A 115343-nucleotide genomic window follows, 5' to 3' on the forward strand; every position below is an offset into this window, starting at 1 on the left:
CAACCTGTATAAAATTTTCAATGTTCTTCAATTTAGCCTTGACTTTTTATTTGCAGGCTCTTTTTTTATTCTGTCCTAAGCGCTGTCACCGGATCGCTCTTTGCTGCTTTCCTTGACGGAATGATTCCACCGAGCAGGGTAAGCCCGATACTCAAAAGAATCAGCACAATTGCCGGAAGCACTGGTAAAAATGCATTGATTTTGTTATTATCTGCCACCGCATGGATGATCATATTTCCAGGGATCAGAAGCAGCAGTGACAGTCCGATTCCGATCAGTCCGGCACACAGACCAATGATAACGGTTTCTGCATTAAATACCTGCGATACATTTCTCTTAGATGCCCCGATCGCGCGCAGGATTCCAATCTCCTTCTTCCGTTCAAGTACACTGATGTAGGTGATAACCCCGATCATAATTGAAGATACTACAAGGGAAATCGCCACAAACGCAATCAGCACATAGCTGATGATATCCACGATATTTGTCACGGAAGACATCAGTGTTCCGACTATATCGGTATAAGTGATGATCTGTTCCTCTTTTCCTTCTTTTTCCATCCGGCTGTTATAAGAATCCAGGATTTTCACCACTTTTTCTTTACTCTCAAAATCCGTCGGATATATGGAAATCTGACTCGGGTTCGCAAAATCCACGTATCCAAGCTTCTGCAGATTATTGTCATAGGAAGCAGTCGCGCTCATTGTCATGGATGTCATCAGCTCTTTCAGATCATCTTCTGTCATATTCATCTGAAATGCCTTTGCAAATGCATCGGTATCAATCTTCATCGAACTTCCAAGCATGTTCTGCAGCTGGGTTCCCACATTTCCCATGGCAGCCTGCATGGCGTTCCCGATTTTTTCTGTGATCTGAGTGACGATCTGATTCATTGCCGAAGTGATCTGTGTCTCAAGCACATCCGAAATTGCTCGGGTATAAGTTCCCATTGCCTTTGCCATGTAACTTCCCATTGTCGCACTTAACTGGCTCTCCAGCTGATCCATATCGATCACCTCGGAAAGCCCGTTCATCAGACGCTGTTTTCCATCTGCTGTGGCAAGGTAGTTCAGAAAATAATCTCCCATTTTGGTCGGATCTGCTTTTCCATTCGCCGCAGCATATGCCGGATAACTACTCGCCAGTTCTTTTGTCAGTTTTTTCAGCTGGTCAGAAGTAATATTTATCACCGTATCTCCAAAAACCTCCTGCTGCCAGGCATTCATAATCTCTTTTGCTTCCTCGGTCTGTAAATACTCCGCCAGGTATTCTCCAAATTTATCCGGATCTGTATATCCTTTTTCCGCAGCATACTTTTGATATCCTTCCATCACACGCTGTACAAGCTCCTGCATCTGATCAATTGTAATCTTAAACCCACCGGTGCTCTCAATGATCTCCTGCAGATTATCTTTCAGGATCTTCTGCGCTTCATCCGTCATCAGGTAATCCATAAAATCTCTCGCCAGATTTGAATAATCTGCTTCCGGATGGAATTTCACATACTCCTGATAACCTTCCATAACACTCTCAGACAACTTCTGCATTCCACCCGGTTTTACGGTAAGATTCAGGCTTCCGATCATATCGCCAAGATTCATCTGTGGCATACCGGACACGTCAAGACTGATCTGATCCAGATTTATCATCCCGGACAGATCCAGAGAATCCCCACCCATCCGGAATGCATTTTCCAGATTCAGGGAATCTGCCGACAACAGATCACCGGAAAATCCACTGTCGTCTAAAACAAATGCTTTCTGAAATGCATCCTCATCTACCGTAAACAGACTGTTCGCATCCAGTCCGTTCTTCTCTTCTGTGGTTCCGAACTGTTCTCCGGTAAATACATTCTTGGATGGATTCTCCAGCTGATCTTTTACAATCTCACTTTTTGCAGCCTCTTTTGCGACATGCTCAGTAAGTCTCTGCGGATAGCCAATCCCCGGTGTCAGAGCGGAAGCATTTGCATCTTCCGATGCCTGTACGATTCCGACGATTTTAAGTTCTTCGCCCTGATCCACGAGTTTCTTCATATATTCCTTATTATCGGATTTATCCTTCCAGATCTCGTACTGGCTGTCATATTCGTAGCAGTCAGACACATTAACCAGTTTAAAAGTTTTTCCAATAATATCCTCATAGGTATATGTTCCGATATTTGCCGGAGTGTTCACATCTTCTTCATTGATAAATTCCTGGATCATTTCGTCCAGTTCCATCTGATCCCGCAGTCCCAAAGTATAAAGGAGAAAATCACTCATGCCTCCGTCCGAAGTCAGCACCAGTACACATTCATTATAATTCTGCGGCCAGCGTCCCGCCTTCACGTCATACTGGTTCTCATAAAGCCCCTCCGTCTTAGGCATTTCATAAAAAACATTCGTACTCATCATCGATGACATCAGACTGTTGGTACTTGCGCCAGAGCTGATTCCAAGCGACTCAAAGGATTTGTCCGGATTCACCTGGCGAATGGAACCATCCTTGTTCTGCCGATAGATTCTTGGTGAAATATTATAAGAATATTCAACGGCACTGGTATAGTCCTCAATTCCACTTTTTCCTCCATCCAGATATTCTTTTAAAGACTTCAGATCGTTGGAGTCCATCGTGGAAAACAGATTGGTCATCATCTGCATAACCTTGACTTCCCCGTCTTTTTTTGTCTCCTTCTTATCCGAACTTCCCGAACCACTGTCCATATTGCCTACCATCATCGATGTCATATCAAATCCGGTACTCTGGATCTGAAGCGGATACTCGGAAAGAGTCTCTTCTTCAATTGACTTGATGTAGGCATTGACTCCGTTGGAAAGTGCCAGTATCAGTGCAATCCCGATAATTCCAATAGAACCGGCAAAAGATGTCAGAAGAGTCCTTGCTTTCTTCGTCTTTAAGTTATTAAAACTCAGGGAAAGAGCCGTCAGAAATGACATGGAAGATTTCCCCATATTCTTATGCTCCGGCTCCTCCATGACCGCTTCATTGACATAAAATTTGTCCGTATCCGAACGGATCTTTCCGTCCTTGAGCGTTACGATACGGGTTGCATATTCTTCAGCAAGCTCTGGGTTATGCGTAACCATTACAACAAGCCTGTCATTTGCCACTTCTTTTAAAAGTTCCATAACCTGCACGCTGGTCGCCGTATCCAGCGCTCCGGTCGGCTCATCAGCAAGCAGGATATCCGGATCGTTGACCAGCGCACGGGCGATTGCCACCCTCTGCATCTGTCCGCCTGACATCTGGCTCGGTCTTTTATGCAACTGCCCTCCAAGACCAACTTTTTTCAGAGCCTCGATCGCTCTCTTTTTCCGTTCTTCCTTCCCAATCCCGGAAATGGTCAGTGCCAGCTCCACATTGGCAAGTACCGTCTGATGTGGAATCAGATTATAACTCTGAAATACAAAACCAATGGTATGATTCCGATAGGAATCCCAATCTCTGTCTTTATATTTTTTTGTAGAAATCCCGTTGATGATCAGATCACCACTATCGTACCGATCCAGTCCACCGATGATATTAAGAAGTGTCGTCTTTCCCGAACCACTCGGTCCCAGGATCGCAACAAATTCATTGTCCCTGAGACTCAGGCTTACATCATCCAATGCCTTCTGTACCAGCGTACCTGTACGGTATTCTTTGCAGATATGTTGAATTTGAAGCATAAAAATTCTCCTTTTAAGTTGTAACTCATGAAACACGTATGTTTTATTGTACACCCTTAAAAGGAGAAAATCATGTCTTTTAGAAAAATTTAATTCTTTTTAGTCTCTATTTTCTGAGAAGTTCTTTTCCCGAAATACCTGGCTCTGTCATATTGACCGGATCCAGAACGGTTTCCATCTCTTTTTCACTTAAAAGCCCTTCTCTGAGGATCAGATTACGGATGGATTCTCCGGTCTTCATTGCTTTTTTCGCAATCTCCGCTGCTTTCTCATAGCCTACATGTGGACAGATTGCAGTAATTACACCGATGCTGTTCTCTACCAGCTGACGGCATCTCTCTTCATTGGCTGTGATTCCTGTCACACAGTTGTCAATAAAAGTCTGCACTGCATATGCAAGTGTATCGATCGACTGGAACAGACAGTAGAATACGATCGGTTCAAACGCATTCAGTTCCAGCTGTCCACCCTCTGCTGCCATCGTGATCGTCACATCATTTCCAATGATGTTAAATGCGACCTGGTTCACTACTTCCGGGATGACCGGATTCACTTTCCCCGGCATGATCGAAGAACCATTCTGCTTTGCCGGAAGGTTGATCTCACCAAATCCGGCTCTTGGTCCGGATGACATCAGACGCAGGTCATTGGCAATCTTGGAAAGTGTGACTGCACACGCTTTCACTGCACCGGATACTGCCACAAACGGATCCAGGTTCTGGGTTGCATCGATCAGATCAAAAGCCTGGACAAACTGAATATCAGATATTTTTGAAAGATTCGGAACAATACGGCTTACATAGGCTTCATCTGCATTGATTCCGGTTCCGACTGCCGTTCCACCCATGTTGACGGTACGCATCTCGTCCATCGCATTATCCATACGGTGGATATCACGCATGATGGCATCGGAATATGCCTGAAATTCCTGACCCAGACGGATCGGAACTGCATCCTGCATTTGGGTGCGTCCCATCTTGATCACATGGTCAAATTCCTCTGCCTTTTTGCAGAGCGCTCCATGAAGTCTGAGCAGTTCTTTTTTCAGATTCTGAAGAAGTCTGAGTGAAGTCATCTTGCCGGCTGTCGGAATAACATCATTTGTGGACTGTCCGCAGTTTACATCATCATTCGGATTTACTGCTGAATAATCTCCCTTTTTCCCGCCAAGAATCTCAATCGCACGGTTGGCAATGACTTCGTTTGCATTCATGTTCAGAGAAGTTCCCGCACCTCCCTGGATCGGATCTACGATAAAGTACTCATGCAACTTTCCTGCAAGGATCTCATCACATGCCTGTACGATTGCTTTTGCCTTTTTCTTTTCCAGAATCCCACTCTCGCAGTTGGTGATCGCAGATGCTTTCTTTATGTACGCAAGACTGTTGATGATCTCCGGATGCATATTCAGCCCGGTAATGCGGAAATTCTCCGCAGCACGCAGTGACTGTACCCCGTAATATACATCTCCCGGAATATCCTTTGCCCCTATTGAATCCTGTTCTACACGATAACCTGTTTTGTTTTCTTTTCCATTTTCCATCTCAAAAACCCTCAATTTTCCATTTTTCTTTGGCGTATTGCCTTTGTTGTTTTCATTATAGTTCTGTGTTACAATATAATCTAATACATATATTTTTATAGTAACTATAATTTTAAAACTATGTCAAAGGAGAATACCTATGTTTCAGGGAATGGAATATGTTTATGAAGTTTATCTGGAAAAAAGCTTTTCCAAGGCGGCTGAGAAGTTATTTATCTCACAGCCTTCACTCAGTGCCAACGTAAAGCGTGTCGAGCACCACATCGGATATCCGATCTTTGACCGGAGTACCAAACCACTGTCCCTTACCGAATGTGGGGTACAGTATATCAAAGCAGTAGAAAAAATAAAAAGTATCCAGAATGAATTTGAAGGATTTGTAAACGACTGGGGCGATCTGAAAAAAGGAGCACTCACCCTCGGAGGAAGCAACCTGTTTTCCTCCTGGATCCTGCCTCCGCTGATCGCGGATTTTGCCCGCAGATATCCTCTGATCCAGATCAGCCTGGTTGAAGAAACCACTGCCAATCTTGCCCGTATGCTGCGACACGGGCAGCTGGATCTGATGCTGGACAGCAGTGTTCTGGATGCCGCCATCTACGGCTGCCGTAAATTTCAGGAAGAGCACCTGATCCTTGCTGTTCCTGGAGCATTCCCGATCAATAATAGGCTGCGCTCCTATCAGCTTCCTGTAGAAGATATCCTGAGCAAAAGATTTCTGAAAGAATCCTGCCCTCCCGTTCCTCTGACACGCTTTAAAAGTGAACCATTTATTATGCTGAAACCGGAAAACGACACAGGGAAGCGTGCCCGTATGATCTGCCAGAACAATCTCTTTGAACCAAATATCATCCTGGAAATGGATCAGCAGATGACTTCTTACAACATCACCTGCTCCGGCATGGGGATCTCTTTTATCGGAGATATCATGCTCTCAAAAGTACCTCTTACCTCTGATGTGGTGTACTATAAGCTTCCTGCAGGCGAAAGCAGCCGTGACATCCGGTTCTACTGGAAAAATGGTCGCTACCAGACAAGGGCAATGGAAGAATTTTTAAAAATGGCGTGCCAGTAAGGCACGCCACTTTCCTGTAGAACAGATACTATCTATTTATCTGCAATCTTGGATCCGACAAATATTTCTTCTCTACATGAACCTACTCACTTCTGAGTGCATCGATCGGATTCATGTTCGCCGCCTTCACCGACGGAAGGAGTCCGAAAATAATTCCGATCAGTGTGGAAAATACTACTCCGACCAGAATAGACACTCCGCTGATTGCCACCGGAACTGCCGAGACTGCGGAAATAATATAGGCAAGCGCAATTCCTCCTGCCACACCGATCAGACCTCCGAGAAGGGTAAGCACTGCCGCTTCCGTCAGAAACTGCGTCAGGATCCTTCTTTTTCTTGCCCCCAGCGCTTTTTTCAGACCGATTTCTCTCGTTCTTTCTGTCACAGACACCAGCATGATATTCATAACACCGATCCCGCCAACCAGAAGTGAAATGCTTGCAATCCAGAGCAGCTGCTGGTTCGTCGAGCTACTGATCTCCTGGATCTGGTTCGCCTGTTCCAGAAGATCTTCCCCTTTATACTTTATCGTCTCATCAGACACAGTCAGATAACTGTTCAGGATATCTGCCGCCTTTTCTCCTGCCACGGTCATCTCATCTGTGCTTGTCGCGCGGACAACCAGATTCTGCGGTTCATCGTACTGATAAATAATCGACCACAGTGTATCCGGAATACAGATCGTTCCGCTTCCATCTGTGGATACATAACGGTAATAGTCTTCCATCGAATTGATCACCGGCTGCGAATTTTCTTTTCTCGCCATCATACCGATCACGGTAAATGGCTCCCCTTTAACCTCAATAATCTTTCCGATCACATCTCCATCCGGGAATAGAGCTGTGGCTGTCGTTTTATCAAGCAGCACAACTTTCCGGTTTGCAGTAAAATCTTTTTCGGAAAAGCCACGCCCTTTTGTGATCTGAAATCCATAGGCATCCAGATAATTGGAATCTATCCCAAGAATATTACAGCTTGCCAGCTTCTGACTGCCTGCATATACAGCATCATATTCATTCCGTCTGTGATAAAGGGATGCACTTTCCACCTCATCCAGTGCCTGAATCTCACCAAGTGCCTGATCTGAAATCTCCGGTATTCCATCCGGAACCTCCTGATAAGACAGATCCAGTGTCCAGTCTCCCTGATAAAGCTGGATATTGACCGCATTATTTCCCGCGCCAACCAGATTTTTCTTGATCTGCTCATTGGTTCCTTTGATCGTTGAAACAATTGCAATGATCGATCCGATTCCGATAATAATACCAAGCATCGTCAGCGCAGACCGCAGCTTATGACTCCAGATTCCCTGAAATGCCAGCCTGATATCTTCAAGCATCTCCTCACCCCCTCATTAATTATAATCATACAATGACTCCACTGTCTTTGTCTTCGCACCCTCTTTTACATTTCTTCCATACGGAAATGCAATCTCATCCTCCATGGTAAGTCCGGAAACGATTTCCATGGAACCGTACATATTTTTTCCAACCTCTACATACTGCTTCTCCAGCCTTCCATGTTTTCCTTTCTTGTATACATAGGAGCGGTTTCCGTCTTCTCTTATGAACATCTGTTCCAGGTAAATCGAATTCCCATTGTCACCCGAAAGTCCGTCTACGGAAATACTGACACCATCGCCAGATGAAAGATCTGCATCTTTCTCAACCACTGCAGTAAACGGATAGTAGGACATATTAGGATTCTCGCTGCTCTTCATACTTTCAACCGGTGAATTACCGATACTGGTGATCGTTGCCTCATAAGAGTTCCCCGTATTCCAGGAAGTCACCATCACAGTCATACCCTCTTTTAATTTATCATAGCTGCTTTCGGCAATCCCTCCGATTACATAGCAACCATTTTTTCCGGTCACAGATATAACCGGTTTATTCTCCAGCTTTGCCTCTTCTTCGTCAAGTACAGATTTTACCGTTCCCTCTACTGTACTTTTTACAACACCATTATTTACTTTTTTATCCAGCTTTTTCAATTCCAGTTGCGCTGTTCGCTTTTCCAGATCCAGGTCCTTGATCTTCTGTTCTTTTTCCTGGATCTGCTTTGCCTGCTCTTCCCTGGTCATTCCATCTGCGTCTCCTGGATCCGGTTCTTCATATCCACCAGGGTTATCCGGTTCGTCCGGAATTATCGGCTCTTCCGGTGTCCCCGGCTGCTCCGGATTTTCGGGCTTTATCACCTGTCCGGTCTTTCCGTCCAGCGTCCAGGAGTATAAAAGAAGCGTCGGTTCCTTCTCCTGATCCACTACATCAAAGATACAGACCGCCCTCTCTTCCAGCATTTTCAGCATGAACTCCGCATTTACCGTTGCTCCCGGCGCACAAAGATAGCGATACGGCTTTTCTTTTGTTCCATCTCCATCTTCATTATAAGGAGCAGCGTCCTTTGTAATCTCTTTATAAATGATCTTATCCTTCAGTTCTTCCGGAAACGGCTTCCCGATTGATGGTTTTTCCGGTCCTTCCGGATTTTCTGGTGTCTCCGGCTGCTCAGGATTTTCGGAAGTATCCGGATTTTCCCCTTCATTTTTCTTTGTATCCGCAGTCCGTATTATTCCAGGTCTGGTTCCTTTTGCAGTCATTTTTCGTAGTTCATCCTGGCTTCTTTCAACAGATGCAACAATCTTTGCATTTTTCAACTGTTCTAATTCTGCCTTTTGATTCTGAATATTCAGTTCAATCCCCTGAATCTCCATCTGCTTCATCTCCTGCTCAAGTCCTGCAAGCGTAGTATCATAGGCAACCAGACGATCGCCGATCTTCACCGTATCCCCTGATTTGACATAAATCTCCTTGATCGTAAGGGTATCATCATGGTAAATGTCCTGGCTCGCACCTGCCTGCACCTTCGCATAATCATAAATATCCGATTCTGAATACCATCCACCATTACTCATACTTGCTACCGGTGCTACCTTGACCGCTTTTTCACTTTTTTTCATTGCAAATAAAGTGCCGCCTCCAATGAAACATACACAGACAACCAAAGCAATCCCGATCTGAAGAATTTTTTTCTTATTTCTTTTTTGAAAAGTCATCCTTTATTCCCCCTCTTCCATGCCTCCTGCCTGTACATTTTCGTTCTTCTGAACGGCTGCTCCTTCTTTACATTCTCCATCCGGCCAGACAATGTAATCCGTCTCTTTCAGTCCTTCTGTGATTTCCCATGTATCCTGCTCCTCATCATAAGCACCAAGCTTTACATTTCTCTTTTCCAGTCTGTCCTTTTTATTTGCTACCCAAACGTAAGGCTCTTTCCCGTCTGCATCTACAATATAAGCAGTCATCAGATGTAATCCCTCTGTATTTACTCCGGTTCCAGGCTCGATATATACATGCTGTCCCAGCATCAGACCATCACTGGTTTCAAGCGTTACATAAAATGGATACTTAGTTGCCCGGGCAGAAGAATCCGAGCCGGAATACATCTCGCTTTGTGAACTGCTCTCCGGTTTTTCTGTGTCGATCACATCCACAGATCCCTTCCAGATCTCCTCCTGGTTATTCCTTGCCCGCACTGTCACAGCCATTCCCGGCTGAAGCTCACCGATATTCTGTTCACTGATCTTTCCCTTAATTCGGTATTTTCCAGTAGAAAGAATGCTCATAAATGCCTGCTTTTCTCCACTGTAATTATCATAGCTAGGATCCGGATTGATCTCCTGGATGATTCCTGCAATCGTGGATGTCACCGTGGATGATTCCAGACTCTTCTTCGTCCGGTTCACTTCCAGTTCTTTTACTTTATAATTATATTCTTCCTGTTTTACATTCGTCTGCAGCTCCTGGATCTGCGTTGTATAAGAAAGCTGCTCACCTGCCGGTGCATTCTTTTTCTCTGTCGTTAAGGCCGCAATCTGTGAATTCAGATTGGAAATACTGTTCCCTATCTTCTCCAGCTCCAGATTCCCCTGCTCCAGTGTCATCGCAAGCTCCTCTGTATCATATTCAAAGAGTTTCGTCCCAGGCTCCACTTCCTGCCCTTTTTCTACGAAAATCTCTTTCACTTTCTGTCCTTCTGAAAGTGAGATTTTCAAAGTATCCTGCGCCTCCACAACGCCTGCAAATCGGTTCACGGTTCCGCTTCCGTTTCCGGTGATCACGCTGACCTTGTCTGCATAGAGGGTGTTTTTCGCGGAATCCTTTCCCACTCCCGAAACCATGTGCAGGATTGCGGCAATCAGAGCAACTGCAAAAATAAAGCATATAATAAAAATCACCTTTTTCTTCCCCATCAGATTTTCTTTGAAATTCCCCTTTACATTCATTTTCATTCCCTCCTCATCATTCTACTTTTAAGGTGTAAAAGTTTGTTGAAGTTAGTCCGACAAAGTGTATATAGAAAGTGCTGCGGCTTCCCTTCGGCAAACTATTCCGAGGAACCTCTGAAAGCGGGAATCGTGTTCAGCAAAGGCTTCCACGATTCCTGAGTTTCCTCTCCATTGCCTCAATAAGGAAGCCGCAGCACTTTCCAGATCCAATTTGTCCCTCTAAGTTATCGCACAATACCATCGCCCCATAACTTAAATTCCGATGTCCAATCATAGCTTCAGTATACTGGAAAACAGTGGAGAATACTATTTATATTTTCTTAATTTTCATTTATTTTTATATCGCTTGATTTTTTGACTGAATTTTCATTCTTTTTAAATATACATGTAATGCCCAATAACAGCAGTCCCACTACTTTTTTGAACATTGAACACCCAGAAGGGCAAAGCCAGCAAAGTAGAATGGGTGCGACATAGAAAAGTAATCCCGTAGATTCACTTTTTGCGCAATGGAGAGGAAACCCAGGAATCGTGGAAGCCTCTGCTGAACACGATTCCCGCCCCAAGTGGTTCCTTGGAATGATTTGCGCAATGGAATCTACGGGATTACCTTTCTATGTCGCACCCTCACAACCTCCCCTCCATGCCCTTCGTCCCCCCTTCTACATCCACAAAAAATACACCGCAGGATTCCCCCATTTCCTGCGGTGTTTTCTTACATACTCTATTCTTCTACCATATGACAAGCTACTTTATGCCCCGCCTTCACTTCTCTGAAAACCGGTGCTTCCTGTCTGCATTTTTCTGTCGCATTCGGACAGCGTGTGGAGAACGCACAACCCTTAAAATCTTCGGTTCTGACCGGCTGTTCTCCGGAAAGCTCTGAAAATCCGTCCCGCTCAATATACGGATCCGGCACAGAAGCAAAAAGTCCTTTCGTGTACGGATGGAGTGGATTTGCAAACAATTCTTCGGTATCGGTTTCTTCTACCAGTGTTCCCAGATACATAACCCCAATACGATCTGAGATAAAACGGATAACACCGATATCGTGTGAAATAAATAAAAGGCTGAGTCCCAGTTCCTTCTGAAGTTGCATCAGCATATTCAGGATCTGTGCCTGAATCGATACGTCAAGCGCAGATACCGGTTCATCACAGACGATCAGCTTTGGTCCGATAACAAGGGCACTTGCAATACCAAGACGCTGTACCTGCCCACCGGAAAGCTCGTGCGGAAAACGGAAATAATGGTCTTCGGAAAGCCCTACCTTCTTCAGAACCTCTACTACCTTTTCTCTTCTTTCTGCTGCATCCAGATTGCTGTGGATCTTCAGGATATCCTCCAGGATATTTCCGATTCTCTGACGCGGATTCAGTGCAGAAAGGGTATTCTGGAATACCATCTGCAATTCTTTTCTAAGTGGTCTGAACTCTTTGTCACGTAATTTACAAAGATCCTTTCCATCGTAAAGAATGGAGCCACTGTCTGGTTTTGTCAGCCCTACAATTGCACGTCCTGTGGTAGATTTTCCACATCCGGACTCCCCAACCAGTCCGTATGTCTCACCTTTTTTGATGGAAAGGGACATATTATCTACCGCACACATCCGGGATGTTTTCCCAAAAAGGCTGCTCTTTCCGGTTTTCAGAGGGAAGGACTTTTTTAAGTTTTTAATTTCCAGTAAATATTCGCTCATCTGTCTATACCTCCTCTTTCACTGCCTGATCTGCATATTTCCAACATTTTACCAGATGCCCTTTTCTTGCTTCCACAAGCGGCGGCTGTGTATTCTTGCAGCGGTCATCCGCGTATTTACATCTGGTACAGAAATGACATCCGACTGGGATCTTGGTCAGCGGTGGTACGGTTCCCGGAATAGTTGGAAGTTCTTTACCTCTCTCCACTCCAAGATGCGGGATACAGGCAAGAAGCCCTTCCGTATACGGATGCAGTGGATTGGCAAAAAGTTCTTCTGTCGTAGTATCTTCTACTACCTGTCCCAGATACATAACCTTCACACTATGACAGAGCTGCGCAACCGCCCCCATGTCATGCGTGATAAAGAGCACGGACATACCAAGCTTTTCATTCAGCTCTTTGATTAGATGCAGGATCTGTTCCTGGATTGTTACATCCAGGGCAGTCGTCGGCTCATCTGCGATCAGAAGCTTCGGCTCGCAGGCAAGTGCCATTGCGATCATCACTCGCTGCTGCATACCACCGGATAATTCAAACGGGTACTTTTTCATGCAGTCTTCCGGATTCGGAATCCCGGTCAGCTTCAGCATCTCGATTGAACGTGCCTTTGCCTCTGCCTTTGTTACGTTTTTATGAAGAAGCACGATTTCGCTGAGCTGCTTTTCAACGGTATGTACCGGGCTTAAAGAGTTCAGCGGATCCTGGAAAATAACAGAAATATCATTTCCACGGATCTCTCTCATCTTGGAAAGCGGTCGCTTTAACAGGTCTTCATTTTCAAACAGGATCTCTCCCTCGTACTGCACTGCGGTGTCGTGATCACGAAGACGGAGAATGGACTGTGACATGACACTTTTTCCGGATCCGGACTCTCCTACAACTCCGATGATCTCACCCGGCTGGATGCAGAGATTTACTCCGTCTACTGCAGGAAGCCATTTCTTATGAACGGAGAATTTTACCCGCAGATCTTTGACTTCCAGAATTGGGTTTTTACATTCATTACACTGCTTTTCCATTATTTCTTCGCTCCTCCTTTTACTCTCGGATCAAGGAAATCCCGGAGACCGTCGCCCAGAAGATTCAGACTGAGTACACAGACTACTACTGCAATACCAGGGCAGATCATGGTCCACGGTGCCTTTGAAAATACCAGCTTACTGTCCTGCAGCATATTTCCCCAGCTTGCTGCCGGAGCCGGAATACCAGCACCTAAGAAGCTTAAGGATGCTTCGGAAATGATTGCCTGTGCAAAAATGAAAGAGGCCTGCACGGTAAGCGGTGAAATAACGCCCGGAAGGATCAGCTTCCAGAGGATTTTAAAGTTACTGAACCCCTGCACCTTTGCAGCCTCCACATACGGCTGCTCTTTGATGACCATCGCACTTGCACGGACAGTACGCGCCACACTCGGTGTATAAACGATCGTCAGGGCAAGCACCACATTCCAGCTGGAAGTACCAAGTGCTGCGATCAGGGCAATTGCAAGAAGGATTCCCGGAATGGCGATCAGACCATCACAGATTCTCATCAGGATCTGGTCAAGAATTTTGAAATAACTTGCATACACACCGATGATCGTGCCAAGGATGCAGGAAAATGCAGCAACACATCCGCCTACCCATAGGGATACTCTGGCTCCATACATCAGACGGATGAATATATCACGGCCATATTCATCTGTTCCAAAAATATATTTTGCACACGGCGCTTTAAAACGTTCTGTGACCGTCATGGCATTTGGATCAACCTTACTAAGAAGCGGAACCAGGACAGCTACAATAAGAATTACGACAAATCCGACTGCACCGATGATCAGTGCCGGATTTGCAAGAAGTTTTTCTTTCCGAAGCTGTCTCTGTTCTTTAAAAATCGCTTCACTGGCTTCAGACATACTTTTTCTTGTAAAATACATCTTTTTTTCCTCCTATTTGCGTCCTGGTTGGAGTCTTGGATCTACGAAACCGTAAAGAACATCCACCACCAGATTGACAAGTACATACAACATGGTTACAAATAGTACAACTCCCTGAATCACAAAGACATCTCTTCTGTTGATGGAAGTCATGGTCAGCATACCAAGCCCCGGTATGTTAAACAACGTTTCTGTGACAATAGTACCTGTGATCAGACTTCCGAATGACTGTCCCACCGCTGTTAAAATAATCGGCGCTGCATTTTTAAGTCCATAGACCAGAACCACTTTCATCTCTTTCAGTCCCTTTGCCCGGGCTGTATGGATGAAGTTTTTATAAAGCACATCCAGAAGGGAAGATCTTGTCATTCTGGTAAGATATGCTGCCTGTACGATTCCAAGTGACAGAGCCGGAACAAACAGATATTTCAGATGTTCGCCAAATCCTGCAGAAAGTGTGGCATAGCCTGCAACCGGGAACCAATGATTATACACACTGAAAGCAAGCATCAGAAACATACTGAGCAAAAATCCCGGAAGTGCAGAACCGAGAAGTGAAATTGAAACGGCTGTTACGTCAATGGCTGTTCCTCTTTTGTAAGCCGCAAGGATTCCAAGCGGTACGGAAAGGATCAGTGCAAAAATCTGTGCAAGAATTGCCAGACTTAAGGTTGGTCCAAAATACTCTCCGATTGCCGAAAGAACAGATGTCTGAAGAAAATAAGAATTTCCCCAGTTCCCGTGTAACACATTTCCAAACCAATCAAGATACTGTACCAGAAATGGTCTGTCAAAACCAAGCTGTGCATTGAGTGCACTGATCTGATCCGGAGTTGCTTCCATACCAAGAATTGCCGTTGCAGGTCCCCCGGGGATCATGTAAACTACCAGGAAAGCAACAACTGATACGACAAACATAACCGGGATCAGTGATAAAAGTCTTTTTCCGATATAAGATAACATACTGTACTCCTTCTTTAAAAAACGGCGAGCCGCATCTGCTGCTCGCCGTTACCATCTCCGGATTATTTTGAAACTGTTGCGTTCCATAAAATCGGGAATCTTAAGTAATCATAACCTTCTACTTTTGTGCTAAGAGCATTTACGCCTGTGTAATGCCCGATAACAGATGCTGCACCATATTCATAAAGAAATTCCTGTAGATCTGCCCATGCAGCAGAAGCATCTTCTGTAGATGCAGCAGAACGGATCGCTGTAATTCCATCTGTAACTTCCGGTGTATCAAGTCCTGCCCATCCTTTATCAAGCACGGATAACTGAATCGGAATTACGTTGTAGCTGTTACTTGTCACATACATGCTGAACTGTTTCGGATCTGCACGATGTTCCATGAAAGTACTGAAATCATAGCTTTCAACTTCAGCATTGATTCCAACTTTCTTTAACTGTTCCTGAACAACCAGTGTTGCACTGTACATTTCCGGATAATCCGGTGTTGTTACAAGTACAAGTTTTTCGTTATTATATCCTGCTTTCTTAAGAAGCTCTTTTGCTTTATCCGCATCCTTCTGGTTGTAATATTCTTTTCCTGCATCTGTTCCCCACTGTGTATCTGACGGGTTGAACCATCCCGGATTTTCTTCGTAGAGGTCTTCGTTACCGTAACATGCAAGAAGAATATCGTCACAGTTAAGTGCAGCAAGCACGGCCTGTCTCATATCCTGGTTAGCCATGATTCCTTCTGTTGTATTAAGGAAAAGGTTAAGTGTACCACCCTTTGTAATGCTAAGTGTTACGTTAGAAGCATTTGCCAGATCATCATAGTTATCCAACGGAATTTCTTCAACAACATCATACTGTCCGTTCTGTGCACCTGCGAGTCGTGTAGATGCATCTGTAACGAAATCAAATACCAATGTCTTTGTTGCAGCGGTTTTTTCGCTTGCAAGACCAGATGTTGCATTTTCATTTCCCTGGTAATCATCATTCTTCTCTAACTTGATGTACTGATCCTGTTTCCACTCAGCAAGTTTATACGGACCTGTACCGATGAATTCGCTGATTCCTTCATCTGTAGCAGCTTCAACAATCTCTGCCGGATAAATAGCTGCGAACATGATCGGGTTAGCAAGAACGGTAATAATATCAGAAGAAGCCTGGTTAGCTGTCATCTTCACTGTATAATCATCCACTTTTTCAAATGTAGATCCACCGATCAATGTATTTGCCTTTGGTGATTTTTCTATCCAACGGTTCATAGATGCAACAACGTCATCTGCAGTCATCTCGTTGCCGTTATGAAATTTCACACCTTCACGAAGTTTAATGGTATATTCAAGACCATCTTCGCTTACTTCGTAAGATTCTGCAAGAACCGGCTGCGGCTCATAGTTTTCATCCATTGCAAACAGTGGCTCAAAAATATGATACGCAATCTGTCCTACAATGTTGGAGTTGCTGATCTGTGTGTCAAGTGTTGGCGGGTTTGCTGATACTGCAATGTGCATTTCATCTTTTGCCGCTGCTGCTTCTGTCTGCTTTGCATCTGTGCTGCCATCTTTCTTGTCTGATCCCCCGCAACCTGTTGTTGCAAGAAGAGCTGCACATAAAGAGAAAGCAAGAACACGTGAAAGTGTTTTCTTTTTCATTAATTCTTTCCTCCTAAAATTGTCATATAATTAACACCTTTTGTAGTATACATCAATTATATTTATAAGTCTAATTGTTTTTTCCTATAAGTATTGTTAATATTTTATTCTTCTATAACTATTCTTTAACTACCGCGATTACATGCTTTCTGTTCAGTCCATCTAATGTTTTTATTATATTCTTCTTACACGTTTTCGGCAATCAGCAATTTTTCCGTATAACACTTTACGGAAAGCTGAGAAGTCTCACGCTATGATACATCAAAAGTTGAGGAAATATTGGGGAGTTACACTACTCCCCAACAAAATAAAACAGGCAATCTCCGCCTACTTATTTCAGAAGAATGAGGCGAAGTTTCATACGCCAGTTGGGGAATTAAAATTCCCCAGCTCACTCCCCAACTTTTACCCAATTCCATGCATAAATAGCGATAATTTACGATAAGTCGAAATTTATTCCCCAATACGCAAAAAAACCTTGAATTCAAGGTTTTTCGTTGATTTACATAACAAAAAGGACATTCGCAATCCGCTTTGCTACTTGCTCATAACAAAAATGAGATTGCAAAGCAATCCCATTTTCGTTAAATTCTTTTGTGAACTGTTCGATTATGCGTTCATCTGAGCTGCAACTTCAGCTGCGAAATCTTCATTTTTCTTTTCAAGACCTTCACCTGTCTCGAAACGAACGAATTTCTTCAGAGTGATAGTTGTTCCGTTAGCTTTTCCAACTTCATCAAGGTATTTAGCTACAGACTGTTTTCCGTCTTCAGCTTTTACATATACCTGATCTAACAGACAGATTTCCTTCATCTCTTTGTTGATACGTCCGGAAATCATTCCCTGGATAACCTTTTCCGGTTTCTGAGATTCTTTCGGGTCGTTCATAATCTGAGCAAGAAGAATTTCTTTCTCATGTGCGATGTAATCAGCATCTACATCTGCCTGGCTTACATACTTAGCATTTAAAGCTGCTACCTGCATAGCTACGTTTTTCAGAGCTTCTTTAACAGCATCGTTAACAACTGCTGTATCAGCTTCTACAAGAACACCGATACGTCCGCCACCGTGGATGTAAGATACTACACAGCCATCTGTAACGATCTTTTCGAATCTTCTGATGCTGAGCTTTTCTCCGATTACAGAAATCTTTTCTGTAAGTGCATCGTTAACTGTCTTAGAAGCATCTTCGTTCCAAGCTTCAGCCATGAATCCTTCCATATCTGTAGCTTTTGTAGTAAGTGCCTGATTAACAACTGCTTTTACGAATGCCTGGAAATCAGCGTTCTTAGCAACGAAGTCTGTCTCAGAGTTAACTTCTACGATAGCTGCTGTCTTATCTTCTTTAACGTCTGCCATAACAATACCTTCAGCTGCGATACGTCCGGCTTTCTTAACAGCCTTAGCTTCGCCATTCTTTCTGAGGTATTCGATTGCTGCATCCATATCTCCGTTAGATTCGTTCAGAGCTTTTTTGCAGTCCATCATACCAGCGCCTGTCATTTCTCTTAATTCTTTTACCATGCTTGCTGTGATTGCCATGATTTTTTCCTCCATCTTTCAATATGATCTTTTGGATTGTTCGAATTATTCTTCTGTTGTTTCTTCAGCTGTTTCTACGTCTTCGCCTTCGTAAACTTCTTCTGCTTCGCCCTGGTTTGCTTCGATTACAGCATCAGCCATCTTGGATACGATAAGTTTTACAGCTCTGATAGCATCATCATTTCCTGGAATTACATAATCAAGTTCTTCCGGATCACAGTTTGTATCAGCAATACCGATCAGCGGGATTCCAAGTGTGTGAGCTTCCTGAACACAGATTCTTTCTTTCTTAGGATCTACTACAAAGATAGCATCCGGGATTCTCTTCATTTCTTTGATTCCGCCAAGGTTCTTTTCAAGCTTTTCCCATTCTTTCTTGATTTCGATAACTTCTTTCTTCGGCAGTACATCGAATGTTCCGTCTTCTGACATAGCTTCGATTTCTTTCAGACGAGTGATTCTGCTCTGGATTGTCTTGAAGTTTGTAAGCATTCCTCCAAGCCATCTTTCGTTAACATAGTACATTCCGCAACGTTCTGCTTCTGTCTTGATAGCATCCTGAGCCTGTTTCTTTGTTCCTACGAAAAGGATCTTTCCACCTTCTGCTGCGATGTCAGATACTGCCTGGTAAGCTTCATCTACTTTACCTACAGATTTCTGAAGGTCGATAATGTAGATACCATTTCTCTCTGTGTAGATGTACTCTGCCATCTTAGGGTTCCATCTTCTTGTCTGATGTCCGAAATGAACACCTGCTTCTAAAAGTTGTTTCATTGAAATAACGCTCATGTTTCTTTCCTCCATTGGTTTTTTACTTCCGTGTGCTTATGTCCGCGAACCATGCTTGTCAGCTTTGGCACCACCGGGATAAACCACACACGTGTTTTTTTGCAACGTTAGCATTGTATCACAAAAGCCCTGCATACGCAAGGCTTTTTTCAGGGTTTCCCCTGCAGGTTCTCATATTTTTTCAAAATCAGCAGCAAAAAAGCTGATATCCGACAAGGAGGCACAGCAGAACGATCAGGATTCCGATAAATATGCTCGGAATAAACATCATGATCACCATACCCAGTGCCACAAAAAACAGTGCAAAACCAAATACCCGTTTCATCTTCGTTCCTGCTTTTTCCTCTTTTACAATAAATATATGCCAGAAACCTACGTCTATTCCTGATTTTCCGGAGAATCTGCTTCATTTAACAGATCTGCCACATCCTCCTCCGTCATCTTATCCTCAGAAGGGGATTTAAAACGGTCGATCACATCCGGGACCATATCCAGGATCTTGGTCATGGTATCCTGATTTTTGATGTTGACCAGTCTGGTTGTTCCGTTCTGGATCACAAGCACCGCACTCGGGATCATCTTTCCGCCGAGTCCGCCGGCTCCTCTGTCCTTTTTGTCCGCATGAAATGCCCCTGCTCCGATTGCAAAAGATACATCAACAAGCGGAAGAATGATCGTATCTCCGATGTGGATTGCATCTCCTACAACGGTTTTGGATGATACCACGCCGTTCATCCCTTTAAACAATGCATCTACTGTCTCTTTAAACTGATTATCTACTGCCATTTTTTCGATTCCTCCTGTTATTTTCTATCGAAAGCTTTACCATTTAAACTCCCTGATATCATAGTAAGTGCTGCGGATATTCTTATCCAGCAGCATCTTTGCTGCAAATACTGCCATATGAACTGTTCTTAGTCTTCCTTTTACATAAACGGAACCTTCCAGTACCCGCTTTTCAAAATCCGGTTCCAGATCCATATTTTCTCCGATAAATGCATAAAACATTCCACAAAGTGCCAGTACCTGTCCGGTATGGTAAGGATCTTCAAAACCGAAATGCAGTTTTACGCGAAGCTTTTTCGGCTTCAGAAAACGCTTCACCCAGACCAGTTCCTTTTTGCCACGTGCAAAAGCTGCTTTATGATTTTCCTGTTCCAGAAATTCCAGAATTTTATCTTTTTTCTCTGCGATATTCTTTATTTTATCACATAAATTCTTCCATGTACATTTGATCTTTTCCAGGATCTCACGAAGCTTCTGACTGAGCTTCCGGATCAGTTTTCCAAATGCTTTGACTGGTTTCTTCCGCTTTCGTGGAGTTTTGTGAGCCTTTCCGAATCCTCTCTCGCCATGAACATCCTTTTTTTCTCTGGATTCACTTTCCTTTTCCGGTGTAGCATTCTCTTCTTTTTTTTCTGAAAATGTTTTCACCTTCGTGTCAGGACTTCCCTGTGTTTCTGTTTTGGACTTCTCATCTTTCACATCCGTATGCTCTGGCTTTGCATACGTTCCGCTTTCGGCTCTCTTTTCCGGCAGCGTCTGCGGCTTCTTTACATCTGCCGCATCATTTCTTTCTGCCGTTCTCTCACTGACCTTCTCCGCACCGGCTTTTTTTCCGCCATCCGGCTTTTTCTCCTTCTTTCTCGCCGGTTTATCTTCCGCTTCCAGAACATCTCCCAACTTCTTCCAGGCAATCCGCCCCTGCCATTTCACATCACCGTTCCGATACTCCACTCTTCCTGCAATCAGATGAAGCAGCCATGAAATCTTAAGATTCCCCTCTGCATCTTCCAGCTTTCCCGGAAACTCGGCACGCAGTTCATACCTCAGCGGTACAAAGAGAAGGACACCGATCACAAGTAGCAGGATTCCAAGAATCACCAGAAGAAGAATCCCGATAATCTTCAAAATCAATCCAATGATATGTAGAATCATGCTTCTTCCCTCTCCTGCTTTCTGATGTAGGACCGGATATCCAGATCCCCTGTTTTTTCATAAACTTCCTTTGCGATCTCTTCTACCAGATACAGCGCATCATCATATCCGCTTGCAAGACCAACTGCGAAAATATCATCATCGATCACACTTCCCTGGCGGAACATCAACGTCGAATAAAATTCCAGCTGATTTTCCCCTTCTTCGATCAGTGCGATCACATAAGTTTTCAACGGATATTTTTTTTTATTCAGTTTTGCAATCACTTTTTCTTTCTTTTTTGCCATGCTCTCACTGACATAAAGATTTTTGTAAAACCTCATGTGCGCTGTCTCCCCGACCTTTAATTATTATAGTAAGAATCAAACACCTGCTTTGCGACACTGACACCAGTAATGGTCGCTGTATCTGCATCCTCGACACAAACGCTGATCGCCAGCTCCGGATTATCCACATTGGAAAATCCGACAAACCAGGAATGTACTGTATTTCCATCTTCACTGACCTCGGCAGTTCCGGTTTTCCCTGCCACTGTATAAGACGCACCTGAAAGCGCAGCTCCGGTACCATAATCCACAACCGCCTTCATGTATTCCGTAAGCTGTGCAGCTTCAGATGATGTCATAAGCTCTTTGTAGCTTTCCGGCATATATTTCTTCACCGTTGTGCCTGCATAATTTGTAATCTTGTCCACCAGATACGGCTTCATCAGCTTTCCACCATTTGCGATCGCCGAAACGATCATCGCCATATGGTACGGACTGACCTGTGTCTCTCCCTGACCAATTGCAGTCATCATCGTATCTGCATCTCCTGCACCTGTTTTCAGGCGGAAACTGCTTTCATTATATTTCACATCACCCGGAAGCTTGCTGTTAAACAGCATCTGTTTGGCAGTCTTTCTCCATTCTGCCTTATCCAGCTGCAGCCCGATATTTGAAAACGAAGAATTGCAGGAATTTGCAACCGAATCCGTCAGATTCTCTTCCCCATGGGCAGTGCTGTTATAACAGTGGATCGTCGCCCCATTCTGTGAAAATTCTCCATTACATTCAAACGAATAATTATTATAATCTGGATTCTGCCGCATAAAAGCAAGTGTTGTCACCAGCTTGAATGTCGACCCCGGTGTATACTGTCCAAGTGTAGCCCTGTTAAGAAGCGAACTGTTCTCGTCATTGTTCAGTGCATCCCAGTTTTCCGAAACATTATTCGGATCAAAAGACGGCTTCGATACCATTGCCAGAATCTTCCCTGTACTTGGCTCCATCACGACAACTGCACCTTTGTTATCTCCCAGTGCATTATATGCTGCATTCTGCAGGTTCGCATCCAAGGTTGTGACCACCGTATCTCCCGTATTCTTCTGGTCTTTAAATTCATTCGCCAGCTTTTCCAGGAAAAAGGCATTTGAAGTCAGAAGATTGAAATTCTGTGAGGATTCCAGTCCGGATTTTCCTTTTGCGGCATATCCGACAACATGTGAAAACACTTCTCCCTCCGGATATTCCCGTGTTTCCGATCCATCGTCATTTGTCACAGTCTGTGCAAGCACTTCTCCATTTTTATCTGTAATACTGCCACGCAGCACACGGTCCGCAAGAAGATCCTGACGGATATTGTACGTGCTGTTGACAACCTCTTTACTTTTTACCACATTAAAATAAACCAGATATCCCATCAGTACCAAAAACAGTGTTACAAAAATATAAGTAACTCTCGTCAGTTCTTTATTGGTCATCTGCTTCTCTTTTTTCTTACTGGCTCCGCTTCTTTCTGCCTGTGCTTCTTTCGGACGCCGCTGTCCGTTTTTTAGGCTGCTGCGTTCGGCCTTTTTCTTCGGTTCGCCATCCGTTCGTCTGCTGCGGCTTTTTCCTTCTGCCTTCTTCTTTTGGTCGTGATACCCGCTCTCGTCTGGCAGGCTCTCCAGCTGCTGATCCAGATCTGGAAGTTCGTCTTCTCTGTAATTTTTTTCTTTCAATGTCTTCTTCCTCGTCTTCTCTTAATACATACAGTCCCTGAATGATCGCAAACATAATGATCGTACTGAGAACGGAGGTTCCACCGTAGCTTACCAGCGGAAGTGTCACTCCGGTAGACGGAATGAACTTTGTCACACCTCCGATCGTCAGAAATGTCTGAAAAATATAACAGGTTCCAAGTCCCAGTGCCACCAGTTTATAAAAGCTGTCCCGAAGCTGCATCGCAATATTCAGAAACATCATATAAACACTGACACATACCAGGATCAGACAAAGTGCAAAAATCAGTCCCATTTCCTCCGCAATTGCTGAAAAAATGAAATCTGACTCTGCAACAGGTATCTGATCTGCCGCCCCTTGAAAAAGTCCCATTCCAAACCAGCTTCCTGTACCGATCGCCATCAAGGATTGTGCCACCTGATAACCACCTTCATTGTAAACGGCAAATGGATTCTTCCATACCAGTACACGCACACGGACGTGGTTAAATAACTTATATGCCACAACTGATGCCCCACTTCCTGCAATCAGTCCGGCAAGTACATAAAGTGGTTGTCTGCTTGCCACATAAAGCATCACCAGATATACAGCAAAGATGATCAGCGCCGCACCAAGGTCTTTTGACACAACCAGGATCAGTACATGCATTGCTGCCACTGCCGTTGTGATCACAATATTCTTAAATGAAGTGTCATTCTTCAGACTCGCCGCAACGAAAAATACAAAAATGATTTTCACAAGCTCAGATGGCTGAAGGGTAAAACCTCCGATTGCAACATTCAGCATCGCTCCTCCAGTCACACGTCCTACAATGATAACGACCCCAAGCATTACAACACCTGCAATTGCATAGAATATTTTCCATTCTGACAGAGCTTTTACCTTCCGGATGATGACCGGGATCACAAGACTTATCGCTACGGATGCACTGACAATGATAAACTGCTTTACCGCAAGCGAATACGAAAGTCTGGTGATCATAATAAAACCGATTGCCATCAGCATACACATATTGTTTACAACCAGCCGCGACACCCGCGGGTAAATTTTTGTATACAGCAAAATAACTGCCAGAAACAGTACCACCTGCATCCCGTAAAATCCGATCATTTTTGTTTCATTTTTCTGCAGATACATCACCAGAAATGCAATCATATGAAGCAGAAACATCAGCACATTCTGCTTTCTGAAAATACTTCTCTGTGTATACTCATCTGCGTAATTAAATACTGCAAAACATTCAAATGTATAGACCAGCATCAGGGCTATCATCAGATATTTTGACAGCTCTACAATTATATTGACCAAAATTCCACCTACTTTATTCCTCTTTTCCAGTGTCCCCTGGTGTACGTTCCCTCCGGAAGTTCTTTTCCTTCAAAATACGCACTTAAAATCTGCCTTACCTCCTGCTGCCTTTCAGTAGTAAACATCAGTCGGATCCGCCCAGGACCGATCTGATATACCTCTTCCATCCGGTCTCCCAGATATAATGGTACATAATTGTAAAGGATATTATAACAGTAATCACATTCATTTTTTACCACAAATGAATTACGATATCTGTCAGTTATTGTCATCTGTCCGGATTTTTTCTGACATCCTCTGGTCGTTTTCTGAATACATCCTGCAGATACCATCATCGGAAGATAACCATATACGATCACTTCTCCATCCTTTACCCGGAGATCCTGGAGTTCTCTTTCTGTCAGTTCCACGGGCGCTGTAAATTCAAAAACTCCCTTTTCCTTCCAGAATTTCCTGCTTTCCTGATTAAATTCATACAGATTGTAATCGGCCATAATCCTTCCGGTATAACCATGCTCTTTCAGAAACGCAAAACTTTCATAATTTGCGATCAGAATGCCGTCCCATCCGGCTCCGAATATCCGGTTATATGCAGCTTCATACTGTTTTCGGGTTCTTTCCCGGAAAATATAAGGCATGACCAGATAAATTTCTTTCCCTGCTGCATGTACTTTTGTAATCCACTCCACATAGCTGTCCTTCTCCCAGATGCGAGGGAACATGGTACAATCCACATAGATTCTTCCGATTGCTTCTTCTTCCAAGATCACTTCCAGCTGTTCTGCGGTTCTTACCGATGCCGTCCATCCGGAAATTACCTCTTCCTCCATTGAAAGCTCTGTCGTATCTTCTTCCGGATCTTTCACTTCACCACTTCTTCTGTATTTCTCACAGATCACTTTTTCCAGTGTCTCCAGTGCTTCCCTTCGAAGTTCGTTCAGGCTCTGCATCGGAAGAAATACTTTTTCTCCGATCTCGACCTTTAAAAAGGAAAATTCAAATTCCGTATTTCCCGTCTTGCGCAGCTGCTTTTCAATCCGCTCTCTGCTCATCGGCTGGCTCAGTGCTTCCTGTGCTTTTTCACCGGCAACCGTAATCTCGGCATCCCGGCACTTCACCGTAAGCGTTGCCGTTTCCTGCGGATACAGCTGGAAAGTTCCGCAGATCCGTTCTTTTATTTTTCCATTTACAAATTCTTCACGCAGCGTGTCAATCAATGTGCTGTTTCTTGTACGCATCCAGATTTCATCCCTCTTGAACGGGGTATCTGCAAATACCGGGATCTGCACATTCATTCCTTTTCTGACTGCATCCTTACAGGTATAATTATCTGCTTTTTCCCTGCCTTTGCGCATCGGGAGTTCAATAATATCCTGCGGATACAGGTCTGTCAGTGCTTTTGCAGTCACATTTCTGCCTTTTTTAGCAAGTACCTTTACTGCCGGCACTCCTGCATGGTTCGGACGGTTTAAGGAAATCATCTCCCGTCCATTCTGTGTATGATAATAACCCGTATGGAAACCGCCACGGTTATAGAGATCCAGCAGCATCTGCCGATCCTCCTCGCGGACACGGTATTTCTTCATCGCATACGCTGCCGGATCCTCTTCTGCCGGACATTCTTCGTAATATTTCAGATAAAGATCGGCATATTTCCGGTACTGAAAAGCGACTGCTGCCGCATACTCCGGCTTCTTCATCCGGCCTTCAATCTTGAAAGAATAAATCCCGCTCTCGATCATCTCCGGGATCAGTTCCAATGTACAGATATCCTTAAGACTCAGCAGATACTGTGGTCTCTTTGCTTCCGGTGTCCGGTAAAGCAGTCTGCACGGCTGTGCGCACTGTCCACGGTTGCCACTTCTGCCGCCGATAAAACTGCTGAACAGGCACTGACCGGAATAGCAATAGCAGAGTGCACCATGTACAAAGCTTTCAATCTCGAGCTCTGTCTCATCGGCAATCTTCTTCACCTCTGCCATACTCAGTTCTCTGGATGTAACAATCCGCTGTGCACCTTCCTTTTCCAGAAACTTCGCCCCATCCACTCCCGTAAGCGTCATCTGGGTACTTGCGTGGATCGGAAGATCTGGAAAATGCTTCCGGATAAAACGGAACAGTCCAATATCCTGCACGATCACCGCATCCAGCCCCTGCCGGTAATAAGGGAGCAGATAATCATACATCTGTTTTTCCATCTCACGGTCTTTGATCAGTGTATTCACGGTCAGATACAGTCTTCTTCCATGCAAATGCACATAATCAATTGCCTCTAAAAGTTCTTCCTCCGTCAGGTTATGTGCATAAGCACGTGCCCCGAAAAGGGCTCCCCCTGTATATACCGCATCAGCTCCTGCTGCAATTGCCGCTTTCAGGCACTCCATACTCCCTGCCGGTGCAAGGATTTCAACTCTGTCTTTCATATAACTCCTCTATCTTTAAATAACCTGTATACAAAGCCCCTGTGTTGCAGACATTTCTCTTTGTATACCGGAGTATCAAAAATAGACTGCCTCAGGACAGTCTATTTTGTACGGTGATTTTTCATTTCTGTTTCAAGCTGTACGATCTTCATCTGAAGCTCCTGATTCTCTGCCTTGAGTTTATCCAGTGCTTTTTCAGCATTCTCATACTTGATCTGTACTGAGATCAGTTCATGCTTTAAATCGTACATCTCCTTGTCTTTTGCCTCGATGTCGCTTTCTAATGCGCCGCCCTGTTTCTTGGCTTTAAAATAATCATCTGCTATATTTAAAGCAAGAAGCACACTTCTGGCTTCCGCACTCTGCTTGCGATATCCATCGCTGCTTGTACATTCCTCGATTTTATGGTTCAGATAAGTGGATACCTTCTGCAGATAATCTTCGCTTTCAAATCCGCTCAGGGTGAATACTTTGCCGCCTATCAAAACTTCTGTATAATTTTTTGACGATGCCATAAAGAACCTCCTTGCCGCCTAATCCTTTTTTCATTATAAACTATATTCTGATAAAAACCAACCACTTTTCGATATTTTCAGCAGAAATTCTGTTTTATTCTTTATCAGCCAGCTCAAAATGATTCTTTCTGACCTTCAAAATCCCCTCTTTTTCCATTTTTTTCAACTCATGTGACAGCACACTCCGGTTGATTCCCAGATAATTCGCCATCTGTTCTCTGTTAAATTCAATATCAAAGGCACTGCTTTTGTGTCGGCTTTGCTGAACTCTCAGATACCGCTCGATTCTTTCCCGGATTCCTCTGATTGACAGCAGTTCGATTTTCCTGCACTTGCGGATATCTTCATTTGCAAGGAAATGAACCGTCTTCTTGTAAAACTCAATCCTCTCACGTAGATCCAGAACACCCTCTTCTTCCATCGCCCGTACAGGGAACCAGAAAATATGCGCCTGTTCCGATGCATAAATATCATAAGGACTCGTCTTTTTTTCACTGACCGCAATCTCCACTCCCACAACAAACGAGCTGACCAGCTTCTGGACCAGCTGTTCGGTTCCATCCCGGTAATACTGCACTTTACAGAGCCCCCCGTCAAGCAGGATTCCGATATTGTTCAGTTTTTCTCTTTCTCTTATGATGATTTCGCCCTTGTCATAGGTTACGGTTCTGCCGCCTAACCGGTCAATGATCTCATCCGCCTTCTTCCGATCCATATCACAGAAGAAAATGCTCCGGTAAATCGCTTCCCTGTCTTGTTCTTTCTGCATTTATGCTGCCACCTTCTGCCCGTTTTCTTATTTGTCCATTATAGCATCTGTCACGCTATCCTTCAAGGAACAGCACTTTTTCTTCCGGAAATGCGAGTGCATCCGGCATTCCTTTTTCTTCCAGAGTGGCAGAAATCTCTCTTTGGACAAACCAGCAGAAATCCTCACATCCCGACTCGCATCGGATAAAATATTTTCGTTCAAATGGATAATCCACACTTTTCCATTCTTTAACTTTCAGCATAGCCCCGGATATCGTTCCATACACCGGAATCAGATCATGAGCTCGGATCCCGATTGCCTTCACATTCTCCGGCACACTACGTCCTTTAAAAATCAGCTGCACATCCCAGTCTTTCACATACACCGTCTGCGCATCCATCCGGTAAACATCTGCAATATTTTTACATCCGGTGAGTCTTGCCGCTGTTTTATAGCGCGGTGCATTAAATACTTCTTTTACCGGACCCAGGCGTATTCCATGTCCATCTTCAATTACCAGAACCTCTTCACTGAAGCTGTAGATTTCATCCCTGCTGTGGGACACCATGATCACCGTACCTTCATAATCACTCAGCATTTCCATCAGCTCGGTCAGCATCCGCTCCCGAAGATACGCATCCAGTGCCGAAAATGGTTCATCCAGAAGGATCACATCCGGTTCATATGCCATAATCCGTGCCAGTGCCGTTCTCTGCTGCTGTCCGCCGGAAAGCTTTGACGGATAAAGCTTTTCCAGTCCGTTCAGCTGGAAATGATGGATCAACTGTTCTACCATTTTCTGCTTATCTTCTTTGTTTCCGGTAAATCCAATCCCGATATTCTGCTCCACGGTCATGTTCGGAAACAGCGCATAGTTCTGAAAAAGATAACCAACTTTCCTTTTTTGTGGCTTCAAAAAAATATTTTTTCCGGCATCAAAAAGGGTAACTCCGTCGATCACGATTCGCCCTTTTTCCGGTCTTTCAATCCCGGCAATACTTTTCAAGGTCAGGCTTTTCCCACATCCGGAAGCGCCCAGGATGCCGATCCGCTTTTTTTCACTTTTAAAGCCAACATCCAGCCTGAATTTTCCATACTGTTTTTTTATCTCAAGATCTACCATTGCTTTGTATGTTTCATTCCCTTTCCAAATGCCAGATTCATAAGTACTACTATTCCAAATGCGATCAGGATTACAATTCCGACCCACACGCCTGCCGTCTGATAATCTCCGTCCTGTATGACCATTGCAATCCTCTGGGAAATGGTTGCCGTCTTTCCGGGAATATTGCCCGCAAGCATGGAGGTCGCACCGTATTCTCCAAGTGCTCTTGCAAATGCAAGAATTGTACCGGATGCAACTCCAGGGCCTGCCGCCGGCATGATCACCCTCCAGAAAATCTTCCACTCCGGCATACCGAGCGTCTGCGCCGCATAGATCAGGTTCACATCCACCTGTTCAAATGCTGCTCTTGCATTTCGGTACATCAGCGGAAATGCAATCACAGTTGCCGCGATCACGCATCCTGCCCAAGACTGTACGATCTTGATATCAAATGTCGTATAAAGATACGATCCAACGGTTCTTCTCGTACTGAAAATGAGTAGCAGGAAAAATCCTGCAACCGTCGGCGGAAGCACCAGCGGCAGTGTCAGAACTCCATCCAGCACAGCCCTGAGACCCGTCTTCGCTTTCAGCACCTTTCTTGCTGCCCATATTCCCAGGAAGAATGACACGATCGTTGCTGCGATTCCTGTTTTGATTGAAATGAAAAGCGGACTCCAGTCAAGTCCTGCAAGGATCTGTCTTATTTCTTCCATATCGTTCCTCTTTTACTCTACGTTTGTATCGAAATAGTAGCTGTCAAAGATCTTCTTTGCGTCATCGGATGTTACATATGCAAGGAAATCATCGGCTACTTTTTTCTTTGCAGCATCTGCCTCTTTATTTTCCACACGGCAGATCGGATAAATCACGTTACCTGTCAGATCATAGCTTACTGTCTGAAGGATCTTGATCTGATCCTCATATCCGTATGTATCAGAATAATAAGTTGTTCCAACTTCGCATGCACCCTCTGTAACGGCGATCAGCACCTTGCTTACATTTGCCTGCTCACTGATTTCTGCTCCACCAAGAGCTTCAGAAACCTGTTCTGTTGTGATGGTAGACGCATCGTCTACTTTGTCCAGAATTCCGAGATTCATCAACGCCTGACGGGTGTATTTTCCAACTGGTACGCTTCCGCCTGCAAGTGCAATGCTCTTTGCCTCATTTAAGTTTTCAAGCCCGGTTACTGCTGTATCACTGTCCTTTAATGTGATAACAACTACCTGGTTGTTCACTACATTATGGCGAGTTCCTTCTACTACCAGTCCGTCAGCCTCAAGCTGATCCATCTGTTTCTGTGCTGCGGAGAAGAACAGGTCACACTCATATCCTTCTTCGATCTGTGTCAGCAGAGTTCCTGAGCTGTCTGCATTGTAGACGATCTTCACATTCGGATGCTCTTTTTCATAACGCTCCGCAATATCTGTCATTGCCGTATTCAAGCTGGCTGCGATAAATACCTGAAGCTCTACATCATCTTCTTTGTCAGCCTTTGTTTCTGTCTTTTTGCCTTCTGTTTTTGTGTCGGTCTTTTTACCGCCACATGCAGCAAGTGATGCTGTCATCAGCAGAACCAGACCTGCTGCCACTGTTTTCTTAAATGAGTTATTCTTTCTCATAATTTTAATATATTCCTTTTCCAAATCCACAGTTTGGGAACGTACACACCGGACAGGACAGACAAAGTCCTCCCTGTCCAAGAAGCTGGAAATCTTTTTCATGCAGCTTTTCATCACACATAATCCTCGGAAGAACCAGATCAAAAATCGTCCGTTTTGCATACATCACGCATCCCGGAAGACCCATGACCGGAATCTGTCTGCCTTCTTTTTCACAATAAGCAAGCATAAACATGGCTCCCGGAAGAACCGGTGCCCCATAAGTCACCACTTCCGTACAGGCATTTTTGATCGCAAGTGGAGTCCTGTCATCCGGATCCACACTCATTCCACCGGTACAGACGATCAGGTCAGAACCATCCTCGATCAGAGTCTGGATTGCTTCTGTGATCATCTCATGATCATCGTTGCACTGGATCTGCTTCACCTCTGTAACGCCACATTCTTTCAGTTTTTCGATCACAACCGGAGTAAATTTATCCTCGATCCGGTGATAATACACTTCGCTTCCCGTCGTTACGATTCCCGCTTTTTTCTCCTGGTACGGAAGAATCCGGAAAATCGGTTCTTTTCCTGCCACTTCACAGGCCTTCTGCATCTTTTCTTCTTCGATCACAAGCGGAATGATCCTTGTTCCTGCAATCTTATCTCCGGTTTTCACCGGAAAATTTCCATGTCTGGATGCGATCATCATCTCACCAAGACTGTTCACCGCATTCAGCTTTTCGGTATTGATCTTCAATATCCCTTCACAGTCGGCGATCAGTTCGATTTTTCCTTCCTTCACTCCGGAAGGATGCATATGCTCACCCTGACAGATCTGACGCAAGATCTCAGCCGCCTCATTTTCATGAAGCATACCTTCCTGTTTTTCCCAGATATAAAGATTCTCTTTTCCCACAGATAAAAGTACCGGAATGTCTTCTTCGGTAACAATATGTCCCTTCCGGAAAACAGCATCCTTTACAACTCCCGGAATGATCTGTGTAATGTCATGGCACAGCACCTGCCCCACTGCATCTTCTGTTCTTACCAGTTTCATTTTTTGTTCCTCACTTTATATGGATTATGGCATAAAAAATACCTGCCGTCACTGCGGCAGGTATTCTGCCCAAACCTTTTTATATTTTACCATAAAAAGGATGGATAAATAAGTTGTCCAGACAACTTTTTATTTTGTTTTATAGACAAAATCGATTGCTTCCGCAACTCCGTTTCCGATCTTTCGTGCTTTATCCGAAATCGTATAACAAAGTTTTTCCTCTATCCTTGCATCCACATCTCCGATCTTCAATCCTTTTTTGACCGGTACACCTTCCTGGAGCATCCCACGGACAATCCCGTGGAGCCTCGCATAGATAGGTTCATCTCCGCACCTTGCAACAATCTGCCCTTTTTTCACCACATCACCAATTCTCGCGACCGGATGCATGATTCCGTCTGCGGATGCCTTTAAAAGGCGTTCCACCGTATAGCCGCCAATATTTCCCGGAATTCCGGTGTTGGGGATTGCACTTCCCTCGCGGATCACCTCGCCCAGATGCTCACCTCTTTGCGTTTCAATCACAAAATGGCAGTCTCCGGCTGCCGTAAAGCCCGGTCCGATACCGATAACAAGAGGAGCGTCACTGATCCGGGTCCCAAGATTCTTTTTTGCCATGATCCCGTCAACCAGTACATCCGGCAGATATTCTTTCCGCACTTCTGCTTTTTCATCCACCATGACAGCAATTTTCCGCGTTGCCATAATTGCTTCTGCTTCTTCAAAACTTTCGGCAAGAACTGCTTCCATTCCTTCTACCACTGCATGTTCTTCGTATACCGCTCTTGAAAATGCCACCTCGCGTCTTACGGCGAGTGGGATGGCAACATCCGTCATCAGGATCTGATGTCCTCTTTCCCACAGCTCTGCCGCAATTCCCGTGGCAAGATCCCCGGCTCCTCTTATCAGGATCTTCATTTACTCTTCTTTCTCCTTTGGTAAAACCAGATTCAGGAACACTGCAACCAGAGTAGACAGTGCAACCGGTGATTTACCGAAAATGGTTGTTACCCATGCAGGAAGCTGTGCAAGTGCTGCATTTGCCTGTGTCACACCCATTCCGAGTGCGATGGCAAGTCCTACGATGGATGTATTTCTATAATTCATCTTTGAATTATTGATCAGTTTGATACCCGTCATGGAAATCATTGCAAATACAGAGATTGTTGCGCCTCCAAGCACACATGACGGAATAGTCAGAAGAATGTATGCGATCTTTGGCATGATTCCTGCAACCAGCATGATCATCGCTGCAATTCCAAACACTCTCTTTGCCACTACTTTCGTAGAACTTACGATTCCGACATTCTGACTGTAGGTCGCTGTCGGGAGTCCACTAAAAAATGCGCAGACAATATTGCTGACTCCATAACCAATGATACCACCGCTTAATTCCTCATCCGTCGGCATACGGTCCATTCCTCCGGTCGTCGTTGCTGAAAAGTCTCCGATTGCCTGAATAGAGCTGATTGCGAACAATACCGCAATCGCAACACATGAGGATGGCTCGAATTTAATTCCGAAATGCATCGGCTGTGGGAACTGTACCCATTTTGCCGTTAATACGGAAGAAAAATCCACCATTCCAAAGCCAAGCGCAACTACATATCCAACTATGATTCCGATCAGAACGGAAGAAAGCTTTAAAAAGCCCTTTCCAAAATGATTTAGTCCTGTTACGACTACCAGTGTGATGATCGCAACAAGCCAGTTCTGCCATGAACCATAATCCGCACTTCCTGCTCCACCTGCCATATAATTGACTGCGGTCGGATACAGCGAAAGTCCGATCGCAAATACAACCGTTCCCGTAACCAGCGGCGGGAAAAGATGACGGATCTGTTTGATAAATATTCCTACAATAATCGCAACAATACCGCCCACGATCTGTGCACCAAGTATTGTTCCAACATCTGCATCCTGTGCAATTGACTGCATGATCGGCACATACGCAAAGCTGATTCCCATAATAACCGGAAGCCCGGCTCCTATCTGATAAGACTTAAATTTGATAAACGGAAAAAGCTGGATGAATGTCGAAATCGCTGACATTGCAAGAGATGCCTGAATCAGGACAACCGTGTCTGATTCTGAAAGTCCGGACACACCGGCAAGAATGATCGCCGGTGCAACACAGCCAATGATCATCGCCACTACATGCTGGAATGCCAGCGGAAGTGCCTGACCAAAGGATGGTTTTCCGTTAAGGTTAAATAGTTCCTGTGAAGTATTACTATCCTTCGTACTCACTTTTTTGCCTCCTTCTCTACCCACTTACAACTTTCGTTGTCAAAGCTATCGTATCTATGATAGCACGAATGGTTTCCAATGACAATTCGGCAATGTTCCATTTTTCAACACACAATTGCTTTATTTTTCCAAAATATTAACGAAACGATGTAATCCGTACTTTTTCACCAGAATCCCGTTCTACTCTTAAGGCGATTCTCTCTGCCATTTTCAGACGTTTTTCGTCATCTGCTTTGTTTAGCACAATATAGAAATCCTTTTCCGGCAGGACATTCTTTTTCCCGCCTTTTGCCGAAACAGCCAGCCCTGCCAGATCCTCCTCCGTCAGAACCTCTTCCACTGCTTTTCCAAGTACCTGTGCCACAAGCTCAGGTCGGAAACAGCAGTCTTTTATCCTTTGTCCGATGGCATCGAGTCCATATACAGAAAGGACTATCTGGATCTGCTTTGGAATAACCGGTTCTTTCTCCCCCGGCACTTTCGCCGGAAACATCCGTGCACCATCCGCTTCTACAAGAACCGGCGCAGGAAGCTCCCAGATCTTTTCCATTACCGGTACAGAAAGGCTTTTGATCCTGCCTCTTCCTGCATCCAGACCGGCGATCACCATGCCTTCTCTTTTATGCACTTCCAGAATTTTTTCGATAGAATCCTCCATTACAAAATAAGGGGCAGTCTCTTTTTTCATATGGGTTGTGGTCACCAGAACCGGGAGGGCACCCTTCTCTTGGTATTCAGCAAGCAGCTGTTTCAAAAGAGAAGTCTTACCTCCCGCACCCACGGCAGCAATTCTCGGTACCATCTGCTCCGTAAGTCCAAGTGCCATAAGCAGAGACTCTTTCCTTTGAAGCTTTCCATTTTCGATGACATATACATGGAAAGTTTTCTCTGTGCCTCCTTCTGTTATCCACATTTTTTCTATTTCCGGCATATAATCAATATCTTCCAACTCTTTTTCCAGGCTCACCTCGTAAAATACTGCTTTTTCCCGGTATCTGCGGAACACCTTTCTTCCTCCGGCATCTCCTTCCAGTTCCAGAAGTTCTTTCCCGTACTTTGCCGGAAACCAGACCGGATTGCCTTCCTGTCCATTCCAGGTCACACATCCCGGTACAACTTTTGCCTCCCGCTCCATCTTTTCCAGGAATCCTTCCACGCTTTCTTCTGTAAAATAAGGCTGATCCGCCACAAAAAATGCATAGGCATCAGCATCTCCTGCCGCACGGATCCCTGCTTTTACCGAATAGGCTGCTCCTTTATAGCTGTCTTTTGAAATCACTGTTTTTACCGGGAAACGTTCACCTTGTTGCTCGTTTTCCTGAAGTGCTTTTACCTGATGCTCAATCTCCGGATACTGTGTTACCACAATCATTTCCCATTCCGGATGCCTTTGACAGACTTTTACCAGACGGTCGAATAAATAGCGGAACATCGGCTTTTCATCCAACAGATAAAGCAGTTTGTTCTCTGCTTCTGATTGTGGCGGTTCTGTATTTTGCATCCTTTGACTGTTAAAACGGCGGCTGTTTCCAGCCGCCAGATAAATCAGTTTAATTTTCATTTTCCATAATTCCCATTGCTATCTGTTCACTTGTAATCGGAAGTTCACGGAACCACAGACCTGTTGCATTTGCGATTGCATGCGTCAATGCCGGAGCCGGTGTATTGATGACGATTTCGCCAATCGATTTTGCACCAAACGGTCCGGTCGGCTCATAGCTGCTCTCAAATTCCACATGCAGATTTCCCATATCCATTCGGGTCGGAATCTTGTACTGCATAAATGAATTGTTCAGAAGCTGTCCTTTTTCCGTGTACTGAATATTCTCATAAAGAGTCATGCCGATTCCTTGCACGATTCCGCCTTCCGCCTGCACCCTCGCAAGATTCGGGTTAATAACAGTTCCGCAGTCAACCACTGCATAGTAATCCAGAATCTCGACATGTCCTGTCTCCGGATCCAATTCGATTTCAACAGCGCCTGCCATATAAGGCGGCGGAGATACCGGCGAACTGTGGCTTTCTGTTACCTGAAGCGCAATATCACTTCCGCACATTGCCCCTGCTCCGATTGCCGCAAGTGTCACCTCTTCTCCGGTCTTATCGCTTCTTGCAATGTGTCCATCGAAATCAACCTCATCCACTTCACATTTCAGCATCTTCGCTGCCTGTCTGACGATCCGCTTTTTCAGTTCCTCACCGGCTCTTGTCACCGCCATACCGGTCACATAAGTCGTACTTGATGCATAAGAGCCTGAATCATACGGCGAAGTATCGGTATCTGCTCCGGATACTGCAATATCATCCAGATCACAGTCCAGACATTCTGCTGCCATCTGTGCAAGAATCGTATCACACCCGGTTCCCATGTCCGCTGCCGCGATTGACATATTGTAGACACCATCCTCGCCCAGTTTGATCGTTGCAGATCCGACATCTACATTGGAAATGCAGGATCCCTGCATGGCAAGTGCTACTCCGACGCTGCGGATTTTGCCATCCGGCATAACTTTTCTTGGATACTTTTCATCCCATCCGGACATTTCTTTTACTCTTGCAAGGCATTTGTCAAGTGCACAGCTATTCGCTGTCTCCCCATAATATGCCGGCATGAACTGTCCTTCTTTGACCATATTCTTCATACGGATCTCCATCGGATCCATGCCAAGTTTTTCTGCCAGTTCGTTAACAGATGTCTCAACCGCAAAGATTCCCTGCGTCGCTCCATATCCACGATAAGCTCCTGCTGCCATCCGGTTGGTATAGACCACATCGTAACGGAACCGGTATGCATCTAATGAACCATAAAGCGGAATCGCCTTATGTCCGGAAAGTCCGACCGTTGTCGGTCCATGTTCCCCGTATGCTCCTGTGTTAGAAAGTGTATACAGATCAATTGCCCGGATATTTCCCTCTTTATCTGCTCCCATGCGAACCGTCACCGCCATATCATGACGCGGTGAGGATGCAATCTGGGATTCCTCTCTTGTAAATACAATTTTCGATGGCTTTCCGGTTTTCCAGGTTACAAACGCCGGATAAACCTCACTTACCGCCGTCTGTTTTGCCCCAAATCCACCACCGATCCTCGGTTTAAACGCACGGATCTTGGATTTTGGTATGCCAAGTGCATTGGAAACAATACGGCGCACATGGTAAACGATCTGCGTAGAACTCATCACATTCAGTCTTCCATACATATCCATAAAGCAGACCGTCTGAAATGGTTCCATCATTGCCTGCTGTGCCGCTTTGACATGATATGTATGTTCTACAACAACATCGCATTCTGCAAGAACTTTCTCTACATCCCCATGTCCATCTTCTGCCTGTGCACAAAGATTCCGCTTGTTATCTGCTCCTACCGGGCACAATGCCTTCCAGCTGTCCTCCGGATGCACCAGAATTGGACCATCCAGCGCTTCCTCAGGATCTAATACTGCCGGAAGAACCTCGTATTTGACCTTGATCATCTTCATTGCACGTTCTACGCAGGCTTCATTTTCTCCGGCAATGATCGCTACCGGATCTCCTACAAAGCGAACATGCTGGTCCAGGATCAACCGGTCATACGGACTAGGCTCCGGCCAGGTCTGTCCTGCAATTGTAAAACGCTGCTGCGGTACATCCTTCCAGGTATAGATTGCTTCAATTCCCGGCACACGCATTGCCACATCTGTCTTGATCTCCTGGATCATCGCATTGGCATGCGGACTTCTTAGAAGCTTAACGATCAGACAATCCTTTGGTGCCAGATCATTTGTATATACCGGCTTTCCAGTCACCAGTGCTTTCGCATCTTTTTTTACAAATGGTACTCCTACTGCTTTCATCTGGCTCCTCCTTTTCTTTTGTAGTCCAGAAAATCATGGATTCCTCTGAGCTGTCCCTCGTAGCCTGAACAGCGGCAGAGATTCCCCGCAAGGTATTCCCGGATCTCGTCATCACTTGGATCCGGATTCTCGCGGAAAAGTGCGATTGCATTCATGATCATACCCGGATTACAGAATCCGCACTGCTCCGCCCCCTGTCCTGCGATAAAAGAGCCAAATTCTTCTGCTTCCTCCTGCAGTCCTTCCAGCGTATCTACCTTGTGCCCGTCTGCTCTTGTAGCAAGCACGGAACAGGAAAGTACCGGCTTCTCATCTAAAAATACGGTACAAAGTCCACAGTTGGAAGTCTCACAACCGCGCTTTACGCTGTAACATCCATGATTTCTCACGAAATCGATCAGAAGCAGATCAGCTGCGATCTCTTCTGTAATCTTTTTTCCATTCAGTGTCAGACTAATCTGCATTCTTTTCACCTCCGTTTGTAATTCTCTCTAATGCTCTGCGGATCAGAACCTCTGCAAGATGGGTACGATACGCTGCACTTCCACGCATATTGCTTCCCATCGGCACCTGGGCTGCAAGCTCTTTTGCAAATTTTTTCAGATCTGTGCACGCATCCATCTGTTCTGCCGGAACGTGAATACAGACTGCTTTCATCGGTCTTGCCCCAACTGCCACCTTCAGTTCATCTCCATAACGGTCAGCAGCAACCGCCAGTACCGGAAAATCCGTCTTGGTATTACGGTGTGACTGATAGCTTCCCTTTCCTGGTGTTTTCTTTACGATCACACGGACAAGGATATCATTATCTCTCTCCATCTTTGCAAACTCTTCCAGAGAAATGATCCCACCTTTATAAAGTTCTACTTCTGTATCCAGTGCAAGGAAACAGGTCAGTACATCCGAAAATCCAAACCGTCCGAAAATACTTCCGCCGATCGTCGCAAGATTCCGGAACTGTACACCGACAATACTTCTCACACTTTCTCTGATCATGTTGCAGCTCAATTCATTTAATCCTTCGTGTAACTCCAGATCACGAAGGGATACCATACATCCAATCTTCCATGCATCCTCCGTCTCTTCAATCTGATCCAGTCCGAGTCCGGACAGATCGATTGCAGTCTGGATCTGCGCAGTACTCATTTTCAGCCAAAGCATTCCACCGACGATCCGGTTCGTCTTTTTCTGGTTCAGTTCATACGCCTGCTCCAGACTCTCTGCTTTCACATATTGTTTTATCTTCAGCATCGTCTCTTTCCTTTCTATTCTTCGTTCTTGTCAAATCCAAGATGGGTATACGCAAGATCTGTGACCACCCTTCCTCTTGGTGTTCTCTGTAAAAAGCCATTCTTCAGAAGATATGGCTCATAGACATCTTCTACGGTTCCGGCATCTTCCCCGATCGCTGCCGCAAGGGTATCCAGTCCTACCGGACCTCCCTGAAATTTTTCAATCATGGTCGTCAAAAGATTACGGTCTACATGATCAAGTCCAAGCCGGTCCACATCCAGAAGATCCAGTGCCTGCCTTGCCACCTCTTCGGTGATCACCCCCTCGTATTTGACCTGGGCAAAATCCCGGACTCTTTTCAAAAGCCGGTTGGCAAGCCTTGGCGTTCCTCTGGAACGTCTTGCCATCTCAAGGGCTCCCTTTTCATCGATCTCCACATCCAGCACGCCTGCTGAACGGATGATGATGGTCTGCAGTTCTTTTTCCGTATAAAATTCCAGACGGTTCACAACTCCGAAACGATCCCGGAGCGGAGCTGTCAGCATTCCGGCACGGGTGGTTGCCCCTACCAGTGTAAAATGCGGCAGATCAAGACGGATCGACCTTGCCGAAGCCCCTTTTCCGATCATAATATCGATTGCAAAATCTTCCATCGCCGGATAAAGTACTTCCTCCACCTGCCGGTTCAGTCGGTGGATCTCATCTACAAATAGCACATCTCCTTCCTGGAGATTATTAAGGATTGCCGCCATTTCCCCAGGTTTCTCGATCGCAGGGCCTGACGTGATCTTGATATTTACGCCCATTTCATTCGCAATGATCCCGGCGAGGGTTGTCTTTCCAAGTCCCGGCGGACCGTAAAACAGCACATGATCCAGCGCCTCTCCCCTGCTTTTTGCCGCTTCTATATAAATCTTAAGAGTCTCTTTTGCCTTCGCCTGTCCAATATAATCTTCCAGAAGCTGAGGTCTTAAATGGCTCTCAATTTTTACATCCTCTTCCAGATTCTCTGTGGTAATAATTCTTCTTCCCATCCTAATCCTCTTATATCAAATATTTGAGTGCACCCTTCAGCAGATCTTCCACCGTCGTGCTCTCATCCATTTCCACTTTTCGTACTGCCTGCAGTGCCTCAGTACTTCCATAGCCAAGCGCCGTAAGTGCCTGTACCGCATCTGCCTGAAGTCCTTGTGCATTTACCGTATCTTCAGCGGCTCCATTTGCCGCTTCCACCTGGTGATCCAGTACGTCCTCAATCTTCAGCTTATCCTTCAGTTCCACGATCAGCTTCTCCGCCGTCTTCTTGCCAATTCCCGGTGCTGCTGAAATTGCCTTGATGTCCTTCGACATCACGGCAAATCGAAGTTCGTCTGGTGTAAGCTGTGCCAGAATCCCAAGACCTCCTTTCGGTCCGATCCCACTGACACCGATCAGAAGCTTGAACACAGAAAGCGCATCACGGTTTAAAAATCCATACAGCTGTATAGCATCTTCTTTGACATTCAGATAGGTGTGGATCTTCACTTTACTCCCAACCGGCGGAAGCTGTCCCATCGCCTGTCCGGACATAAAAATCCCGTAGCCCACGCCGCCTACATCTACAATCGCTTTATCTTCTTCGAGAGCTACAAGCTCCCCTCTTATATATGAAATCATCTCTTCCTCCCACGCTATGACAATACGATGCTGCCAAGTCTTTTGAGCATTTCATTTGCCACAACTCCGATAATAAATCCGGTGATCACTCCTGCGATCAGAAGCACCGGCACATAATAGGCGACGCTGAATGTCTCCACGACCAGCATCGCTACGATCAGCTGACCGACATTATGAAAGACACCACCTGCCATGCTGACTCCAAAAACACTGAATGATCCCCGCTTTTTCAAAATCACCATCACTGCAAGGCTTAAAAGTCCGCCTGCCAGACTGTATAAAATACTAAACAGACTGGCAAAAATAAATCCGGACAGCACGATACGCGTCACCGAAAGCAACAGGGCATCCTTTCCACCCATCTTGTACAGTGCCACCACAACGATCAGATTCGCCAGTCCAAGCTTAACCCCCGGAATCCCGATCTGAAACGGGATCAGAGTCTCTACATAACTAAATATCAGCGCAAGGGCAGTAAATACACCAAACCACGCTATTCTGACTGTATTTTTCTTCATATCTTAATTCGTCACCGCATCCAGTTCGGCTTCTTCTCCATCGACAATTTTCAGAACAATCTTATTCGGAAGGCAGATAATACTCTCTCCGTTCCTTGAAATTGCTTTCTGGTGTACACAGATCTGATCCGGACAGTTGGCCGCTGCCATTTTCACTTTTCCGTTCTCGATCTGCACGGTGTTCGTTCCTCCGTTGATCTTAAATGCACGCTCTTTCTGCAGATCCAGTGTCTCTACCACTTTCCCGTCAATCTGTATTTCTACAACGCCTGCGCTTTTCTGGCTCGTGAATAGATGTCCTGCAAAAAAAATGCTTGCCGCAGCAAATACAAGGAGGACAAGAATCAGATCATTCTTTTTGAAACCGGATGCTTTCTCCTCATGGCTCTTATTTTCTTTATGGCTCATAGGGTTCTCCTTTTTCTTTGTTTATTCTAACACATCATTTTATCTAATGCAATCAAGTGTTCGATTGATTTTTTTCATGGGGGAACGTATAATGGGGTAATTGGCGAAATGGACGGTCTGTGGGAAAAATGGAATAGAGACGCCGAGGGAGGAAATGGAAGTGTGCAGCTCTCAAGTTGTGCATACCATTCCGATGAACCTCTTAGGGCGAAAATCGTGTTCAGCAATGGCTTCCACGATTTTTGAGTTTCATCTCCATTGCACAAAATAGAGAGCTGCACACTTCCATTTCCTCCCTCGGCTGGTTATTGACTTTTTGCACAGACCTGGGATTCGTAAATTTTCATTATGTTGTTTGTTGAAGGTTTATGAAAAAAATAATGCTGTGGATTATGTTTTGATAAATTTTACTGTATTGGGAAAATTTTATGTAATTAGTGTTTTAATGGTAGGAGGTTCTGCGATGAAAATAAGGAATTGGGGAATTGGTATTTGTTTGAGTTTGTTTGGGACTTTTTGTCTGGGGGGATGTTCTGGGAGTTCGCCGCAGCCGGTGTCGCGGACGGTTACCGTGTTTGATACGGTGGTGACGATTACGGTTTATGATAAGGATTCAGAGGATGTTCTGGATGCTTGTGTGGCGAAATGCGAGGATTATAATGCGCGGTTTAGCCGAACTTCGGAAGGAAGCGAGATTTATGAGCTGAACCATGCAAACGGGGAGCCTGTGACACTTTCGGGTGATACGGTGGATTTGATTCAGAAAGGCGTGGAATACAGCCGTCTGGCAGATGGAAAGTTTGATATTACGATCGCTCCACTTAGTGACTTGTGGGATTTTAAGAATAATACGGGGACCGTTCCGGATGATGCGGCGATTCAGGAAGCGAAAAGTCATATCGGATATGAGAATGTGAGGGTTGATGGAAATACGGTTCAGCTTCTGGATCCGAAGGCGGCTATTGATCTTGGCGGAATTGCAAAGGGATATATTGCGGATCAGCTGAAAGCATATCTGAAAGAGCAGAATGTATCCCATGCGCTGATCAATCTTGGCGGAAATGTGCTGGCTCTTGACGGCAAACCGGATGGCTCGGATTATAATATCGGGATCCAGAAGCCGTTTGCACAGAATGGAGAAGCGATCACCAGTGTAAAAATCAAGGATCAATCTGTGGTTTCTTCCGGGATTTATGAGCGGTATTTTAAGGTGGGCGACAAGATTTATCACCATATCTTAGATCCGAAAACCGGGTATCCTTATAAAAATAATCTGCTTGGGGTGAGTATTGTCTGTGACTCTTCTACGGAAGCGGACGCACTTAGTACAACCTGCTTTGCGATGGGGTTAGATGATGGATTGAAATATATCGAAGGAATCAAGGGGGCAGAGGCACTCTTTATCACGGATGATTATGAGATTCATTACTCCAGCGGATTTCCAAAGTAAAAAAGTTGAATGATGTAGGTTGTGAGACAAATCAGAAAAATAAATGGTACCAGATTCAGTTGTAAAAAAAATTGAATCCGGTACCATTTATTTTTCTTATGCTTCCTGCTTCACTGTCTCTTCTCCTGGCAAAGCCCAGCGGATTTCGGCTTTGAAGAGGTCTGCTTCGGTTTCGATATGGAAGCTTCCACCCTGGAGACCTACAAAGCTTTTTACGATTGCAAGGCCAAGACCGGAGCCTTCGGTATTGCGGGACTCATCTCCGCGGACGAAGCGTTCTGTAATTTCTTCCGGATTGAAGGTGAGCTCGGTTGCGGAAATATTTTTCAGGCGGATAAATACATCTTTCTCCGTCTTTTCGATTTCCACATAAACTCTTGTTCCCGGAAGTGCATATTTTACAATGTTATTCAGAAGATTCTCAAAGATCCGGTAGGTCTTCTGACTGTCCAGACAAAGAATCACTTTTTCTTCCGGGAAAGTGGTCCTGAACTCCAGACCTTTTTCTTCGAACTTATCTTCCAGCTCAAATTTTACCTGTTTAAACAGATTGACGATATCCACGTTCATCAAATTCAGCTTTACATTCTGGCTGCTTGCTTTGCTGATCTCAAAGAGGTCTTCGATCAGGACTTTCAGACGCATAGATTTGCGTTCCAGAATATCAATATAATCCTTTCGCTTTTCCTCATCTTTCTCGTCTTTCAACAGATTCACATAGGTTATGATCGCAGTCAGCGGTGTTTTCAGATCATGTGATACGTTTGTGATCAGTTCTGTTTTCATACGCTGGCTTTTTACTTCTTCCTTTACCGCTTTCTTAAATCCGGTCTGGATCTTCTGGATTTCATTACGGAACGGACTGAACACACCAAGATCACCTTCAATCTCTACATCCAGATTTCCGTCTGCAATTTTATTGGTTGCCTCCAAAAGCAATGCATATTTTTTCCGGAGATCATTAAAATATTTTTGCAGGATCAGGAACAGGATTACAGAATATACGATCAGTCCTGCAATTCCGTAATACCAGAATGAACAGATCACCAGCAGTATTGCGAAATTGAACAGCACGATTTTCAAAATAATCTTATTGTTCTTTTCCTTGAAATTGAACTGATCCAGAGAATGATAAAATGCTTCGATCTTATCCTTGCACCAGTGGATACCGCCTCGGATTCCGTTTCCGAATCTTCTCCAGATCCAGATCAGCAGAACTCTTTTTTTCACATATTCCTTTACTCCAAGAAGCCGGATCTGGCGTACACAGCCGGATACCCAGTACATGACTGCAAAGAAAACAAACCAGACCAGAAAATCGATTGGCCACACATTTCCTTTCGCGTGCGTAATCAGTTCTCCAAGATAGCTGAAAATCAGGCTAATTCCAGTAATACCAGTTGCTATCGCAATTTCAAATGGTACATGGAAAATTTTTTCATCTCCTGTATGCAGATCTTTCTTCATCGGAATCAGCCATGCCAGAAGTGCGACCAACAATATAAGGGTCAAGATTGTATAAACCGCCGCGTTTCCCACCATTGAAGTAATCGGATATACCCGCATAACATAAGCATTCAGCTTTGCTTCCGTCATCATGAAATAATAGGTCCTGTCTTTTGGTGAAATATTTTCAATCTCACTTTCATCTTCATATTCAAATATTTTTTCCGGCAAATTTGAGGTCAGAATCTTCAGAACAGCTTCCTGCTTGGTTACTTCCGTTCCCATCACCTGATCAATCTTGATTTCACCGTTTTTGTCAAACGAGATCTTAATCCCAAGAGCATAATCTGCAAGCTCGGTATCTTTCACTTTTTCCCAGGAATCTCTATTCGATCGGTATCCATCGATTACCTCTCCGTTTGCATCCTGCACCTGGTAATTCATATATGCAATCTGCCGGTTAAATTTCTCATCAAATTCCGGATAATAATCATCCAGAAACTTTACGTTATATTCGTTTCCGGATTCTTTGGAATACAATACATAGCAGTCCCGGATAAATGTCTTCATAAAGGACTCACTCGTCCGGTAGTTCTGTGTCAGACTGTCCTGCTCCTTTTTTGCATTCTTATAAAAAGTATTATAGTTTCCTAACACGATCACCGTCGCAAGTAAGATTACGCCTAAAATCAGGACAATCCCAAATTTATGCCTGTTTTTCGATTTTGTATCCAACGCCCCACACCACCTTTAAATATTTTGGTTCTTTCGGGCAGCTCTCAATTTTTTCACGGATATTCCGGATATGGACCATGATCGTATCGGTATTGATCGCTTTTTCATTCCATACACGCTCGTAAATTTCCTCTGCCGAAAAAACTCTTCCAGGACTCTTCATAAGGAGAAGCAGGATTTTGTACTCAATCGGTGTCAGGCGCACCGGCTCTCCGTCAACCGATACCTCCACCGTTTCTTCATTCAGCTCCAGACCGCCTATCACATGGATATTCTGATTTTCTTCACGGTCTCTTAGCTTCTCTGCAAACATCCGGTATCTTCTGAGCTGTGAATTCACCCTCGCAAGAAGCTCCATCGGTGTAAATGGCTTCGTCACATAATCATCTGCCCCGATATTCAGTCCCATGATCTTATCCACTTCCTCTGATTTTGCTGACAGCATGATCACCGGAAAATCATATTTTTCCCGAAGCTTCATCGTCATACGGATTCCATCCATACGCGGCATCATAATATCCACGATTGCAAGATGGATTTCTTCTTTCTCGATCACTTCCAGACCTTCAATTCCATCTGCCGCCTGAAATACTTCGTATCCCTGACTTTTCAGGTAAATTTCCACACCTTCTCTGATTTCCTTGTCGTCTTCAACGACCAGTACATGATTCATTTCCATAACTGCTTTTCTCCTCTTTTTCTCATCCTTGACTATAGTCTATCTCTTAAAGCTAAAGAGAACCGGAATAGATTTCTAAAGAATTTCTAAAAAAACGAAAAAGCTTTTCAGCAAAGCACTGCTGCCTTGCCAAAAAGCCCATCACCATCAGATACTTATTTAATAACCATAATAGCTGATACCACCACCAACTACTACAATCAAAATAAAGAAGGCCACAAGTACATACGAAATAACCTGAAGAATCAGGGATGCTCTGCAGTAGTTACGTCGGTTCAGATTGCCACTATTACCAAACGCCCAGATAATATACAGGATCAGTCCCGCACATGGAATAATTCCGACAATCAGCGTTAAAAGCCATTCTCCGGTAGAAAGTGGAGATAGATCCATCTGCTTTGGCGGCATCTGATAATTGTTCTGGCTATTGTAATTGTTATTGTAGCCGCTCGCGTTAAATCCGGTATTATAACCGCTATTCTGATACTGGTTGTCAGAGTACCCATTGGTATAAGCTCCGCTCTGATTGGTTCCGTTATAATACGAATTTCCGTTGTAAGTATTATTTTCATAAGTTCCATCCGAAGTTCCGGAATGGCAAGCGCTTTCGCCCGATGCTGACTGTCCGTAGCCGCTTCCGTTTTCTGACTTTGGCATTTCACCGTAAGTATATGCCGGATGACTTTTTTCTTCCTGCTTTAAATTATCGTCCGCTGCCTCTTTTGGCACGCTATTGTCATTCTTTGCCTGCGGCTCTGCTTCTGTATATCCTGCATTGGGATCGGTGTAAGAAGATGGACTCTTTTCCTCCCCTTCACTATTCTCAGTTATCTGGTTATTTAAGTTATTATCCATATCCCAAAACCTCCTGTGTATTCATTTTTTTCATCATAGCACACCAAAAAGCTGAAAACAATAGCTCTTTTTGCCAAATTGCCGAATTCAAAGACCAGATTCTGAATATCAAATCTATTAGCCGGTTATTTGATCCGCAGCCTCTGACCGACATAAATCAGATTCGGATTTTGTAGTTTGTTCAACCTTGCGATTTCCTGATAAGATGTTCCGTATATCGCTGCAATTTTCGAAAGCGTATCCCCGGATTTGACGATATGATACTTGTTTTCTTCGGCATTGACTCTGCTTTGTACTTCTTCATACCGTTTCCCCAGAACCGTTTTCCGCACTTCCCCGTTGCCATATTTCCCGGCACGCACTTCCTTTGCCAGTGTCTCTGTACTGGCACCGGAAATATAGTCGATCATCCCCTGCACTTCTCCATATCTGGTTCCAAGCCGGCTTTTCCGTTCTTCCCCATTTCCAAATTCTCCACGCATCGTCCAAAAAACCAGATCCAGCGTAGTTCCTTCCTGGTTTTCTTCCTCTTCAGAAGGTTTCTCTGGAGTTGTCTGGTTTCCTTTTCCAGCATACCGGCTCCACGCCTGCCGGTCTCCGTAGAATTTATTCAAATCCAGATTGCCATTCCATCCGCTTAATCTTCCCGAAGAACTGTACTGCCGCATCACACAGGCATATGCGCCCTCATTCCATGGATTTTCCTGGTACCCGATTGGCTCCATACTCGCGTACTGCGCTACCCACAGTCCATAGTTTCCGATATTCTGCAACCGGCTCATCATACTTTGCTGCACATAAACCACAGGATTGACGCTGGTCTTTGTTGAAATATAATTACACCAGGCTTTCACCCATTCCCGGTCATTCACACCAAATGCCGGATTGGACCGCCCTTCCCAGTCCAGCACAAGCATTGCCTCCCCCACACGGCTCCCTGCATTCTTCAGAAAATATTCTGCCTCCGCCTGTATATTTCCACCAGACGCATAGTGATAAATGCCCAGGCATTTCCCTGCTGTTTTCGCCTGACGGTAGGCTCTTTCGTAATCCGGATTTACATAACCGGTTCCTTCTGTCGCCTTAATTACCACAAAATCACACGGGACAACCGCAAGATTGATCCCACTTTGCCAGTTGCTGATGTCAATTCCATTTAATGCCATACCACTTCTACTCCTACTCTTCTTTTCCTGCCTGCTTGATGATCTGATGGATGTAGGTACTCAGTCCTGCAACAACAATACCCTGCGTTACGGATGCGAAAACTGCGGTCAACACATCCTGTGCTCCTGCGAAATGTGCGGTAGATGTCACCCAGATCCCGCAGATGATAATGCCTGTCGCCCCAAGCGTGATCGGAATATATTTATCTTTGATAAATTCTGCTTGTTTAAGTGCAATTCCGAAAAAGTATAGAACTGCGGTCACAATAAGCAGTTCCGGTTTTACATAATCCATAAGTTGCTCCATTATCTGGATAGCCTGCCTTTCTTTTTTAGAACTTTAAGGAAGATTTTATATATAAACGATTCAATCAGATGTGATATTAGTATATGTGAGAAATAGGATTTGGTGTCAAAAGAAAGATTTGATATAAAATAATCGGACCGGCAGGTTCTTCTTTGATTTGTATATGCAAAGGGAGAGGCGCTACGCCTCTCCCTGTAAATAAATTTCTTAGAATTTACCAGCTTTGTGAGCTTCCTCGATACTTACAGCAACAGCGACTGTCATTCCGACCATCGGGTTGTTACCTGCACCGATAAGACCCATCATTTCTACGTGAGCCGGTACAGATGAAGATCCTGCGAACTGTGCATCAGAGTGCATACGTCCGAGTGTATCTGTCATACCGTAAGAAGCCGGTCCTGCTGCCATGTTGTCCGGGTGAAGTGTACGTCCTGTACCACCACCTGAAGCAACTGAGAAGTATTTCTTTCCTGCTTCTACGCATTCTTTCTTGTATGTACCTGCAACCGGATGCTGGAAACGTGTCGGGTTTGTAGAGTTACCTGTGATAGAAACGTCAACGCCTTCTTTCCACATGATAGCCACACCTTCACGTACATCATTTGCACCATAGCAGTTTACTTTAGAACGGAGTCCGTCAGAGTAAGCGATTCTCTGAACTTCTTTCAGTTCTCCTGTATAATAGTCATAGTCTGTCTGAACATATGTGAATCCGTTAATTCTTGAAATGATCTTTGCAGCATCTTTTCCAAGACCGTTCAGGATAACACGAAGAGGTTTCTGACGAACTTTGTTTGCTTTTTCAGCGATACCGATTGCACCTTCAGCAGCTGCGAATGATTCATGTCCTGCAAGGAAGCAGAAGCAGTCTGTTGTTTCTTCAAGAAGCATCTTTCCAAGGTTACCATGTCCCAGACCTACTTTTCTCTGATCTGCTACAGATCCCGGAATACAGAAAGCCTGAAGTCCTTCTCCGATTGCTGCTGCAGCGTCTGCTGCTCTTGTACATCCTTTTTTGATTGCGATTGCTGCACCTGTGATGTAAGCCCAGCATGCGTTTTCAAAACAGATTGGCTGAATACCTTTGATCTGGTTGTATACATCCAGTCCGGCATCCTTTGTGATCTTTTCAGCTTCTTCGAGTGAAGCAATGCCATAGCTGTTTAAAACTTCATTGATTTTATCAATTCTTCTCTCATATGATTCAAATAAAGCCATTTAATTGTCCTCCTGAAAATATTGTTGCCTATATAACCCGTTAATTACTTATGTATGTAATTAGTTTTTACGCGGATCAATGATCTTAACGGCATCAGCTACACGTCCGTACTGTCCTTTAGCTTTTTCCCAAGCTTCGTTCGGAGTATCGCCTGCTTTGACAAAGTCTGTGAATTTTCCAAGACTTACGAACTGGTATCCGATGATTTCATCATGGTCATCAAGAGCGATTCCTGTTACATAACCTTCTGCCATTTCCAGGTAACGTGGTCCTTTTGCGAGAGTTCCGTACATTGTACCAACCTGTGAACGAAGTCCTTTACCAAGGTCTTCAAGTCCTGCACCGATCGGAAGTCCTTCTTCTGAGAATGCACTCTGAGTTCTTCCGTATACGATCTGTAAGAAAAGTTCTCTCATTGCTGTATTAATTGCATCACAGACAAGGTCTGTGTTAAGTGCTTCCAAAATAGTCTTTCCTGGAAGAATTTCTGAAGCCATAGCTGCGGAATGAGTCATTCCTGAACATCCGATAGTCTCCACAAGTGCTTCCTGAATAATACCATCTTTAACATTCAAAGTGAGCTTACATGCACCCTGCTGTGGAGCACACCAGCCGACACCATGTGTAAGACCGGAAATATCTTTGATTTCTTTAGCCTTTACCCATTTTGCTTCTTCCGGAATTGGAGCTGGTCCGTGGTTTGCACCCTGAGCTACCGGACACATCATTTCTACTTCATGTGAATAAATCATGTTAAAACTCCTTTCAAATACATCTGTTTTTCTTTTATAAGGCGTTTGTGATTGTTTTAACACCATATGTATTTATTTTCGCACAATTTTCGACATTCGTCAATTGTTACTTTGTACAAGATTCCAGAACTCACTGTCTGTTTTATATTCAATTATTTCTTTCATAGTAAACGGCGCTGTGATCCATCCACTCTCCGCAGAAGATTTTTTTCCATCTCCCGGGTAATGGTAAGTAATTCCGATCTCAATTCCATCCTTATCTACAAAGAATGCATCAAAGTACCGGTTCTCCAGGATTTCCCCATTTAAAATCTGTCGGAAATCATTTAATTTCACACTGCTTAACACCTCTGCCGATGGTGCTTCACCCTTCATCTTTTTCATCCAATCGTGCATAAATGCATCGCTTAGATCCACAATATCTGCCACTTCAAACTGCTTTGCGTCAGAAATACGGATGTTGCGGGTACGGAGGTCACAATACTGCGCAGAAGTATTTCCTGCATAATAAATATCATTGAATGCTACGCTGATAAAATCTTCTCCTGCATAAGAAACCTTGTACGTTACAAGACTTCCTAAAAACGGGTTCGATTCCTCCAACATTTTCTCTTTCATAGAATCACTCGGAGCCAGATATAAGGTATTGACCGTACTCATCGCACAGTCCTTCAGCATTTCATTGATCTTGTCAATATTTTCACCTTCCACCCCTGTGATCTGCGGATATTTGACATCAAACTGCATCGGATATTCGCCTTTATTTCCATTGGAAAAATAAGTGTAATTTTCCTCCGTGATCGTATACGGCAGATTTTCTGCCTCGTAGCCTTCAATTGCCTCGATTCCCTGTGCTTCTTCAGAACTGCTGTCCTTATTATCCTCTTCATTTCCATTACTGCCAAAGATATCGTCAATTTCTCCGTCCTCATCCGGGTTATATTCAAAAATCTGTGACGAATCCTCCTGTTTTCCTTCACCACTCGCAAAATTGCTGATGATTTTTCCGAAAAGCAGTCCCAGGAATATCAGAAAAATAAGTACGGTAACTGCGATCCCGATAAAAAGTCCCGTATGTTTCTTTCCATTATAGGAAGATCTTACATTTGCCGGTGATATCATCAAATCCATCGGAACAAAACGGATCCCGTTCTTTTCCTGAACCGGTGCCAGATCCCGGAATCCCATATGGTGATAAGCTTCCGTACTCACAACCGATGCATTGACCGTCATACGCATCAGAGCAAACTGCATCGTACAGTATCTGCACATTTCACCAACAAGAGCCTTCGCAATCCCTTTTCTCCGCAAATCCGGGTGGACAAACAGAAGGGAAATATGTCCATCCCTCCGCACGGCTCCGACACCGCCAAGATCCTGTCCTTCTACCGCGCCAAAGACGATCATCTCTCCGCTTTCGACAAGAGGCATAAAATTCTCCATCTTGATAAAACGGGCAAATTCCTCGATTCCCTGCTGTGTACAGGAATTGGCGTTTTCTCTGATAAATACATCCCATACCAGATGCAGACCTTCCACAACCTCCTGACTGCTATATAGTCTTTTTATGATCATTTTTCTGTACCTCATCTTTTCCAGAATGAACTGGTTTTCTCTCTTACGCCCTCTTTAAAAGTTCTTCCCGCAAGAGCGTGATCGCACGTGCAACCGCATAGTCCCGGTTCTTCTCACGATTGCCGGTAAAACGGTACTCTCTTACCGTTACCTCTCCATTTACCGCACATCCGATATACACAAGTCCGACCGGTTTTTCCGCTGTGCCGCCGCCAGGTCCTGCGATTCCGGTTACACTAAGTGCCGCATCCGCACCTGCCGCCTTTGCTGCGCCAAGTGCCATCTCCGCTGCTGTCTGTTCACTGACTGCCCCGTAGGTTTCCAGTGTCTCATGCTTCACACCAAGAATCTTTTCCTTCGATGCATTCGCATAAGTAATATATCCTTCATTGTACACACCGGAAGCTCCCGACACATTCAGAAGTCTGCCGGAAAGCTTTCCTCCTGTACAGGATTCTGCCGTTGTCACAGTCATCTTCTTCTCTTCCAGAAGACGGATCACCGACTCTTCCAGTGTCACATTCTCTTCGGTCGTATAAACAGCATCACCAAAACGCTTCTTCATCTCTTCGATCATCGGCTCCATCAGTTTTTCTGCCGCTTCTTCAGAGCATGCTCTTGCAATCACACGAAAATGTACCTCTCCTGTCTTTGCATAAGGCGCAAGCGTCGGATTGGTCTGTGCATCCATCAGATCCGCAACCATGGTCTCTGCCCTGCTTTCCCCGATCCCGCACACTTTTACCATATGGGAATAGATTCCCTCCGGCTGCTTTTTATTGAGGTACGGTGCAATGTCGTGTTCAAACATCGGCTTCATCTCATTCGGAGGCCCAGGGATCAGGATCGCTGCTTTGCCGCGCTCTTTATCCTCCAGGATCAGTCCAGGTGCCGTTCCGTTCAGATTGTCGATCACGATCGCGCCTTCCGGAACCAATGCCTGCTTCCAGTTATTCTCTGTTACCTTTTTACTCTTAATCTTCTCAAAATAGTCCCCGATTCGTGCCCTGGAATGTTCATCCATATAAAGTTTTCTGCCAAATACCTTTGCAGTTACTTCTTTTGTCAGATCATCCTTGGTAGGGCCAAGTCCCCCTGTCAGAATTACGATATCAGCGCGCTCAATTGCCTGGCGGATTGCTTCTTCCATACGCTCTTCATTGTCACCGACAACAGTCTGGTGATATAAAGAACAACCTAGCAGAGCACATTTCTCTGCTAGGTATGCTGCGTTTGTATTCACAATGTTGCCAAGTAAAATTTCAGTGCCGACAGAAATCAGCTCTACAACCATTTTACATGCCTCCCTGTGTTAATACCTGTTTGTTCTTTGCAATATAATCGATCAGTGAAACGACGGTCAGGAGCAGTGCTACCCATGTAAGGACTGTTCCTACAACATTCCACACACCGCCCAGATCCATGATCAGCACAATGATCAGTGCCATCTGTGATACGGTTTTGAATTTGCCCCAGTAGCTTGCCGCAATGACGATTCCATTGTCAGAAGCAACCAGACGGAATCCGCTGATGATAAATTCTCTGGCAATGATCACCAGAACAACAATGACATTCAGTCGGTTCATAGATGTCAGACAGATCAGCGCGGTACATACCAGCAGCTTGTCTGCAAGCGGATCCATAAATTTACCGAAGTTCGTTACCAGGTTGTACTTTCTGGCGATTTTCCCATCCAGCATATCCGTCAGGCTGGCAACACAGAAGATCACAAGTGCGATCCACTTATCTGCTGCTCCGGTAATATCAAATAACATAAACACTACAAAAAACGGAATTAAAATCACTCGTAAAATCGTTAACTTATTTGGTAAATTCATAATAACTCTCCTATCAAATCATAATCTGCTGATCCGGTCACTTTTACCTTTGCAAAATCTCCCGACATCAGTTCTTCCGATGTGTTCACAAAAATAAGTCCGTCTACATTCGGCGCATCCCGGTAGGTTCTTCCCACATAGGCATTCTCATCTGCTACCTTGCCTTCGATCATCACAAGCAGCTCTTCCCCAATCCGGTCTTCTGCCTGGTCAAATACGATATCCTGTTGAAGTTCCATGAGCTCTGCCTGACGTTCCTCTTTGACTTCTTCCGGGATCTGATCCGGCATAGATGCTGCAGGAGTATCCTCTTCCGGTGAGTAGGTAAATACGCCAAGTCTGTCGAATTCCATCTGATCCACAAAATCCATCAGCTCTTCATGCTGTTCCTGTGTCTCTCCAGGGAATCCAGTGATCAAAGTTGTGCGAAGTGCGATATCCGGAATCTCACGTCGAAGCTTCTCAATGGTCTCGATGAGCTGCGCTCTGGAAGTCCGTCTTCCCATTCTCTTCAGGATACCATCGCTTGCATGCTGGATCGGGAGATCCAGATAATGGCAGATCTTTGGTTCCTCCTTGATCACCTGAATCAGCTCATCCGTGATTTCCTCCGGATAGCAGTATAAAATACGGATCCAGCGAAGTCCGCTGATCTTGCAAAGCGCTCTCAAAAGCTGTGGAAGCCGCTTCTCCCCGTACAGATCGGTTCCGTACATGGTGGTCTCCTGTGCTACCAGGATCAGCTCCTTCACCCCTCCGTCTGCCAGATTCTGCGCTTCCTCCAGCAGATGCTCCATCGGCACACTCCGGAAATCTCCTCGTACCTTCGGGATAATACAGTAAGTACAGTGCTTGTCACAGCCTTCTGCAATCTTCAGATAAGCGAAATGTCCGCCGGTCGTCACCATACGGTGCGTGTCTGTCACCGGGAGATAATCCACATCCTTCATAGTCAGGCGCACATCTCCGCGCTCCATCGGACTGTCGCTTAAAACTCCATCGATCACGTGTGCGATCTCTTCATAAGAAGTCGTTCCGAGAACCGCATCAACCTCCGGGATTTCCTGAATGATCTCTTCTTTGTATCTCTGTGCAAGACAGCCTGTTACGATCAGGGCTTTTAATCTGCCGGTCTTCTTCAGTTCTGCCATCTCAAGAATATTCTGGATACTCTCTTCCTTTGCGTCATGGATAAAGCAGCAGGTGTTAATGATAATGACATCTGCCATTGTCTCATCGTCCACCATCTGATGACCGTCCTTTGCAAGAATCCCAAGCATGACCTCCGAATCCACAAGGTTCTTGTCACAGCCTAATGAAATGAATAATATATTCATAAAATAAATTTCTCCTCAAGCATAATTTCTGGGCGGCAGGGGAAATCATCTTCACCGGAAAATAAAATCCCCTATCATAAGAATACCCCGCAGACAGCTGCAGGGTATCGAACTTCTTTTATTTATCTGCGTCTTCTGCAATAATTTTGATCTTTCCACTGTTCAGCTCATCAATTGCAATAGAAAGCGGCTTTTCGCCGTCCTTAACAGGAACAAGCGGCATCTCGCCGTCAATGATCTGTCTCGCTCTCTTTGCTGTTGCAAGAACGATAGAATAACGACTGTTGACAATCTTAGTTGCGCCTTCTTCCACGTCCTGATTTACTACTTTCATCAAATCGGTATATGATGGATGTAACATAAATTCTGCTCCTTTCCTACAGTTCCTTCAGTTCTTTTCTGATATCATCTATAAAGTCAGCATTCCGGCTTACCCGGTCATGCTCACCCTGAATAATGCTGTGCATCTCTTTTGCGCAGCGCTCCAGGTCATCATTGATCACAAGATAATCGTACTTCTCTACGCCCTGTGATTCTTCTACTGCCCGCTTCATTCTCGAATCGATCACTTCTGCGGTCTCGGTTCCCCGTCCTACCAGTCTGTCTTTCAGTACCTGCGCACTCGGCGGAGTCACGAACATCAGCAGGGTATCCGGATACTTCTCTTTCACTTTCAACGCACCCTGGATCTCAATCTCAAGGATCACATCCTTGCCTGCCTCTAACTGCTCCATAACATACTGCTTCGGAGTTCCATAGTAATTTTCTACATATCTAGTATACTCTATAAGCTCATCACGCGCAATCATTTTTTCAAATTCTTCTTTGGTTCTGAAAAAATACTCTCTTCCATCTTCTTCCCCGACACGAGGCTGTCGCGTGGTTGCAGAGATCGATAATGCATAATTATCATAGTCCTGCATCAGCTTTTTCATCAGTGTTCCCTTACCGGCTCCGGAAAATCCGGATACTACAATAAGGATTCCTTTTTTTTCTCTCATAATCAGTTCTCCTGCATACTCAGACATTGAAATGTTATTTTAACACATCTTTTTACATTTTTCAAAGCTTTATTCAATATTTTGAATCTGCTCACGGACTTTTTCAATCTCAGTCTTCAGATCGATCGCATAATTGGATACTTCCAGATCATTTGCCTTGGATAAGATCGTGTTCGCCTCACGGTTCATCTCCTGCGCAATGAAATCAAGCTTGCGTCCGATTCCCTCTGTCTGTTCCAGAGTTTCCTTCATATGCTTGATATGGCTTTTCAGTCTTACCACTTCTTCATCTGTACAGATCTTGTCAGAGAAGATCACAACCTCAGCCGCGATCCGTCCTTCGTCAATCTGGGTGTCCCCAAGAAGCTCCTTCACTTTCGTTTCCAGCTTCTCCCGGTATTCAGCAACGATCTGCGGAGATCGCTCTTCAACCCTGGCAACAACTTCCAGCATTCCATCCAGCTTGCCAATGATATCCTTTTTCAGGTTCTCACCTTCTGTAGTCTTGGTCTTTACAAACTGTTCGCATGCGCCTTTCATTGCTTTTTCAAGACCACTCCACAGTTCTTCCTCATCCACAGACTGTTCTTCCATCGTAAGGACTTCCGGGCAGCGTGCAAGTGTGGATACCCGCACATCATTATCAAGTCCAAACTGTTCTTCCATCTGCTTAAAGCTTGCCATATATTCTTCTGCCAGCTTCTGGTTATATTTCAAAGTCATCTGGCTTTCTGTCATATCTTCATACCCGATGAAAATATCAATCTTTCCTCTCTGCACATACTGCTTGAGCAGGTTGCGGATCGCGGACTCAAAGAAGTTAAGCTTCTTTGGCATACGGATATTCACATCCAGGTAACGGTGATTAACCCCCTTCATTTCTACGGTAAATTTGCGGTCTGCTTCGGCGATCTCACACCGTCCAAAGCCTGTCATACTTTTTATCATTTGATTTTCCCTCTTCTTACTGACCTTTTAAGGGCCGTTTTACTATCGATTATTATAGTTCATTTACACTTACTCGTCAACCGGGTGACAGGGCATTTTCACTTGTCTATGCATACCTCTCTATGCTATAATGAGCCCATTGAAAAAAGAATGTGCCCTGGCATATTCCCGGATAAATATGAGGTGAATTTTTAAAATGGCTTTTGATGGAATTACAATCGCAAATATCGTAAAAGAATTAAATGATACCATCCTGAACGGACGGATCGCCAAGATCGCACAGCCGGAAAATGATGAACTGCTTCTCACGATCAAACCTGCGAAAGGACAGGTAAGACTGGTCATCTCCGCAAGTGCATCCCTGCCGCTGATCTATCTGTCCAGAGATAACAAACCAAGTCCGATGACTGCGCCGAATTTCTGTATGCTTCTGAGAAAACATATTGCAAATGGCCGCATCGTAGGCATTTCTCAGCCTTCCCTGGAACGGATCATCCGCTTCGAGATCGAGCACCTGGATGAACTTGGAGATCTGTGCCGCAAATCCCTGATCGTTGAGATCATGGGCAAGCACAGCAATATTATTTTCTGTAATGAAAAAGGAATGATCATCGATAGTATCAAGCATGTTTCCGCGCAGATGAGTTCTGTGCGTGAGGTTCTTCCGGGAAGAGAATATTTTATCCCGGATACTATGAAAAAAGAAAATCCACTTGGCATACCGGAGGAAAATTTCACACAGGAACTTCGCTCCAAACCAATGCCGGTCGAAAAAGCGATCTACAACAGTTTTACCGGAATCAGTCCGGTTGTCGCCGAAGAGATCTGCTATCTGGCAGGAATCGACTCTTCTGTTCCGGCATCGGAGATGTCCGGTGATCTGCTGGCTCATCTGTACCGGCAGTTTACCTATTTTATGGAGCAGGTGACAGAAAGCAAATTCTCTCCTGCTATTTATTACGATGGAAATGAGCCGAAAGAGTTCTCATCTCTTCTGCTCACCCACTTTTCCAACTATCAGGTAAAATCTTATGATTCGATTTCCGAAGTGATCCGGACTTATTATTCTTCCCGTGATCTGATCACCCGGATCCGCCAGAAATCTTCGGATCTGCGCCGTGTGGTTCAGACAGCACTGGAACGTAACCGCAAGAAATACGACCTGCAGTTAAAGCAGCTTCGCGATACGGAAAACCGCGATAAATACAAGGTATACGGGGAACTGATCCACACCTACGGTTACAATCTGGAAGAAGGTGCAAAAGAACTGGAAGCACTCAATTATTATACTAACGAAATGATCAAAATTCCGCTGGATCCGCAGAAAACACCACAGGAAAATGCAAAGAAATATTTTGACCGGTATAATAAACAGAAACGTACTTTCGAGGCTCTTTCAGAACTGATCAAAGAAACGAAAGATGAGATTGATTATCTGGAGTCCGTCAGCAAATCCCTGGATATCGCACGAAGCGAGGATGACCTGATCCAGATCAAGGAAGAACTGATTGAAAGTGGATTTATCCGCAGAAAGCAGTCTTCCAAAAAGGTGAAGATCACAAGCAAACCATTCCACTATATTTCTTCGGACGGTTTCCATATGTATGTTGGAAAAAATAATCTTCAGAACGAAGAACTGACCTTCCATTTTGCAAATGGCGGGGACTGGTGGTTCCATGCGAAAAAAGCACCAGGTTCCCATGTCATCGTGAAGACGAACGGGGAAGAACTTCCGGACCGGACCTTTGAAGAGGCAGCCAGACTTGCTGCGCATTACTCGAAGAATTCCGGGGCTGAAAAGGTGGAGGTTGACTATGTAGAGAAAAAGCAGGTTAAAAAACCAAATGGAAGCAAGCCTGGGTTTGTCGTGTATTATACCAATTATTCGATGATGATAGATAGTGATATTTCTGGAATTCAGGAAGTACAATAAAGGTGAGTTGTGACACCACCAGAGAAGAATTAAATCCACCCCATTCCAAATTGTGCAAAGCATTCCGATGAGCCTCTTAGTGCGAGAATCGTGTTCAGCAAAGGCTTCCACGATTCTTGAGTCTCATCTCCATTGCACAAGATAGGAATGGGGTGGATTTTATTCGATATCAGTATTTACTTGATCTCATATACTTTATCTAACTGCGTCATACATGCCTGGATTTTCTTCATCCCCTCATCATCAGCAGGTTTTCCGGAGAAGTAGTAGGTGACTTTGCCTAGGGTGCCTGGTCTGGTTTGTTCGGGGAGAACTCTTTTTAGCTGGCGGAGGGTGCCTTCGTTGCCGTCTACGAAATGGATTTCTCCCGGGAAGATTTTGCGGAAGGATTGTTTGAAGTAGTTGAAGTGAGTACAGCCAAGTACGACTGCAGCATACTGGTTGAGTGTATAGCTCTGAAGGCTGTTTTTCAGATATTCATCTACTTCCGGGTCCTGGAATCTTCCGGCTTCGGCAAAGCGGACCAGTTTTGGAAGTGGCGCAAGGTCTACTTCGTGTTCGGTATCTACTTTTTCCAGAAGGCTGTGTAATTTTTCTCCGGCTATCGTAACCGGTGTTGCTGTTACCAGAATCCGTTTCTGCATATCCTGATATAGCTTGAGCGCGCGCTTAACTGCCGGTTCCATACCGACGATCGGTACGGCAAATTCGCCTCTGAATTCTTTCGTTGCCACGCTGGTTGCCGTATTACAGGCGATTACGATTGCATCAACCTCCTTCGCGATCAGGAAATTCAGAACCTCTTCTACATATCCTTTGATCTGTTCCCTCGTCTTTTCTCCGTATGGAACATGCTTTGTATCCGCATAATATATAAATTCTGCTTCCGGCATCTTTTTCAGTGCGCGGTGAAGCACAGAAAGTCCGCCGATCCCTGAATCATATATTCCGATTTTCATTGGTGTTACCTCGATTTCTTATTTTCTTATCTGGTTTAAAGCCAAAATCTGTATCCATTTTTATTCAATTTAATGATGTGAGTGTCAAAAGTAAATTTTGCCACTCACTGATATAACCGGATTGCTCCATTGCTATGCAATTCCCGCAATGTTCGATTTAAAAATCAAAATCTGCATAATCTTCCGGGAGAAAGCGATGATAGATAATATGACAGCCTTCATCTTTAAAACAATAATAATACTTGTCCTCGCCCGCTTCAAAACGGATCATCCGGTCAAATTCTCCCTTGTCCATCGGTTCTGTCACGATCTTGTCCGAATGTGAACAGAACAATGCTTCGATATCTTCCATCGTGCAGCCATGCTTTGCGACAAGCTCCACCAGCTCTTTGATAAATTCATTCGGTTTCATATTTTCATGCACATATTCCGATGCTTTTTCCGATAAAGCAAAGCAAAAACGGTCCTTTACATGTGTAATCCCGACTTCCCCGAAAATATCTTCTGCTGCTTTCGGAAAATCTGCAAGGAGCTCCTGCATTTCTTCCGAATCTGCATTCGTCTCCATAAAATGATTCAGTGAACTGAGCGGATAATAAAGCCGGATCATCTCTTTCCGATATCCGAGCTTTGCCTGCTCTTCCTTTACCAGATCGATTAAACTCTTTTCCAAACGCTCGTATCCCATATATATTAAAACTCCTGTCTTGATAAAATTATGTAAGTCTGCTGCTGCAAACAAAAATATTTTATCACATTCTTTCCATTTTCGCCACTCACACCGTTGAAGAATTCCCTTATTTTCGTTATCATAAAAGAAATATACATTATTTTCAGTATAAAAGACTCTTCAAGAATATAAACACAATTTGGAAAACAGGAATCGAAACTTAAATATCCAGATACCTGGGAGGTTAAAACACATGGATGAACAGACAATCAGACAGCGGATCTCCACGCAGCGTGATTTTTTTGCAACCGGCGCAACACTTCCGCTTTCTTTTCGATTAAAACAATTAGAACAGCTAAAACTTGCACTCAAACGCCATGAACAAGATCTGTACACAGCACTAAAAGCGGATCTTGGAAAAAGCCGGATGGAAAGCTATATGTGCGAAATCGGTCTGACGCTTTCCGAGCTTACCTGGATGCAAAAGCATTTACCAAAGCTGATGCGCTGTAAAACCGTCCCTACTCCGCTGGCACACTTCGCCGCCAAAAGCTTTCAATCGCCATCCCCCTACGGAACCGTACTGATCATGAGTCCCTGGAATTACCCGGTACTCCTCACTTTAGAACCGCTGATCGATGCGCTCGCCGCCGGAAATACCGTCATCCTGAAGCCAAGTGCTTACGCTCCACACACTAGTCAGATTCTGAGTCAGCTTCTCAAGGAATGCTATCCACCGGAATATGTAACGATAATCACCGGAGGCCGGGAAGAAAATCAGGCGCTCTTAAACCAGCGTTTTGACAAAATCTTTTTCACCGGAGGAAAAACGGTTGGAAAAGAAGTCCTTCGTCACGCTGCCGAATATTTGACTCCTGTCACTCTGGAACTTGGCGGAAAAAGTCCGTGTATTGTAGATTCCACAGCGAAAATTCCTCTCGCCGCAAGACGGATTGTATTCGGAAAATACCTCAACTGCGGACAGACCTGCGTTGCCCCGGATTATATCCTCTGCGATGCTTCCATTCGCGACCGGCTGCTTCAGGCACTGAAAAAAGAAATCCACCGGCAGTTTGGCAAACAGCCTCTTCAAAATCCGGATTATGGGAAAATCATCAACGAAAAACATTTTCACCGGCTGCAGAACCTGATTGCTGCCGACAAGCTGGTCTGTGGAGGTGAGTCCGATCCGTCTGCCCTGCGCATTGCCCCGACCATCCTAAAAGATGTCACCTGGGACGATCCGGTCATAGGCGAAGAAATTTTCGGACCGATTCTTCCGGTACTTACCTATTCTGACCTGAATGATGCAATCCGGCAGGTCGAATCCCATCCACACCCGCTTGCACTCTATCTTTTCACCGAAGATCCTGCTGCCAAAAAGAAAGTCCTTGCCAGATGCCATTTTGGCGGCGGCTGCATCAACGATACCATCATCCACCTCGCCACCAGCCAGATGCCGTTCGGCGGTGTCGGAGAAAGCGGCATGGGATGCTATCATGGAAAAGAAGGATTTGAATGCTTCACACATCAGAGAAGCATAGTCGATAAGAAAACCTGGATGGATCTGCCGATACGGTATCAGAAGTATCGGTTCTGGAAAGAAAAAATGCTGAGAGGCTTCCTGCGCTAGGATTAGCGCGGGAAGAGCTTCCCAGCAGATATAACATCAAGAACTTCCCTTCTCAATCAGACACTGATGTTCTTTGCTGTTTTTATCATTTAAATTCTTCGATTAAATTGCACGGAAAGCATTCTGCACATCCTTCATCTTCCAACAAAAAATCTACTATTTTCTTTGCAAGCCTTCTTCCTCGCTCACTATGAAATACTCTGAATAGCATGTCCAGAGTCTCTTGCAACCCGCACTCAGATATCTGACTAGAAGTGCACTTGAATTTGTTATAAAAACCAGTTCATCAGCATTTTTATATTCGATATATCTGCCGCAATTATCCAGAATGCTCTGTACTCCCCGCAAATCGAATATTGAAATTCCAGGAAATTATTTCTGGATAATATCAGCACTTTTCACTCAGACATGTTCTGAGACACTTGCATACGATCTTCCATATCGCCCATCCGATAAACATCCCAACTGTATTTGTTACCACATCATCCAATTGTAAATATCCTCTCTGCGTAATATGCTGTGTGATCTCTATACCACAGGAACATAAAAAACCAATCAGCACACATTTCCAACCGCTTCTGACTTGTTTAAAAACTATTGGTAATAATACACCAAAAGGAATAAACATAATAATATTCTCAATAAACATCGCATGCATATGGAAAGAATGTCCCCATGTTTCAAATAACACTAAACTAATTTCTTTCCTGCTCCCCGCTTCTCTTGAAAATAAGACAGTCTGAAAGGTAACAATAATATAGGCAATAAATAATATCCAAGCAATTCTATATTTTTTATTAATTCCATTATCCTTTTCCTGCTTTTGAGAACCTTTCTTATACACCCAACTAATAAAAAATACAAGACAAGCACTAAAAATGATTGCCGGAATCAGCCACATTACTGGTTGATTAAAATCTTGAATTATTATTTTTTTGTACAACTTGATTTTTAATCACCTTCCTTTTTAGTATCATATCAAATCAATTATTTTAGATATTTTTATTCTTTCTTCCTTCAACAGGCTCACTTCAATTACAACAATGGTATCGCATACTTTTTCATTTTGTGCCTCCAAACGATTTTACCACTTATCCAAGATTGTTTTCAATATTATCTTTTAGTAATAATTATATCCTAAAATAAATTTCTAAATTCCACCTCTTCGTCTCGGAATGAATGACTCATCCTTGTCCACAGCTTTGTTCTTATATTTTCTGATGCTTCTTCTGTTTTTTATTGCTTCGATCATTTTTCTTCATATTCTCCTTAACCTCGTCCGGTACATCGATCAGACCGAACCGGTAGAACATTCCGTATATGATTAGGGTGTCAAAATAGTAAAATAAGTTGCGATATTTCGATAAAGTTTTACAGTTAAAGCACCTAAATCCGTTATACCCAACTTGACGAAATATGTTAAAAATGATAACATTACATATGTTGTAGAAAAATACTGGGTAAAAAAGAATGTCGCTTAAGTGGAAGATAAGCGACATTTGTTTTTATGATTAATCCAAAAAAGTGCCGCTCCATCATCGTTTTGATGACTTCGCGGCACTTTTATATACTCTACTATAAATAATTTCTTCCACTTCTAATTATCTCCCACACCCGGTATCCCACGCTTCCATAGTAATAACTCATCGGAGCATCTCCCGGAAAATACCTTACCATTCGGAACACATAATATAGAATCAGTCCTACGCACAGAAGAATCACCCATTTCCCAAGACTCTTCGTTTCTTTTCTCTGTATGTATCTCCGCACGCCAAACCATCCCACCAGAATAATCACACCATAAATAAACGGATGCATTTTCCATGCCCCGGCAAAGTCCCCTCGCAGCACCATAAACATCGCTCTTGTAAGCCCGCATCCCGGACAAGGAAATCCCGTCATGATCACCATTGGACACAGACTGTATAAAAACTTTCTTCCTATAACAAAATAAATTGCAAATACAAGAATCGCAATGCGGATATTCCATAAGTCCTGTAAAAGCATCTTTATTCCTGCTATTAATCTATTTTTCACAAAAGTGTTCCCAACTTTCTTATTGAGGTGCATCTTTTTTCAAAATATCCTGCACATAATCAACCGGTCTTTTTACTGCTTCCGAAATCATATCATCTGTAAAATCCATTTCATGTAAACTCCAGATAAATTTAACAGTTGTCTCCTCTCGCCCTTCTTCTCTACCTTCTTCTCTACCCTCTTCTCTACTTCTTCTAACTAATATATCACTAAATCCCGTCATCGTCATAGCCACATCCTCCTTAAATTCCTCTTCCCATTCAATATGTGAATATGTCTCTATTTCTTCTATATTTCCCACAAATATCTGATTAAGATAATCAAATATCCCTGCATCTTCGCCCCGTATCCGATATTCATCCGTCTCCGAAACCGGTGCGTCACTGACAACCTCATCCGATGTAATCGATGCCAGATCCAGACAATTCAGGATCTCTTCCTGAGAACACCCTTCAAATTCCGGAATCACCATCTCCATAATCGGCACAATGATCTCTTTGCTCTTAAAGAGTTTCTTCACGCCCTTGTCATACTCTGCGCCAATATTTACAGATGATGCAATGTCGTATTTTGTCTCTATTTTCATTTCTATTTTGGATGATTTTCCACCTAACCGTCAACCAATAAATTTTCTTTTCCTTCTCCATTTTTTCTATTATAACATACCCCACGATATTCTAAAAATTAAATTTTTCTAATTTTCTCTTTCCATCCTTTCATCCTTCCGCAGTCGAATGAACTCAATAAAAAAGGATCCAGATGCATTTGCAGAAGCCTAAGAAAAACTTGTTCTTAGCCTCCGAAACAGCATCCGGATTCTTTTCTTTCATTATCTACTTAATGATCTTCTTCGGACATTTCTCCGCACATTTTCCACAGTTTGTACATTTTTCCGGATCAATGTGTGCAATGTTATCTACCACATGTACTGCATCAGACTCACATACTTTTTCACACATCTTACATCCGATACATCCTGCGGAACATACGCTCATAACGTCTTTTCCTTTATCTTTTGAGCTGCACTGTACGAGATGCTTCTGTTCATAAGGTACAAGCTCGATCAGATGTTTTGGACAGGTAGCGATACATTTACCGCAGGCTTTACATGCTTCTTTGTCTACGACTGCAATTCCTTCTACGATATGGATTGCATCGAACGGACATGCTTTGACACAGCTTCCGAATCCAAGGCATCCAAAGGAACATCCTTTTGGTCCGCCATTCTGCATCATGGCTGCCATCTGACAGTCGTCGATTCCTGTATAGTCATATGTCTGTTTTGCTTTTTCGCAGGTTCCTGCACATTTTACAAATGCAACTTCGTGTACGCTTTCACCGGCTTCTTCGCCCATGATTGCTGCGATCTTTGCTGCTACCGGAGCACCGCCGACCGGACACTGTCCGACCGGAGCTTCACCTTTTGCGATGGCTGCTGCAAGTCCGGAACATCCGGCATATCCACATCCACCACAGTTGTTGCCCGGAAGCTCAGCGAGAACTGCTTCTTCTTTTTCATCTACTTCAACTGCAAATTTCTTGCCTGCAATTCCAAGGAAGACACCGATGAATACGCCGGTACCGCCTACGATAAGTGCAGCAATCAATACTCCTGTTATACTCATAACACGGTCCTCCTTCTGTTAAATGATTCCTGAGAATCCAAAGAACGCGATGGACATCAGTGCTGCTGTAAGCAGTACGATCGGAGTTCCCTGGAAAGACTCACTGATATCGTTGTATTCGATCTTCTCACGGATACCAGCCATGATCACGATTGCGATCGTGAATCCGACTGCTGTGGAGAATCCGTATACAACACCTTCAAGAATGTTATATCCTTTTGTTACACAGTTCAGTGATACACCAAGTACTGCACAGTTTGTTGTGATCAGCGGAAGATATACACCAAGTGCATTATAAAGCGGAGGCATAACCTTCTTGAGGAACATCTCTACAAACTGAACCAGTGCTGCGATAACCAGGATGAATACGATTGTCTGCAAATATTCGAATCCTGCCGGGTGCAAAATAAACTGGTAGATCGCACCTGTAATGAAAGATGCAATCGTGATAACGAAAACAACTGCGCCGCCCATGCCGGCTGCTGTCTCAATTTTCTTAGAAACGCCAAGGAAAGGACAGATACCGAGGAACTGGCTGAGTACGACGTTGTTAACAAGCGCCGAACCAACTGCTATAATAAGTAATTCTTTCATCTCTTATCTCCCTCCTATTCCTTTTCCTGACCTGTCGGGAATACGTGTCCATCGCATCCGCCACATGAAGCGCATCCGCCTTCGCAGCATCCCTGTGCTTTGACAACCTTCTTGCCTTTTGCTTCCAGTCTCTTCATGATCTTGTTACGTGCTGCAACAAGGAATGCAAGTACAAGGAATGCACCAGGAGCAAGGATAAAAATTGTAACTGGCTCATAGATATCCGGCATGATCTGAAGACCGAAGATTTTTCCGGAACCGATCAGCTCTCTGACGATACCGATGCAGGTAAGGCCAAGAGTAAATCCAAGTCCCATACCAATACCATCAAAGATAGACGGAAGAACCGGGTTCTTTGATGCGTATGCTTCTGCACGTCCGAGGATGATACAGTTAACTACGATCAGAGGAATATATACACCAAGTGATGCATAAAGGCCAGGTACAAATCCTTCCATAAGGAACTGTACCACAGTAACAAGTGTTGCTACGACTACGATGAATGCCGGCATACGAACGGAATCCGGAATGATCTTACGCAACAAAGAAATCAAAAGGTTGGAGAAGATCAGTACCACTGTGGTAGAAAGTCCCATACCAATACCGTTGATTGCGGATGTTGTAACCGCCAGTGTCGGACACATACCAAGCATCATAACAAAGGTTGGGTTTTCTTTTACAAGACCGTTATACAATCTTTCTGTACATTTATTCATTTCCACTACCTCCTAACGCTGTCTGGTAATATCCAAGTGCTGTGTTGACAGCTCCTGTGACTGCACGGGAAGTGATGGTTGCACCACTCAAAGCATCGATCGGCTGTCCGTCTCCGCCATCTTTGGATACATAGAATTTTTCAGCCTGCTGTCCGGCAAACTGATTGTAAAAGCTCGGTTCTTTTGCACGCATACCGAGACCTGCTGTCTCGCTGATGGAAAGAAATGAAATACCATTAACCGTACCGTCAGCCATAATACCAACCGTGATCTGGATATCTCCGCCGTAACCGTCTTTGTCTGTTACAGTGATCACATATCCTGCTTCACTGCCATCCATAGTTGCAGAATAAACTTCATCAACTGTTGCATTGGTTCCCATCATTTTGATTGCTTCTTTGGCAGCTTTCTGATCTACGTCCATTGCTTCAAAGGAATCAGCTTCCGGATAAACTGCCTGGCAGGCTTCCTGTTTCTGCTTTGCCTGTGTCTGGGCGATCGGATCTTTTGTTACTTCATAAGCAGCTCCGAGCACCAGACCGGATACTACTGTGATCGCTGCAAGGATCAGTGTATTTTTGATAATCTTATTCATTATTTTTCTCCTCCTTTACCGAAAGGTTTTGGAAGAGTAACTCTCTCGATCAGCGGTACAAGAAGGTTACTGAAGATGATCGCATAAGATACCCCTTCTGCTGAGCCACCGAACAGACGGAAAAGACCTGTCAGACATCCAAGAAGGATACCATATACGATCTGCCCTTTTTTGGTGATCGGGGAAGTTACATAATCGGTTGCCATAAACCATGCTCCAAGCATCAGACCACCACCGCAGAGTTCTGCTGTCATGTACTGAACATTGAAGAATCCGACTCCGTCTACGAATCCACCGAAAATTCCGATGAAAAGTGCAAATGTCACAATATATGTACCCGGGATACGAAGATCAATGATTCCTTTCAGGATCAGGATGATCGCACCGATCACAATTGCGATAACGGATGTCTCGCCAATCGTTCCGGCAATATTTCCAAGGAGCATGTCCATGCTGTTCACACCATCGAGTGCTGCGTTTCCTGCTTCAATGTTCGCACGGATCGTTGCAAGCGGTGTTGCACCGGATACGCCGTCATATACGAAGCTTGTCATTCTTCCTGTGAAGGAAATAAGAAGGAAACATCTTGCTCCAAGTGCAGGGTTCATGAAGTTCTGTCCCAATCCGCCAAAGAGCTGCTTTACAACCAGGATCGCGAATACACTTCCGATAATTCCCATCCAGATCGGGGCTGTCGGCGGAAGGTTGAGTGCAAGCAGAAGTCCTGTAACTGCGGCACTGAAATCCTTGATCGTAATCTTTTTATGCATCAGTTTTTCGTAAATGTACTCCGTAAGAACTGCTGCTGCTGTTGTCACAATAACAAGCAGCCATGCATGTGTGTCACGGAAGTTGTAAATTCCAAAGAAAGTTGCCGGTAACAGAGCGATGATAACCCACAGCATGATATTGCCGGTTGTCTCTTTAGAACGGATATGTGGTGAAGATGATACTTTTAACTGTTCACTCACTTTTGTTCACCTCTTCCTCTCTATTCTATTTTTTCTTTTTGTTGGCAAGTGCGGTTTTTCTCATCGATCCGATTGCCTGCTTCAGTTGTCTCTTAGCCGGACATACATAACTGCAGGATCCACATTCTACACATTCAAGGCCATTGAATTTGAGGAACGCTTCTTCGTCATGGCGTTCTGCAAAATCAGCCAGTCTTGACGGAATAATGCGGCTTGGACAGGCGTCAACGCACCGTCCGCAGTTGATACATGCTGTCGGTTCACAGGCTGATACTTCATCTTTTGACATGCAAAGAATAGATGAAGATGTCTTGGTGATCGGTGTATCTGTCGTATACATCGCAAATCCCATCATCGGTCCACCTGAAATAACTTTTTCACAGCCTTCTTTGAGTCCGCCGGCGGCTTCGATCAGTTCGTTCTGGTTGGTTCCGAAGAGTACTTTGTAGTTACCAGGATTTACAACTCCATCCCCTGTTACAGTAACGACACGTTCCATAGAAGGAATGCCTTTTACTACTGCATTGTAAATGCTGATGATGGTCTCTACGTTGTCTACTACACATCCAGCATCTGCCGGAAGCATGGTAGAATTGATCGCACGTCCTGTATTTGCAAAAATCAGCTGACGTTCTGCGCCCTGTGGGTACTTGGTCATCATCTCTCTGACTTCCATGCGAGGCTCGTCCTTGGTCAGCTCTTTTAATTTTGCGATACAGTCCGGTTTGTTATCTTCGATTGCAAATAAACCTTTCGCATTGTCAAAAAGCTTCAGGATCACACGCATACCTTCTACCAGAAGTTCCGGATTCTCCAGCATTCTTCTGTAATCGGCAGTAATATACGGCTCACATTCCGCACAGTTTGCAATGATATAATCAATCTTGTCTAGCTCTTTTGGTGAAAGCTTCACTCTGGTAGGGAAACCTGCTCCACCCATACCTACTACGCCAGCCTCTCCAATGATATTCAGAATCTCTTCTTTTGTCAGTTCAGAAAGAGGTTTTGGCTGTGGATATTCTACTTCTTCGTACTGACCGTCATTAGCAATGATGATACTGTTCACTTTAGAACCTGTCGGATTCACACGTGGTTCAATCGCTTTTACAGTACCTGATACGGATGCATAGATCGGTGCAGACACGAAGCCCCCTGCTTCGGCAATTTTCTGCCCTTTAAGCACATGGTCACCTTTTGCCACTACTGGCTTAGCCGGTGCTCCGATATGCTGGGATAACGGGTATACAAGATCACCCTGTGGCAGAAGCTCTACGATTGCCTTGTCTTTTGCAAGACTTTTTCCGTCATTTGGATGAACTCCGCCTTTAAATGTCAAAAGTCCCATTTTCATATCCTTCCTTCCTATTTTCTCTCTTATAAATATACTAAAATAAATCCTACAGTTCCAGTAACTTTCGTCATTTTATTGTATATTTTCCAGTACATCTCGTTGTTTTTTTAACAAAATAGTTTTCTTGCACAAAAAAAAGAGGCTACTGCAACCTCTCTTTGTTAATTTTCTGACTATTCGATGAAATATTTTATCTTTTTATCGAAATCACTTATGAATCCGGAAAGTTTTAACTGCAGTTAGTTGCATCTACCAGTTTTTTTCAAACAAAAGATAGAGACTTCAATCAGTCTCTATCTTTGTATATCTTGTTTAATTATTCTTCAGTCTCTTCCTGAGCTTCTGCATTTTCAAGTGCTTTCATGCTAAGGCTGATCTTCTTGTCAGCTTCGTTAAGATCTACGATCTTAGCTGTAATCTCCTGACCTACAGAAAGTACGTCTGAAGGTTTTTCAACATGTGCTCTTGAGATCTGTGATACATGAAGAAGTGCATCTACTCCAGGAGCAAGTTCTACGAATGCACCAAAGTCTGTCATTCTTGCAACTTTTCCTGTTACAACTGTGCCTACAGCATACTTCTCAGCTGCGTTAGCCCATGGATTTGTCTCCGGAAATTTTAAGCTGAGTGCAACTTTTGTATCATGGATATCCTTAACAAGTACTTTGAGAGTTTCACCAACTGTGAATACTTTCTTCGGATTGTCAACTCTTCCCCATGACATCTCAGAGATATGAAGAAGTCCGTCTACTCCGCCGAGATCGATAAATGCACCGAAATCTGTTACGTTCTTAACTGTTCCTTCGATCACATCACCAACTTTAAGTTTAGCGAAGAGTTCTTTCTGCTTTTCTGCTCTTTCAGCAACAAGAAGCTGTCTTCTGTCACCGATGATACGGTTTCTTCTTGGATTGAATTCGCTGATAACAAATTCGATCTCCTGATCTTTGTACTTAGAAAGGTCTTTTTCGTAAGTATCTGATACAAGACTTGCCGGGATGAATACTCTTGCTTCATCTACAACAACGCTTAATCCACCGCCAAGGATCTGAGTAACCGGTGCTTTCAGGACTTCTTTGTTCTCGAATGCTTCTTTTAATCTTTCATTACCTTTTTCTGCAACAAGTCTCTTGTATGTAAGAAGAACCTGTCCTTCTCCATCATTGACTTTCAGTACTTTAACAGTCATCGAATCGCCAACAGAAACAACAGTTGTAAGATCTACACTGTTATCATTGGTATATTCACTTCTGGTGATGATACCGTCTGCTTTGTACCCTATATTTAAGATAATTTCATCTGGCTTAACATCAATTACAGTACCATCTACGACCTCTCCATTATGAATTGTTTTAAATGACTCGTCTAACATTTGTTCAAAAGTTAATTCTGACATTATTTTGAACCTCCTCAATTATATTGTTGGGCGTGGATGCCCCTGCTGTAATACCTACTGTTTCCACGGACCTTAATTGATTCATATCAAAATCGTCAAGTGTCTGTATATAGTACGTATTGTGACATTCCCTGCTGCATATTTCATACAGTTTCTGGGTGTTGGAACTATGTTTGTCTCCGATTACAATCATAGCATCCACCTCTTTTGCAATGCTCCTTGCTTCTGTCTGACGCTCTCTGGTCGCATTACAAATCGTATTTAAAACACTTATATCATAACCCTTTTCCGAAATAATTTCAACTAAATCTTTGAATTTATTGTAATTAAATGTCGTCTGAGACACAATACAAATTCTTTCGGATGTAGTATTTTCAAATTTTTCTGCTTCTTCTGCATTTTTTATAACGGTTACATTTCCTCCTGCCCAGCCCCGGATTCCTTCAACTTCAGGGTGATCTGGATTACCAATGATGATGATCCGGCTGCCTTTTTTACTTTCTTCGGCAACAATTTTATGGATTCTTTTCACAAACGGACAGGTTGCATCTACATATTCGATGCCTTTTTCATCCATCAGGTCACAGATTCTCTTTGGAACACCATGAGAGCGGATGATCACCAGCCCTTCTTCCAGACCTTTCAGTTCTTCCTCACTGCGCAGGACTTTTACGCCATGTGCTTCCATGTCCTTTACAACCTCTTCATTATGGATGATCGGACCATAAGTATAGATCTGTTTTCCCATCTGTTTTTCAACCTGCTCATATACTGTATCGACAGCGCGTTTTACACCAAAGCAGAATCCGGCACTTTTTGCTCGTATTACTTCCATCTTTAGGTTCCTCCTGTTGTTTTTATTTTTCTGATAAGTGATTCTTTTTACATACCGAGAAATTTGAAACATGCATAGCGCAGATTCATCCGCATCTTCAGATTACATTTTTCGCCCGGAACAGTAAGTTTTTTCATGAACCGGTTCAATGTACGTTTCTCATATTCTTCCATCAATTTACACATATGTCGAAAATCTCCCTTCGTCATACACAAATTATAATTTCTCACAGTATCCGAATAATCTGCTCATATATCAGTATTTCTTTCGGTCCAATATTCTTATTATCATGATAATGACCAAAGAACCACTTCTTAAAATTTACCCGCTGCTTCACTAACTCCAGATAATCTGTCATGGAATCTGCTGAAAAAGTCTTATCTACAAATTGTGCCTGAGTACTTGTAGCACAACAATGACTGATAATAAAATCTACCTCATTGTTATACTGAGATTAATTTCTTAATCCTTCTTCCATTTCCTCATTTGAAGCCATTTCTTCTTTCCACCAGGAAATGTGATTCACACGATACGGCAGCCATTCCTTATCCAGTTCTTTCTTTTTCTTCTTGAAATCCGGTGCTTCTGGATCAAGTATTCCACCTTCTATATCATGACTTTTTGCTCCGCCAAATACAAAGAATTTCTTTCCGCAAAGTTGAAAAACCTGTCCTCGCATGAGATGGATCACCGAAGGTCTAATCTTATGTACATTTCCACCATTCCATTTTTCTATAGGATAGCTGTAAAGCCTGTCAAAATTCTCATGGTTCCCCTCACAAAAAAGAGTTGTAAAAGGCCGATCTTCCAGCCAGTCCATCCAATGCTTCTCATGTTTATTTTCTTCAAAGCGATTCCATACTCCGCCAAAATCACCGCAGATAATGACATAATCATCTTTTGTCATTTCATATTGTTCCGGGAAAATTTTAGTATTGAACCTGGTAAAATCAGCGTGACAGTCGCCGGTTACATAAATCATCCTTACTGCTCCTCTTTGATTAAATATTTTACAGGGACTTCTTTTGTTAACCATACTCCATTTTTTGATAAGAAAAATGAATATCCATCGTCATACATATCTTTTGTTTTTACGATATAAAGCACTGGTTTTCCGTGACGTGAGCCGACTTTCGTAGCTGTAGCTGCGTCTGATGATAAATGCACATATAACCTACCCTTTGGAATCAATCCTTGTTGATCAATGGATGCAACATATTTTTCTCCAGTTCCATGCCAGAGCGTTTCAGGCGGTATTGCTGCTGGTAATTCTACATCAACAGGAATCGAATGTCCCTGATTTGCCCGAATCTTTGTTTTATCTTCATTAAAGGTAAATCTTTGCTTATTATCTGTCCGAACAATTTCTTCCAGCATTTCTCTGTTAAATTTACGGGTTTTGGAAATTTCGGCAATCAGCCCGTCTACATTTGCCCAGCCATGTTCATCCAACTGGATTCCGATTGTTTCTGGTTTATGGCGCAGGATTAAACTTACAAATTTACTTGTACTTGTTAAATTCATTTTCATTCTCTTTTCTTTTGGAAAATTCATATCTTTATATTACCATAATCAAATATACTGCACAATAAATGACCCAACTTATCTATACCAATTTTTGTATAAATAAATCAGGTCATTTTCTTATCACTCTTAATCAACGCAAGCCGTGTAATTCGTTAACTTAAACTTGATAATGAACGCATAACTAAATCAATATCTTTATTTTCCAATTCCTGAATAATATGTAAATATGTTTTCTGTGTTGTTGTCATACTCGAATGTCCCAATCTTCTTGCTACACTAGCAATAGATACGCCTGTAAACAGCAGCAAAGACGCATGCGTATGCCGCAATCCATGAATTGATATTACTGGTATATTGCATTCTTTACAGTGTCTTGCAAGTATATTGTTTACTATTGAATTGTATACTGCCCCATCAACAAAAATTGGCTTATCCTCTGGCAATTGCTTAATTAGTTCAGAAAAGCTCATTCCTGTTTTTGCAACCAACAAAATAAAATAGTCCCAATTCACCTTATCTTTCAGCTCTAGTGATGCCAATAAATTGTTGCCCTACTTGTCACGGTAATTATCCTGCTCGAATCACCGATGTTATAAATGGTGAAGCGGATTGTCCTTATTGTTCCGGTCGTAAAGCACTTCCTGGAAAAATATCCTTCGCCGCGCTTCATTCTGATTTAATGGAAGATTGGAATTTTATTGCAAACTATTACCTTGTAAATCCCGATGAAATATTAGATACATATTCACAAAAGGTTTGGTGGAATTGTAAAAGAAGTTCTGATCATAAATATCCCTTAAGTCCTGCTGATAAAGTCTTCTATCAAAAGAGACATCGGGAATCCTGCCCTTATTGCAAAGGACGTCGCAGAAAAAAGAAATTTTTCTAATGTAAATGAAATAGTTTCAAAAAAAGAGATTTTCAAATGACATATGCCAAATGAAAATCTCTTTTATTTTGTACGTTTTTCAATTTTTCATCAAAAATCAACATTTAACTTCTCATGGAATTATGTACGTTTTCATCGATTTTTTGAATTTATAGATCTTATTCTTACCAGTATCTTCTATACCAGTGGTATGCATAATTAACACTTGTATAACATACGACCTCACCCGGCTGCGGTGCATGAATCATCTGTCCGCCTCCTGCGTAGATTCCCACATGTCCTCCGTAACATACAACATCACCCGGCTGTGGGTCTGACACTGCCTGTCCGCCACTTCCCTGACTGTATGAGTTACGTGTAATTGGAATACCACATGCCTGATGTGCCAGGTATACAAGACCTGAACAATCAACACCACTTCCCGAAGTACCGCCCCATACATAAGGAACTCCAAGGTATGCTGCTGCTGCACTTAAAATAGCGCTTCCGTTGCCATATGTACTTCCACCGTTATCACTACTGCTGTTATTATTACTTGTATCCGGAGTCACTGTCGGGGTACTTGGTGTACTTGGCGCACTCGGTGTAACGGTTGTGTTGTTATTATTGTTATTTGTTGTATTACCTACAGTCTGTGAACCACTGTTGCTTGTCGATGCAACGGTCGAATTTGACTTTGTTGACTCAGCTGCTTTTGCTGCCTTTGCAGCTTCTTCTGCCTGCCTCTTTGCTTCAGCTGCTGCTACAGCTGCCTGAAGCTGTTGATCCAGATCTGCGACTTCTTCTTTCTTAGATTCCAGCGTATTACTCAGCGTCGTCTGCTCTGCTTCATAATCAGACTGCATAGACTCCAGATTCGCCTGATCTTCTTCAAGCTGTGCTTTCAGATCTGCAATCTGCTGCTTGGTATCAATATATTCCTGAAGCTGCTTTCTGTCATAACTATGTACGTTCTGAACATACTCTGCTTTGTTAAGCAAGTCTGAGAAATTCTCAGCACTGACCAGAGTCTCAATCGCAGTCGAGTTGCCTTCTTCATACATATACTTGATACGCTTCTTCATATCTTCGTACTGCTGATGTTCTTTTTCTTCAGCAACAGTAAGATCATCCTGTGCCTGTGTGATCTGCTGACCTGTTGACACCAGATCATCTTCCAGCTTACTCATTTTTTCAATTAGTGTCTGCAATTCTGACTGAAGAGAATTCACTTCGCTCTGTGCTGCATTTTTACTATTCTGCAGATTGCTGACATCATCTGCAAATACTGGCGTAACTACCATTGAACTTGCAAGAACAGATGCCAAAAATACTTGTTTAAATTTTCTCATAATCACCCATCCTATATTTTTTACTAATTATTTTCCTAACCCTGTGGTCGATTATATACCATTTTTCTATTTTTTGCAATACAATTTAACATTTTTGTAATATTCTACTAGGGTATCATAATATACTGATATTTTCGTTATCACTCCTAATAATCAGGCAACTGTCCAATGGGGACACAAGGCGATGAGCAAGATGCCATTCAAGATAAAACATGCATCCTCCGTGCCAGTCAGCGTAGTGATTGACACGGAAGTGAACACTAACTAGTTGGTTGCAGAAGAAATTAAGGAATTTAGAATTCCTTGCGTAATCCTTATTATTTATGCTAAACTGACTTCATAATCAATAAATCTAGAATACTAAATAAGAAAGAAGGATTCCACTATGAATTTCAAATTCAACCATAACAACTTAAATGTACGTGACCTTGAAAAATCAATTCAATTCTACAAAGATGCACTCGGACTCACCGTAGTCCGCGAAAAAGATGCTGCTGACGGAAGTTTTAAGCTCGTCTACCTCGGTGATGGAAGCTCCGTTCATCAGCTCGAGCTCACCTGGCTTCGCGACATGGACCGCCCATACGACCTCGGTGACAACGAAATCCACCTCGCCTTCACCGTAGACGACATGGATGCCGCCCTCGCACACCATAAAGAAATGAACTGCGTCTGTTTCGAAAATGAGTCCATGGGTATCTACTTCATCGAAGACCCAGACGGCTACTGGTTAGAAATCGTACCTGAAAAATAAATCTATTGCACATTTTCATTAAAGGCGTAGCCCGCCGCAAGGTGCAGGAACCACTTCCTACACCTTGCGGCGGGCTACGCCTTCATAAAATCAAACGCCACTAATTACTGTACTGACAGATTCGTATACCCCATCAGATCCAGATCTATCTGCTGTGCCGCTTCTCTTCCTTCCCGGATTGCCCACACAACCAGCGACTGTCCTCTGTGCATATCTCCTGCCGTAAATATATTCGGCACATTCGTTTTATACTCACCCGGAGCTGTTTTAACATTCGTGCGCTCATTGACTTCCACACCGAATGCCTTTGTCACATAATCCTCACTTCCGAGGAACCCCGCTGCGATCAGCACCAGTTCTGCATTTACCGTGTACTCACTTCCTGCGACCTCTGCCATCATCATACGTCCGGTCTTTTCATCCTTCTTGCTTTCCAGTTTCACAAGAACCACCTTGCAAAGATTTCCATTCTTATCTTTGACAAATTCCTTTACCGTTGTCTGATAAACCCTCGGATCATGTCCCCAGAGAGCAATTGCTTCCTGCTGACCATAGTCTGTCTTGCAGACTCTCGGCCACTCCGGCCATGGATTCATAGCGCTTCTCTCATCCGGAAGTTTCGGCATCATTTCCAGCTGAAGAACGGATTTTGCACCATGACGGATCGACGTTCCAACACAGTCATTTCCCGTATCGCCACCACCGATGACAATTACATTTTTGCCCTTTGCAGAAATATATTCGCCTTCTTTCAGCTGCATCTCATTTTTCCAGAGACATTTCGTAGTTGATTTCAGAAAATCTACTGCAAAGTAGATTCCTTTAGCATCTCTTCCGGGTACTTTTATATCACGCGGATGGGATGCACCGCAACAAAGCACCACCCGGTCAAACGCTTTCAGAAGTTCTGCAGATTTCTTATCTTTTCCAATATTGCAGCCAGTTTCAAAACGGATGCCTTCTTCTTCCATTACTGCAAGTTTCCGGTCGATGAACTGTTTTTCCAGCTTCATATTCGGGATTCCATAGCGGAGAAGTCCACCCGGCTTATCTTCCCGCTCAAATACTGTTACCAGATGTCCTCGTTTATTTAACTGATCTGCGACTGTGAGACCGGAAGGTCCGGAACCGATTATCGCTATCTTTTTGCCGGTACGCGCTTTCGGCGGACATGCTTTTGCATATCCCTTTTCGTAAGCATTTTCAATAATCCCATATTCATTTGCTTTAGTCGTCACAGGGCTTCCGTGCAGGTTGCAGGTACATGCCGCCTCACAAAGTCCCGGGCATACCCTGGAAGTAAATTCCGGAAAATTGTTTGTCTTTTTCAGCCGGTAATATGCCTCTTCCCAGTTGCCGTGATAAATCAGGTCATTCCACTCCGGCACCAGATTATGCAGAGGACAGCCGCTTGCCATCCCTGCGATCATCTGTCCCGCCTGGCAGAACGGGACGCCGCATGCCATACATCTGGCGCCCTGTATTTCCTGCTCTTCTTTTGACAGAGGCGTGTGGAATTCCCGGAAATGCTTAATTCTCTCTTTTGGAGATTCGCACTCTGCATCGTGTCTGTCATAATCCATAAATCCTGTTGCTTTTCCCACGTTTTTGGCCTCCTATCTTCCTTCTTTGATCGCATAAAATGCTTCGGTTTTTGCCTGTTCGCTGCTGAGACCTTTTTCTTCCAGCTGAAGGATGCGGGTCAGCATTCTCTCGTAATCACGCGGAATGATCTTCTTAAACTTCGGCAGGTATTCTTTGAAATGATCCAGGATTTCTTTTCCCGTCTCGGAATTGGTTGCTGCTACATGTTCTTCGATCATACCTTTCAATTCAGATACATCGAACTTAGATGTTACTTTTTCGATATTAACCATCTGTTTGTTGACTTTTGTATAAAGATCACTGTCCATATCCAGAACGTAAGCAACACCGCCACTCATACCTGCTGCAAAGTTCTTTCCGGTCTTGCCAAGAATTGCAACCCGTCCACCAGTCATATATTCGCATCCATGATCACCGACCCCTTCTACAACTGCTGTTGCTCCGGAGTTACGGACACAGAAACGTTCGCCTGCCACACCATTGATATAGGCTTTTCCGCTTGTTGCACCATAAAGCGCTACGTTACCAATAATAATATTTTCATCAGCTTTAAATTTCACACCAGTCGGCGGATAAACGATCAGTTTACCACCGGAAAGTCCTTTTCCAAAATAATCATTGCTGTCACCGGTCAGTTCCAGCGTCAGACCTTTTGGTATAAATGCTCCGAATGACTGTCCGCCTGCGCCCTTACATTTCAGCACATAGCTGTCTTCTTCCAGTCCGTCCGGATAACGTCTTGTAATCTCAGAACCGAAGATTGTGCCGAATGTACGGTCTGTATTTTTTACATCCAGCTCCAGGATTCTCTTCTGTTTCTTTTCCAGTGACGGAAGAAGTTCCTTTACCAGAACTCTTTCATCCAGTGTTTTATTTAGTTCAAAATCAAAGACTTTCTTCGGATTGAAGATCATGCCTTTCTTCTCTTTTGCATACGGATTATTGAGGATTCTGGAAAGATCCAGTGTTGCGGCACGTTTGGATGTCGGCACATCTCTCACTTTCAGAAGGTCTGTCCTTCCCACCAGTTCATCCACAGTACGAATGCCAAGTTTTGCCATATATTCTCTTAATTCTTCCGCGATAAAACGCATGAAATTGATGACATATTCTGGTTTTCCGGCAAATCTCTTTCTCAGTTCCGGATTCTGGGTTGCAATTCCGACCGGGCAGGTATCCAGGTTACATACACGCATCATTACGCACCCCATGGTTACAAGCGGTGCCGTCGCAAATCCAAATTCCTCTGCTCCGAGAAGTGCTGCGATCGCCACATCGCGGCCGCTCATCAGCTTACCGTCTGTCTCGATACGGACTCTTTCTCTCAGTCCGTTCTGGATCAGTGTCTGATGTGTTTCAGAAAGTCCAAGCTCCCACGGAAGTCCGGTATTATGGATAGAACTTCTCGGTGCTGCTCCTGTACCTCCGTCATAACCGGAGATCAGAACCAGTCCGGCCCCAGCTTTTGCAACACCAGCTGCAACCGTTCCGACACCGGCTTCAGATACCAGTTTGACAGAAATTCTTGCATCCTTGTTTGCATTTTTACAGTCATAGATCAGCTGTGCCAGATCTTCGATCGAGTAAATATCGTGATGCGGCGGCGGTGAGATCAGTCCCACACCCGGCGTAGAATGTCTGGTTTTTGCTACCCAAGGATAAACCTTTCCCCCCGGCAGATGTCCACCTTCTCCAGGCTTTGCTCCCTGCGCCATCTTGATCTGGATCTCTTTTGCACTGACAAGATATCTGCTTGTAACACCAAAACGTCCACTGGCAACCTGTTTGATCGCAGAGCCTCTGTCGGTTCCAAGGCGCTCGATATCCTCTCCGCCTTCACCGGAATTTGACTTACCGTGCAGTGCATTCATTGCAAGGGCAAGGGTTTCGTGTGCTTCCTTTGAAATTGATCCGTAAGACATTGCACCGGTCTTGAATCTGGTCACGATCGAATCCACACTCTCTACTTCTGAAAGCGGAACTCCTTTCTTTGGATAATTGAAGTCCATCTGTCCACGGAGTGTGATTCCTTTGGATTCTTCATCAACCATCTGTGTGTACTGCTTGAACATTTCATAATCCCCGCGCCTTGTAGACTGCTGGAGCATATGGATCGTTCTCGGGTTGTACAGATGCTTTTCACCACCGCTCTTCGACTTGTGCTGTCCCACACTGTTCAACGTCAGATCTACGGAAAGTCCCAGCGGATCAAAGGCCTCGGAATGCCTTGCCATATAATCTTTTGCAATTTCTTCCAGTCCGATACCACCGACACGGCTGACAGTTCCGGTGAAATATTTTTCAATGAATTCCGGTTTTAATCCAATCGCTTCAAAGATCATGGATCCCTGATAAGACTGGATCGTGGAAATTCCCATCTTCGATGCAATCTTGACAATTCCGCTTATAACAGCTTCATTATAATCATTGACTGCTGCATAATAATCTTTCTGAAGCATATCTGTATCGATCAGCTGTTTGATCGATTCATGTGCAAGATACGGATTGATCGCAGATGCACCATATCCCAAAAGGGTTGCAAAATGATGTACTTCTCTTGGTTCTCCGGTCTCAAGGATCATGGCAACCTCTGTTCTTCTCTTAGTTCTTACCAGATGCTGATGAACCGCTGAGGTTGCAAGCAGGGACGGGATTGCAATATGATATTCATCCACACCTCTGTCACTTAAGATCAGGATATTCATGCCTTCACGGATTGCACGGTCTACCTGGATAAACAGATAATCGATCGCTTTTTCCAGGCTGGAGTTTTTATAATAAGTAGTAGAAATTTCTGCCACACGGAAACCGTCGACTTTCATGTTACGAATCTTCAGGAGATCGGTATCTGTCAGGATCGGATCATTGATCTTCAGTACATGACAGTTTTCCTCTTTCTGTTCCAAAAGGTTTCCTTCTTCTCCGACATATACCGTTGTCGAAGTCACGATTTTTTCACGGATCGCGTCGATCGGCGGGTTCGTTACCTGTGCAAATAACTGTTTAAAATATCCAAACAGAGACTGATGCTGCTCAGAAAGAACGGCAAGTGGTGCATCGATACCCATGGCTCCGATTCCTTCGCTTCCATTCATTGCCATATTTAAAATAGAAGTCTTCACTTCTTCGTAAGAATATCCAAATGCTTTCTGCAGTCTCTGGCATTCTTCTCTAGAATACTGCGGTACTTTTTGATTCGGGATCTTTAAATCGCTTAAATTGACCAACTGACTGTTCAACCATTCGCCATAAGGCTGTCTTGCCGCATATTCTTCTTTCAGTTCCTGGTCGTCGATGACACGCCCCTGAACGATATCAACAAGAAGCATCTTACCTGGATGGATTCTTTCTTTGACTACGATCTTCTCCGGCGGGATATCCAGAACACCAACCTCAGAAGAAAGGATCAGTGTATCATCATCTGTGATGTAATATCTGGAAGGTCTCAGCCCATTTCGGTCAAGTACGGCTCCTAAAATATCTCCATCTGAGAACAGGATGGATGCCGGTCCGTCCCATGGCTCCATCATCGTTGCGTAATACTGATAGAAATCCTTGATCTTCTGTGACATCGTTGCATTCTGTGCCCATGGCTCCGGAATGGTGATCATAACTGCCAACGGAAGCGGCATGCCACTCATCACCATGAATTCCAGCGTGTTATCCAGCATGGCAGAATCGGAACCTGCGGTATTGATTGCCGGAAGGACTTTATAAAGTTCTCCTTCCAGATGCTCGGATTCCATGTTTTCCTCTCTGGCCCGCATCTTATCTGCATTGCCACGAATGGTATTGATCTCTCCGTTATGTACGATGAAACGGTTCGGATGTGCTCTTTCCCAGCTTGGATTAGTGTTTGTACTGAATCTGGAATGTACAACTGCAATTGCAGATTCATAATCCGGGTTCTGCAAATCTTCAAAGAACATCCGGAGCTGTTTTACAAGGAACATTCCTTTGTACACGATGGTTCTGCTTGACAGGGATGCTACATAGGTATCATCACTGCTCTGTTCAAAGACTCTTCTTACCACATAAAGTCTGCGGTCAAAATCCAGTCCTTGTTTTACTTTTTTCGGTCGTTCGATAAATCCCTGCATAATACACGGCATGCATTCGAGTGCTTTCTTTCCAAGGATCTCTTTACGGATCGGCACTTCCCTCCATCCAAGGAATTTCAGTCCTTCTTTTTCGACAATAACTTCGAAAATATTTTTTGCCTGATTCCTTTTCAGTTCGTCCTGTGGGAAGAAAAACATTCCCACACCGTAATCTCTCTCAGAACCCAAAAAGATGCCGAGGGGACGACAGACATTTGTAAAGAACTTGTGCGAAATCTGTAACAGTATTCCTACACCGTCTCCTGTCTTCCCTTCGGCATCCTTGCCAGCTCTATGTTCAAGATTTTCTACGATTTTCAGCGCATTTGCGACTGTATCATGACTCTTTTGCCCTTTAATGTTCACAACAGCTCCGATACCGCAGTTGTCATGCTCAAAATCAGGGCTGTATAAGCCTTGTTCTGTATTTTGTTGTATTACGCTCATATAACCTGCCCTTTCTGTAAAACGGTTTTGTTGTTGCTTTTATGATTTAACACTATACAGCATTTGTCTGCAAAAGTAAACCCCTAATTATACAGAAATTGTCAGATATTATTTATTTCGCGAACTTTTCCAGTATTTTTCAGTTAATTATCGTATTTCCTGTCTTATATTTTTTATTTTTACATAAATTATAACAGTAATCAACGTAGCCAGTACAGTAATTCCAACTGCTTTTCCCTCTGTTCCCAGGATCCATTCAAAGCCTCCATACCACGAAAGCAATAATGACGTAATATTCACAACAATATGGAACAGGACTGGAGCTGCAATATTCCGGAATTTCTCATAAATACCGGCAAGCAGAAATCCAAGCACCATCGCGTAAAGTCCCTGTGGCAGATTACCATGCCCCACTCCAAACAGGATTGACACAAACACACCTGCCTGCATGGCTGTGAGGCTCTCTCTCATCCGCCGATAGATCATGCCCCGATAAACAAGTTCTTCCGCAATCGGAGCCAGCATTCCGGCTCCCACCATCTGAAGCCAGCGTGGCGCACTGTAGATGGTCTGCTCCATGCTCTGGTAAACTCTGCTGATCTTCTGCATATTCATCAACATGACAATATCATTCATTGCCACACATGCAGTCACTGCGCCAAGAAGCATGACAAACCACATTCCGTATCCGGAAGCGGCTTTATATTTCCACCAGGATTCCTGCTCTTTTTCGTAACGTCCCTGATCCTTCCTGTAGATCCACCCAATCATCGGAATCGTAATGATCGAAGATATCGCCCCGATTCCCATGTTGCTGTGCAGACCACAGGAAAGGGCAAATGTAGCGACTGCAATCTCAACGCCCCATTTGACCAGAACCGCACTGAACAAATACCAGATAATTCTCCCTGTTTTCCTGTCTCGCATTCTTCATCTCCGCCTTCTCTTACTCAAAAACTTTTCGGATTGCCTCTTCACTTCCATTTACAGAACCCTGTACCATGACCGGTTTTCCACCGCCTCTTCCGTCAAACTGTTCTTTGAGGATCTTGCTGTACGGGCGCACATCCTCTGTCTCACTGCCGATCACATAACGATATCCACTCTCTTCGTTTCCTGCAAATACCGCACATACTTCTGTTCCTTTTTTCAGTACAAGGTTCATAAGCTCACGTGGTTCATTCCCACTTAATTTGCTATCAAAAATACAGACCTTTTTCTGTCCCTCCGGGATTTTTTCTGCCTGTGCTTCAAGAATCTGATATCTTGTCTCTGCAAGTTCACTCTTCAGCTGTGTACATTCCTCTTTTACGCGTTCAACTGCCTCAGCAATCAATTCTTCCTTCGCTGAAAGGCTTCCCATGATCGCCTTCACGCTTTCTTCTTTCTGCTGATAATCCTTCAGTGCCCTTCTTCCGCACAGCATAGTGATCCGGATACCGCCTTTATAATTCTGACTCTGCACCAGTTTGACAAGACCGATCTCTCCGGTAAAATACACATGCGGTGCACAACAGGCACACACGTCATATCCCGGTATCGTCACGATACGCACCTGTCCGTCAATCTCAATTTTACTGCGGTAATCCAGCGTCTTCAATTCTTCTTTGGACGGATAACTCACCCGAACCGGTACATTTGCAAATACCGCTTCATTTGCCGCATCCTCTACCTCACGAAGCTCCTCCTTCGTGAGCGGGCCACTTAAGTCCAGAGTGCACAACTCATCATTCAAATGGAATCCCACATTATCATATCCAAAACGTGCATGAACAATTCCCGATACGATATGTTCTCCGCTGTGCTGCTGCATCCGTGAAAAACGTTTGTCCCAGTCGATCTGACCGGTCACGGTCTTTCCTTCTTCCAGTTCTCCTTCCAGATAGTGAAAGATCTGTTCTCCTTTTTCCTGTACATCATATACTCTGATCCCGTCAATCACTCCGGTATCTGCTGCCTGACCGCCGCCTTCTGGAAAAAAGGCAGTTCTTGAAAGAACTGCCTCATATCCGTTATCACACGGGCGGCAGGACACAACCTCCGCAGTAAATTCCTGCATGTGACTGTCTGTGTAAAACAATTTCTCTGTCATATGTCCTCGCCTCTTTATCGTATTGTCATTACTTCTGATGCTTCTGCCTTTTTACATTCTTTCCGGTGCTTCAAATCCAAGCAGATCGATGCAGGTTGTCAAAATGTCTCTTGTCAGTGTAAGAAGGGCAATGTAGCTCTTCTGCTTCTGTTCATCCTCTTCTGCCAGGATCTTTGTCTCATGGTAGAAACGGTTAAATGCATTTGCAAGATCATAAATATATGCGCAGATCTTGTGTGGTGCAAGTTCTTCGTATACATTCTCCATCACACTGCCAAACTTCGCAGCTTCCAGCATCAGAGCCTTTTCGCTCTCACTTGTAGCCGGAAGGATCTTGATATCGTCCATACTCTTTCCTGATTCTTTGTACTTGTTCAGGATTGATTTGATACGAACGATGGTGTACAGGATGTACGGACCTGTATTTCCTTCAAAAGAAGTGAATCTGTCTACATCGAATACATAGTCTTTTGCTGCCTGGTTGGAGAGGTCTCCGTATTTGATTGCAGCCATTCCGACCATCTTCGCTGTTGCTTTTGCCTCTTCTTCCGATACTGTACGGTTCTCTGTGATCTTTTCATACATCTTTTCTGTGATCTCGCGGATCAGGTTCTCAAGACGCATAACGCCGCCTTCTCTGGTCTTGAATGGTTTTCCGTCTTTTCCGTTCATCGTACCAAATCCAAGGAAAGTAAGTTTTGTATCCTCTTTTACAATGCCGGTCTTCTTCGCGCAGCGGAATACCTGTACAAAATGCAGTTCCTGACGTTTGTCAACTACATAGATGACTTCGTTCGGCTGGAACAGTTCTTCACGCTCTACCAGTGTTGCAAGGTCTGTGGTATCATAAAGTGCTGCACCGTCGGACTTCAGGATCATACACGGTGGGATCTCTTTGGTATCGGTCTCTTCTTTGACATCTACCACGAGTGCTCCATTATCAATATGCGCATAGCCTTCCTTCTTCAGTCTTTCCACCATATCCGGGATGTATTTCTGTGCGTCAGATTCCCCTTTCCAGAGGTCAAATTCGACATTCAGGTTCGCATAGTTTTTCTTCAAGTCTGTCACAGACACATTCATAATGTGATCCCAGATTGCACGGTAACCGCGCTTTCCGCTCTGCAGCTGGAAGGTCGCATCCAGTGCTTCTTCTCTGTAATCATCATGCTCTTTTGCATAAGCGGACGCTGCCGGATAGATTTCCTCCAGGTCACTGATGGTAAATGGTGCTTCTTTTGGATATTCTCCGGTGAAATTATCATCAAAATACGGAAGATCCGGCTGGCGCTTCTTCAGTTCTGTGATGATCAGTCCCATCTGATATCCCCAGTCTCCAAGGTGGATATCACCAATTACTTTATTGCCCATAAAACGGGTGATTCTCTTTACGCTTTCTCCGATGATCGCGGAACGGAGATGTCCGACGTGAAGCGGTTTTGCCACGTTCGGTCCGCCGTAATCAATGACGATTGTCTTTGGATTCTCTACTTCTTCCACGCCAAGCTTTTCGTCTGCTTCCATCTGGTTCAGATAATCTGCGACTGCTGCCGGGTTGGTCTTCAGGTTGATGAAACCTGGCTTAACTGCTTCTGCTCCGCTGATATATCCGTTCTCCGGAATCTTTGCCACAACTTCTTCTGCGATCATGATCGGTGCTTTGTGGTACTTTTTTGCACCTGCCATCGCACCATTGCACTGATATTCACATAAATCCGGGCGGTTGGAAAGTGTAACACGCGCCAGTTCTTTCTCGTATCCGGCATCTGCAAATGCCTGTTCCATTTCTTCTGTAATCAGATCCAGGATCTTCTTCATAGTATCGATCGTTCCTCTCTTTTTCATCATAAACGTTAGCGCAGACTCTTTGCCTGCGCCGCTTTATTTATTATATCTGAATCCTTATGTAAGCGCAATAGAAAATCGTAATCCGGAGACTGGATGTTGCCTGAAATTCTGCATTCTTTATGATTTTTCGGCAAGACAGCATCCACTTCTGCTGACGCACAACATTTTTTCATAGACTTTACCGCTTTTTTCAGACGTTACTGGCTCGCTGTATTTACAGTGTTACTGATCCACTGCATTTTTCAGATCTTCCACCGCCTGTGCGAGCATTGCATCTGAACCAAGTGCCTGTTCATAATCCGCTTCTACCTGTGCAAACAGCTCCTGCACATCTGTCTGTGCGGAAACTTCTTCAATTATCGTCTGAATCTGCTCGTCAGAGATCTCTGCCTGAATATCGAATTTTCCATCTTTGTCCTTGACCGCATATAAGGTTTCAAGTCCCGGTACTTCAGTGTAAATTCCACGGATCTTCATATTGTACCGTACATACAGGATCCTGCTGCCTTTTGCTTTGCCGTCTTTCGTGTAAATCGCAATCCCATCGTATGCTTCGGCATAGGCTTCTTTTCCGGAAAGTTCCTGATAGTATGCTTCTACTGCACCCGCAAGCTCTTCGTCTCGGTTCTCCAGAAGTGGATTGGTTTCCATCGCTGCGTACCCGGTATTTACTTTTGGCTCTTCTGTAACAACTGCACTTACTTCTTTTACCTCATCTTTTTTCTCTTTCGTAAGAAAAACGGTGACTCCCGCCGTCATAAAGCAGACCAGCAGATACACAAGACCAGTGTAAAAAATCTGCTTCTTTTTGCCTGTAAGGACGGGCATCCTTTTTTCTTCCGACATGGCATTTCCTCCTTTGCCACCTATCATACGCAATGCCCGCTTTTGCGTCAATAGCGAAGGAAGACTTGTTTTGACTGGTTTTGTCGAAGCGATTATTTATTCTTTTTCTGCATTAAAATTGCTTTATGCTGATGCCCACTCTGTGTATCAAATCACTTTCAAATGGTATTTCGGCTGCTATTCTGTTCATCCCGTTTTACTTGTCCTGTTCGAAATTTCTTCTTGATTTTTTTCTGGGCAAGTGCTATATTAGTAAATGTCCTTGTAGCTCAGTGGATAGAGCACCGCCCTCCGGAGGCGGGTGCGTCAGTTCGATTCTGATCAGGGACGTGAAAAGACTGTGAAGCTTTTATGGCTTGACAGTCTTTTTTATTGCCACTAATCCAATTCCCACCTGAATCCGTTCTTTTGCTTCTATACGCTTTGCCTAAATCAGCAGAACACCAATAATGAGCAACACGATTCCAACCGGATTGGAAATACACTTCAATCCCCATTCCGATAAATCCGTCATATTCTCCGGTGCAAACCATTTGAACGGCATTAGAATAACGCTGATTATGCAGCAATATAGGATATAGGTTTTCTTCATCTTGAAGCCTCCTCTATATCAGTCGGCAAGCACCCCATAACGTAAGAACTCCAATCACTCCTGCGCATCCCGTCATCCAAAGAACTTCTATCCGATGCATTTTCTTCTGGAACTTTTCTTCCATTCCAAGTGACTGTAAAATTTCCCCTTCTCTTTTTTCTTCCTGCTTCTCCGCAAGAAACATCTGATACAAAACTATGGAAATCAGAATCATGTAAAACACTGCAAAAATGCTGTACATTCCTATAAAGGAATATAATTCCTGACGTATTTTCTTATACTCTTCATGGTTATTCTGCACATTTACAGCTGTTCCCTGTTTTAAAATACTTAGAATATGCCCTTCCGTATCATACGCATCCGCATCATCCGATACCAGAATTTTTACGATCTGATCATATTCCATAATTCTGCTTTTCCCAAATTTCTTCCAGAAATTCTTTCCAACAATCATCGATATACCAGATCCACCTATCTGTGGATTCCGCACATCTTCTTCCTTCATGCCACGTAAAATCGCTGTTACTGGAATCGGATTTTCGTTTCTACTTCCATTCTCATTCAATGTATAAACCGGAAGTTCATCACCAACCTGTACCGTATCTTCTGATATTCCTTGTCCGTCCGGACTGAATGCACTCAGATATTTCCCGTTATATTCCTGCAACTCTGTAAGATCCAGAATGCAAAAATCTCCCTGTTCAAATTCTTCTTTTGTCAGGCTGCCTTCATCCAGATTTCTCAGAAAACGCTGTATATCCTGCCATCTGTCTATTGTAAGCAAAGACAATCTTACTTTCTCAATAGATATCTTTTCCTTGATTGATGTCTCATTCAGATATGCCACCAATGTTTCGACTACTTTCTGAAAATACTCGCTTTTAGCATATTCTGACAGATCAATCCAGAACTCCTCTTTTTCATTGTTATGATATTGTTCTACAGAAGTTACTCCGGCAACCTGTTCCAGTTTATCAACTGTCTGCCTGGAAATTCCCGGAGAATTCGTAATCTCCATTGTACTCAAATAGTATCCATTTCCTGTCAGCCTTTGATATACTTTCAGTTCTTCCTGTCTGGTTGATATTTCCATCTTTCCAAATCCCACGGTCAGCAAAGCACTTGCCAGAAGAACAATTTCTACACTCTTACGCACACGATACATCTGCCATTTATGAAGTAAAACTCTTCCCGGCGTGAACCGGACGATCTTCCTGTACTTTCCCCTTCTTTTCTGAACTTTCTTCTTTTTTTCTTTCAGAAGTATGCGAAGCTGTACTGCACTGAGTCCATAACTTGCAGCAATATATAAGATACTGAATCCAGTTCCAAAAAGGACTCCTTCCCATGCAACCGCCTGTGGTAATGTCTGCTCGGTTATCTTTTCAAAAGCAGGGATAACCAGCTGGTAAATCCCAATCCCTGCAAGATTTCCAACAATAACAGCTCCTGCACCAAACAGAACTGCTTCCCAGAAAATAATCTGGTACATCTGCCCTCTTCTCATTCCAAGTGCATCCAGGAACCTCCAGAACTGTTCTCTTGAGATAATCGAACGCGATACCGTAAGAAACAGGATACAGATCGACGCACCACCAATCAGCAAACGGATATTTTCCAGAAAATCCATATACGGAAGACTTACATCAGAAAGTTTGTCCTGTTCCACATTGTCATCCATGCCGCAGGTAAATTCTTCGCTGTCTTTCAGATCTTTATAAACACTTTCACTGCCTTCTTTCGCTTTTACAAGCATATGCATATCCTGAACAGAGCCGATCCTGTTCCCGCCTTCCTGTGTCACAATTCCAGTTGGAAAACGATGCCGGTTGCAGATTTCCCAGTTTATCTGATAATCTTTTAGGATCCCGCATAAAGTATACGAATAGCTTTTTGATTCCCCCTGCTCCAGAATGGAAAACGCCGGTGTAATATCCAGTGTAATCTCTTTTCCAAGCATCTCCTCATATCCAAGTGAGCGAAGTGTACTGTATTCCATTACGATCTCATGCTCATTTTCCGGCAGGCGTCCTTCTTTCATTTCCAGTCTGCCAAGCTTCCACGCCGTCTCGTCCATTGTCCCGATATTCATCTGACGGTTTTCCAGATAATCTCCGGCGATTGCCCCATAGATACTTATTTTCCCGGTCTGTGCAAGAAATGGATTCTCTTCTGCTACTTTTACCGAGCTTTCATCCATATCCACAAATACCTGTTCCCACTCCCCATATACTGCTTTACGATTCTCGATATATGCGGCTTTCAGTCCTTCCGACATCTGAAAACCAATCTGAATCAGTGTGCAGGTAAGAAGCAGGATTGAGACTATCAGGATACTATATTTCTTCTGGCTGCGGATTCTTTTTATACTGAGTTCCCGTTCAATTCCATGTCTTTTCATCGCAATGCACCATCTTCCATATACACAATCCTGTCCGCATAATTGGCACTGTCCATATCATGTGTCACCATGACAATTGTCTGACGGTAAAGCTCTCTGGATGCGCAGATCAGTTTCATGATCTCCTGTCCGGTCTGATAGTCCAGATTCCCGGTCGGTTCATCCGCAAGGATCACTCCCGGCTTTGCTGCCATTGCACGGGCAATTGCCACTCTCTGCTGCTCTCCACCAGATAACTGATCCGGATAATCTCCGTTCCTGTCCCATAATCCAACCTTTTCAAGAAGCTGTCGGATATAAGCTTTATCCGGTACCGTATGCGCGATATAAAGCGGCATGCATACATTATCCCAGATCGTATACTCCGGCAGTAACTGATACTGTTGGAAAATAAACCCGATTTTCTTCTGCCGGATCTTGCAGATCTTCTTTTGGGAAAGCCCGTTAATCTGTATTCCATTCAGGAAGACTGCTCCGGTATCTGGCTTTTCCAGTGTTCCTGCAATCTTAAGAAAAGTAGATTTCCCGGATCCGCTTCGTCCCATCACTGCCACAAATTCACCGCTTTTCACTTCAAAAGAAAACTCCTTTAATGCTGTGATTTTCTTTTCACCAAGGGTATAGCTTTTGCTTACCTTGTCCAGTCTGATTACGGTTTTCATCTTCTGCCACCTCCTTCATTTGTTAGTCTTACTATATCAGATCAGTCTTTCGATTCACTTACCCCAATCTTACGAAATCGTAAGATTTATTTCTTCCTGTGCATGATCTTTTGCGATCATCTTCGGCAGTATAAACTGGAAGGTTGTCGCCTCCTCCAAGCCGCTTCGATCCACAACCTTCAGTGTTCCCTGATGGAGCGTGACAATTTCCCTTGCCAAATGCAGACCAATTCCGATTCCACTTCCCTGTTCCATCTGGTAGAAACGGTCAAAAATCAGCTCTCTTTTCTCTTCTTCAATCCGTTTTCCCCGATTGGTGATATACAGCTTATAATAGTCCGTATCTTCTTTCAGCAGAATCTGAATCAGGCTTCCTGTATCTGCATATTCTACGGCATTTTTCAGTACATTTTCCATTGCCTCTTTCAGCCAGAATCCGTCGCAGGAAAGCAGGCATTCTTTTGGAACATCCATTTCAAATCCAACTCCTTTTTCTTCCGCTAAAGGCTGTGTTCTGTCTATACATTCTTCGATCAGTCCGGTCAGATTTTCTTTTTTCCGCTTCATCCAGATTTTCCCGGAATCAATCTGCGCAAGCCTAAGAAGCACGATCGTCATATCGGACATCCATTGCACCTTTTTCACACAGTCTTCCAGCTTCTGATACCGTTTTTCATCCTCTTCTGTCACAAGAAGCACCTCCAGGTTCAGAAGTGTTCCCGCAATCGGTGTTTTTAGCTGATGGGAAATATTTTCCATGTAAGTTCCCATTTTCTGCCGGTCACGATGCAGAAATTCTTTTTCTTCCGCCAGCTTTGCTTCCAGTTCCCTGTCTTTTTCTACCAATTGATTATCCAGTGCTTTTTTCCGTCTTTTCTCCATGTGCAGTTCTGTCAGCAGACCAACAATGCAGAGGATGCCGATCGCAGCCACAAACACACCTATTCCGTAACTTCGGATTCTCTTTTCCAGCCAGATTTTTCCTGTCTCTTCATACCCTGCCTCTTTCAATGCCTCGCAGCCCTTCTGATATGCTTCTTCATCCGGTTCTGTAAAGGCAGAAACCGTTCTGTCTTTTTCTGTCTGTCCGATCCAGGAAACAACCTGTCTTTCATAATTTTCTGCAAGAATATTCTGGTATCCATAAAAAGCCAGCAATATCAAAAGAAAAATCAGAGTCCATTTTCCCGGTATTCTCCATTTCTCCGTCTTTCTCTCAGATCTCATCATACACATCCTCAGCTTTCAGCGTCCATGCATAACCAACTCCACGCTTTGTCTCAATCGGATCCTGCTCATTTTCTGCAGTCAGCTTCTTTCTCAGCCTGTTCATATGTACAGACAAGGTATTGTCATCGATATAATTTTCATTGAAATCCCAGATCGTGTCCAACAGGAACTCCCTCGCAACAAGATTCGGTGCGTTTGCAAGAAGGCTGCACAGGATCTGATATTCGGTCCTTGTAAGATCGATTCGGACACCATCCTTCTGCAAAATCTGCTTCTGCAAATCCAGTTCATATTCTCCGCTTTTGATTCCTTTTTTCACTTTCTTGCCGTTTTGCATACCGGTACGTCGCAGCAAAGCCTTGATTCTCGCAATAAATTCAAATGTGCGGAAAGGCTTGATCACATAGTCATTTGCTCCCGCTTCAAATCCTTCTACGATAAATTCTTCACTGTCATAGGCTGATAAGAAAAGAATGGGATTGTCTGTATATCTGCGGATCTCCCTGCAGAGCATGATTCCGTTCCCGTCTGGCAGCTTCATATCCAGTACATACAGCATATATTCTTCTCCTCGAATCCTTACGAGTGCTTCGCTACAAGACTTCGCTGCAACCGCATTCCATCCCTTTAGTTCCAGGATGTCTACGATTCCCTGTCTTACCAGGTCGTCATCTTCAATTACTAAAATTTCTGTGTTCATGCTCGGAATTCCTTTCTTTATTTCTATTGTATGATTACGTAAGCTGACTCCTACTTGATTCGTATACTTTGTACACCATCTCGCTTAACAGCCAGGTGATGTACATTCGCAAAATACAGATTCTTGTGCAAGCACAAATCTGCACTTGGCTCATCGTATACACAAAAAGGTGCCGCAAACCTGCGACACCTCTTTAAGTCTTCTTCAAATGATTATCCAGCAGGCGTGCGCTTCTCCTGCATCTCTCAGGTTTCCCCTGTCTATACCATCGGCGTGTGGATCGCACGAAATCTTCCACCTTAGATAATCATATGAATGAATTTTTCTCTACATTCAGTATATCAATATTATTCTCTTTTGTAAAGAATTTTCTTGTTGCGCAGCAGCCTGTTCCATTCCTTATCATCTATTTTCATAAATGTGATAATTGAATTTTTGTAGTCCAGATTATCCTTTGATGTAATCAAACGTAAAACCATTTTAAATACTTCTTTAACGTCCTTAATTTCTTTTAGTATCAACGCTGTATTGGGTTTCTTCGCTTCAATTATATAATCCGGATCCCGTATTATCTCGTCAAAGTATGTAGAAAAAAGTTCATAATCATTGGGATGTCTTTCCCGAATATGCATAATCTGCACAACAGTTATAATAACTTCATCTGTTACTATATCCTCTGCTATACAATGGTATATTTCCCTGTCAATTTTCCCTACTCTATACACGTTTATAATCTATCCCTACTTCGCCACGATCCGAATCTCCTCCCCATCAAAGTAATACACGGAATCCGAAAGCACTTCCTCCGGTGCCACTCCGGTCTGATTGATCTCTTTTACCATTTCCTGCATCCGCTCCGGCTCCAGTCCAAAGCTTTCCGGCACCAGTATCACTTCATGGATACTGCTTGGCAGGATATAGAAATCCCCTCTGATCATCCCCCTGACCTTTTCCCGGAAATCCGGATACCGCATCACTGCTGCCCCCAGACTGCACTGCTCGTTCGTCGCCACATACATAAAACGCACAATCTGCCGGATCTGCACCGGATAGATCCGCGGTGTATTCTTCTCGGCAAGACGGCGGATCTCTTCCTTTTCCACACGCCAGTACCGCAGATGCTCGTTGCGGATCTGGATCGCCGCCGAGCCAAAGCGTGTGTTGTCTATCTGGATATAATAGACCACTGCCAGATCCAGGAACGGCTCATAAGGAATCTGCTTTAACAGTTCTTCGTTGGCATCCCGCCGGATCAGCTTGTACACGATATGCTCTTTTACATGATTAAAATCAAACAGATTCTGACAATCACAGGTCTTCTTCACCCGTATCTCCTGATAAATACTGCAAATGGAATCCGCCAGATCCGGTACCTGCTGCCCCTTCAGATACTTCTGGTAAAATTCCTCCAGATAGATCGTCGGTGCAAGGTTGCTGTCCTCCTGCTTAAAAAGAATCCCTGTTCTTCTGGTTCCATTATTCTTCGTCACGGTGTACAACTCCGTCCTCACCTGCGCATCTACCTGTCCTCTGATCTCGCATAACATAGCATTCATAAATTCTGTATAATTCATCCGTTCTCCTTCCAGAAAGCCATGCGCCGCAAAGAACCTTTTCTGCCATCTTAAGGCAGCTTATGATTTGAATATCACCCGCATTCAAGCAGGTGTGTACTGCCAATTATATCTGCCCTTTTTTCAGATTACAAGAACATTCTTTTCCCCTCCAAAATGGCATTGACATGCAAAAAAGCCGAGAGCATGAGGACTTGCCTCTGCTTTCGGCTTTTATCTCTGTCTTAATTTTGTGAATTATGACGAAAGGATTATGCTCTTGAGCTGTACTCTCCTGTACGGGTATCAATTTTGATCTTGTCACCCTGGTTAACAAAAAGCGGTACAAGAACACTTGCTCCGGTCTCAACGATAGCCGGTTTGGTAGCACCTGTAGCTGTATCACCTTTTACTCCCGGCTCTGTCTCTGTAACTTCAAGTTCCACACTGATCGGCGGCTCTACTGAGAATACGTTACCTTCATGTGAACATACTTTAACCATCTCGTTCTCTTTTACAAACTTGAGGGAATCTCCTACTGTATCTCCATCAACTGCGATCTGGTCGAATGTCTCAACATCCATGAAGTGATAGAGTTCACCATCAGAATACAGATACTGCATATCTTTTCTGTCGATATGAGCGGTATCGAATTTCTCTGTCGGACGGAAAGTCTTTTCTACTACACCACCACTGATGATGTTTTTAAGTTTTGTTCTAACGAAAGCTGCTCCCTTTCCCGGTTTTACATGCTGGAATTCCAGAATCTGATAAATGTTACCTTCGATCAGTACTGTAAGACCATTTCTAAAATCGCCTGCTGAAATCATTGTAATATCCTCCTTATATATGCCCTGGGGCATTCCTTTTACTTTTTATATACATTACTTATAATTCTATAATAAAAAACTCTATTTTTCAACAAAAAATTTCAATCAATTACAGATTTCCCTGATTTTCCGTATTTTTTTGCTATTTCATATAGGCATTATAGAGTTTTTTATCCACATTTTTCTCGATTTCATCGTAAACCGGCTGCACTGCCTCACGGATTTCTGCTCTCAGTTCATCACTAAGTGTAACAATCTGTGTTCCACTGTCCTCAATTACTTTGATCTTGTCTGCAATCCGGTCATCCGATGCCTGGCGAGCCTCTTCTTTGGCGATCTCAGCAGCTTCTACAAGGATTGCCTGCTTATCTTCCGGCAGATCCTGAAAAAATTCATCACTGACGATCATAGAGATCAGATGCGGCAGGTGATTGGTTTCCACCACATAATCCTGCTGTTCATAAAGCTTGTTGGATACGATAACCTCGTATGGATTCTCCTGGGCATCAATGGTTCCCTGCTGCAGCCCAATATACACCTCACTGAAACTCATCGGTGTCGGAGATGCTTTCAGTTTTTTCCAGAAATCCATATGGTGGGAATTCTCCATGGTACGGATCTTCTGTCCTTTAAAATCAGCCAATGATTCGACCTTTTTGTTCGTTGACATGACACGGAAGCCCTGGTCTGCATAGCCAAGGAGCTTGTACCCGCCATTCTCATAGACATCCTCCAGAAGCCCATAGAACTCCGGATTATCTACCTTTTCACGTACTTCATCAATCGTACTGAATCGGCACGGAATATCAAACACCGCAAGGTCCGGCATGAAAGTTACCTGCGGTGCGGTATTCTGGATCACAAACGGAATATCCCCATCCTTACAGCTCTCCAGAAGCTCTCTGTCCCCTCCGATCGTACCGTTCGGATAGACCTGGATCTTCATCTTGCCATCACTTAATTCTTCTACTTCTTCCGCAAATTTTTCTGCATAGATCTGTGTTACGGTATCCTCCGGACTTGCCGTTGCAAGCGGCCATGCATATCGCTGTACTTCATCATCCGCAACCGTCTTTTTCTGACACCCCGCACTGAGTGCAAGTGCCGCACACATTCCTGCCGCTACCGCCATTCTTACTGCTTTCTTCATGCTGCTACCTCCTATATCAGTGCCAGGCTGATCGCCGGGATAAATGTAATTAGCAAAAGCGCAACAAGGAAGTAGCCGATCATTGGCATCGCATGTTTGGAAATGCGCATGATCGGGATATCTGTAAGCGAGCTTGCCACAAACAGATTGACTCCGATCGGCGGTGTTACAAATCCGATTGCAAGGTTGACAACCATCATGATTCCAAAGTGGATCGGATTCATGCCGACTGCTGTTACGATCGGCAGAAGGATCGGTGTCAGGATCAGGATTGCCGGTGTGGTATCCATGACCATTCCCACGATCAGAAGGAATACATTGATCACCAGAAGCAGGACGATCTTATTGGTAAAATGCGTCAGGATCCAGGTACTTACCATCTGTGGGATCTGCATCAGAGTCAGAACTCTTGAAAATGCAATCGATGCTGCAAGGATAAACATGATCGGTGCATAGGTGCGCACGCCTTCCACCAGTGCCGGCCAGATATCTTTAAACGTCATCGTCTTATAAATAAACAGGCTGACGATCAGTGCGTAAAACACCGAAATGACTGCCGCTTCTGTCGGCGATGCGATTCCGGAATAGATGCATCCCAGAATGATAACCGGACTCAAAAGTGCCCAGAAGCTTTCTTTTAAAACCTTCAGAAGTCCTTTCTCATGAAGTTCCCCGACTACTTTCTGGATCTTTTCTTTGTCCTCTCCATTCTTTTTACAGTAATAAACTGCATAAACCATCAGAAGTCCACCGATCAGAAGTCCCGGAATGATCCCTGCGATAAACAGGTCACTTACTGATTCACCGGAAGCACTTCCGAACATGATAAACGGAATACTTGGTGGAATAATAACTCCAAGACCACCTGCCACGGCTACGATCGCCGCGGAAAAATCCTTATCGTATCCAAGCTCGATCAGAATCGGGATCGTCATACTTCCGACTGCTGCAACCGTCGCCGGTCCGGAGCCTGAGATTGCACCATAAAACAGACAGGTTACAATGACCGCACACGGCAGACCCGCTGTCAGATTTCCAAGAAAATAGGAAAATACATCAAATAATTTTTTGGAAATGCCTCCTCTTGCCATGATGATTCCGGAAAGTACGAACATCGGAACCGCAAGGAGTGGAAAGCTGTCAATTCCTCCCAGCATAGAACGGATCACAAACTGTCCGCTGGCTGTGAAGGATGGATCAAAAGCACCCGGAAGGACCGATGCGATCGTAAGCGCGATCGATACCGGAATGGCAATGATCAGACAGATTACAAATAAGATAAATACTACTGCTGCCGGCATGCTTTTTCTCCTTTCTCATCTTTTTCTCTTACTACTTTTAATTCTGCAAACCATCGCTGGATAATACGGATCGCTACCAGGATAAAACTTGCAAGCGGTGCTGCCTGCACATAATACATCGGGATGTGGCACGCCGGACTTACCTGTCCGCTCTCTACTGCTGACATCATATACTTAAGTGCAAACGGTATCAGGTAAAGAAATACCATCAGTTCAAAGGTATGGTTGACCAATTTAAAAAGTGCCTTCCCTCTTCGTGGGAAAATTGACACAAACTGTTCGATCTTAATGGAAATACATTTTTTTGTGCAATAGCTGACGCTCAAAAATCCCGACCATACAAACAGGTAACGGGTAATCTCCTCCGACCAGGACGGCGCTGAGCCGAGTACATATCTGGAAAACACCTGGATCCCCATGAACACTGTCATCAGGATCAGGCTTATCACCATAAAAAATTCTTCCAGATAGTTATCCAGCCAGATTACTGTTTTCTTCATTCTCATTTGCCCTCCATTCATGTAATCATACAAAAATGATATCAATTACCGAAGAATTTGTCTATTTTTTCTATTTGCTTTTATCTCTTTAAATAGCAAAATTTTCTATAATTTTTTCACTTTCAGAAATCGGTTCGTTTTTTTACAAAACCAGAATATGATAAAGGCCCGCAATCCTCCGGAATCCCCGGTATGACTGCGGGTCTTTATCCTGCCTTTTTCACTCTTCATTCAGGTTAAACATAACGGATCCGCCACAGGACTTCTCCGGATGTTTCTTCACTAGATGCTCTTATCGATCAGAGTCAGGATTTCTCTTAAATCTGATGCATTCATCTGTCCAGGTGCAGAAGCCTTTCCTACTGCCCCGAAAGTAAGTGCTGAACCGAATACTTCACCGCACAGGCGACTGATCAGTCCGGTACCTGCCATAGACATTGTAATGATCGGACGGTCTGCATGTTCTTCTGCCATTTCACGTGTTGCTTCAAGAAGTGTAAGTACATCCTTTTTGCACTGTGGCATTACTGCAATTTTCGGGATATCTGCGCCGAGTTCCTGCATTTTCACAAGGCGTCCTACGATATCGTCTTTGTCCGGTGTCTTATCGAAGTCATGGTTGGATGCAACGACTTTTACGCCGTGTGCATGCGCGCCTTCGATGATATCTTTTACAACTTCGTCCCCTGTAAATGCTTCTACATCCACAAGGTCAACCAGTCCTGTTGCTGCTGTTTTCTTGTTCAGCTCTGCATATGCGTCAGCTTCGATTGCTTTTTCGCCGCCTTCTTTGGAAGTACGGAATGTGAAAAGAATCGGAGTTTCGCCAAGTGCCGGACGAAGGTCTTTTAATACATCTTCAACCTGTGCGAAGTCAAATACACCTTCGAACCAGTCTACACGCCATTCTACAACATCAAGCGCAACATTCTCAAAAGATCTTGCTGCTGCAAGAATTTCTTCTTTTGTCTTTCCGACGATCGGTACACAGATTTTCGGTACTCCTTCACCGATCTTAACGCCACGAACTTCTACATATTTACTCATGTCTGTTTTCTCCTTTTTCTAGTTGTCAGCCTGAGCCTGTTCTACCATCTTAGTATAACGTAAGTTTACAAATAATCCAAGAAGGACTCCAACTGCTGTAAGAACGATATTCATAACCATAACCTGTGACGGCTGCATTTTGGATGCTGCTGTAAGGATGGTGTAGTTACACAGGGAAGATGCGATCATAACAAGTGCTGTTACAGTTCCTTTGATCTTCGGGAAAAGCATGTTGCATACAGAAGTTGCGATCTGAAGAAGTCCGCCTGCTCCTGCCCATCCGATCAGGAATGCACCTGCAATCATAAGTGTCTGGCTCTTTCCAACCAGAACAGCGATCATTGTTACAAGACAGATTACCGGATATCCCAGGATAAATCTTACGTCTTTGATCTTTCTTGTTAAAAGTGCAGTTACAACGAGTGCAAGCATTGTTCCTGCTGAATAGTATGTCTGCATGATGGACGGATCAGCCCAGCCAACATTCTCTTTTGCAAAGTTCTGTGCACAGTTCAGCCATAACTGGAAGGTACCTGTACATGTGAATCCGATCAGGATCATTGCGATGGATTCTACAGAGAAATGGGTATGCTTTAAGCTGTCGATCAGGCCTTCTTTCTTTCCCGCTGCTTTCTGATCTGTATCCGGGAGTGGGAAGATCATAACCAGTACCAGAAGTACAAGATAAGCGATTCCACATGCATAGAACAGTGTGTTGTAAGAGGTTGCTCCTGTTGCTGTTGTAGCGACAGTTACACCAAGTACGAACGGTAAAAGCATCTGCGATACAGAAATAAAGAATTTGATCCCCATAGTTGCAACGCCCGGTGCTTTGTAAATGATTTCTGAAACAGCCGGGTAAATTCCTGTATCCAGGAAAGAGTTTGCGATACCACCAACGATTGCACAGATATATGCGATCTGGTATCCGCCATTTGTTCCTGCATTAAATGCAAGTGCAAGTCCGATCAGGTAGATTGCATAGGATCCACTACCGATCGCTGTTGAAATACGACGTCCGAGTTTGTCAGAAAGCGGTCCGGCGAACGGAAGCGCGATCAGACGTCCAAGTCCGAGTGCTGCTGAAATTGCAGTGATTGCCATAACTTCTACGCCCCAGGAAGCGGCAAGTGCTTCCTTGATGACTGCCTGTCCAAGGATGGAACATCCGACACCATGGATAAAGTAGTTTAAATAAAGGATCAGGGCGCTGGGTATGTATTTCTTATTCATCTCTTTTCCTCACATTCCTGTTTTTCAAATTTTTTCGATTTCTTCTTAAATTCAATACAAGCCTGCCGGGTATTAATCATCGTATCTGATGTTTAATACTTCTTTCATGTGTTCGATCGGCATTTCTTTTCCTGTCCAGAGTTTGAATGCTGCTGCTCCCTGGAATAACATCATTCCAAGCCCGTTCATTGTCTTACATCCAACTTCTTTTGCCATAGAACGCATCTTTGTTTCCAGTGGTGAGTAAGGAACATCAATAACAATAAGTTCCGGACGGAAGAATGATTTATCCGGTACAACTGACATTCCTTCCAGTGGTTTCATACCAACACCTGTTCCGTTTACGAAGATGTATGAATCGTTCATTTCTTCTCTTAATTTTTCTTTGTCATCCAGATCGTAAAGAGTAGCTTTGCAATTTGTCTTTTCATTGATCTTTCTTACTGTTTCTTCTGCATTTGCCCAGAATTTATCATGAATATTGAAAATAGAGATTTCTTTTACGCCGTCAAGTGCAGCCTGGATTTCAATTGCTGTAGCAGCTCCGCCTGCGCCTGCGATTGTCATCTTCTTTCCGATCACATCGATATCGTTATCTTTTAATGCCTGCATGAATCCGATGCCGTCTGTGATGTGTCCTGTTAAAACACCATCTTCATTTACGATTGTGTTAACTGCTCCACAAAGCTCTGCTGCTGGAGATAATTTGTCCAGATACTGTCCAACAACTGTTTTATTTGGCATAGACACGTTAGATCCTACCATTTGCAGAGCACGAAGTCCTTTTACTGCATCTTCCAGTGTGCTGTTGTCAACTTCAAATGCAAGGTAAGCATAATCCAGTCCAAGGTAAGCAAATGCTTCATTATGCATTGCCGGTGAGCTTGAATGTCTGATTGGATAAGCCATAAGTCCGATAAGTTCTGTGTGTCCTGTAATTCTCTCTGCCATGATTTGTTCTCCTTTTCTTCTTCCATCGAAATTTATTTCTTTGTTCTTTGAGAATGTTTTTAACGTTTGCCCAATTTTTGTTAATTTTTAAACAACCTCTTGATAGTTAAATTATAGACGATATCATTTGATAGTTCAAATACATCTTATATGCGTTTTTGATAGCTTTTTGGCATCAGTTATGGTATGATTATTTTATATAATATAGAAAGGATTTTTTACCATGACGCTAAATCAGCTTGAATATTTCCAAAAAGTAGCAACCCTGCAGCATTTCCGACAGGCTGCAGAATTACTTAAGATCTCCCAGCCAAGCCTCAGCCGGTCCATGTCGCTTCTGGAAGAAGAACTTGGACTGATGCTTTTTGAACATCATGGACGCAATGTTGTCCTCACCAAATCCGGCCGCGCCTTTCTGGAACATGTCAACCGGATCCTCGAGGAGGTACATATTGCCGAGCATAAGATGAAGCAACTTGCCGGAAGCGGCGGACATATTGATATCGCCTATGTATTTCCGCTGGCAAACTACTATATTCCGCATACAGTGCGATCCTTCCTGGATATAGACCGCAACAAGCATGTAACCTTCAATTTTAACCAAACGCACACTGCAGATATGATCCAGGGGCTCAAATCCGACCGCCACGATGTGATCTTTGGTTCTTTCGTTGCGGATGAACCGGATATTTCCTTTGTACCCATTCTGAACCAGAATATGGTTGTAATTACTCCAAAAGAACATCCTCTTGTCCAGAAAGAATCCGTCTGTTGCAGTGACCTTACCGACTATCCTCTGATCGGGTATGACCGCTATTCCGGACTCGGTGGCTTCACCCGTAACTTCTATAAAGAAAAGAAGCTGAAGGTAAACATCATCTGTGAGTGTCCGGATGAAAACGCAATTGCTGCCCTGGTTGCCGAAGATTTCGGAATCGCCCTTGTTGCCAGGGTCGATGCGGTTGATCAGGCAAATGTAACCGTACTCCCGCTTGCCGATGCAGACCTTACCCACACCGTTTATATGGGATACATCCGCGACAAATACCAGATTCCCGCTGTCAAACGTTTCATCCAGTTTGTCAAAAGAGATGGGAAGGCCTATTAAAGTGCCTTCCCATTGCTTTCTTTTACATATTCAATAAATTCTTTTACAACCGGCGCCAGATATTTTTCCTTCAGCTTCGCCAGATATATATAACGTTCATATGGGGGATTCTCAATATCCAGTACATCTACATTCAGATTTTTAAGTATAGGAATCTCCGGCATTACCGCAATTCCAAAATTTTCTGCCACAAGACCTGCCATCGATGCATCTTCCAGAATCTCATATGCTATCTTCGGCGTCCCTCCGGTCTGTTCAAACAACTGGTCGATCACCGGTCTGAGCCCGCTGTTCTTGGTGAAATATACCTGGGGATAAGGAAGTGTTTCCTTCAGATCAACAGATCCTCTTCCGGCAAGCTCATGGTCTCTTGGAACAACAACAACCAATTTTTCCTTAGCGATCGGTACAAAATCAATCCCGGATTCTTTTTCTTTTCGCGAGCAGAAAGCGATGTCATACTTCTCCTCTTTCAACCCCTGTATAATCTCTGTCGTATTTCCGACAGAAAAACGGAAATTCACATCCCAGTCTTCGTGTTCCTTCAAAAAACCGCCTACAAGCTGTGGAACAAATACACTTCCAAGCGTAAAAATATATGCGAGATCGATCACCCCGCCGGTGTCACTTGTCAACGCCCTTGTCTTTTTTACACCACTGTCCAAAATCTTTAAAGCTTCTTCTACATATTCCAGAAATACTTTTCCGTACTTTGTCAGTACAACGTTACGCCCTCTTTTTTCAAACAGGTTTGTCTCAAGCTCCTGCTCCAGCATACTGATGGCATGGCTGAGACTTGGCTGCGTAATGGACAGCATTTCCGCCGCTCTGGTATAGTGTTCTATATGTGCTAGTGTCACAAAGTAATGCAACTGATTCAGATTCATAAAACCATCACCCTCTTTCCTGTTCTTATATTAAACATAGCATAAATTATTTAATTATTCTATAGTTTTGTTTAAATTGTCTATCTTTTTCCACTTCCTGTCTTCCTGGTATAATTCTATTTTTATCTTTTTCACCGTTTCTATAGTTATCTTCTATTATTTTTCTATGTATTTTCAATTTGTATTTTTCAGTTTTTTGTGTTTATAATGGATTTAACAAAAACCGGTACGCCCAAGCCGGTATAAGACAACCTCGCGTAACTAAGATTTTTTGGGGATTGCAGGAATTGCATAGCAATGGAGCAATCCGATTACATCAGTGAGTGGCAAAATTTACTTTTGACACTCACATCATTTTATTTTGATTATTAAGTCATTTTTACGGAGGAATTTCTAATGAAAAGCAAATACAAACACATTTTCGAGCCATTTACCATCAAACATATGACGGTCAAGAACCGTATCGTCATGACTCCAATGGGAACCAACTACGGTGAACAGAATGGTGAAATGAGTTTTCTTCATATCAATTATTACGAGCAGCGTGCAAAAGGCGGTACAGGACTTCTCATCGTAGAGAACGCCAGCGTTGATTCTCCACAGGGATCTAACGGAACCACACAGCTTCGTATCGATCAGGATAACTACATTCCAAGACTTTTCAAACTTTGCGAAACAGTACACAAACATGGATCCTGCATTGCAATCCAGATCAATCATGCCGGTGCTTCTGCACAGTCAGCACGTATCAATATGCAGCCGGTTTCTGCTTCTGATGTTCCTTCAAAAGCAGGCGGTGAAATCCCGCGTCCACTGGAAAAAGATGAAATCATGCATATCGTGAAAAAATACGGTGAAGCCGCAAAACGTGCACAGATCGCAGGATTTGACGCTGTAGAAATCCACGCAGGTCATTCTTACCTGATCAGCCAGTTCCTTTCACCTCTTACAAATAAGAGAACAGACGAATTCGGCGGATCTTTGGAAAACCGTGCAAGACTTGCAAAACTTGTTATCGAAGAAGTAAGAAGACAAGTCGGACCATTCTTCCCTATCTTCGTCCGTATCAGTGCAGATGAATTTATGGAAGGCGGAAATACTCTGGATGACTGTCTTGATTACCTGCAGTACTTCCAGGAAGAAGTTGACGTATTCGACGTATCTGCCGGTCTGAATGGATCCATCCAGTACCAGATTGATGCCAATTACCTTCCGGATGGATGGCGTTCTTACATGGCAAAAGCTGTAAAAGAACGTTACGGCAAACCATGTATGACAATGGGTAACATCCGTAATCCACAGGTTGCCGAAGATATCCTTGCAAGAGGCGACGCTGACCTGATCGGTATGGGACGTGGACTGATCGCAGATCCGGAATGGGTAAACAAAGTAGAATTCGGTGATGAATGTGATATCCGTAAATGTATTTCTTGTAACATCGGATGTGCAGGACACCGTATCGGAATCAACCGTCCGATCCGTTGTACTGTTAACCCATCTGTAAATGGCGGCGAAGATTACAAAAAGCAGAAAATCAACAAGCCTTGCAACGTTGTTGTGATCGGTGGTGGTACTGCCGGACTGGAAGCTGCATGTACAGCTGCCGAGGTTGGATGCACTACTTTCCTGATCGAGAAGAAACCGGAACTCGGCGGACTTGCTGCCCTGATTTCCAAGATCCCGGACAAGAAGAGACTTGCTGACTTCCCGAACTATCTGATCCATCGCGCAAGCAAGCTGAAAAACCTGTTCATCTTCAAGAACACAGAAGCTACGATTGAAATGATCAGAAGCATGAACCCAAACATTATTGTAAATGCTACCGGTTCTAATCCGCTCCTTCCACCGATCAAGGGTCTTCATGAGAACATTGACAAAGAAGGCGGAAAAGTTTCTTCTATTACAAATATGATCGACCATGTTATGGAATATCCAGAAGATCTGAAAGGTAAAAAAGTCGTTGTTATCGGTGGCGGTGCCGTAGGTCTTGATGTAGTAGAATTCTTCGCTCCACGTGGCGCTGATGTAAGCATTGTGGAAATGATGCCGGTAATCGGTAACGGAATTGATCCGGTATCCAAAGTCGGAACCTTTGCACTGATGGATAAATATGGTGTAAAACAGTGTCCGAATACTGCTCTTCTTGAAGTTAAAGCAGATTCCTTCCTTGTTAAAACGCCAGAAGGAAATGAAGAAGAAATGCTATTTGATTATGGATTTGTATGTCTTGGTATGAGAGCAAACGCTCCGATCCTCGATGCAGTCCGTAAAGAATTCGAAGATGAAGATGTTGAAATCATGAACATCGGTGACAGTGTACGCGCCCGCCGTATCATCGAAGGTACAGAAGAAGGACGTAACATCCTGAATGTTCTTGCCAAACATGACTACTTATAAGATTTTGTAAATATAGTATCTCCCCTGATGCCCCCTGGTTCTCGTTATGAGAACCGGGGGATTTCTATTTACTTTACTAAAAAGAATGTGCCTTGGCACATTTTCGGCACGCAGTGCCTTTTATTTGATAGGAAGTTCCTTCGGAATTTCCTATCAAAAAATGCCCTGCCTACTTGCAGGACATTCTCTTTTCGTTCTCTTTTTTATAGAAATGTAATACAATCTTCTCCAGATATCTTTTCAGCACAATCTGAATCTCTTCTTTTGGATAGATTGGCTTCACCAGAATACTCTTCATCCCGGTACGCTTCGCTCCCCACACATCCGTAAAAAGCTGATCTCCGATAAATACAGTGTTTCCTCTGTCCGTTTGCATCAGCTCCATGGCTTTTATATAATTCTTCGTGGAAGGCTTATGCGCATTAAACACATACTTGCTCTGCACCTTTTCGGCAAAAGGCTTTACACGTGGTTCCTGGTTATTGGAAATCAGGCATGTATCAAACCCGATGCTGCGCAGCCTGTCAAAAAGACAGATTGCTCTCTCATCTGCCGGTGCTCCATGCGGAACCAGCGTATTGTCAATGTCAAATACCAGTCCACGACAGCCTTCCCGATACATTTTTTCAAAATCCAGTACATAAGTGGACGCTACATATTCGTCCGGATAAAAGGTCTTAAACATGATTCTCATCCATTTCCAGAAGCTTCTGAATCAGATCTTCACAGATCTGCAGAACCGTCTTGTTATCTGTATCTACAACGATATCTGCAGCCGCCTCGTATTTTTCTCTTCTTGCTTCCATCAGCTGCTCGATATATTCTACATTCTTGTGTCCATTAAGCAGCGGTCTGTCGTCACTATCTTTTACACGGTCAAGAATGGTCTGTGGATGTGCAGTAAGGAGTACTACACGACCATTTTTCTTCATCTCTACGACATTGCGTTCACGCATTGCCACACCACCACCACAGGAAATGATCACATTTTTCTTCTCCTGCATCTCGATCAGAAGATTGGTTTCCATATTACGGAAGTATTCCTCCCCATAGGTTTCAAAAATATCGGAAATACTCATGCCTTCGCGTTCTGCAATCAGCTGGTCCATCTCAACCACTTCCATGGCAAACATGGTACTAAGATAATCAGAGATCGTACTTTTTCCAGCTCCCATAAACCCGATCAGGACAATGTTGTAATCAAAAAGCTTTCTAGCCTGGATCTTCTTACTGTTGCGCTGGATACGCTCAAATACATCATAAATCTCGTCTCTGTGCTTATCATTGTGAAGGCTGAACATCAGTCTCTTCTTCTGCTTTTCTTCCTGTTCCGGCTGCAGGATCGGCATACCATACTCTTCTTTGTATGCCATGATCTTTTCAATGATCGCATATCTTTCTTTTAATGCCTCTGTGATCTTCGCATCACAGTTTGCAAGCTCTTCACGGTATAATTCCAAATCGTTCATCTATCAATTCCTCGTTTCTCACTCTACTGCTTTCCGGGTGCCTTCAATTGCCCGTTATATTAAAACATTATAGCAGACACTTTGGAAGTGAATCAATAGATATTTTTTATTTTGCGTTATCCAGGACCGCTTTTACATCACTTTTAAACTGCTTCCAGGCATCTTCATTTTCGACAAAGTATTTCGGACAGATTTTCCCTGTAATATCATAATGTCGGATCACATCTTCTTCTGTCAGCGAAAACTTTTCACACAGCCATGCTGTAAGTTGTACCATGCTCTTATAAGTTGCCTCGTTGAACTTTCCGGTCTCATCCGGATGACAGCACTCAATGGACACCGTATCAAAATTCCGTGTATTGGATGCATAAGCAACCTCCCAGGTTGGTACGCACTGTACGATTTCCCCGTCCAGTCCTACTACAAAATTACTGCTTGCCTGCGTAATGTGACTGTCCTTCAGTCCCTCAAAATAGTCTCTGTTCTCCATCGCTGTCGAACCAGGATTGGCAGTGTAATGAATGACTATTCCGGTAATCTCATTGGTTGAAAGTCCCGGTCTTGAATATTCATTCACAGTTAACAGTTCTACATCAATATCCGGCTTTTGGGCACTGATCACTTCATCAGAAAGCTCACTGTATGCTCTCTGTGCAAAGATTCCTCTTCCACTGATCTTCATAATAGAAAGTGCAAGAAGCAGTGTGATCAGGATCGTACTTCCCACCTTTATATAACGGCTCATTCTGCGCCTCTTATTCGCCTCATAATAGCTTTTTCCATCGCCCCCCCTGTACAGGTTGGCTCTGGTGTTTTTCTTCTTTCTTCGGTTCATTTCGTCATCTCAATCTTTTGTGTTTTTTGCAAATTTTCTGTTGGAATCCCAACTATATCCAGACTATCATAAAATGGTGAGAAATTGTTGAAAAAATTATTATTTTTTTATTAAGGTAGTCGGAAGGGGACGTGTACCCCTCCGAAAAAACAATTGCCGCTGGATTCCGTTGACTGTTGAAGGTTTGGGTGAAGTTTGAAAATAGTTGGATAATGTAAGAGAGAAGAATCGTCTCTCTTACGGAAATGATTCTTCTCTCTTGATTAATTTTGCATCTTATTCATCTACGCTGTAGTTTGGTGCTTCTTTTGTGATGTGGATGTCGTGTGGATGGCTTTCTTTGAGGGATGCGGAAGAAATTTTTACGAAACGTCCTGTTGTCTTGAGAGTTTCGATGTCTGGTGCTCCACAATAACCCATTCCGGAACGGAGACCGCCCATTAACTGGAATACAGTATCTTCTACAGATCCTTTATAGGCAACTCGTCCTTCTACGCCTTCCGGTACAAGCTTCTTCGCATCTGTCTGGAAGTATCTGTCTTTGCTTCCGTTCTCCATTGCTGCGATAGATCCCATTCCACGATATACTTTGTATTTTCTTCCCTGATAGAGTTCGAATGTTCCCGGGCTCTCATCGCATCCTGCGAAGATACTTCCCATCATACATACGTTGGCTCCGGCTGCGATCGCCTTTGTCATATCACCTGAGTACTTAATACCACCATCTGCAATAATCGGAATTCCCGACTCTTTTGCTGCTTCGTAGCAGTCCATAACAGCTGTGATCTGTGGTACACCGATACCGGCTACGATACGGGTTGTACAGATGGATCCAGGTCCGATACCAACCTTTACTGCATCAACACCTGCATCGATCAGCGCTTTTGTTGCTTCTCCTGTTGCAACGTTACCTGCGATCACCTGAAGATCCGGGAATGCATCCTTGATCATTCTTACGGTACGAAGTACATTTGCTGAATGTCCGTGTGCCGAATCAAGTACTACTACATCAACTTTTGCTTTTACAAGAGCTTCTGCTCTTTCAAGACAGTTCGCTGTAATACCGATCGCTGCACCACACAGAAGTCTTCCCTGCGCGTCTTTTGCTGACAGTGGGTATTTGATCTGTTTCTCAATATCTTTAATTGTGATCAGACCTTTTAAGTTAAAATCTTTGTCTACGATTGGAAGTTTTTCTTTTCTTGCTTTTGCGAGGATCTTCTTTGCTTCTTCCAGGGTAATACCTTCCTGTGCTGTTACAAGACCTTCGCTTGTCATGGATTCTTTGATCTTCTTGGAGAAATCTTCTTCAAACTTGAGGTCACGGTTCGTAATGATACCTACCAGCTTTCTTCCCTCTGTGATCGGAACTCCGGAAATACGGAACTTCGCCATCAGTTCATTAGCATCTGCCAGTGTATGCTCCGGCGACAGATAGAATGGATCTGTAATAACACCATTCTCAGAACGCTTAACCTTGTCTACTTCTTCTGCCTGCTGTTCAATCGACATATTCTTGTGAATAATACCGATACCTCCCTGGCGTGCCATAGCGATCGCCATACGATGTTCGGTAACAGTGTCCATTCCCGCACTCATCATCGGTATGTTAAGCTTAATGCCCTTTGTAAGATAAGTTGATAAATCAACCTGATTTGGAATTACTTCTGAATAAGAAGGTACCAGAAGTACATCATCGAAGGTGATTCCTTCTCCAATAATCTTTCCCATGATTTTTCTTCCTTTCTCTCTCGTCTGTAATTTTGATTATCTGCTATGATAACGCATAAATCTATGCTATGTCAAGTCCTTTATCGAGTACATTCGTCCGTCCGTGACAATCACATTTCTACAGATCACTGATAATTCTACGTAACCGTCTTTCCGGATGCAATTGTACCCCGGAACCTGCAAGCTTTTCTGCACGTCTTTCGGGAATTATTTACAAAATACTTTTCTTGGTGCCAGCATCTTCATTCCTTCACAAACTGTCTTATTTGGCTCAAAAATAATTTTTTTCTTTTCCCCGTTATTTACAACGATCAGCTCATATGTATCTGCCCCCGGCATACCTGAACTATAATCGGTTCCTTTCAGTCCTTGATAAGGTCTGAGTTCCGGCGAACCGGAAGGTGCCATCATCTCAAGATCCGTCATCTCCATGGAAAACATATTTTTCCGACGGGATTTTGCCATAATCTTATCAATATCAAGACTCCCATTCACAAATAAATACTCATATTCAACATCCATACTCCGGAACAAAAAAACATCCAGTGCGATCATGATCACCGGACCAATTATTCCGAATGGGATCATAAATATAAGTACGACCGACAGAACAGTAAGTATGATAAGTATTGCTTTGATCAGCGTCGTCGAAGATGCTTTCTGCCTCTTCACCAGCTGTTCTGTGTAAAAATCACCCATATCCTAACCTCCAAATTTATATATTAGAACTATTGTAACACTTTTATAATAAAAAGAAAACTCCTCTTCTGAGGAGTTTTCTAAAAATCATATTTTTAGCTTACATCATGCCCATTCCCGGAGCTCCGCCCGCCGGCATAGCCGGTGCATCTTCTTTGATGTTAGCAACAACGGATTCTGTTGTAAGGAGTGTAGATGCAACACTTGTAGCGTTCTGCAGTGCGCTTCTTGTTACTTTTGCAGGATCAAGGATACCTGCTTTCACCATATCTACATATTCTTCATTGTAAGCATCAAAGCCATTTCCCGGTTCAGCTTCTCTTACCTTGTTGATGATAACTGCGCCTTCAAGACCTGCGTTAGCTGAAATGTGGAATAATGGTGCTTCCAGAGCTTTGAGGACTACTTTTGCCCCTGTCTTTTCATCACCTTCCAGAGTTTCTGCAAGTTTGGCAACTTCTTTTGATGCATGGATGTATGCTGATCCACCACCTGCAATGATTCCTTCTTCTACTGCTGCTCTTGTTGCATTAAGAGCATCTTCCATACGGAGTTTTGCTTCTTTCATCTCTGTCTCAGTAGCAGCACCTACACGGATAACTGCAACTCCGCCGGCGAGTTTTGCAAGTCTTTCCTGAAGTTTTTCTTTATCAAAATCAGATGTTGTCTCTTCGATCTGAGCTTTAATCTGTCCGATTCTGGCTTCCAGAGCAGCCTTATCGCCCATACCATCAACGATGACTGTATTCTCTTTCTGAACTTTTACAGATTTTGCACGTCCAAGCTGTGCCATTGTTGTATCTTTCAGTTCCAGACCAAGTTCTTCTGAGATTACCTGTCCGCCTGTTAAGATTGCAATATCTTCCAGCATAGCTTTTCTTCTGTCACCATATCCAGGTGCTTTTACTGCAACTACATTGAATGTTCCACGCAGTTTGTTGACGATCAGAGTTGTAAGAGCTTCTCCTTCGATATCTTCTGCTACGATAAGAAGTTTTGCTCCTGACTGTACGATCTGTTCCAGCAGTGGAAGGATTTCCTGAATATTAGAAATCTTCTTGTCTGTGATCAGGATATATGGATCGTCAAGATTTGCTTCCATCTTTTCCATATCAGTGCACATATATGCTGAAATATATCCACGGTCGAATTGCATACCTTCTACAAGGTCAAGCTCTGTCTTCATTGTCTTTGACTCTTCAATTGTGATAACGCCATCGTTGGAAACTTTGTCCATAGCTTCTGCTACCATCTCACCAACACTGTCATCACTTGCTGAGATAGCTGCTACTCTTGCGATCTGCTCTCTTCCTGTAACTTTGCTGCTCATCTTCTTGATAGCTTCCACAGCACAGTCTGTTGCTTTCTTCATACCTTTTCTTAATACGATCGGGTTTGCACCTGCTTCCAGGTTCTTCATTCCTTCGTGTACCATAGCCTGTGCAAGAACAGTTGCTGTTGTTGTACCATCACCTGCAACATCGTTGGTCTTAGATGCAACTTCGCGGATCAGCTGTGCTCCCATATTTTCAAATGCATCTTCCAGTTCGATTTCTTTTGCGATTGTTACACCGTCATTTGTGATAAGCGGTGCTCCGAATGATTTATCCAGGACTACGTTTCTTCCTTTTGGTCCGATTGTTACTCTTACTGTATCAGCAAGTTTGTTGACACCTGCTTCCAGTGCCTTTCTTGCGTCTGCTCCGTATTTAATTTCCTTTGCCATTTCTATCACTCCTGATTCTTAAAAATAAAATTCTGTTCTGATCTGAAAATCTGATTTTTATCTGTATATGATATCCTGCCGGATTATCTGATCACTGCAAGAATATCATTCTGTTTTACAATGATGTATTCTTCATCATCAAGTTCTACTTCTGTACCTGCATATTTGGAATAGATAACTTTATCACCTACTGAAACATTCATCGTAACTTCTTTTCCATCAACAACTCCGCCAGGTCCTACAGCAACAACTTCTGCCTGCTGTGGTTTTTCCTTTGACTGTCCAGGAAGTACGATTCCTGATTTGGTAGTCTCCTCTGCAACTAACTGTTTTAATACAACTCTGTCAGCTAATGGTTCTAATTTCATTATAATTCCTCCTAACTCTATCTTGTTAGCACTCAACAAAATCGAGTGCTAAAAACTTTCTAGGTATAAGATAGCACTCTCTTTCTTTTTTGTCAACATTCGATTTTGAATTTTATAATTACTTTAGATTTATTTCATAAAATCCATTCGTCACCTGCAGAACCAGAATCATACCTGCACGGTTCTCATAACGCTCCTTTATCATCCCTGTACACACAGTCTCACAAGTGATCGTCCGGATCCGGCATTCATATACTGCATCCAGTGAAATATCAGAAAGACTGCCTGAGCGCAGGATCAGATGTACCTGCTCCATCTCCTTCTGATATTCTATGACTGTTGCCTCATAAATATTCTCATCTTTTTCCTTATCTTCTTTCAGATACTGTACCATCGTAAGTACAGCTTTATCTCCATCATACATGCTCTCTTCTCTCCTTTTTACAAATATAATTCCCCGTTAAAGAAAAGGGCATCAGATTTGTCTGATACCCCTCTTTTACTTTTATCCTTAATTCATTTTTTCTTTTTTAATCTTATCCAGTTCTTTGAACACGTAATCATTCACAACCTTGATGTAAGTTCCTTTCATACCGGATGAACGGGATTCGATCACACCCGCACTCTCAAATTTGCGGAGTGCATTGACAATTACAGAACGGGTGATTCCCACACGGTCTGCAATCTTGCTTGCCACCAGAATCCCTTCCATTCCGTTAAGTTCATCAAAAATATGGATGATTGCTTCCAGCTCAGAGAAAGAAAGGGTGCTGATCGCAGATTGTACGATCTGTTCTTTTCTGGTCTCTTCTGCACTCTCTTCATTAACAGAGCGGAGCATCTCAAGTCCCACGACAGTGGTTCCGTACTCACTCAAAATGATGTCATCAATTTCGTACATGGACTCTTTTCTGTATAAAAACAGAGTTCCAAGTCTCTCTCCTGCAATGTTGATCGGAGTAATGATCGCCTGATATCCCTGGGATACATCAGCTGTAAATCCAAGTGTCTGCAGATTAACATTCTCTTTTGTGGAAAGAATACTGAGAAGACGTTCATTCAACATCGGATCAATATGTTCTCCCACTTCGTCCTGCAAAAGTTCATGGATCTCCGGGACTCCTTCACATGTGCTGACACCGAGTACCTTTCCTTTCTTACTAACTACCAGTACATTCGATGCCAGAATCTCTGTCAGAACTTCACAGATATCTGTAAACACAACTTTGCTTGAATTATTATTGTGCAACAGTTTGTTAATTTTTCTTGTTTTATCCAATAATTGTACGCTCATATCTGCCTCCATATACTTTTATTAAAAATGTGCGTTTCCGTTCGCATTTTTCACGAATATGAAATATTGTTGAAATTATGCACACAAATTAGTCAAAAAATGTGCATATAAATATATTATCATACAATTCTGAATAGTTCAATGAAATTTGATTTATTTTTCATCTTTCTCTTTATTTTTAACAAACCCACACTGTTCATTACCGCAGACAAGTTTATTTCCCTTTTCTACCATATAGCTTCCGCATTTCGGACATTTTTCTTCTGATGGCTTCTGCCATGACATAAAATCACATTCCGGATTATCCTCACATCCGTAATAACGTCTGCCTTTCTTTGTCTTACGCAGTACAATGTCTTTTCCGCATTTCGGGCAGGCAACTCCGATCTTCTCCAGATACGGTTTGGTGTTGCGGCATTCCGGGAATCCGGGACATGCAAGGAACTTTCCATGAGGACCGTATTTGATGACCATATTTCTTCCACATTCTTCGCAGACTACATCGGTTACCTCATCCTCAATTTTAACTGTTTCCAGCTCTTTTTCTGCTTTTTCAACCGCTTCATTCAGATCCGGATAGAAATTGCTGATAACCGATTTCCACTCTACCTTTCCTTCTGCGATCATATCCAGAAGTCCTTCCATATAAGCGGTAAAGTTGACATCGACAATGCTTGTGAAAGACTGCTTCATAATATTATTGACCACTTCACCAAGCTCTGTCATATAAAGATTCTTGTTCTCTTTTGCAACGTATCTTCTTGTAATGATCGTAGAGATTGTTGGTGCATAGGTACTCGGGCGTCCGATTCCAAGTTCTTCCAGCGTCTTTACAAGAGATGCCTCGGTGTAATGTGCAGGTGGCTGTGTGAAATGCTGCTTATAGTCAAAGGATTC

106 protein-coding genes and 1 tRNA gene (1 of these 107 running past the window's edge) are annotated in these 115343 nt (G+C 43.7%); 9 read left to right on the plus strand and 98 right to left on the minus strand.

The genetic code is table 11. The features are described 5' to 3' along the window. Window positions 1–65: 65 nt before the first annotated feature. Window positions 66–3671 carry an ABC transporter ATP-binding protein/permease gene (locus PGU50_RS03835; protein ID WP_270246146.1) on the minus strand — a complete coding sequence of 1202 codons (3606 nt, stop codon included), beginning with the start codon at window positions 3669–3671 and terminating at the stop codon, window positions 66–68. A gap of 106 nt (window positions 3672–3777) precedes the next feature. Then, entirely contained in the window at window positions 3778–5214 is a 1437-nt protein-coding gene (locus tag PGU50_RS03840) for an aspartate ammonia-lyase (RefSeq protein ID WP_270246147.1), read from the minus strand. Window positions 5215–5353: 139 nt separating this feature from the next. Here PGU50_RS03840 and PGU50_RS03845 point away from each other — a divergent pair, with 139 nt between their 5' ends. Continuing rightward, the gene (locus PGU50_RS03845; protein WP_270246148.1) at window positions 5354–6289 is read left to right on the plus strand and encodes a LysR family transcriptional regulator; all 936 of its coding nucleotides are present in this window, start codon (window positions 5354–5356) and stop codon (window positions 6287–6289) included. Between the two features lie 82 nt (window positions 6290–6371). On the opposite strand, the gene PGU50_RS03850 is transcribed toward PGU50_RS03845, so the two are convergent. From PGU50_RS03850 to PGU50_RS04010, 33 genes are all read right to left on the minus strand, one after another. Beyond that, on the minus strand, window positions 6372–7628 hold the full coding sequence (locus tag PGU50_RS03850; protein WP_118198332.1) for an ABC transporter permease: 1257 nt from the start codon (window positions 7626–7628) through the stop codon (window positions 6372–6374). Window positions 7629–7643: 15 nt separating this feature from the next. Further along, on the minus strand, window positions 7644–9344 hold the full coding sequence (locus tag PGU50_RS03855; protein WP_270246149.1) for an HlyD family secretion protein: 1701 nt from the start codon (window positions 9342–9344) through the stop codon (window positions 7644–7646). Between the two features lie 3 nt (window positions 9345–9347). Next, window positions 9348–10574, minus strand: coding sequence for an efflux RND transporter periplasmic adaptor subunit (locus PGU50_RS03860; RefSeq protein ID WP_270246150.1), 1227 nt, complete (start codon window positions 10572–10574; stop codon window positions 9348–9350). A gap of 727 nt (window positions 10575–11301) precedes the next feature. Continuing rightward, entirely contained in the window at window positions 11302–12276 is a 975-nt protein-coding gene (locus PGU50_RS03865; RefSeq protein ID WP_270246151.1) for an ABC transporter ATP-binding protein, read from the minus strand. A 4-nt stretch (window positions 12277–12280) separates the two neighbouring features. Further along, complete coding sequence (locus PGU50_RS03870) at window positions 12281–13297, minus strand: ABC transporter ATP-binding protein (protein WP_117824729.1); 1017 nt, start codon at window positions 13295–13297, stop codon at window positions 12281–12283. Further along, a complete protein-coding gene (locus tag PGU50_RS03875) occupies window positions 13297–14193 on the minus strand; it encodes an ABC transporter permease (RefSeq protein WP_117824730.1) in 897 nt (298 codons plus the stop codon). Before PGU50_RS03875 ends, PGU50_RS03870 begins: the two co-directional genes overlap by 1 nt. A 12-nt stretch (window positions 14194–14205) precedes the next feature. Then, complete coding sequence (locus PGU50_RS03880; RefSeq protein ID WP_117558288.1) at window positions 14206–15156, minus strand: ABC transporter permease; 951 nt, start codon at window positions 15154–15156, stop codon at window positions 14206–14208. 62 nt (window positions 15157–15218) lie between these two features. Then, complete coding sequence (locus tag PGU50_RS03885) at window positions 15219–16802, minus strand: ABC transporter substrate-binding protein (protein WP_117558290.1); 1584 nt, start codon at window positions 16800–16802, stop codon at window positions 15219–15221. A 609-nt stretch (window positions 16803–17411) separates the two neighbouring features. Then, complete coding sequence (gene tsf, locus PGU50_RS03890; protein WP_044999250.1) at window positions 17412–18344, minus strand: translation elongation factor Ts; 933 nt, start codon at window positions 18342–18344, stop codon at window positions 17412–17414. A 45-nt stretch (window positions 18345–18389) separates the two neighbouring features. Beyond that, window positions 18390–19133, minus strand: a complete 744-nt coding sequence (gene rpsB / locus PGU50_RS03895; RefSeq protein WP_270246153.1) for a 30S ribosomal protein S2 — start codon at window positions 19131–19133, stop codon at window positions 18390–18392. A 187-nt stretch (window positions 19134–19320) separates the two neighbouring features. After that, window positions 19321–19458 (minus strand): hypothetical protein, encoded by a 138-nt coding sequence (locus PGU50_RS03900; protein ID WP_008375213.1) that lies wholly within the window; start codon window positions 19456–19458, stop codon window positions 19321–19323. 53 nt (window positions 19459–19511) lie between these two features. After that, on the minus strand, window positions 19512–19919 hold the full coding sequence (locus PGU50_RS03905; RefSeq protein ID WP_055155563.1) for a GerW family sporulation protein: 408 nt from the start codon (window positions 19917–19919) through the stop codon (window positions 19512–19514). Between the two features lie 36 nt (window positions 19920–19955). Next, window positions 19956–21071, minus strand: a complete 1116-nt coding sequence (locus tag PGU50_RS03910) for a DUF2953 domain-containing protein (protein ID WP_270246154.1) — start codon at window positions 21069–21071, stop codon at window positions 19956–19958. After that, a complete protein-coding gene (locus PGU50_RS03915) occupies window positions 21068–21394 on the minus strand; it encodes a hypothetical protein (protein ID WP_117556001.1) in 327 nt (108 codons plus the stop codon). The genes PGU50_RS03910 and PGU50_RS03915 overlap by 4 nt, the downstream gene beginning before the upstream one ends. Window positions 21395–21414: 20 nt before the next feature. Further along, complete coding sequence (locus PGU50_RS03920) at window positions 21415–22752, minus strand: peptidoglycan D,D-transpeptidase FtsI family protein (RefSeq protein ID WP_117556404.1); 1338 nt, start codon at window positions 22750–22752, stop codon at window positions 21415–21417. Between the two features lie 76 nt (window positions 22753–22828). Next, the gene (locus PGU50_RS03925) at window positions 22829–24361 is read right to left on the minus strand and encodes an FtsW/RodA/SpoVE family cell cycle protein (RefSeq protein WP_117556003.1); all 1533 of its coding nucleotides are present in this window, start codon (window positions 24359–24361) and stop codon (window positions 22829–22831) included. Window positions 24362–24369: 8 nt separating this feature from the next. After that, window positions 24370–26784, minus strand: a complete 2415-nt coding sequence (locus PGU50_RS03930; RefSeq protein ID WP_270246155.1) for a U32 family peptidase — start codon at window positions 26782–26784, stop codon at window positions 24370–24372. A 101-nt stretch (window positions 26785–26885) separates the two neighbouring features. Further along, window positions 26886–27299 (minus strand): cell division protein ZapA, encoded by a 414-nt coding sequence (zapA, locus tag PGU50_RS03935; protein WP_008375194.1) that lies wholly within the window; start codon window positions 27297–27299, stop codon window positions 26886–26888. A gap of 94 nt (window positions 27300–27393) precedes the next feature. Continuing rightward, the gene (locus PGU50_RS03940) at window positions 27394–28068 is read right to left on the minus strand and encodes a Crp/Fnr family transcriptional regulator (RefSeq protein WP_270246156.1); all 675 of its coding nucleotides are present in this window, start codon (window positions 28066–28068) and stop codon (window positions 27394–27396) included. A gap of 55 nt (window positions 28069–28123) precedes the next feature. Further along, window positions 28124–29173: a sulfate/molybdate ABC transporter ATP-binding protein gene (locus PGU50_RS03945; RefSeq protein WP_270246157.1), complete on the minus strand. Its 1050-nt coding sequence runs from the start codon at window positions 29171–29173 to the stop codon at window positions 28124–28126. Further along, entirely contained in the window at window positions 29167–29871 is a 705-nt protein-coding gene (modB, locus tag PGU50_RS03950; protein ID WP_270246158.1) for a molybdate ABC transporter permease subunit, read from the minus strand. The genes PGU50_RS03945 and modB overlap by 7 nt, the downstream gene beginning before the upstream one ends. Before the next feature lie 12 nt (window positions 29872–29883). Beyond that, on the minus strand, window positions 29884–30780 hold the full coding sequence (gene modA, locus PGU50_RS03955; protein ID WP_270246159.1) for a molybdate ABC transporter substrate-binding protein: 897 nt from the start codon (window positions 30778–30780) through the stop codon (window positions 29884–29886). Between the two features lie 4 nt (window positions 30781–30784). Then, a complete protein-coding gene (locus PGU50_RS03960) occupies window positions 30785–31822 on the minus strand; it encodes a molybdopterin-binding protein (RefSeq protein ID WP_270246160.1) in 1038 nt (345 codons plus the stop codon). Window positions 31823–31951: 129 nt separating this feature from the next. Beyond that, window positions 31952–32740, minus strand: a complete 789-nt coding sequence (yqeB, locus tag PGU50_RS03965; RefSeq protein WP_330672448.1) for a selenium-dependent molybdenum cofactor biosynthesis protein YqeB — start codon at window positions 32738–32740, stop codon at window positions 31952–31954. Beyond that, window positions 32741–34072, minus strand: a complete 1332-nt coding sequence (locus PGU50_RS03970; protein ID WP_195501830.1) for a uracil-xanthine permease family protein — start codon at window positions 34070–34072, stop codon at window positions 32741–32743. 136 nt (window positions 34073–34208) lie between these two features. Then, window positions 34209–35633 (minus strand): selenium cofactor biosynthesis protein YqeC, encoded by a 1425-nt coding sequence (gene yqeC / locus PGU50_RS03975; protein WP_270246161.1) that lies wholly within the window; start codon window positions 35631–35633, stop codon window positions 34209–34211. Next, window positions 35623–37905, minus strand: coding sequence for a xanthine dehydrogenase family protein molybdopterin-binding subunit (locus PGU50_RS03980; protein ID WP_008375173.1), 2283 nt, complete (start codon window positions 37903–37905; stop codon window positions 35623–35625). The genes yqeC and PGU50_RS03980 overlap by 11 nt, the downstream gene beginning before the upstream one ends. Beyond that, the gene (locus PGU50_RS03985; RefSeq protein WP_270246162.1) at window positions 37902–38369 is read right to left on the minus strand and encodes a (2Fe-2S)-binding protein; all 468 of its coding nucleotides are present in this window, start codon (window positions 38367–38369) and stop codon (window positions 37902–37904) included. The genes PGU50_RS03980 and PGU50_RS03985 overlap by 4 nt, the downstream gene beginning before the upstream one ends. Beyond that, a complete protein-coding gene (locus tag PGU50_RS03990; protein WP_270246164.1) occupies window positions 38359–39156 on the minus strand; it encodes an FAD binding domain-containing protein in 798 nt (265 codons plus the stop codon). Before PGU50_RS03990 ends, PGU50_RS03985 begins: the two co-directional genes overlap by 11 nt. A gap of 14 nt (window positions 39157–39170) precedes the next feature. Beyond that, the gene (gene ruvB / locus PGU50_RS03995) at window positions 39171–40172 is read right to left on the minus strand and encodes a Holliday junction branch migration DNA helicase RuvB (protein ID WP_117556028.1); all 1002 of its coding nucleotides are present in this window, start codon (window positions 40170–40172) and stop codon (window positions 39171–39173) included. Window positions 40173–40182: 10 nt separating this feature from the next. Then, window positions 40183–40794 carry a Holliday junction branch migration protein RuvA gene (gene ruvA / locus PGU50_RS04000; RefSeq protein ID WP_118198344.1) on the minus strand — a complete coding sequence of 204 codons (612 nt, stop codon included), beginning with the start codon at window positions 40792–40794 and terminating at the stop codon, window positions 40183–40185. Between the two features lie 14 nt (window positions 40795–40808). Next, the gene (locus PGU50_RS04005; protein ID WP_055155576.1) at window positions 40809–41312 is read right to left on the minus strand and encodes a Gx transporter family protein; all 504 of its coding nucleotides are present in this window, start codon (window positions 41310–41312) and stop codon (window positions 40809–40811) included. Window positions 41313–41315: 3 nt separating this feature from the next. Beyond that, the gene (locus PGU50_RS04010) at window positions 41316–41720 is read right to left on the minus strand and encodes a NusG domain II-containing protein (RefSeq protein WP_117823227.1); all 405 of its coding nucleotides are present in this window, start codon (window positions 41718–41720) and stop codon (window positions 41316–41318) included. Window positions 41721–42183: 463 nt separating this feature from the next. Here PGU50_RS04010 and PGU50_RS04015 point away from each other — a divergent pair, with 463 nt between their 5' ends. Continuing rightward, window positions 42184–43170, plus strand: a complete 987-nt coding sequence (locus PGU50_RS04015; protein WP_270246165.1) for an FAD:protein FMN transferase — start codon at window positions 42184–42186, stop codon at window positions 43168–43170. Window positions 43171–43266: 96 nt separating this feature from the next. On the opposite strand, the gene PGU50_RS04020 is transcribed toward PGU50_RS04015, so the two are convergent. The 14 genes from PGU50_RS04020 to PGU50_RS04085 all read right to left on the minus strand — a co-directional run bounded on the left by PGU50_RS04020 (window position 43267) and on the right by PGU50_RS04085 (window position 57028). Next, window positions 43267–45351, minus strand: a complete 2085-nt coding sequence (locus PGU50_RS04020) for a sensor histidine kinase (RefSeq protein ID WP_270246166.1) — start codon at window positions 45349–45351, stop codon at window positions 43267–43269. Further along, window positions 45323–46030 carry a response regulator transcription factor gene (locus tag PGU50_RS04025; RefSeq protein WP_117823222.1) on the minus strand — a complete coding sequence of 236 codons (708 nt, stop codon included), beginning with the start codon at window positions 46028–46030 and terminating at the stop codon, window positions 45323–45325. The genes PGU50_RS04020 and PGU50_RS04025 overlap by 29 nt, the downstream gene beginning before the upstream one ends. Window positions 46031–46189: 159 nt before the next feature. Further along, a complete protein-coding gene (locus PGU50_RS04030; RefSeq protein ID WP_270246167.1) occupies window positions 46190–46885 on the minus strand; it encodes a hypothetical protein in 696 nt (231 codons plus the stop codon). 125 nt (window positions 46886–47010) lie between these two features. Beyond that, window positions 47011–48051, minus strand: a complete 1041-nt coding sequence (locus PGU50_RS04035; protein ID WP_270246168.1) for a GH25 family lysozyme — start codon at window positions 48049–48051, stop codon at window positions 47011–47013. Between the two features lie 13 nt (window positions 48052–48064). Then, the gene (locus tag PGU50_RS04040; protein WP_172676441.1) at window positions 48065–48358 is read right to left on the minus strand and encodes a phage holin family protein; all 294 of its coding nucleotides are present in this window, start codon (window positions 48356–48358) and stop codon (window positions 48065–48067) included. Window positions 48359–48565: 207 nt separating this feature from the next. Continuing rightward, the gene (locus PGU50_RS04045; protein WP_008375150.1) at window positions 48566–49576 is read right to left on the minus strand and encodes a GGGtGRT protein; all 1011 of its coding nucleotides are present in this window, start codon (window positions 49574–49576) and stop codon (window positions 48566–48568) included. Window positions 49577–49636: 60 nt separating this feature from the next. Next, the gene (locus PGU50_RS04050; RefSeq protein ID WP_022220480.1) at window positions 49637–50329 is read right to left on the minus strand and encodes an iron-sulfur cluster assembly scaffold protein; all 693 of its coding nucleotides are present in this window, start codon (window positions 50327–50329) and stop codon (window positions 49637–49639) included. Between the two features lie 99 nt (window positions 50330–50428). Continuing rightward, a complete protein-coding gene (locus tag PGU50_RS04055) occupies window positions 50429–51904 on the minus strand; it encodes a GNAT family N-acetyltransferase (RefSeq protein ID WP_270246169.1) in 1476 nt (491 codons plus the stop codon). A 43-nt stretch (window positions 51905–51947) separates the two neighbouring features. Continuing rightward, window positions 51948–53198, minus strand: a complete 1251-nt coding sequence (locus PGU50_RS04060) for a competence/damage-inducible protein A (protein WP_270246170.1) — start codon at window positions 53196–53198, stop codon at window positions 51948–51950. A gap of 1 nt (window position 53199) precedes the next feature. Further along, on the minus strand, window positions 53200–53742 hold the full coding sequence (gene pgsA, locus PGU50_RS04065; RefSeq protein WP_055155589.1) for a CDP-diacylglycerol--glycerol-3-phosphate 3-phosphatidyltransferase: 543 nt from the start codon (window positions 53740–53742) through the stop codon (window positions 53200–53202). Then, window positions 53739–55079 carry a 30S ribosomal protein S12 methylthiotransferase RimO gene (gene rimO / locus PGU50_RS04070; protein ID WP_117556046.1) on the minus strand — a complete coding sequence of 447 codons (1341 nt, stop codon included), beginning with the start codon at window positions 55077–55079 and terminating at the stop codon, window positions 53739–53741. The genes pgsA and rimO overlap by 4 nt, the downstream gene beginning before the upstream one ends. A gap of 118 nt (window positions 55080–55197) precedes the next feature. Beyond that, window positions 55198–55440 (minus strand): DNA-directed RNA polymerase subunit omega, encoded by a 243-nt coding sequence (gene rpoZ / locus PGU50_RS04075; RefSeq protein WP_022220478.1) that lies wholly within the window; start codon window positions 55438–55440, stop codon window positions 55198–55200. 16 nt (window positions 55441–55456) lie between these two features. Further along, complete coding sequence (gene gmk / locus PGU50_RS04080) at window positions 55457–56080, minus strand: guanylate kinase (protein ID WP_270246171.1); 624 nt, start codon at window positions 56078–56080, stop codon at window positions 55457–55459. Between the two features lie 69 nt (window positions 56081–56149). Beyond that, window positions 56150–57028: a YicC/YloC family endoribonuclease gene (locus tag PGU50_RS04085; RefSeq protein ID WP_270246172.1), complete on the minus strand. Its 879-nt coding sequence runs from the start codon at window positions 57026–57028 to the stop codon at window positions 56150–56152. Between the two features lie 196 nt (window positions 57029–57224). Here PGU50_RS04085 and PGU50_RS04090 point away from each other — a divergent pair, with 196 nt between their 5' ends. Further along, entirely contained in the window at window positions 57225–58961 is a 1737-nt protein-coding gene (locus PGU50_RS04090) for an Rqc2 family fibronectin-binding protein (protein ID WP_270246173.1), read from the plus strand. A gap of 176 nt (window positions 58962–59137) precedes the next feature. On the opposite strand, the gene murI is transcribed toward PGU50_RS04090, so the two are convergent. Together murI and PGU50_RS04100 are read right to left on the minus strand one after the other, a co-directional pair. Further along, window positions 59138–59920: a glutamate racemase gene (murI, locus tag PGU50_RS04095; RefSeq protein WP_270246174.1), complete on the minus strand. Its 783-nt coding sequence runs from the start codon at window positions 59918–59920 to the stop codon at window positions 59138–59140. 157 nt (window positions 59921–60077) lie between these two features. Next, window positions 60078–60608 (minus strand): DUF3877 family protein, encoded by a 531-nt coding sequence (locus tag PGU50_RS04100; RefSeq protein WP_270246175.1) that lies wholly within the window; start codon window positions 60606–60608, stop codon window positions 60078–60080. A 214-nt stretch (window positions 60609–60822) separates the two neighbouring features. Here PGU50_RS04100 and PGU50_RS04105 point away from each other — a divergent pair, with 214 nt between their 5' ends. Further along, window positions 60823–62223, plus strand: a complete 1401-nt coding sequence (locus PGU50_RS04105) for an aldehyde dehydrogenase (RefSeq protein ID WP_270246226.1) — start codon at window positions 60823–60825, stop codon at window positions 62221–62223. Window positions 62224–62611: 388 nt separating this feature from the next. Here the strand turns inward: PGU50_RS04105 and PGU50_RS04110 are convergent, their stop codons facing one another. The 15 genes from PGU50_RS04110 to PGU50_RS04180 all read right to left on the minus strand — a co-directional run bounded on the left by PGU50_RS04110 (window position 62612) and on the right by PGU50_RS04180 (window position 74409). Then, window positions 62612–63166: a VanZ family protein gene (locus PGU50_RS04110; RefSeq protein ID WP_173826035.1), complete on the minus strand. Its 555-nt coding sequence runs from the start codon at window positions 63164–63166 to the stop codon at window positions 62612–62614. 632 nt (window positions 63167–63798) lie between these two features. Beyond that, a complete protein-coding gene (locus PGU50_RS04115) occupies window positions 63799–64230 on the minus strand; it encodes a DUF2752 domain-containing protein (protein ID WP_270246176.1) in 432 nt (143 codons plus the stop codon). Between the two features lie 49 nt (window positions 64231–64279). Next, on the minus strand, window positions 64280–64846 hold the full coding sequence (locus PGU50_RS04120) for a hypothetical protein (protein WP_270246177.1): 567 nt from the start codon (window positions 64844–64846) through the stop codon (window positions 64280–64282). A gap of 247 nt (window positions 64847–65093) precedes the next feature. Continuing rightward, window positions 65094–65885 (minus strand): RnfABCDGE type electron transport complex subunit B, encoded by a 792-nt coding sequence (locus PGU50_RS04125; RefSeq protein WP_270246178.1) that lies wholly within the window; start codon window positions 65883–65885, stop codon window positions 65094–65096. An 18-nt stretch (window positions 65886–65903) separates the two neighbouring features. Beyond that, window positions 65904–66479: an electron transport complex protein RnfA gene (locus PGU50_RS04130; protein WP_055155598.1), complete on the minus strand. Its 576-nt coding sequence runs from the start codon at window positions 66477–66479 to the stop codon at window positions 65904–65906. A 14-nt stretch (window positions 66480–66493) separates the two neighbouring features. Continuing rightward, entirely contained in the window at window positions 66494–67195 is a 702-nt protein-coding gene (gene rsxE, locus PGU50_RS04135; protein WP_270246179.1) for an electron transport complex subunit RsxE, read from the minus strand. Further along, the gene (locus tag PGU50_RS04140; protein WP_270246181.1) at window positions 67188–67790 is read right to left on the minus strand and encodes an RnfABCDGE type electron transport complex subunit G; all 603 of its coding nucleotides are present in this window, start codon (window positions 67788–67790) and stop codon (window positions 67188–67190) included. The genes rsxE and PGU50_RS04140 overlap by 8 nt, the downstream gene beginning before the upstream one ends. Next, the gene (locus PGU50_RS04145) at window positions 67790–68761 is read right to left on the minus strand and encodes an RnfABCDGE type electron transport complex subunit D (protein WP_270246182.1); all 972 of its coding nucleotides are present in this window, start codon (window positions 68759–68761) and stop codon (window positions 67790–67792) included. Before PGU50_RS04145 ends, PGU50_RS04140 begins: the two co-directional genes overlap by 1 nt. Window positions 68762–68786: 25 nt before the next feature. After that, complete coding sequence (rsxC, locus tag PGU50_RS04150) at window positions 68787–70106, minus strand: electron transport complex subunit RsxC (protein ID WP_270246227.1); 1320 nt, start codon at window positions 70104–70106, stop codon at window positions 68787–68789. Between the two features lie 322 nt (window positions 70107–70428). Continuing rightward, a complete protein-coding gene (gene rpsA, locus PGU50_RS04155) occupies window positions 70429–71508 on the minus strand; it encodes a 30S ribosomal protein S1 (RefSeq protein WP_270246183.1) in 1080 nt (359 codons plus the stop codon). Continuing rightward, complete coding sequence (ispH, locus tag PGU50_RS04160) at window positions 71489–72343, minus strand: 4-hydroxy-3-methylbut-2-enyl diphosphate reductase (protein ID WP_270246184.1); 855 nt, start codon at window positions 72341–72343, stop codon at window positions 71489–71491. Before ispH ends, rpsA begins: the two co-directional genes overlap by 20 nt. A gap of 47 nt (window positions 72344–72390) precedes the next feature. Next, a complete protein-coding gene (locus tag PGU50_RS04165; protein WP_156330618.1) occupies window positions 72391–72528 on the minus strand; it encodes a hypothetical protein in 138 nt (45 codons plus the stop codon). Between the two features lie 269 nt (window positions 72529–72797). Next, window positions 72798–73325, minus strand: a complete 528-nt coding sequence (locus PGU50_RS04170; protein WP_330672451.1) for a metallophosphoesterase family protein — start codon at window positions 73323–73325, stop codon at window positions 72798–72800. Window positions 73326–73327: 2 nt separating this feature from the next. After that, window positions 73328–73867 (minus strand): RNA 2'-phosphotransferase, encoded by a 540-nt coding sequence (locus tag PGU50_RS04175; protein ID WP_181988845.1) that lies wholly within the window; start codon window positions 73865–73867, stop codon window positions 73328–73330. Window positions 73868–74022: 155 nt separating this feature from the next. After that, window positions 74023–74409, minus strand: a complete 387-nt coding sequence (locus tag PGU50_RS04180) for a site-specific integrase (RefSeq protein WP_330672452.1) — start codon at window positions 74407–74409, stop codon at window positions 74023–74025. A 140-nt stretch (window positions 74410–74549) separates the two neighbouring features. Here PGU50_RS04180 and PGU50_RS18215 point away from each other — a divergent pair, with 140 nt between their 5' ends. Then, on the plus strand, window positions 74550–74759 hold the full coding sequence (locus PGU50_RS18215) for a zinc-ribbon domain-containing protein (protein WP_442872528.1): 210 nt from the start codon (window positions 74550–74552) through the stop codon (window positions 74757–74759). A gap of 164 nt (window positions 74760–74923) precedes the next feature. Here PGU50_RS18215 and PGU50_RS04185 read toward each other — a convergent pair whose 3' ends face one another. Further along, complete coding sequence (locus PGU50_RS04185; protein WP_270246185.1) at window positions 74924–76090, minus strand: C40 family peptidase; 1167 nt, start codon at window positions 76088–76090, stop codon at window positions 74924–74926. A 385-nt stretch (window positions 76091–76475) separates the two neighbouring features. On the opposite strand from PGU50_RS04185, the gene PGU50_RS04190 reads away from it, so the two are divergent. Continuing rightward, on the plus strand, window positions 76476–76844 hold the full coding sequence (locus tag PGU50_RS04190; protein ID WP_117556070.1) for a VOC family protein: 369 nt from the start codon (window positions 76476–76478) through the stop codon (window positions 76842–76844). 104 nt (window positions 76845–76948) lie between these two features. On the opposite strand, the gene PGU50_RS04195 is transcribed toward PGU50_RS04190, so the two are convergent. From PGU50_RS04195 to PGU50_RS04220, 6 genes are all read right to left on the minus strand, one after another. Beyond that, on the minus strand, window positions 76949–78448 hold the full coding sequence (locus PGU50_RS04195) for a glutamate synthase subunit beta (RefSeq protein ID WP_055296895.1): 1500 nt from the start codon (window positions 78446–78448) through the stop codon (window positions 76949–76951). 12 nt (window positions 78449–78460) lie between these two features. Then, window positions 78461–82996: a glutamate synthase large subunit gene (gltB, locus tag PGU50_RS04200; protein WP_270246187.1), complete on the minus strand. Its 4536-nt coding sequence runs from the start codon at window positions 82994–82996 to the stop codon at window positions 78461–78463. A 147-nt stretch (window positions 82997–83143) separates the two neighbouring features. Then, on the minus strand, window positions 83144–83923 hold the full coding sequence (locus PGU50_RS04205; protein ID WP_117556074.1) for a CPBP family intramembrane glutamic endopeptidase: 780 nt from the start codon (window positions 83921–83923) through the stop codon (window positions 83144–83146). Window positions 83924–83942: 19 nt separating this feature from the next. Then, a complete protein-coding gene (locus PGU50_RS04210) occupies window positions 83943–85088 on the minus strand; it encodes an alanyl-tRNA editing protein (protein WP_270246188.1) in 1146 nt (381 codons plus the stop codon). A 51-nt stretch (window positions 85089–85139) separates the two neighbouring features. Further along, window positions 85140–86906 carry an arginine--tRNA ligase gene (gene argS, locus PGU50_RS04215; RefSeq protein ID WP_270246228.1) on the minus strand — a complete coding sequence of 589 codons (1767 nt, stop codon included), beginning with the start codon at window positions 86904–86906 and terminating at the stop codon, window positions 85140–85142. 252 nt (window positions 86907–87158) lie between these two features. Further along, the gene (locus tag PGU50_RS04220; RefSeq protein WP_270246189.1) at window positions 87159–87782 is read right to left on the minus strand and encodes a hypothetical protein; all 624 of its coding nucleotides are present in this window, start codon (window positions 87780–87782) and stop codon (window positions 87159–87161) included. Between the two features lie 258 nt (window positions 87783–88040). Between PGU50_RS04220 and PGU50_RS04225 the strand changes: the two genes are divergently transcribed. Continuing rightward, a tRNA-Arg gene (locus PGU50_RS04225) sits at window positions 88041–88112 on the plus strand. A 97-nt stretch (window positions 88113–88209) separates the two neighbouring features. Here the strand turns inward: PGU50_RS04225 and PGU50_RS04230 are convergent. The 14 genes from PGU50_RS04230 to PGU50_RS04295 all read right to left on the minus strand — a co-directional run bounded on the left by PGU50_RS04230 (window position 88210) and on the right by PGU50_RS04295 (window position 101932). Then, complete coding sequence (locus PGU50_RS04230; protein ID WP_270246190.1) at window positions 88210–88374, minus strand: hypothetical protein; 165 nt, start codon at window positions 88372–88374, stop codon at window positions 88210–88212. A gap of 13 nt (window positions 88375–88387) precedes the next feature. Further along, a complete protein-coding gene (locus tag PGU50_RS04235) occupies window positions 88388–90775 on the minus strand; it encodes an FtsX-like permease family protein (RefSeq protein ID WP_270246191.1) in 2388 nt (795 codons plus the stop codon). Beyond that, complete coding sequence (locus PGU50_RS04240) at window positions 90772–91437, minus strand: ABC transporter ATP-binding protein (protein ID WP_117556084.1); 666 nt, start codon at window positions 91435–91437, stop codon at window positions 90772–90774. Before PGU50_RS04240 ends, PGU50_RS04235 begins: the two co-directional genes overlap by 4 nt. Window positions 91438–91506: 69 nt before the next feature. Then, window positions 91507–92667, minus strand: a complete 1161-nt coding sequence (locus tag PGU50_RS04245) for a sensor histidine kinase (RefSeq protein WP_195501777.1) — start codon at window positions 92665–92667, stop codon at window positions 91507–91509. Continuing rightward, the gene (locus PGU50_RS04250) at window positions 92654–93367 is read right to left on the minus strand and encodes a response regulator transcription factor (protein WP_008375063.1); all 714 of its coding nucleotides are present in this window, start codon (window positions 93365–93367) and stop codon (window positions 92654–92656) included. Before PGU50_RS04250 ends, PGU50_RS04245 begins: the two co-directional genes overlap by 14 nt. 347 nt (window positions 93368–93714) lie before the next feature. Further along, entirely contained in the window at window positions 93715–94092 is a 378-nt protein-coding gene (locus tag PGU50_RS04255; protein ID WP_055155615.1) for a PBECR2 nuclease fold domain-containing protein, read from the minus strand. Between the two features lie 15 nt (window positions 94093–94107). After that, a complete protein-coding gene (locus PGU50_RS04260; RefSeq protein ID WP_008375058.1) occupies window positions 94108–94941 on the minus strand; it encodes a DUF5688 family protein in 834 nt (277 codons plus the stop codon). A 251-nt stretch (window positions 94942–95192) separates the two neighbouring features. After that, entirely contained in the window at window positions 95193–95750 is a 558-nt protein-coding gene (efp, locus tag PGU50_RS04265; protein ID WP_022220387.1) for an elongation factor P, read from the minus strand. A 142-nt stretch (window positions 95751–95892) separates the two neighbouring features. After that, window positions 95893–96900 carry a TRAP transporter substrate-binding protein gene (locus tag PGU50_RS04270; RefSeq protein ID WP_195250678.1) on the minus strand — a complete coding sequence of 336 codons (1008 nt, stop codon included), beginning with the start codon at window positions 96898–96900 and terminating at the stop codon, window positions 95893–95895. A gap of 11 nt (window positions 96901–96911) precedes the next feature. Continuing rightward, a complete protein-coding gene (locus tag PGU50_RS04275; RefSeq protein ID WP_055260595.1) occupies window positions 96912–98201 on the minus strand; it encodes a TRAP transporter large permease in 1290 nt (429 codons plus the stop codon). Then, window positions 98186–98701 carry a TRAP transporter small permease gene (locus PGU50_RS04280; protein ID WP_270246192.1) on the minus strand — a complete coding sequence of 172 codons (516 nt, stop codon included), beginning with the start codon at window positions 98699–98701 and terminating at the stop codon, window positions 98186–98188. The genes PGU50_RS04275 and PGU50_RS04280 overlap by 16 nt, the downstream gene beginning before the upstream one ends. Before the next feature lie 282 nt (window positions 98702–98983). After that, the gene (gene aroD, locus PGU50_RS04285; protein WP_117556092.1) at window positions 98984–99748 is read right to left on the minus strand and encodes a type I 3-dehydroquinate dehydratase; all 765 of its coding nucleotides are present in this window, start codon (window positions 99746–99748) and stop codon (window positions 98984–98986) included. Window positions 99749–99766: 18 nt separating this feature from the next. Then, complete coding sequence (locus PGU50_RS04290) at window positions 99767–100981, minus strand: MFS transporter (protein ID WP_008375049.1); 1215 nt, start codon at window positions 100979–100981, stop codon at window positions 99767–99769. Between the two features lie 72 nt (window positions 100982–101053). Then, a complete protein-coding gene (locus tag PGU50_RS04295) occupies window positions 101054–101932 on the minus strand; it encodes a shikimate dehydrogenase (RefSeq protein WP_270246193.1) in 879 nt (292 codons plus the stop codon). 223 nt (window positions 101933–102155) lie between these two features. On the opposite strand from PGU50_RS04295, the gene PGU50_RS04300 reads away from it, so the two are divergent. After that, window positions 102156–103040 carry a LysR family transcriptional regulator gene (locus PGU50_RS04300; RefSeq protein ID WP_117556096.1) on the plus strand — a complete coding sequence of 295 codons (885 nt, stop codon included), beginning with the start codon at window positions 102156–102158 and terminating at the stop codon, window positions 103038–103040. Here PGU50_RS04300 and PGU50_RS04305 read toward each other — a convergent pair. After that, complete coding sequence (locus tag PGU50_RS04305; RefSeq protein ID WP_117556097.1) at window positions 103037–103927, minus strand: LysR family transcriptional regulator; 891 nt, start codon at window positions 103925–103927, stop codon at window positions 103037–103039. The genes PGU50_RS04300 and PGU50_RS04305 overlap by 4 nt on opposite strands. Window positions 103928–104323: 396 nt before the next feature. Between PGU50_RS04305 and PGU50_RS04310 the strand changes: the two genes are divergently transcribed. Next, window positions 104324–106324: an oxidoreductase gene (locus tag PGU50_RS04310; RefSeq protein WP_270246195.1), complete on the plus strand. Its 2001-nt coding sequence runs from the start codon at window positions 104324–104326 to the stop codon at window positions 106322–106324. A 169-nt stretch (window positions 106325–106493) separates the two neighbouring features. On the opposite strand, the gene PGU50_RS04315 is transcribed toward PGU50_RS04310, so the two are convergent. From PGU50_RS04315 to topA, 10 genes are all read right to left on the minus strand, one after another. Beyond that, window positions 106494–107009 carry a YqeG family HAD IIIA-type phosphatase gene (locus PGU50_RS04315; protein WP_055155622.1) on the minus strand — a complete coding sequence of 172 codons (516 nt, stop codon included), beginning with the start codon at window positions 107007–107009 and terminating at the stop codon, window positions 106494–106496. After that, window positions 107002–107793: a shikimate kinase gene (locus PGU50_RS04320; protein WP_173824512.1), complete on the minus strand. Its 792-nt coding sequence runs from the start codon at window positions 107791–107793 to the stop codon at window positions 107002–107004. Before PGU50_RS04320 ends, PGU50_RS04315 begins: the two co-directional genes overlap by 8 nt. Window positions 107794–107899: 106 nt before the next feature. After that, on the minus strand, window positions 107900–108628 hold the full coding sequence (locus PGU50_RS04325; RefSeq protein ID WP_008375036.1) for a peptidoglycan recognition protein family protein: 729 nt from the start codon (window positions 108626–108628) through the stop codon (window positions 107900–107902). A 276-nt stretch (window positions 108629–108904) separates the two neighbouring features. After that, window positions 108905–110359, minus strand: coding sequence for an IMP dehydrogenase (guaB, locus tag PGU50_RS04330; protein ID WP_055155624.1), 1455 nt, complete (start codon window positions 110357–110359; stop codon window positions 108905–108907). A gap of 207 nt (window positions 110360–110566) precedes the next feature. Beyond that, window positions 110567–111058, minus strand: a complete 492-nt coding sequence (locus PGU50_RS04335) for a DUF6106 family protein (protein ID WP_117556103.1) — start codon at window positions 111056–111058, stop codon at window positions 110567–110569. A 100-nt stretch (window positions 111059–111158) separates the two neighbouring features. Then, window positions 111159–112784, minus strand: coding sequence for a chaperonin GroEL (gene groL, locus PGU50_RS04340; RefSeq protein WP_008375030.1), 1626 nt, complete (start codon window positions 112782–112784; stop codon window positions 111159–111161). Between the two features lie 83 nt (window positions 112785–112867). Beyond that, window positions 112868–113152: a co-chaperone GroES gene (locus PGU50_RS04345; RefSeq protein ID WP_022220380.1), complete on the minus strand. Its 285-nt coding sequence runs from the start codon at window positions 113150–113152 to the stop codon at window positions 112868–112870. Between the two features lie 118 nt (window positions 113153–113270). Then, on the minus strand, window positions 113271–113576 hold the full coding sequence (locus tag PGU50_RS04350; RefSeq protein ID WP_008375025.1) for a hypothetical protein: 306 nt from the start codon (window positions 113574–113576) through the stop codon (window positions 113271–113273). A gap of 87 nt (window positions 113577–113663) precedes the next feature. Further along, the gene (codY, locus tag PGU50_RS04355) at window positions 113664–114446 is read right to left on the minus strand and encodes a GTP-sensing pleiotropic transcriptional regulator CodY (RefSeq protein WP_022220379.1); all 783 of its coding nucleotides are present in this window, start codon (window positions 114444–114446) and stop codon (window positions 113664–113666) included. Between the two features lie 153 nt (window positions 114447–114599). Then, window positions 114600–115343, minus strand: partial view of a type I DNA topoisomerase gene (gene topA / locus PGU50_RS04360; RefSeq protein ID WP_270246196.1) — the 3' portion only. 1344 nt of this gene lie beyond the right edge of the window; the window shows 744 of its 2088 coding nt (coding positions 1345–2088); the start codon falls outside the window, past its right edge; its stop codon occupies window positions 114600–114602.

This window comes from Coprococcus sp. AM11-30B, from assembly GCF_027674365.1.
Classification (GTDB): domain Bacteria; phylum Bacillota; class Clostridia; order Lachnospirales; family Lachnospiraceae; genus Allocoprococcus; species Allocoprococcus comes.

What these genes read in the sequence shown, in the direction of transcription:
- PGU50_RS04315 (WP_055155622.1), bottom strand. Translation starts at nt 107,009, where the DNA reads ATGTTTAAGACCTTTTATCCGGACGAATATGTAGCGTCCACTTATGTA.
- PGU50_RS03855 (WP_270246149.1), bottom strand. Translation starts at nt 9,344, where the DNA reads ATGACTTTTCAAAAAAGAAATAAGAAAAAAATTCTTCAGATCGGGATT.
- PGU50_RS03905 (WP_055155563.1), bottom strand. Translation starts at nt 19,919, where the DNA reads ATGGCAGTAGATAATCAGTTTAAAGAGACAGTAGATGCATTGTTTAAA.
- PGU50_RS03865 (WP_270246151.1), bottom strand. Translation starts at nt 12,276, where the DNA reads ATGAGCGAATATTTACTGGAAATTAAAAACTTAAAAAAGTCCTTCCCT.
- PGU50_RS04345 (WP_022220380.1), bottom strand. Translation starts at nt 113,152, where the DNA reads ATGAAATTAGAACCATTAGCTGACAGAGTTGTATTAAAACAGTTAGTT.
- PGU50_RS04005 (WP_055155576.1), bottom strand. Translation starts at nt 41,312, where the DNA reads ATGAAGAAAAATACAGTCAGAATAGCGTGGTTTGGTGTATTTACTGCC.
- PGU50_RS03960 (WP_270246160.1), bottom strand. Translation starts at nt 31,822, where the DNA reads ATGAAACTGGTAAGAACAGAAGATGCAGTGGGGCAGGTGCTGTGCCAT.
- PGU50_RS04335 (WP_117556103.1), bottom strand. Translation starts at nt 111,058, where the DNA reads ATGGGTGATTTTTACACAGAACAGCTGGTGAAGAGGCAGAAAGCATCT.
- rpsB (WP_270246153.1), bottom strand. Translation starts at nt 19,133, where the DNA reads ATGAGCGTTATTTCAATGAAACAACTTTTAGAAGCAGGTGTTCATTTC.
- PGU50_RS03845 (WP_270246148.1), top strand. Translation starts at nt 5,354, where the DNA reads ATGTTTCAGGGAATGGAATATGTTTATGAAGTTTATCTGGAAAAAAGC.
- PGU50_RS04220 (WP_270246189.1), bottom strand. Translation starts at nt 87,782, where the DNA reads ATGTCGGAAGAAAAAAGGATGCCCGTCCTTACAGGCAAAAAGAAGCAG.
- rsxE (WP_270246179.1), bottom strand. Translation starts at nt 67,195, where the DNA reads ATGAATAAATGTACAGAAAGATTGTATAACGGTCTTGTAAAAGAAAAC.
- PGU50_RS04280 (WP_270246192.1), bottom strand. Translation starts at nt 98,701, where the DNA reads ATGAAGAAAACAGTAATCTGGCTGGATAACTATCTGGAAGAATTTTTT.
- rsxC (WP_270246227.1), bottom strand. Translation starts at nt 70,106, where the DNA reads ATGGGACTTTTGACATTTAAAGGCGGAGTTCATCCAAATGACGGAAAA.
- PGU50_RS04245 (WP_195501777.1), bottom strand. Translation starts at nt 92,667, where the DNA reads ATGATGAGATCTGAGAGAAAGACGGAGAAATGGAGAATACCGGGAAAA.
- PGU50_RS03945 (WP_270246157.1), bottom strand. Translation starts at nt 29,173, where the DNA reads ATGGTAGATCTTGAGATAAAAAAACAGTATGGAAAATTCAGGCTGGAT.
- PGU50_RS03880 (WP_117558288.1), bottom strand. Translation starts at nt 15,156, where the DNA reads ATGTTATCTTATATCGGAAAAAGACTTTTATCACTGATCCCGGTTATG.
- PGU50_RS03930 (WP_270246155.1), bottom strand. Translation starts at nt 26,784, where the DNA reads ATGAAAGACAGAGTTGAAATCCTTGCACCGGCAGGGAGTATGGAGTGC.
- PGU50_RS04320 (WP_173824512.1), bottom strand. Translation starts at nt 107,793, where the DNA reads ATGAACGATTTGGAATTATACCGTGAAGAGCTTGCAAACTGTGATGCG.
- PGU50_RS03840 (WP_270246147.1), bottom strand. Translation starts at nt 5,214, where the DNA reads ATGGAAAATGGAAAAGAAAACAAAACAGGTTATCGTGTAGAACAGGAT.
- argS (WP_270246228.1), bottom strand. Translation starts at nt 86,906, where the DNA reads ATGAAGAAGATCCTGGATCTGATTACAGAAGAAATGGAACAGGCATTT.
- PGU50_RS04210 (WP_270246188.1), bottom strand. Translation starts at nt 85,088, where the DNA reads ATGACAGAGAAATTGTTTTACACAGACAGTCACATGCAGGAATTTACT.
- PGU50_RS03910 (WP_270246154.1), bottom strand. Translation starts at nt 21,071, where the DNA reads ATGATTCTACATATCATTGGATTGATTTTGAAGATTATCGGGATTCTT.
- PGU50_RS04240 (WP_117556084.1), bottom strand. Translation starts at nt 91,437, where the DNA reads ATGAAAACCGTAATCAGACTGGACAAGGTAAGCAAAAGCTATACCCTT.
- PGU50_RS04310 (WP_270246195.1), top strand. Translation starts at nt 104,324, where the DNA reads ATGAAAAGCAAATACAAACACATTTTCGAGCCATTTACCATCAAACAT.
- gmk (WP_270246171.1), bottom strand. Translation starts at nt 56,080, where the DNA reads ATGAGAGAAAAAAAAGGAATCCTTATTGTAGTATCCGGATTTTCCGGA.
- PGU50_RS04085 (WP_270246172.1), bottom strand. Translation starts at nt 57,028, where the DNA reads ATGATAAAAAGTATGACAGGCTTTGGACGGTGTGAGATCGCCGAAGCA.
- PGU50_RS04275 (WP_055260595.1), bottom strand. Translation starts at nt 98,201, where the DNA reads ATGCCGGCAGCAGTAGTATTTATCTTATTTGTAATCTGTCTGATCATT.
- PGU50_RS04170 (WP_330672451.1), bottom strand. Translation starts at nt 73,325, where the DNA reads ATGATTTATGTAACCGGCGACTGTCACGCTGATTTTACCAGGTTCAAT.
- PGU50_RS04140 (WP_270246181.1), bottom strand. Translation starts at nt 67,790, where the DNA reads ATGAATAAGATTATCAAAAATACACTGATCCTTGCAGCGATCACAGTA.
- gltB (WP_270246187.1), bottom strand. Translation starts at nt 82,996, where the DNA reads ATGAGCGTAATACAACAAAATACAGAACAAGGCTTATACAGCCCTGAT.
- PGU50_RS03870 (WP_117824729.1), bottom strand. Translation starts at nt 13,297, where the DNA reads ATGGAAAAGCAGTGTAATGAATGTAAAAACCCAATTCTGGAAGTCAAA.
- rimO (WP_117556046.1), bottom strand. Translation starts at nt 55,079, where the DNA reads ATGAATATATTATTCATTTCATTAGGCTGTGACAAGAACCTTGTGGAT.
- PGU50_RS04130 (WP_055155598.1), bottom strand. Translation starts at nt 66,479, where the DNA reads ATGAAAGAATTACTTATTATAGCAGTTGGTTCGGCGCTTGTTAACAAC.
- PGU50_RS04040 (WP_172676441.1), bottom strand. Translation starts at nt 48,358, where the DNA reads ATGGAGCAACTTATGGATTATGTAAAACCGGAACTGCTTATTGTGACC.
- PGU50_RS04125 (WP_270246178.1), bottom strand. Translation starts at nt 65,885, where the DNA reads ATGAGTATAACAGGAGTATTGATTGCTGCACTTATCGTAGGCGGTACC.
- aroD (WP_117556092.1), bottom strand. Translation starts at nt 99,748, where the DNA reads ATGAGTAAATATGTAGAAGTTCGTGGCGTTAAGATCGGTGAAGGAGTA.
- PGU50_RS03850 (WP_118198332.1), bottom strand. Translation starts at nt 7,628, where the DNA reads ATGCTTGAAGATATCAGGCTGGCATTTCAGGGAATCTGGAGTCATAAG.
- PGU50_RS03835 (WP_270246146.1), bottom strand. Translation starts at nt 3,671, where the DNA reads ATGCTTCAAATTCAACATATCTGCAAAGAATACCGTACAGGTACGCTG.
- PGU50_RS04300 (WP_117556096.1), top strand. Translation starts at nt 102,156, where the DNA reads ATGACGCTAAATCAGCTTGAATATTTCCAAAAAGTAGCAACCCTGCAG.
- PGU50_RS04235 (WP_270246191.1), bottom strand. Translation starts at nt 90,775, where the DNA reads ATGAAAAGACATGGAATTGAACGGGAACTCAGTATAAAAAGAATCCGC.
- guaB (WP_055155624.1), bottom strand. Translation starts at nt 110,359, where the DNA reads ATGGGAAAGATTATTGGAGAAGGAATCACCTTCGATGATGTACTTCTG.
- rpsA (WP_270246183.1), bottom strand. Translation starts at nt 71,508, where the DNA reads ATGTCAGAATTAACTTTTGAACAAATGTTAGACGAGTCATTTAAAACA.
- PGU50_RS03990 (WP_270246164.1), bottom strand. Translation starts at nt 39,156, where the DNA reads ATGCTGAAGATAAAACAATATGTGAAAGCAGAGAGTCTGGAGCAGGCG.
- PGU50_RS04015 (WP_270246165.1), top strand. Translation starts at nt 42,184, where the DNA reads ATGAAAATAAGGAATTGGGGAATTGGTATTTGTTTGAGTTTGTTTGGG.
- PGU50_RS04205 (WP_117556074.1), bottom strand. Translation starts at nt 83,923, where the DNA reads ATGCGAGACAGGAAAACAGGGAGAATTATCTGGTATTTGTTCAGTGCG.
- PGU50_RS04325 (WP_008375036.1), bottom strand. Translation starts at nt 108,628, where the DNA reads ATGAACCGAAGAAAGAAGAAAAACACCAGAGCCAACCTGTACAGGGGG.
- PGU50_RS04175 (WP_181988845.1), bottom strand. Translation starts at nt 73,867, where the DNA reads ATGAATTTAACAAGTACAAGTAAATTTGTAAGTTTAATCCTGCGCCAT.
- pgsA (WP_055155589.1), bottom strand. Translation starts at nt 53,742, where the DNA reads ATGAATTTACCAAATAAGTTAACGATTTTACGAGTGATTTTAATTCCG.
- PGU50_RS04230 (WP_270246190.1), bottom strand. Translation starts at nt 88,374, where the DNA reads ATGAAGAAAACCTATATCCTATATTGCTGCATAATCAGCGTTATTCTA.
- PGU50_RS04185 (WP_270246185.1), bottom strand. Translation starts at nt 76,090, where the DNA reads ATGAGAAAATTTAAACAAGTATTTTTGGCATCTGTTCTTGCAAGTTCA.
- PGU50_RS04190 (WP_117556070.1), top strand. Translation starts at nt 76,476, where the DNA reads ATGAATTTCAAATTCAACCATAACAACTTAAATGTACGTGACCTTGAA.
- PGU50_RS04055 (WP_270246169.1), bottom strand. Translation starts at nt 51,904, where the DNA reads ATGATCATAAAAAGACTATATAGCAGTCAGGAGGTTGTGGAAGGTCTG.
- PGU50_RS04290 (WP_008375049.1), bottom strand. Translation starts at nt 100,981, where the DNA reads ATGAATAAGAAATACATACCCAGCGCCCTGATCCTTTATTTAAACTAC.
- murI (WP_270246174.1), bottom strand. Translation starts at nt 59,920, where the DNA reads ATGAAAATCGGAATATATGATTCAGGGATCGGCGGACTTTCTGTGCTT.
- PGU50_RS03920 (WP_117556404.1), bottom strand. Translation starts at nt 22,752, where the DNA reads ATGGGATATCTGGTTTATTTTAATGTGGTAAAAAGTAAAGAGGTTGTC.
- PGU50_RS04100 (WP_270246175.1), bottom strand. Translation starts at nt 60,608, where the DNA reads ATGGGATACGAGCGTTTGGAAAAGAGTTTAATCGATCTGGTAAAGGAA.
- PGU50_RS04120 (WP_270246177.1), bottom strand. Translation starts at nt 64,846, where the DNA reads ATGAAAATAGAGACAAAATACGACATTGCATCATCTGTAAATATTGGC.
- PGU50_RS03860 (WP_270246150.1), bottom strand. Translation starts at nt 10,574, where the DNA reads ATGAATGTAAAGGGGAATTTCAAAGAAAATCTGATGGGGAAGAAAAAG.
- ruvB (WP_117556028.1), bottom strand. Translation starts at nt 40,172, where the DNA reads ATGGGAAGAAGAATTATTACCACAGAGAATCTGGAAGAGGATGTAAAA.
- PGU50_RS18215 (WP_442872528.1), top strand. Translation starts at nt 74,550, where the DNA reads ATGGAAGATTGGAATTTTATTGCAAACTATTACCTTGTAAATCCCGAT.
- zapA (WP_008375194.1), bottom strand. Translation starts at nt 27,299, where the DNA reads ATGGCATCGTCAAAAAATTATACAGAAGTTTTGATAGGCGGCAAAGTA.
- ruvA (WP_118198344.1), bottom strand. Translation starts at nt 40,794, where the DNA reads ATGATTTCATATATAAGAGGGGAGCTTGTAGCTCTCGAAGAAGATAAA.
- PGU50_RS04165 (WP_156330618.1), bottom strand. Translation starts at nt 72,528, where the DNA reads ATGTGTAAATTGATGGAAGAATATGAGAAACGTACATTGAACCGGTTC.
- PGU50_RS04270 (WP_195250678.1), bottom strand. Translation starts at nt 96,900, where the DNA reads ATGAAGAAAGCAGTAAGAATGGCGGTAGCGGCAGGAATGTGTGCGGCA.
- modA (WP_270246159.1), bottom strand. Translation starts at nt 30,780, where the DNA reads ATGAGAAAGAATAACTCATTTAAGAAAACAGTGGCAGCAGGTCTGGTT.
- PGU50_RS04060 (WP_270246170.1), bottom strand. Translation starts at nt 53,198, where the DNA reads ATGGTTGTAGAGCTGATTTCTGTCGGCACTGAAATTTTACTTGGCAAC.
- PGU50_RS03980 (WP_008375173.1), bottom strand. Translation starts at nt 37,905, where the DNA reads ATGAAAGCAGTAGGAGTACCATTTGTAAAAAAAGATGCGAAAGCACTG.
- PGU50_RS03885 (WP_117558290.1), bottom strand. Translation starts at nt 16,802, where the DNA reads ATGAAAAAGAAAACACTTTCACGTGTTCTTGCTTTCTCTTTATGTGCA.
- PGU50_RS03875 (WP_117824730.1), bottom strand. Translation starts at nt 14,193, where the DNA reads ATGTATTTTACAAGAAAAAGTATGTCTGAAGCCAGTGAAGCGATTTTT.
- PGU50_RS04260 (WP_008375058.1), bottom strand. Translation starts at nt 94,941, where the DNA reads ATGAATTATACAGAATTTATGAATGCTATGTTATGCGAGATCAGAGGA.
- PGU50_RS04010 (WP_117823227.1), bottom strand. Translation starts at nt 41,720, where the DNA reads ATGAGCCATAAAGAAAATAAGAGCCATGAGGAGAAAGCATCCGGTTTC.
- yqeC (WP_270246161.1), bottom strand. Translation starts at nt 35,633, where the DNA reads ATGAAAATTAAACTGATTTATCTGGCGGCTGGAAACAGCCGCCGTTTT.
- yqeB (WP_330672448.1), bottom strand. Translation starts at nt 32,740, where the DNA reads ATGAAGATCCTGATAAGAGGAGCCGGGGATCTTGCCACGGGAATTGCG.
- rpoZ (WP_022220478.1), bottom strand. Translation starts at nt 55,440, where the DNA reads ATGTTACATCCATCATATACCGATTTGATGAAAGTAGTAAATCAGGAC.
- PGU50_RS04350 (WP_008375025.1), bottom strand. Translation starts at nt 113,576, where the DNA reads ATGTATGATGGAGATAAAGCTGTACTTACGATGGTACAGTATCTGAAA.
- PGU50_RS04030 (WP_270246167.1), bottom strand. Translation starts at nt 46,885, where the DNA reads ATGGATAATAACTTAAATAACCAGATAACTGAGAATAGTGAAGGGGAG.
- efp (WP_022220387.1), bottom strand. Translation starts at nt 95,750, where the DNA reads ATGATTTCAGCAGGCGATTTTAGAAATGGTCTTACAGTACTGATCGAA.
- PGU50_RS03900 (WP_008375213.1), bottom strand. Translation starts at nt 19,458, where the DNA reads ATGAAACGGGTATTTGGTTTTGCACTGTTTTTTGTGGCACTGGGTATG.
- PGU50_RS04025 (WP_117823222.1), bottom strand. Translation starts at nt 46,030, where the DNA reads ATGGAAATGAATCATGTACTGGTCGTTGAAGACGACAAGGAAATCAGA.
- PGU50_RS04090 (WP_270246173.1), top strand. Translation starts at nt 57,225, where the DNA reads ATGGCTTTTGATGGAATTACAATCGCAAATATCGTAAAAGAATTAAAT.
- PGU50_RS03940 (WP_270246156.1), bottom strand. Translation starts at nt 28,068, where the DNA reads ATGCAGAAAGAACAAGACAGGGAAGCGATTTACCGGAGCATTTTCTTC.
- PGU50_RS04035 (WP_270246168.1), bottom strand. Translation starts at nt 48,051, where the DNA reads ATGGCATTAAATGGAATTGACATCAGCAACTGGCAAAGTGGGATCAAT.
- groL (WP_008375030.1), bottom strand. Translation starts at nt 112,784, where the DNA reads ATGGCAAAGGAAATTAAATACGGAGCAGACGCAAGAAAGGCACTGGAA.
- modB (WP_270246158.1), bottom strand. Translation starts at nt 29,871, where the DNA reads ATGGAAGAAATAAGACAGATCCTTGCAGGACTTGACTGGAGTCCGCTT.
- PGU50_RS04295 (WP_270246193.1), bottom strand. Translation starts at nt 101,932, where the DNA reads ATGGCAGAGAGAATTACAGGACACACAGAACTTATCGGACTTATGGCT.
- PGU50_RS04305 (WP_117556097.1), bottom strand. Translation starts at nt 103,927, where the DNA reads ATGAATCTGAATCAGTTGCATTACTTTGTGACACTAGCACATATAGAA.
- PGU50_RS04115 (WP_270246176.1), bottom strand. Translation starts at nt 64,230, where the DNA reads ATGCTTTTACAGGACTTATGGAATATCCGCATTGCGATTCTTGTATTT.
- PGU50_RS04045 (WP_008375150.1), bottom strand. Translation starts at nt 49,576, where the DNA reads ATGGCTTTATTTGAATCATATGAGAGAAGAATTGATAAAATCAATGAA.
- PGU50_RS03915 (WP_117556001.1), bottom strand. Translation starts at nt 21,394, where the DNA reads ATGAGGTTTTACAAAAATCTTTATGTCAGTGAGAGCATGGCAAAAAAG.
- codY (WP_022220379.1), bottom strand. Translation starts at nt 114,446, where the DNA reads ATGAGCGTACAATTATTGGATAAAACAAGAAAAATTAACAAACTGTTG.
- PGU50_RS03985 (WP_270246162.1), bottom strand. Translation starts at nt 38,369, where the DNA reads ATGCAGATTAGTCTGACACTGAATGGAAAAAAGATTACAGAAGAGATC.
- ispH (WP_270246184.1), bottom strand. Translation starts at nt 72,343, where the DNA reads ATGGAAGTAATACGAGCAAAAAGTGCCGGATTCTGCTTTGGTGTAAAA.
- PGU50_RS04050 (WP_022220480.1), bottom strand. Translation starts at nt 50,329, where the DNA reads ATGATTTATTCACATGAAGTAGAAATGATGTGTCCGGTAGCTCAGGGT.
- tsf (WP_044999250.1), bottom strand. Translation starts at nt 18,344, where the DNA reads ATGGCAATCACAGCAAGCATGGTAAAAGAATTAAGAGAAATGACAGGC.
- PGU50_RS04250 (WP_008375063.1), bottom strand. Translation starts at nt 93,367, where the DNA reads ATGAACACAGAAATTTTAGTAATTGAAGATGACGACCTGGTAAGACAG.